At 69.6% G+C, this 105,637-nt stretch carries 81 protein-coding genes, 4 tRNA genes and 1 pseudogene; 26 read left to right on the forward strand and 60 right to left on the reverse strand.

The genetic code is table 11. The features are described 5' to 3' along the window. Positions 1–79 precede the first annotated feature (79 nt). Positions 80–1,066, reverse strand: coding sequence for a DNA polymerase III subunit delta (gene holA, locus ACFYP5_RS09070; protein ID WP_389032493.1), 987 nt, complete (start codon positions 1,064–1,066; stop codon positions 80–82). An 82-nt stretch (positions 1,067–1,148) separates the two neighbouring features. On the opposite strand from holA, the gene ACFYP5_RS09075 reads away from it, so the two are divergent. Continuing rightward, positions 1,149–1,394, forward strand: coding sequence for a hypothetical protein (locus ACFYP5_RS09075; RefSeq protein ID WP_030970176.1), 246 nt, complete (start codon positions 1,149–1,151; stop codon positions 1,392–1,394). An 87-nt stretch (positions 1,395–1,481) separates the two neighbouring features. On the opposite strand, the gene ACFYP5_RS09080 is transcribed toward ACFYP5_RS09075, so the two are convergent. Beyond that, positions 1,482–2,366, reverse strand: coding sequence for a YceI family protein (locus tag ACFYP5_RS09080; RefSeq protein WP_389032496.1), 885 nt, complete (start codon positions 2,364–2,366; stop codon positions 1,482–1,484). 184 nt (positions 2,367–2,550) lie between these two features. Continuing rightward, entirely contained in the window at positions 2,551–3,384 is an 834-nt protein-coding gene (locus ACFYP5_RS09085) for an arylamine N-acetyltransferase (protein ID WP_389032499.1), read from the reverse strand. A 266-nt stretch (positions 3,385–3,650) separates the two neighbouring features. On the opposite strand from ACFYP5_RS09085, the pseudogene ACFYP5_RS09090 reads away from it, so the two are divergent. Beyond that, positions 3,651–4,103: pseudogene (locus ACFYP5_RS09090) on the forward strand (pyridoxamine 5'-phosphate oxidase); the annotation flags it as partial. Between the two features lie 32 nt (positions 4,104–4,135). Here the strand turns inward: ACFYP5_RS09090 and ACFYP5_RS09095 are convergent. From ACFYP5_RS09095 to leuS, 5 genes are all read right to left on the reverse strand, one after another. Next, entirely contained in the window at positions 4,136–6,715 is a 2,580-nt protein-coding gene (locus tag ACFYP5_RS09095) for a ComEC/Rec2 family competence protein (RefSeq protein WP_389032998.1), read from the reverse strand. 5 nt (positions 6,716–6,720) lie between these two features. Beyond that, positions 6,721–7,590: a helix-hairpin-helix domain-containing protein gene (locus ACFYP5_RS09100; protein ID WP_389032502.1), complete on the reverse strand. Its 870-nt coding sequence runs from the start codon at positions 7,588–7,590 to the stop codon at positions 6,721–6,723. 324 nt (positions 7,591–7,914) lie between these two features. Further along, on the reverse strand, positions 7,915–8,760 hold the full coding sequence (locus ACFYP5_RS09105; protein WP_389032504.1) for a DegV family protein: 846 nt from the start codon (positions 8,758–8,760) through the stop codon (positions 7,915–7,917). Between the two features lie 138 nt (positions 8,761–8,898). Next, positions 8,899–9,615, reverse strand: a complete 717-nt coding sequence (locus ACFYP5_RS09110; protein WP_389032507.1) for a hypothetical protein — start codon at positions 9,613–9,615, stop codon at positions 8,899–8,901. A 136-nt stretch (positions 9,616–9,751) separates the two neighbouring features. Then, a complete protein-coding gene (leuS, locus tag ACFYP5_RS09115; protein ID WP_389032510.1) occupies positions 9,752–12,619 on the reverse strand; it encodes a leucine--tRNA ligase in 2,868 nt (955 codons plus the stop codon). 472 nt (positions 12,620–13,091) lie between these two features. Here leuS and ACFYP5_RS09120 point away from each other — a divergent pair, with 472 nt between their 5' ends. Then, positions 13,092–14,441 (forward strand): hypothetical protein, encoded by a 1,350-nt coding sequence (locus tag ACFYP5_RS09120; RefSeq protein WP_389032513.1) that lies wholly within the window; start codon positions 13,092–13,094, stop codon positions 14,439–14,441. Continuing rightward, the gene (locus ACFYP5_RS09125; protein WP_389032515.1) at positions 14,438–16,015 is read left to right on the forward strand and encodes an NADH-ubiquinone oxidoreductase-F iron-sulfur binding region domain-containing protein; all 1,578 of its coding nucleotides are present in this window, start codon (positions 14,438–14,440) and stop codon (positions 16,013–16,015) included. Before ACFYP5_RS09120 ends, ACFYP5_RS09125 begins: the two co-directional genes overlap by 4 nt. Before the next feature lie 75 nt (positions 16,016–16,090). Here ACFYP5_RS09125 and ACFYP5_RS09130 read toward each other — a convergent pair. The 9 genes from ACFYP5_RS09130 to ACFYP5_RS09170 all read right to left on the reverse strand — a co-directional run bounded on the left by ACFYP5_RS09130 (position 16,091) and on the right by ACFYP5_RS09170 (position 21,699). Next, positions 16,091–16,163, reverse strand: a tRNA-Ala gene (locus ACFYP5_RS09130). 125 nt (positions 16,164–16,288) lie between these two features. Continuing rightward, entirely contained in the window at positions 16,289–16,522 is a 234-nt protein-coding gene (locus tag ACFYP5_RS09135) for a hypothetical protein (RefSeq protein WP_030921150.1), read from the reverse strand. Between the two features lie 911 nt (positions 16,523–17,433). Continuing rightward, positions 17,434–17,506, reverse strand: a tRNA-Ala gene (locus ACFYP5_RS09140). A 139-nt stretch (positions 17,507–17,645) separates the two neighbouring features. Then, positions 17,646–18,299: a histidine phosphatase family protein gene (locus tag ACFYP5_RS09145; protein ID WP_389033001.1), complete on the reverse strand. Its 654-nt coding sequence runs from the start codon at positions 18,297–18,299 to the stop codon at positions 17,646–17,648. Next, complete coding sequence (gene rsfS, locus ACFYP5_RS09150) at positions 18,296–18,727, reverse strand: ribosome silencing factor (RefSeq protein ID WP_389032519.1); 432 nt, start codon at positions 18,725–18,727, stop codon at positions 18,296–18,298. Before rsfS ends, ACFYP5_RS09145 begins: the two co-directional genes overlap by 4 nt. A gap of 116 nt (positions 18,728–18,843) precedes the next feature. Next, positions 18,844–20,622, reverse strand: coding sequence for an LCP family protein (locus ACFYP5_RS09155; RefSeq protein ID WP_389032521.1), 1,779 nt, complete (start codon positions 20,620–20,622; stop codon positions 18,844–18,846). Positions 20,623–20,641: 19 nt separating this feature from the next. Further along, positions 20,642–21,259 (reverse strand): nicotinate-nucleotide adenylyltransferase, encoded by a 618-nt coding sequence (gene nadD / locus ACFYP5_RS09160; RefSeq protein ID WP_267005228.1) that lies wholly within the window; start codon positions 21,257–21,259, stop codon positions 20,642–20,644. A 38-nt stretch (positions 21,260–21,297) separates the two neighbouring features. Next, a complete protein-coding gene (locus ACFYP5_RS09165) occupies positions 21,298–21,462 on the reverse strand; it encodes a hypothetical protein (protein ID WP_030921167.1) in 165 nt (54 codons plus the stop codon). A gap of 84 nt (positions 21,463–21,546) precedes the next feature. Further along, entirely contained in the window at positions 21,547–21,699 is a 153-nt protein-coding gene (locus tag ACFYP5_RS09170; RefSeq protein ID WP_389032524.1) for a hypothetical protein, read from the reverse strand. A gap of 111 nt (positions 21,700–21,810) precedes the next feature. On the opposite strand from ACFYP5_RS09170, the gene ACFYP5_RS09175 reads away from it, so the two are divergent. After that, the gene (locus ACFYP5_RS09175; protein WP_389032526.1) at positions 21,811–22,956 is read left to right on the forward strand and encodes a M48 family metallopeptidase; all 1,146 of its coding nucleotides are present in this window, start codon (positions 21,811–21,813) and stop codon (positions 22,954–22,956) included. Here ACFYP5_RS09175 and ACFYP5_RS09180 read toward each other — a convergent pair. The 5 genes from ACFYP5_RS09180 to proB form a co-directional block, all read right to left on the reverse strand. After that, positions 22,874–24,010: a hypothetical protein gene (locus ACFYP5_RS09180; protein ID WP_389032528.1), complete on the reverse strand. Its 1,137-nt coding sequence runs from the start codon at positions 24,008–24,010 to the stop codon at positions 22,874–22,876. The genes ACFYP5_RS09175 and ACFYP5_RS09180 overlap by 83 nt on opposite strands. A gap of 228 nt (positions 24,011–24,238) precedes the next feature. Next, positions 24,239–24,838 (reverse strand): hypothetical protein, encoded by a 600-nt coding sequence (locus ACFYP5_RS09185; protein ID WP_389032531.1) that lies wholly within the window; start codon positions 24,836–24,838, stop codon positions 24,239–24,241. A 66-nt stretch (positions 24,839–24,904) separates the two neighbouring features. Then, positions 24,905–26,188 (reverse strand): glutamate-5-semialdehyde dehydrogenase, encoded by a 1,284-nt coding sequence (locus tag ACFYP5_RS09190; RefSeq protein WP_389032534.1) that lies wholly within the window; start codon positions 26,186–26,188, stop codon positions 24,905–24,907. Positions 26,189–26,270: 82 nt separating this feature from the next. Further along, complete coding sequence (locus tag ACFYP5_RS09195) at positions 26,271–26,774, reverse strand: hypothetical protein (RefSeq protein ID WP_389032537.1); 504 nt, start codon at positions 26,772–26,774, stop codon at positions 26,271–26,273. Positions 26,775–26,918: 144 nt separating this feature from the next. Beyond that, on the reverse strand, positions 26,919–28,004 hold the full coding sequence (proB, locus tag ACFYP5_RS09200) for a glutamate 5-kinase (protein ID WP_389033004.1): 1,086 nt from the start codon (positions 28,002–28,004) through the stop codon (positions 26,919–26,921). Between the two features lie 400 nt (positions 28,005–28,404). Between proB and ACFYP5_RS09205 the strand changes: the two genes are divergently transcribed. Next, positions 28,405–29,004 carry a dTDP-4-dehydrorhamnose 3,5-epimerase family protein gene (locus tag ACFYP5_RS09205; RefSeq protein ID WP_389032539.1) on the forward strand — a complete coding sequence of 200 codons (600 nt, stop codon included), beginning with the start codon at positions 28,405–28,407 and terminating at the stop codon, positions 29,002–29,004. A 65-nt stretch (positions 29,005–29,069) separates the two neighbouring features. Here ACFYP5_RS09205 and rfbD read toward each other — a convergent pair whose 3' ends face one another. Genes rfbD through ACFYP5_RS09220 form a run of 3 tightly spaced genes read right to left on the reverse strand, consistent with a single transcriptional unit; the run spans position 29,070 to position 32,016 of the window. Further along, positions 29,070–29,966 (reverse strand): dTDP-4-dehydrorhamnose reductase, encoded by an 897-nt coding sequence (gene rfbD, locus ACFYP5_RS09210; RefSeq protein ID WP_389032542.1) that lies wholly within the window; start codon positions 29,964–29,966, stop codon positions 29,070–29,072. Further along, the gene (rfbB, locus tag ACFYP5_RS09215; protein ID WP_389032545.1) at positions 29,963–30,949 is read right to left on the reverse strand and encodes a dTDP-glucose 4,6-dehydratase; all 987 of its coding nucleotides are present in this window, start codon (positions 30,947–30,949) and stop codon (positions 29,963–29,965) included. Before rfbB ends, rfbD begins: the two co-directional genes overlap by 4 nt. After that, positions 30,946–32,016 (reverse strand): glucose-1-phosphate thymidylyltransferase, encoded by a 1,071-nt coding sequence (locus ACFYP5_RS09220; RefSeq protein WP_389032547.1) that lies wholly within the window; start codon positions 32,014–32,016, stop codon positions 30,946–30,948. The genes rfbB and ACFYP5_RS09220 overlap by 4 nt, the downstream gene beginning before the upstream one ends. Before the next feature lie 540 nt (positions 32,017–32,556). On the opposite strand from ACFYP5_RS09220, the gene ACFYP5_RS09225 reads away from it, so the two are divergent. Then, positions 32,557–34,638: a hypothetical protein gene (locus ACFYP5_RS09225; RefSeq protein ID WP_389033007.1), complete on the forward strand. Its 2,082-nt coding sequence runs from the start codon at positions 32,557–32,559 to the stop codon at positions 34,636–34,638. Positions 34,639–34,705: 67 nt separating this feature from the next. On the opposite strand, the gene galE is transcribed toward ACFYP5_RS09225, so the two are convergent. Then, on the reverse strand, positions 34,706–35,677 hold the full coding sequence (gene galE / locus ACFYP5_RS09230) for a UDP-glucose 4-epimerase GalE (RefSeq protein WP_389032550.1): 972 nt from the start codon (positions 35,675–35,677) through the stop codon (positions 34,706–34,708). Between the two features lie 287 nt (positions 35,678–35,964). Here galE and ACFYP5_RS09235 point away from each other — a divergent pair, with 287 nt between their 5' ends. Together ACFYP5_RS09235 and ACFYP5_RS09240 are read left to right on the forward strand one after the other, a co-directional pair. Further along, on the forward strand, positions 35,965–38,196 hold the full coding sequence (locus tag ACFYP5_RS09235; protein WP_389032553.1) for a CDP-glycerol glycerophosphotransferase family protein: 2,232 nt from the start codon (positions 35,965–35,967) through the stop codon (positions 38,194–38,196). Positions 38,197–38,218: 22 nt separating this feature from the next. After that, positions 38,219–41,830 (forward strand): CDP-glycerol glycerophosphotransferase family protein, encoded by a 3,612-nt coding sequence (locus ACFYP5_RS09240; RefSeq protein WP_389032556.1) that lies wholly within the window; start codon positions 38,219–38,221, stop codon positions 41,828–41,830. Between the two features lie 78 nt (positions 41,831–41,908). Here ACFYP5_RS09240 and ACFYP5_RS09245 read toward each other — a convergent pair whose 3' ends face one another. The 9 genes from ACFYP5_RS09245 to ACFYP5_RS09285 form a co-directional block, all read right to left on the reverse strand. Further along, entirely contained in the window at positions 41,909–43,933 is a 2,025-nt protein-coding gene (locus ACFYP5_RS09245) for a glycosyltransferase family 4 protein (protein WP_389032559.1), read from the reverse strand. Positions 43,934–44,246: 313 nt separating this feature from the next. Then, positions 44,247–45,686: a GTPase ObgE gene (gene obgE, locus ACFYP5_RS09250; protein ID WP_389032562.1), complete on the reverse strand. Its 1,440-nt coding sequence runs from the start codon at positions 45,684–45,686 to the stop codon at positions 44,247–44,249. 143 nt (positions 45,687–45,829) lie between these two features. Then, complete coding sequence (gene rpmA / locus ACFYP5_RS09255; protein ID WP_028813462.1) at positions 45,830–46,087, reverse strand: 50S ribosomal protein L27; 258 nt, start codon at positions 46,085–46,087, stop codon at positions 45,830–45,832. A 14-nt stretch (positions 46,088–46,101) separates the two neighbouring features. Then, a complete protein-coding gene (rplU, locus tag ACFYP5_RS09260; RefSeq protein ID WP_030921216.1) occupies positions 46,102–46,422 on the reverse strand; it encodes a 50S ribosomal protein L21 in 321 nt (106 codons plus the stop codon). A gap of 195 nt (positions 46,423–46,617) precedes the next feature. Further along, positions 46,618–47,679 carry an iron-containing alcohol dehydrogenase family protein gene (locus tag ACFYP5_RS09265; RefSeq protein ID WP_313937254.1) on the reverse strand — a complete coding sequence of 354 codons (1,062 nt, stop codon included), beginning with the start codon at positions 47,677–47,679 and terminating at the stop codon, positions 46,618–46,620. Continuing rightward, the gene (locus tag ACFYP5_RS09270) at positions 47,667–48,419 is read right to left on the reverse strand and encodes a sugar phosphate nucleotidyltransferase (protein ID WP_030921221.1); all 753 of its coding nucleotides are present in this window, start codon (positions 48,417–48,419) and stop codon (positions 47,667–47,669) included. Before ACFYP5_RS09270 ends, ACFYP5_RS09265 begins: the two co-directional genes overlap by 13 nt. A 269-nt stretch (positions 48,420–48,688) precedes the next feature. Beyond that, complete coding sequence (locus ACFYP5_RS09275; protein ID WP_389032565.1) at positions 48,689–52,729, reverse strand: ribonuclease E/G; 4,041 nt, start codon at positions 52,727–52,729, stop codon at positions 48,689–48,691. Between the two features lie 232 nt (positions 52,730–52,961). After that, positions 52,962–53,744 (reverse strand): TIGR03936 family radical SAM-associated protein, encoded by a 783-nt coding sequence (locus ACFYP5_RS09280; RefSeq protein WP_389032568.1) that lies wholly within the window; start codon positions 53,742–53,744, stop codon positions 52,962–52,964. 123 nt (positions 53,745–53,867) lie between these two features. Then, a complete protein-coding gene (locus tag ACFYP5_RS09285; RefSeq protein ID WP_389032571.1) occupies positions 53,868–55,097 on the reverse strand; it encodes a hypothetical protein in 1,230 nt (409 codons plus the stop codon). A 570-nt stretch (positions 55,098–55,667) separates the two neighbouring features. Here ACFYP5_RS09285 and ACFYP5_RS09290 point away from each other — a divergent pair. Beyond that, positions 55,668–56,345 carry a GAP family protein gene (locus tag ACFYP5_RS09290; protein WP_389032574.1) on the forward strand — a complete coding sequence of 226 codons (678 nt, stop codon included), beginning with the start codon at positions 55,668–55,670 and terminating at the stop codon, positions 56,343–56,345. A gap of 80 nt (positions 56,346–56,425) precedes the next feature. On the opposite strand, the gene ACFYP5_RS09295 is transcribed toward ACFYP5_RS09290, so the two are convergent. The 11 genes from ACFYP5_RS09295 to ACFYP5_RS09345 form a co-directional block, all read right to left on the reverse strand. Further along, positions 56,426–58,381, reverse strand: coding sequence for a TIGR03960 family B12-binding radical SAM protein (locus ACFYP5_RS09295; RefSeq protein ID WP_389032577.1), 1,956 nt, complete (start codon positions 58,379–58,381; stop codon positions 56,426–56,428). 50 nt (positions 58,382–58,431) lie between these two features. Further along, positions 58,432–59,973 (reverse strand): CHAD domain-containing protein, encoded by a 1,542-nt coding sequence (locus ACFYP5_RS09300; RefSeq protein ID WP_389032579.1) that lies wholly within the window; start codon positions 59,971–59,973, stop codon positions 58,432–58,434. 61 nt (positions 59,974–60,034) lie between these two features. Then, entirely contained in the window at positions 60,035–61,225 is a 1,191-nt protein-coding gene (gene rodA, locus ACFYP5_RS09305; protein ID WP_389032582.1) for a rod shape-determining protein RodA, read from the reverse strand. Then, positions 61,225–63,399, reverse strand: coding sequence for a penicillin-binding protein 2 (gene mrdA, locus ACFYP5_RS09310; protein WP_389032585.1), 2,175 nt, complete (start codon positions 63,397–63,399; stop codon positions 61,225–61,227). The genes rodA and mrdA overlap by 1 nt, the downstream gene beginning before the upstream one ends. A 61-nt stretch (positions 63,400–63,460) precedes the next feature. Further along, positions 63,461–64,123 (reverse strand): rod shape-determining protein MreD, encoded by a 663-nt coding sequence (gene mreD / locus ACFYP5_RS09315; RefSeq protein WP_355785160.1) that lies wholly within the window; start codon positions 64,121–64,123, stop codon positions 63,461–63,463. 11 nt (positions 64,124–64,134) lie between these two features. Continuing rightward, on the reverse strand, positions 64,135–65,154 hold the full coding sequence (mreC, locus tag ACFYP5_RS09320) for a rod shape-determining protein MreC (RefSeq protein WP_389032589.1): 1,020 nt from the start codon (positions 65,152–65,154) through the stop codon (positions 64,135–64,137). Positions 65,155–65,262: 108 nt separating this feature from the next. Next, entirely contained in the window at positions 65,263–66,282 is a 1,020-nt protein-coding gene (locus ACFYP5_RS09325) for a rod shape-determining protein (RefSeq protein ID WP_030970092.1), read from the reverse strand. 292 nt (positions 66,283–66,574) lie between these two features. Continuing rightward, positions 66,575–66,988, reverse strand: coding sequence for a nucleoside-diphosphate kinase (gene ndk / locus ACFYP5_RS09330; protein ID WP_037698740.1), 414 nt, complete (start codon positions 66,986–66,988; stop codon positions 66,575–66,577). Positions 66,989–67,262: 274 nt separating this feature from the next. Beyond that, positions 67,263–67,604: a DUF4233 domain-containing protein gene (locus ACFYP5_RS09335; RefSeq protein ID WP_389032592.1), complete on the reverse strand. Its 342-nt coding sequence runs from the start codon at positions 67,602–67,604 to the stop codon at positions 67,263–67,265. Between the two features lie 4 nt (positions 67,605–67,608). Beyond that, positions 67,609–69,132 (reverse strand): bifunctional folylpolyglutamate synthase/dihydrofolate synthase, encoded by a 1,524-nt coding sequence (locus ACFYP5_RS09340; protein ID WP_389032595.1) that lies wholly within the window; start codon positions 69,130–69,132, stop codon positions 67,609–67,611. Positions 69,133–69,261: 129 nt separating this feature from the next. Then, a complete protein-coding gene (locus ACFYP5_RS09345; protein WP_389032598.1) occupies positions 69,262–71,883 on the reverse strand; it encodes a valine--tRNA ligase in 2,622 nt (873 codons plus the stop codon). A 138-nt stretch (positions 71,884–72,021) separates the two neighbouring features. On the opposite strand from ACFYP5_RS09345, the gene ACFYP5_RS09350 reads away from it, so the two are divergent. Then, a complete protein-coding gene (locus ACFYP5_RS09350; RefSeq protein WP_389032600.1) occupies positions 72,022–73,020 on the forward strand; it encodes a hypothetical protein in 999 nt (332 codons plus the stop codon). A 71-nt stretch (positions 73,021–73,091) separates the two neighbouring features. Here ACFYP5_RS09350 and clpX read toward each other — a convergent pair whose 3' ends face one another. The 5 genes from clpX to ACFYP5_RS09375 all read right to left on the reverse strand — a co-directional run bounded on the left by clpX (position 73,092) and on the right by ACFYP5_RS09375 (position 77,765). Beyond that, entirely contained in the window at positions 73,092–74,390 is a 1,299-nt protein-coding gene (clpX, locus tag ACFYP5_RS09355) for an ATP-dependent Clp protease ATP-binding subunit ClpX (RefSeq protein ID WP_030921263.1), read from the reverse strand. A gap of 157 nt (positions 74,391–74,547) precedes the next feature. Continuing rightward, positions 74,548–75,231, reverse strand: a complete 684-nt coding sequence (locus ACFYP5_RS09360) for an ATP-dependent Clp protease proteolytic subunit (protein WP_030921266.1) — start codon at positions 75,229–75,231, stop codon at positions 74,548–74,550. A 47-nt stretch (positions 75,232–75,278) separates the two neighbouring features. Further along, positions 75,279–75,884 carry an ATP-dependent Clp protease proteolytic subunit gene (locus tag ACFYP5_RS09365; RefSeq protein ID WP_267008104.1) on the reverse strand — a complete coding sequence of 202 codons (606 nt, stop codon included), beginning with the start codon at positions 75,882–75,884 and terminating at the stop codon, positions 75,279–75,281. A gap of 264 nt (positions 75,885–76,148) precedes the next feature. Continuing rightward, positions 76,149–77,537: a trigger factor gene (gene tig, locus ACFYP5_RS09370; protein ID WP_389032603.1), complete on the reverse strand. Its 1,389-nt coding sequence runs from the start codon at positions 77,535–77,537 to the stop codon at positions 76,149–76,151. Between the two features lie 151 nt (positions 77,538–77,688). After that, positions 77,689–77,765, reverse strand: a tRNA-Pro gene (locus ACFYP5_RS09375). A 159-nt stretch (positions 77,766–77,924) separates the two neighbouring features. Here ACFYP5_RS09375 and ACFYP5_RS09380 point away from each other — a divergent pair. Further along, positions 77,925–77,998: transfer RNA gene (locus tag ACFYP5_RS09380), tRNA-Gly, on the forward strand. Positions 77,999–78,073: 75 nt separating this feature from the next. Here the strand turns inward: ACFYP5_RS09380 and ACFYP5_RS09385 are convergent. Continuing rightward, complete coding sequence (locus ACFYP5_RS09385; RefSeq protein WP_030921275.1) at positions 78,074–78,268, reverse strand: hypothetical protein; 195 nt, start codon at positions 78,266–78,268, stop codon at positions 78,074–78,076. A 479-nt stretch (positions 78,269–78,747) separates the two neighbouring features. On the opposite strand from ACFYP5_RS09385, the gene ACFYP5_RS09390 reads away from it, so the two are divergent. Continuing rightward, on the forward strand, positions 78,748–79,902 hold the full coding sequence (locus ACFYP5_RS09390) for an acyltransferase family protein (RefSeq protein ID WP_389032605.1): 1,155 nt from the start codon (positions 78,748–78,750) through the stop codon (positions 79,900–79,902). A gap of 5 nt (positions 79,903–79,907) precedes the next feature. Here ACFYP5_RS09390 and ACFYP5_RS09395 read toward each other — a convergent pair whose 3' ends face one another. Continuing rightward, the gene (locus ACFYP5_RS09395) at positions 79,908–80,414 is read right to left on the reverse strand and encodes an HD domain-containing protein (RefSeq protein WP_389032608.1); all 507 of its coding nucleotides are present in this window, start codon (positions 80,412–80,414) and stop codon (positions 79,908–79,910) included. A gap of 100 nt (positions 80,415–80,514) precedes the next feature. Then, the gene (locus ACFYP5_RS09400; protein WP_389032610.1) at positions 80,515–81,660 is read right to left on the reverse strand and encodes a PP2C family protein-serine/threonine phosphatase; all 1,146 of its coding nucleotides are present in this window, start codon (positions 81,658–81,660) and stop codon (positions 80,515–80,517) included. Between the two features lie 105 nt (positions 81,661–81,765). Here ACFYP5_RS09400 and ACFYP5_RS09405 point away from each other — a divergent pair, with 105 nt between their 5' ends. After that, positions 81,766–82,998 carry a GNAT family N-acetyltransferase gene (locus ACFYP5_RS09405; protein WP_389032613.1) on the forward strand — a complete coding sequence of 411 codons (1,233 nt, stop codon included), beginning with the start codon at positions 81,766–81,768 and terminating at the stop codon, positions 82,996–82,998. A gap of 114 nt (positions 82,999–83,112) precedes the next feature. Here the strand turns inward: ACFYP5_RS09405 and ACFYP5_RS09410 are convergent, their stop codons facing one another. Then, positions 83,113–83,922, reverse strand: a complete 810-nt coding sequence (locus ACFYP5_RS09410) for an Fpg/Nei family DNA glycosylase (protein ID WP_389032616.1) — start codon at positions 83,920–83,922, stop codon at positions 83,113–83,115. Positions 83,923–84,003: 81 nt separating this feature from the next. Then, positions 84,004–84,492, reverse strand: a complete 489-nt coding sequence (locus ACFYP5_RS09415) for a ribose-5-phosphate isomerase (protein ID WP_313937274.1) — start codon at positions 84,490–84,492, stop codon at positions 84,004–84,006. A gap of 250 nt (positions 84,493–84,742) precedes the next feature. Between ACFYP5_RS09415 and ACFYP5_RS09420 the strand changes: the two genes are divergently transcribed. After that, a complete protein-coding gene (locus tag ACFYP5_RS09420; protein WP_389032618.1) occupies positions 84,743–86,212 on the forward strand; it encodes an amino acid permease in 1,470 nt (489 codons plus the stop codon). 669 nt (positions 86,213–86,881) lie between these two features. On the opposite strand, the gene ACFYP5_RS09425 is transcribed toward ACFYP5_RS09420, so the two are convergent. Then, positions 86,882–87,475 (reverse strand): biotin transporter BioY, encoded by a 594-nt coding sequence (locus ACFYP5_RS09425; RefSeq protein ID WP_313937276.1) that lies wholly within the window; start codon positions 87,473–87,475, stop codon positions 86,882–86,884. A gap of 260 nt (positions 87,476–87,735) precedes the next feature. Between ACFYP5_RS09425 and ACFYP5_RS09430 the strand changes: the two genes are divergently transcribed. Next, on the forward strand, positions 87,736–89,127 hold the full coding sequence (locus ACFYP5_RS09430; protein ID WP_389032621.1) for an amino acid permease: 1,392 nt from the start codon (positions 87,736–87,738) through the stop codon (positions 89,125–89,127). 159 nt (positions 89,128–89,286) lie between these two features. Then, entirely contained in the window at positions 89,287–90,729 is a 1,443-nt protein-coding gene (locus tag ACFYP5_RS09435) for an amino acid permease (protein WP_389032624.1), read from the forward strand. On the opposite strand, the gene ACFYP5_RS09440 is transcribed toward ACFYP5_RS09435, so the two are convergent. Beyond that, on the reverse strand, positions 90,719–91,351 hold the full coding sequence (locus ACFYP5_RS09440) for a histidine phosphatase family protein (RefSeq protein WP_389032626.1): 633 nt from the start codon (positions 91,349–91,351) through the stop codon (positions 90,719–90,721). The two genes, ACFYP5_RS09435 and ACFYP5_RS09440, sit on opposite strands and share 11 nt — an antisense overlap. Positions 91,352–91,994: 643 nt before the next feature. Here ACFYP5_RS09440 and ACFYP5_RS09445 point away from each other — a divergent pair. The 5 genes from ACFYP5_RS09445 (at position 91,995) to ACFYP5_RS09465 (ending at position 95,550) form a co-directional block, all read left to right on the forward strand. Beyond that, positions 91,995–92,636 carry a superoxide dismutase gene (locus tag ACFYP5_RS09445; protein WP_389032629.1) on the forward strand — a complete coding sequence of 214 codons (642 nt, stop codon included), beginning with the start codon at positions 91,995–91,997 and terminating at the stop codon, positions 92,634–92,636. Positions 92,637–92,793: 157 nt separating this feature from the next. Next, entirely contained in the window at positions 92,794–93,132 is a 339-nt protein-coding gene (locus tag ACFYP5_RS09450; RefSeq protein WP_389032632.1) for a metalloregulator ArsR/SmtB family transcription factor, read from the forward strand. Next, on the forward strand, positions 93,129–93,860 hold the full coding sequence (locus tag ACFYP5_RS09455) for a DUF2071 domain-containing protein (RefSeq protein WP_389032635.1): 732 nt from the start codon (positions 93,129–93,131) through the stop codon (positions 93,858–93,860). The genes ACFYP5_RS09450 and ACFYP5_RS09455 overlap by 4 nt, the downstream gene beginning before the upstream one ends. Before the next feature lie 203 nt (positions 93,861–94,063). Then, positions 94,064–94,714 carry a CatB-related O-acetyltransferase gene (locus ACFYP5_RS09460; RefSeq protein ID WP_389032638.1) on the forward strand — a complete coding sequence of 217 codons (651 nt, stop codon included), beginning with the start codon at positions 94,064–94,066 and terminating at the stop codon, positions 94,712–94,714. Continuing rightward, on the forward strand, positions 94,711–95,550 hold the full coding sequence (locus ACFYP5_RS09465) for an MOSC domain-containing protein (RefSeq protein WP_389032640.1): 840 nt from the start codon (positions 94,711–94,713) through the stop codon (positions 95,548–95,550). The genes ACFYP5_RS09460 and ACFYP5_RS09465 overlap by 4 nt, the downstream gene beginning before the upstream one ends. Positions 95,551–95,556: 6 nt before the next feature. Here the strand turns inward: ACFYP5_RS09465 and ACFYP5_RS09470 are convergent, their stop codons facing one another. After that, a complete protein-coding gene (locus tag ACFYP5_RS09470) occupies positions 95,557–96,135 on the reverse strand; it encodes a TetR/AcrR family transcriptional regulator (RefSeq protein ID WP_389032643.1) in 579 nt (192 codons plus the stop codon). Positions 96,136–96,215: 80 nt separating this feature from the next. On the opposite strand from ACFYP5_RS09470, the gene ACFYP5_RS09475 reads away from it, so the two are divergent. Next, entirely contained in the window at positions 96,216–97,034 is an 819-nt protein-coding gene (locus ACFYP5_RS09475; protein WP_389032645.1) for an NAD(P)H-binding protein, read from the forward strand. A gap of 292 nt (positions 97,035–97,326) precedes the next feature. Here the strand turns inward: ACFYP5_RS09475 and ACFYP5_RS09480 are convergent, their stop codons facing one another. After that, on the reverse strand, positions 97,327–97,977 hold the full coding sequence (locus ACFYP5_RS09480; protein WP_389032648.1) for a DsbA family protein: 651 nt from the start codon (positions 97,975–97,977) through the stop codon (positions 97,327–97,329). A 131-nt stretch (positions 97,978–98,108) separates the two neighbouring features. Here ACFYP5_RS09480 and pepN point away from each other — a divergent pair, with 131 nt between their 5' ends. From pepN to ACFYP5_RS09495, 3 genes are all read left to right on the forward strand, one after another. After that, positions 98,109–100,730: an aminopeptidase N gene (gene pepN / locus ACFYP5_RS09485; RefSeq protein WP_389032651.1), complete on the forward strand. Its 2,622-nt coding sequence runs from the start codon at positions 98,109–98,111 to the stop codon at positions 100,728–100,730. Between the two features lie 259 nt (positions 100,731–100,989). Beyond that, entirely contained in the window at positions 100,990–102,042 is a 1,053-nt protein-coding gene (locus tag ACFYP5_RS09490) for a hypothetical protein (protein WP_389032654.1), read from the forward strand. Between the two features lie 168 nt (positions 102,043–102,210). Next, positions 102,211–105,510, forward strand: coding sequence for a S8 family serine peptidase (locus ACFYP5_RS09495; protein ID WP_389032657.1), 3,300 nt, complete (start codon positions 102,211–102,213; stop codon positions 105,508–105,510). The last annotated feature ends 127 nt before the right edge of the window (positions 105,511–105,637 follow it).

Genomic DNA, 105,637 nt, shown 5'->3' on the forward strand with positions numbered 1-105,637 from the left:
AGGGCGACGGACCAGGGCCTTCGGCATACCCGCTCAAGCTCAGCCGGTCACGACCGGCACCCACCTCGCCGTCCCACGGTCACCGGCCGTTCCGCGCCGCCCGTGCAACAGCGACGACGGCCTTCTCGAGGGCGTACTCGGGGTCGTCCCCGCCACCCTTCACCCCCGCGTCCGCATCCGCGACCGCCCGCAGCGCCAGCGCCACCCCGTCCGGCGTCCACCCCCGCATCTGCTGCCGCACCCGGTCGATCTTCCACGGCGGCATACCCAGCTCACGCGCAAGATCCGCGGGACGCCCCCCGCGTGCCGAGGACAGCTTGCCGATGGCCCGTACGCCCTGCGCGAGCGCACTGGTGATCAGCACGGGGGCCACCCCGGTCGACAGCGACCAGCGCAACGCCTCCAGCGCCTCCGCCGCCCGCCCCTCCACCGCCCGGTCGGCAACGGTGAAGCTGGACGCCTCCGCGCGACCGGTGTAATAGCGCCCGACCACCGCCTCGTCGATCGTGCCCTCGACATCCGCGACCAGCTGCGACACCGCACTCGCCAGCTCCCGCAGATCACTGCCGATGGAGTCGACGAGCGCCTGGCAGGCCTCGGGGCTGGCGGAACGCCCCAGCGCCCGGAACTCCGACCGTACGAACGAAAGCCGCTCAGCGGGCTTGGTCGTCTTCGGGCAGGCGACCTCCCGCGCACCCGCCTTGCGCGCCGCGTCCAGCAGCGCCTTGCCCTTGGCACCGCCCGCATGGAGCAGCACGAGCGTGATCTCCTCGACCGGCGCACCGAGGTACGCCTTGACGTCCTTCACCGTGTCGGCGGAGAGATCCTGCGCATTGCGCACGATCACCACCTTGCGCTCGGCGAAGAGCGAAGGGCTCGTCAGCTCGGCAAGAGTGCCCGGCTGGAGCTGGTCGGAGGTGAGGTCGCGGACGTCCGTGTCGGCGTCGGACGCACGGGCCGCCGCCACCACCTGCTGCACCGCACGGTCGAGGAGGAGGTCCTCCTGGCCCACGGCGAGCGTGAGAGGGGCGAGCGGATCGTCGGTGGAATTCCTTCTGGTGGCCATCGCCGTCCAGCATCCCACGCCCCACTGACAGCACCGCTCGACCGCCGTCCCCGCACCCGTCGCCGTACCGGAGAATGGGCAGGTGAGCGATGTGAGACATGTGCTGGTGCTGCCCGACCGCGATACGGCGGAGGAGGTGGCCGGAGAACTCGCCGACCGTTTCGGTGTCGCCGAGGAACCCCAGCTCGTACGCGACGCACTGGCCGGCGAGGACGACGCCGAGGACGCCCAGTGGCTGGTGGTCGTCGAGGACCCGGCCGGCCGGCTGGACTCCGCGGTGCTCGACGCATTCGCGGCGGAGTACGAGGGATGGCTGGAGGCGCCTTAGAGGACCTCACGGAGTGGGAACGCGAGCCGGGCGCCCAACTCGTGAGGTGCCTCAGCGGCGGCGCACCGGCCGCAGGCCGCCCCGGGCTCAGCTCTTGGGGACGATCTGGATGTCCATGTCGATGGCGATGCTGGGCCCGACGACGGCGATACCTCGGGCCAGCATGGTCTGCCAGGTCAGCGTGAAGTCCTCACGGTGCAGCTCTGTGGTGGCCCGGCACGCCGCCCGGGTCTCGCCCTCGAGGCCGTTGCCCAGGCCGAGGTACTGGGTGTCCAGCGTCACCGTACGGCTGACGCCGTGCAGGGTCAGCGCGCCGCTGACGCCCCACCGGCTGCCGCCCCGATGGACGAAGCGGTCGCTGTAGAACTCGAGCGTCGGGTAGCGGCCGACGTCGAGGAAGTCGCTGGAGCGCAGATGGTCGTCGCGCATCTGCACGTTCGTGTCGATCGATGCGGCATCGATGACGACGTGCATGGCGGAGTCCTCCATGCGGTCGGCGATCCGTACCGCACCGGCGAACGTGTTGAACCGGCCGTGGATCCGGGCCAGCCCGATGTGGCGGGCGGTGAACCCGATCTGCGTGTGGTTCGGCTCGATCTCCCAGTCACCTGGGGCGGGCAGCTGCGGGGGCGCGGAGACCTGGAGCATCACGTCGCCGAGGCTCGCGTGGCCGCTCTCGCCGACGGTGGCCGAACCATGGAACGGAGTAAAGCCCTCCGCCGTGACGGCCAGCCGGTACTCGCCCGCCGGGACGGTGGCGAGGACGTTCCCGTAGGGGTCCGTCTCGCCGCCGACGACCTTGCGGCCCGCGCTGTCCGTGACCACGAACTCGGCCTGCTGCACAGCCACGTTGACCGGATCGAGCACACGGCAGCTCAGCACTCCCGCTGTGTGTGGCACCGCGAGTCCGGCGAGCGGGCTGCCGCCCGCCGCGTGTGTCGCCTTCTTGCTTCCCAGCCAACGGCCGAGCATCTTCAGTACCCCCGGGGGAGATTCACCATGGGGCCTGACGGCTGGACATCGTTGTCGGAGCAGCGGCCCGCCGACGAGCATGCATTCGATCACCCTTGAGGCGTTCGAGGCAAACGGAGGGTCTGGACAGGGCTTGGGGGGAGGTGTTACCGAAGGTCCGAATTGAACGTTCCGCTTGTGTGCGTCAACCGTTCGGCCCTTGAATGCCCGCCTCGCGGACTGTGGGCAGCCGGTCGAGCCGCAGCCCGAAGTGCTCACGGTAGGCGGCGAGCACTTCGGCGTCGGTGGCCAGCGGAACTTCATGTCGCTCGCCACCCACCGTCGTGATGAGGGTGCGGCCGCTGAGGGTGATCCTGCCCATGCCGGTGAGCCGGGAGCAGACCAGTGACCGGGTGAAGTGCGAATCGGGCGAGGTGCGGTGGTACCAGGCGCCGGCCCGGAAGTCCGCGAGAGCCCGCGGCCGCGGATCGAGGCGGTACTGGGGCACCCCGTCACGCAGCACATCGAGATCGCCGGCCCCGGCACCGTCGGTGGCGTCGGGTGTCTCCCGGATCCGGTACGAACCCCGCGGGTCCTCCTGTTCCGTACGGTCGTCGAACACGAGCGGAAAATGGGCGTGGTCACCGAAGCCGACATCGGTGAGCCAGGGTCCGGTGCCGTCGTCGGTCTCGACGCGCAGCGCGAGATGGTCGTACGGAATTCCGAGTTGTCCGCCGTCCCCGTAGACGCGGCCCTGGAGCAGAGTGACGCCGAAACCGAGGGCCCGCAGCAAGGCAGCGAAGGCGCCGCCCAGTTCGTAGCAGAAGCCGCCCCGCCGGGCGCCCACCACCTTGTCCAGGAGCGCCTTCTCCTCCAGCACGATGTCTTCGCCGAGATGGATCGACAGGTTCTCGAAGGGCACGGTCGCGAGGTGCCGGACCTGCAGATCGCGCAGGGCAGTCGCGTCGGGGCGAGTGGGACGGACGGCGCCGATGCGGTCCAGATAGGCGTCGGCGGTCTGCGGCGATTGCGGGTCCATGGCCACAGTCTGTCCCGGTGCGCCGCCCCTGCGCCATGATCCGGTGGTCCTAGGACCGCCGCCCGAGGTGCGCGGTTGCGCGCACTGACCAACGGCTGTCCCGTAATCCCTGGCGGGCGCACGACGACAGCTACGGCAACTCGCCGCGTTGTCGGAACGCCCGAGTACGCCGGCGCGATGACGCCCCCTCCGCCTTGCGATGCACCGCATCCGACGCCACGTGCTGATCCACCAGGCATTACGGGACAGCCCTTGGCGTACGGAGCATGACGAATGCGGAGCCCGCACGCAGCCGGGAACAGCGCAAGCAGCATGTGCTGAACCGCTTGGAGAAGGACGACGACGCCTGGGTGACAACCGCTTCGGCGGACGGCGTGCCGACGCTGGTGCCGCCGTCGTTCGTGTGGCACCGGGGCATGCTCCTGATGGCCACTCGGCGCACCGACCCGACCGCGCACAATGTGACTCCGACCGGACAGGCCAGGATCAGCCTGGGCCACACGCGCGATGTGGTGCTCATCGACGCGACCGCCGAGGTCGTGGAGGGCGCGGAACTCTCCGCGGAATCGGGCGACGCCTTCGCGACGAAACTCGACTGGGACCCTCGTGGCCGCACACCCTGGGTGTACCTCCGCTGCACGCCGTACACCGTCAAGGGATGGCGGGAGGACAACGAGCTGACCGGGCGCGAGCTGGTGACGGACGGCAAGTGGCTGGTCCGACGCGAGTGCGGTCGGCAGCCGGACCGGGGTCATGAGCGTCCGATCGCCCGCAGCCCCGGCCCGGAACCCGTCACCGCGATCGCGCCGTCCAGGTCCGTCCGCAGCACCGCGGCTCCCCCGGCCCTGAGCGCCTCGACGGTACGGGCCGCCGGGTGCCCGTACGGGTTGTCCTTGCCCACGCTCACCAACGCGAGTCGCGGGTGGACACTGCGCAGCAACGCGGGGTCCTGGTGGGCGGAACCGTGATGGGCGACCTTGAGGACGTCCACCCGCGGCAGCGCCGGGTACTGACGCAACAACCCTTGCTGGGCCGGTGGTTCGAGATCTCCCAGGAGCAACAGGGTCAGCCCGCCGGTCCGGACGAACAGCGTGACACTCGCGTCGTTGGGCTCCTCCGGCACGGGGACCGCTGTGACACCGCCGACGGGCCACAGGACCCGCCAGTCGAGCGGACCGATGCGGCGCCGCTCTCCCGGGGCCGCCCGTATCAGAGGGACCCGTGCGGCGGCGGCCGTTCCGCGTACGAACGCGGCCTGGTCCGGTGGTTCGTCCAGACTCGTCGTCTGGATCGCGCCCACCGCTCTGCCCCGCAACACGCCAGGCAGGCCCCGGACATGATCCGCGTGGAAGTGCGTGAGCAGCAGCAGTGGCACCCGGGTGACGCCCAGGTCGTGCAGGCATCGGTCGGCGAGCCGCGGATCAGGGCCGGTGTCGATGACCACGCCTTCGCCGGCTCCCGCCGCCAGCACCATGGCGTCCCCCTGGCCCACGTCGCACATCGCGAACACCCAGTCCGGCGGTGGCCACCCCGTCAGCACCCGGGTCAGCGGCACCGGTCGCAGCACCGCCAGGACCAGCAGCAGCGCCGCGGCGGAACACACCCAGGGGTGGCGCGCGATGCGGCGGGCGGACAGCACCGCGAGCGCCGTGAGGACGGCGAGCAGCAACGCTCCCTGCCGGCCGTCGGGCCAGTCGACCTCCGCCCCGGGGAGATCCGCTCCGGTGCGGGCCACGGAGGCGATCCACCCGGCCGGCCACCCCGCGATCCCGGCGAGCAACTGAGCCACCGGCATGGCCACCGGCGCCAGGGCGAGCGCGGCGAACCCGAGGACGGTGGCCGGCGCCACCGCGAACTCGGCCAGCAGATTGCACGGAATCGCCACCAGACTGACCCGCGAGGCGAGCACCACGACGACCGGCGCGCACACCGCCTGCGCCGCGGCAGCGGCACCCAGCGCCTCCGCGAGCCGGGGCGGCACCCGGCGCCGCCGCAGCGCGGCACTCCATGACGGCGCGACGGTGAGCAGTGCGCCGGTGGCCAGGACGGAGAGCACGAAACCATAACTACGGGCCAGCCACGGGTCGTACAGCACGAGGAGCAGAACGGCGGCCGCCAGTGCGGGAATCAGCGATCGGCGGCGCCCCGTGCCGATGGCCAGCAGCGTGATCAGGCCGCAGGCCGCGGCCCGCAGCACACTCGGCTCCGGTCGGCAGACCAGGACGAAGGCGAGAGTGAGTCCCCCGCCGAGCAGCGCGGTCATCCGCAGCGACAGACCCAACCGAGGTGCCAGACCACGGCGTTCGACCCTGAGCGCGGTGCCGGGCGGCCCGATGAGCAGCACCAGCAGAATCGCCAGATTGGCGCCGGAGACGGCCATCAGGTGCGTGAGGTCCGCTGCCTGGAACGCATCGTGCAGTTCGGGGGTGACCCGTGAGGTGTCACCGACGACCAGCCCCGGCAACAGCGCACGTGCATCGGGCTCCAGCCCCTCGGTCGCCGTGCGCAGCCCGGCGCGCAGACCACCCGCCGCGCGCTGGAGGGAGGTAGGAGGCCCGATGACGCGTGGCGGGCCGTTGCCGTCCGGTCGCAGCACGGCGGCGTTGTGCTCCCCGCTGTACAGAGGCGGCGAGAGGTGGCCGCTCAGACGCAGCCGCGTGGAGGGCAACAGCCGCTGCCACTGCGCCGCCGAACGGTCGGGGGTCACGATCACCAGCACCGGGACACGGAGCCGGGTGACGGCACCGGCGGGCGCCGTCAGCCGGGTGATCTCGGCGTCCAGAAGAAGGGCGACCGGGGTGCTGTGGTCACCGCGGACCTGGGTCCGGGTCTGCCGTGCGTCGGACGTGACGGTCACCTCCGCCTCGACCTTCGCGAAGCGCTGCGCGAGACCGTGAACCGGCTGCTGCCGCAGGTACGCGCTGTGCAGCCCGGCGGCCGTCGCCCCCGCCGCCGCGCACAGCAGAACGGCGGCGGCCGCGGTGGCATGCAGCCGCCGCCTCCGTACGGCGCTCCGTCGGCGGTCGCGAGCGTCCCCCTCGCCGGCCGGCCGGGCGCTCGCGGCCCGGGCCGCCGATGCCCGTGCCACACTCAGGAGCGCCAGGCATGCGACGAGACAGACCGCTGTCCCCACGGCCGTCCAGCGCCCCGGCGCCCCCACGGCGAGGGCCGCGGCTGCCCAGGTCGCCAGTGCGGGCGGGACGAGCCGCAGGTCGACCGGGCCCTCCTGCTGCGGGTCGGAGACACCCAGCCGCCGGCCCGACACCGTATGGACGTCCTGATGGGTGTGCGGGTGGAGGTCCGGACGGTCTTCCGGTCGCGGGTCCTCCATGCGGCTCATGGCCGCACCAGCGGTTGAAGGTCGGCGAACCGGCGGTCACCGATCCCGTTGACCTCACGGAGTTCGCCGACGGACCGGAAACCGCCGTGCTGCGTGCGGTAGTCGACGATGTGCTGGGCGAGAACGGGGCCGACCCCGGGCAGGGTGTCCAGCTGTTCCACCGTCGCGCTGTTGAGGCTGACCGGCCCGGTCGTGGGGCCGGCACCGGCGCCCGCGGCAGCCCCTCCCGCGGCAGCCCCTCCTGCGGCGCCGAAGGCCTGCGGTCCGGGTGGCGCTCCCACCACGACCTGCTCCCCGTCCATGAGCACCCGTGCCCGGTTGAGCCCGGTGAGATCCACGCCGGTCCGGACTCCGCCCGCCGCCCGCAGCGCGTCGGCGACCCGCGCACCGGACGGTAAGCGGTAGATGCCCGGCCGGCGCACCTTGCCGCTCACATCGACGACGATCCGTCCGCCCGGTCCTCCGGCGGGAGGCGGTCCGGGTGACGGATCAGGGGTGCGGGCCAGATCCGCGCCCGGATCCATGCGCGGGTCCGATTCCGGGGCATGCGCGCCCTCGCTGACCGGATCGGGGGCGCGGACGGACTGCGGGCGTGCGGACCAGAAGTGGGCGACGGCGAAGACCGCAGCAGCGACCAGGACGACGGCGAGCGCGGCGAGGGTTCTCGGCTCCAGACCGCACCTGAGCTGCAACCACATCGGGAGCCGCTCCCGCGCCGCCGGCAGCAGCCGCTCCCACCGCCCTGGCGTGGCCGGAGCCGTCGTCACCGCCTGCGCGTCCCCCTCTGCGGGAGCCGGCTGCGGTACCGGGGGCGGCGCAAGGCCCACCCCCGGCCGGGCGACGCGTCCCCCGTAGGCACCGGTCATGAGTGCGTCCGCGCGATGCCGCGAAGCCGCCGCGACCTCGGCGGCACGCCCACGCGACAACCGCCGTCGCCCAGGTCCGGGGCCGGACCCGGGACCGTGTCCGGAGCCGGGGCCCGCACCGGACCCGTGCCGGGCGCGCACGTCCGACGCCGCAGCGCGGCCGGGTCCACTTCCACTGGTTGCACGGTGTGCTCGATGTGCACGATCTGATCGGGGAGCCATGCCTCACGACGCTAGGCACATTCGCCCGAACCTGCCGAGCATGCCTAATTCCGGTGGAAAACCAACCAGTTGTGGATAACTCCCTCACCCTCACGAGGGAGGTCAGCGAGGCGAAACCACTGCTCCGAGCAGACCGGGACCGGTGTGCGCGCCGATCACCGCGCCGACCTCACTGACATGCAGATCGACGAGCCCCGGAACACGCACACGCAACCTCTCGGCCAGCCGCTCGGCCCGCTCGGACGCCGCCAAGTGGTGCACGGCGATGTCCACCCGGCCGGTACCCGCCCGCTCGGCGACGATCTCCTCCAGCCGCGCGATCGCCTTCGAGGCCGTCCGCACCTTCTCCAGCAGCTCGATCCGGCCACCGGCCAACTGGAGCAGGGGCTTCACCGCGAGGGCCGACCCCAGCAGGGCCTGGGCCGCGCCGATGCGTCCCCCGCGGCGCAGGTAGTCCAGCGTGTCGACGTAGAAGTAGGCGGATGTGCCCGCGGCCCGCTTCTCGGCGGCCACGACCGCCTCGTCCAGGCTGCCGCCCCCCTCCGCCGCCTCGGCCGCGGCCAGGGCGCAGAACCCCAGGGCCATGGCGACCATGCCGGTGTCGACCACCCGTACCGGCACCGGAGCGTCCTTCGCGGCGAGCAGCGCGGCGTCGTACGTGCCCGAGATTTCGGCCGAGAGGTGCAGCGAGACGATGCCGGCGGCGCCGGCTTCGGCCGCAGCCCGGTACGCGGCGGCGAAGACCTCGGGACTGGGCCGGGACGTCGTCACGGGGCGCCGCTTCTGGAGCGCCAGCGCAAGGGAGCGGGCCGAGATCTCGGTGCCCTCCTCCAGTGCCTGATCGCCGAGGACAACGGTCAGCGGCACTGCGGTGATGCCATGCCGCTCCATCGCCTGGGGCGGCAGGTAGGCCGTGGAATCGGTGACGATCGCGACATGGCGGGACATGAGCGGGAGGTTACCTGCCGGGGCGCCGTCTCGGCAGTCCGACCCCGACCGGGTGATCACTTCCGATCGCTTCGGGCCGCATCCTGCCACGACCGATCACATCGGTTCGAGCCCGGGCCTTCGGCCCGCCCGTCCTGCTCAATTGGTCGTCTCGGGCCGCACGGTCTTCTGCCAGGGGTAACCGGTCTGCGCCCTGGGGTCCCGCGTCGTGAGCGCCTCAGGGCCGTCCTCGCCGGCAGCCTGCGCACCTCGCGCCCGGTCGCCCCCACGCCCACTCGCACCGCCAGCACCCGCACCCGCCGATGGCTCCTCCACCGTCCAGTGCCGCAGCGCCCCCGCCTCCACATCGATCTGCGTGTTCAACGCCGCAAGATCGTCGTCCGCGAACTGGCGCGCCCGGTCGCGCGCGGCCCACCGCAGCGACTCCGCCGAGTGCGTGATCCGCTCCGTGCGCTGCTTCAGGCCCGGCAGCAGCGACGCGACCGTCGCCCGGTCGGGCTCGCGCTCCAGCCTCTTCAGCTCGTCGTCGAGCTCCCGCCCGTGCACGCTGAGTCGCTGGAACAGTCCCAGCGACTCCGACAGCGAGGCGTCCTCGGCGACGCCCGCCTGCAACGCCTCCTGGGTGGCCCGCATCGACGTCCGCAGCGAGAGCCGGAGCTGTGCCAGCTCTCCGGCCACTCCCACCTGGCCGTAGCTCTTCGCCCGCAGCGTGGTCTCCTCGACCGTGCGGCGCGCCTGCGTGATCGTGCGGTCCACGCCACGCTTCGCCGCACCGACGACCTTGACGCTCACATAGACGCCCAGGGCCATGAACGCGACGAAGAGCAGCCCCAAAATCAGGATCACGGCTTCCATGACGCCCCTTGGATGTCGATTCGGCTGCCGACTACCGGCCCCTCCACCGTAAACGGAACGGGCAGGCCGAGGGTTCCTTCGGAACCCCCAACCTGCCCGTAAGGGAAAGCCCTCACACCGTCGCCAAGGGCTGCCGTCACGCAGGGACGATGTTGACCAGCTTCGGCGCCCGCACGATCACCTTGCGGATCCCGGCCCCGTCCAGCGCCGCGACCACTGCCGGGTCGGCCAGGGCCAGCGCCTCCAGCTCCTCGTCCGTGATCGACGGGGAGATCTCCAGCCGTGCCTTGACCTTGCCCTTGACCTGCACCACGCAGGTCACGGTCTCGTCCACGACGTACGCCGGGTCGGCGACGGGGAAGTCCTGGTGCACTACCGAATCGGTGTGGCCCAGCCGGCGCCACAGCTCCTCGGCGATGTGCGGCGCCAGCGGCGCGACCAGCAGCACCAGGCGCTCGGCGACGGACCGCGACAGCGGGCCACCCACCTTGGTCAGGTGGTTGTTCAGCTCGGTGACCTTGGCGATGGCGGTGTTGAAGCGCATTCCGGCCATGTCCTGGCCGACGCCGTCGATGGCCTTGTGCAGCGCGCGCAGCGTGTCCTCGCCGGGCTCGGTGTCCACGACGGTGACCTCGCCGGTCTCCTCGTCGACGACGTTGCGCCACAGCCGCTGCAGCAGCCGGTACTGACCCACGACCGCGCGGGTGTCCCACGGCCGCGACACGTCCAGGGGACCCATCGCCATCTCGTACAGACGCAGCGTGTCCGCCCCGTATTCGGAGCAGATCTCGTCGGGCGTGACCGCGTTCTTCAGGGATTTGCCCATCTTGCCCAGGACGCGGCTGACCTTCTCGCCCTGGTGGTAGAACGCGCCGTCGCGCTCCTCTACGTCGGCCGCCGGAACCGCGATGCCGCGGCTGTCCCGGTAGACGAAAGCCTGGATCATGCCCTGGTTGTACAGCTTGTGGAACGGCTCGGCCGAGGAGATGTACCCCAGGTCGTGCAGGACCTTGGACCAGAACCGTGCGTACAGCAGGTGCAGTACGGCGTGCTCGGCGCCGCCCACGTACAGGTCGACGCCACCGGTCGGCAGGCCCTCGCGCGGACCCATCCAGTACTGCTCGATCGCCGGGTCGACCAGCTGCTGGTCGTTGTTCGGGTCCAGGTAGCGCAGCTCGTACCAGCAGGAACCTGCCCAGTTGGGCATGGTGTTGGTCTCGCGGCGGTACTTCTTCGGGCCGTCACCCAGGTCCAGCGTGACGTTGACCCAGTCGGCGTTCCGCGACAGCGGGGTCTCGGGCTGGGTGTCGGCGTCGTCCGGATCGAAGGTGCGCGGCGAGTAGTCGTCGACCTCCGGCAGTTCCAGCGGCAGCATCGACTCGGGCAGCGAGTGGGCGATGCCGTCCTCGTCGTACACGATCGGGAAGGGCTCGCCCCAGTAGCGCTGACGGCTGAACAGCCAGTCACGCAGCCGGAAGTTGACGGTTCCCTCGCCCAGGCCCTTCGCCTGCAGCCATGCGGTGATCTTCGCCTTGGCGTCGACGACACCCAGGCCGTCCAGCGAGATCTCGTCGCTCGCGGAGTTGACCAGCTTCGCCTCGTACGAGGCGAATGCGTCGTCCCAGGTGGAGGGGTCCGTGCCACGGTCGTCCGACGGCTCGACGACACAGCGCATCGGCAGCTCGAAGGCGCGCGCGAACGCGAAGTCGCGCGCGTCGTGCGCCGGGACGGCCATGATCGCGCCGGTGCCGTAGCCCATCAGGACGTAGTCGGCGATGAAGACGGGCACCTTTTCGCCGCTGACCGGGTTGGTCGCGTACGCACCGGTGAAGACGCCGGTCTTGTCCTTGGCCTCGGCCTGCCGTTCCACGTCGGACTTGGCGGCGGCCTGCTTGCGGTAGGCGGTGACGGCCTCGGCCGGGGACGCGTGTCCGCCGGTCCACACCGGGTGGGTGCCCTCGGGCCAGGCGGCCGGAATGATCCGCTCCACCAGGTCGTGCTCGGGCGCCAGCACCATGTAGGTGGCGCCGAACAGGGTGTCCTGGCGGGTGGTGAAGACGGTGATGTCCCCCGCGCCGTCGACCGGGAAGTCGACACGCGCGCCTTCGGAACGCCCGATCCAGTTGCGCTGCTGCAGCTTGATCGCCTCGGGCCAGTCCAGCCCGTCCAGATCGTTCAGCAGCCGGTCGGCGTAGGCCGTGATGCGCATGTTCCACTGGCGCAGCTTGGCCTTGAAGACGGGGAAGTTGCCGCGCTCGGAACGACCGTCGGCCGTCACCTCTTCGTTGGCCAGTACGGTGCCCAGCCCCGGCGACCAGTTGACGGGCGCGTCGGAGGCGTACGCCAGGCGGTACTGACCCAGGACCTCGGCGCGCTCGACGGCGCTCAGGGCGCTCCAGTCACGGCCGTCCGGGGTCGTGCGCTCACCGTTCTCGAACTGCGCGACCAGGTCTGCGATCGGCCGGGCCCGGTCCGCCTCGGTGTCGTACCAGGAGTTGAAGATCTGCAGGAAGATCCACTGGGTCCACTTGTAGTAGTCCGCCTCGATCGTCGCGAACGAGCGGCGCTTGTCGTGACCCAGGCCCAGCCGGCGCAGCTGGGACTTCATGTTCTCCATGTTGGCCTCTGTGGAGGCGCGCGGGTGCGTACCCGTCTGCACGGCGTACTGCTCCGCCGGCAGGCCGAAGGCGTCGAAGCCCAGGGTGTGCAGCACGTTGTGCCCGGTCATGCGCTGGTGACGGGCGAAGACATCGGTGGCGATGTAGCCCAGCGGGTGACCGACGTGCAGGCCCGCACCGGAGGGGTACGGGAACATGTCCATGATGAATTTCTTCGGCTTGGCGGCCAGTTCCGGATTGTCCGCCAGATCACCGGCCGGGTTCGGCGCCTCGTACGTGCCGTGGGCGTCCCAGAAGTCCTGCCAGCGTGCCTCGATGTCGGCAGCCATTGCCGCCGTATAGCGGTGCGGCGCAGCCGCCTCGGCTGCGGAATTCGTCTCGCTCATGATCCTCAAAGCTCCATCGATCGTCATCTGCCAGCGCTTACGGAAACGAAAAAGCCCCTCGCACAGGAGGGGACGCCGCGCCGATTCCAACCAGGCATTCACACCGGTCAGGACTGATCAGCGCGGCTCGCTAAGCAGAAGGCGTACGGCACGCATGGCGTCAGGGTACCGCACAGGCCCGGAGCGCAGCCGGACACTTCCGCTCCGTGGACAACTACGGACGGCGGGGCCGCAGGAAAGCCTCCGGAAAGGATCGGGAAGCCCCCGGCGGGAGCCCCGGAAAGCGGTGGCGAATCCTCGGTAAGACGCCTGCAGGGCCTCGGCGACGCAGTGCCGGAACGTCCGGGAAGCGGGGGTTACTCCGCGTACCGCCCTCTACTGGGGCAACCGCTCAAACCCCGTACTGGCCGGTATGGAGCGACTTAGCATGCCGCAACGGGACCGCTTTGCCGAACAATTCGGAGTCGCCCCAATGAACCCTCATCGCAAGATCCGCTCATCCCCCACCTTGAGCGCCGGACCGAACCGCACAGCACAGGGCGGGCTCACCGTCGCCGCGCTGGTTCTCATCCCTCTGCTCGCCGTCGCAGGGAGCGACGACTTGCGCGCCACACTCGATTTCACCACCGGTGTCCTGTCACTGGTCTCGCTCACCGCCGCGGTGGCCTGGGGCCTGATCGCCACCGACCGGCTGTTCCTGTCCTCACGGCAGCGTCTGCTCGGTCAGGGCATCCACCGGGCCGCCGCCGCCGCCTCGCTCGGCTTCCTGCTCCTGCATGTGACCGTGAAGGTCGCGCTCGGGCATGTGGCGCTGCTCGGCGCGCTCGTACCCTTCGGCCTCGGTATGCGTGGCACCGCAGGGCTGATCGGCTTCGGCTCGCTGGCCGGGCTGCTGATGGTCGTCGCCGCCGCGACCGGCGCGCTGCGCAGCGCCTTCGCCACCCCGGGCCGCATAGCGGGCCGCTGGCGCGCGCTGCACGCACTGTCCTATCCGGCCTGGTGTGCGGCGCTGATCCACGGTCTGTACGCGGGCAGGCCGCCCGCGACCTGGGTCATCGTGATGTACAGCCTCTGTCTGGTCGCTGTGGCCGCCGCCCTGTGCCTGCGGCTGCTGCCGCCGCCGACCAAACGCCGGATCACCGGACTGATCGCCGCTCTGATCAAGCCGGACGCCCTCCTCCCCGACCCGGATCCGGCGCTCCGCGAAGCCCCGCTGCCCGGCGCGGAGCGCGTACCTCCGCTCGGGCGGGAGGAGCTGGGGCGGGAGAATCTGGGCCGGGAACGCGCCTACGGCGGGCTCGGCAGGGACGAGCTCGGGCGGGAGCTGCGAGGCACCCCGCTGCCGTCGTCCTTCGACCGCCCGCGCGCGCCTCTCTCCGCACCCGCCCCACCGCTGTACGAGGCCCCGTACGACACTTCGTACGAGGCTCCGCCCCGGTACTCCGACCGTCTGGCCACGAGCCCCGACACCGGACCCGCCGGGGGTGCAGGACCCACTCGTACAGGCCCTGACCCGGGAATCTCCGCCGCCTACCGCGCTGTCTCGCGGGCCGCCGAGAACGCGGTCCCGGTCCCCGGGCCCGGCCCCCAGCAACCGGCCGGCCGTTGGCCCGCCCCCTCACCCGCACCACCGGTCCAGGCGCAGACCGAGACGTTCCGTCCCCCGTACGAGCCCGCTCAGGAGCACCCGTACGACCCGTACGGAACCGACGTGCCGACCGGCCCGCTGCCCGCCGTCGACGAGACCGCACCGCTGCCGGGGCCGCTCTATCCGCCCCCTGCCGGAGAACCCTGGCAGGCACCCGCAGGAGACCGACCGTGAACATCCCCCTCCCCGACGTACCCGAAGTCCGTGTCGTCGGCCTACCTCAGCTGACCACCGGGTTCGACCTGGTGGAGCGGCTCGACCTCGCCATGCACCTGAAGGTGCACGGACCGCTCGAACCGATGACCGGAGAGCGCCTGGCCGAACTGGCTGAAACCATCTCGCTGCGTGGCCGTGGCGGTGCGGGCTTCCCCTTCGGGAAGAAGCTGCGGGCCGTCGCCAAGGCATCCATCCGGCGCGGGGTGCGGCCCGTCGTCGTGATCAACGGCAGCGAGGGCGAGCCGGCCTGTCGCAAGGACACCGTCCTGCTGAACCGCGCACCGCACCTGATCCTGGACGGCGCCCTGCTGGCGGCGGAGGCGCTCGGCGCCCGCACGCTGATCGTCGCGGTCACCCGTAACTCCACGGAGATCTCCATACGCGACGCTCTCGCCGAGCGTGGCCTGTCCGACCGGCGCGGACAGCAGCTGCGCGCCCGGGTCGTGCGCACCCCTGAGCGGATGGTCTCCGGCGAGGCCTCCGCGGTCATCAGGGCGGCGGGCGGTGGCCCCGCGCTGCCGCCGGGCCGTCGCGAGCGCGCGGCCGAGTCGGGCGTCGGCGGGGCCCCGACCCTGCTGTCGAACGCCGAGACATACGCGCAGCTCGCCGTCGCGGCCCGGATCGGCGCCCGCCGCTACGGGCACACCGGGCTGCCCGACGAGCCCGGCACGGTGCTGCTCACCCTCTCCGGTGCCGTCTCGCGCCCGATGGTCATCGAGGTGCCCACCGGTGTGCCCCTGCGGTACGTGCTCCAGCTCGCCGGCGCGCCGCCGCTGCCCCAGGGCGTACTGACCGGCGGCTACCACGGCAACTGGATCGACGCGATGGCCACGCACGACGCCGTCGTTTCCCGGGCTTCCCTGGCGGCGGCAGGCGGTGCGCTGGGCGCGGGCGCGATTTTGCCGATCGGGCCCGAGACCTGCCCGCTCGGTGAGTCGCTGCGGATCGCGAACTGGCTGGCCGCCGAGACCGCGGGCCAGTGCGGCCCCTGCAAACTGGGGCTGCCTGCCGCGGCCGGCGGACTGTCCGACCTGCTGAACGGCGGCGGTCCTGCGGCCCTGGAGGCGCTGCGCGAGGTGACGCAGGCGGTGAAGGGCCGGGGAGCCTGCAAACATCCGGACGGCTCGGCCCGCTTCCTGGCCTCGACTCTGTCCGCGTTCACGGACGATCTGGCCGCGCACGTCCTGGACGGCGGCTGCGGCCGGGAGACGGTCGGGGTTCTGCCCCTGCCCGCGCCCGGCTACCAGGACCTGGAGGAGTCCATTCCGAGCGGCGAGAAGCTGGCGGTGGACTGGACGCTCTGCAAGGGCCACGGGCTCTGCGCGGACATCATCCCGGAGCTGATCAGGCTGGGCCCCGACGGTTACCCCGCGCTCGCGGACGCCGCCGTTCCGGTACACCTGCGGGGGCGTGCGCAGCGCGCTGTGCGCCGGTGCCCCGCGCTGGCACTCCGAGTCGAGCAGGCACCGGCGGAACGTCCCGCGCTGCCGCCGGGAACCGCCCGCAAGGCTCTTGGCAGCGGCCGTAGTTGACCTGCACGAACAAGCCCCGCACAGACAGGAAGCGGGTCATCCGATTCGGATGACCCGCTTCCTGTTGCTTCACTGTGGAGCTAAGGAGAATTGAACTCCTGACCTCCTGCATGCCATGCAGGCGCTCTACCAACTGAGCTATAGCCCCGTGCTGTTTTCCGCCCGGTCTCCCTGGCGACATCGAGAACATTACACGGTCCCCCCGGCCCACCACCAAATCGATTCCCCTTGGTGCCGATATGACCCGATTCGAGAGGCTCACCGGCGTGGCGCTCAGGCAGTGGCGAAGGAGTAGAAGCGCTTGAGGGTGCAGTGCTCCTCCAGGAGCCGACCGTAGATCGGCTCCCCCTCCAGTTCCCGATATGTCTCGATCGGGTCGCCTTTTATGATCAGCGCCCGCGCACACTCCTCGCACCAGTACTGGTACTCGAGGTTGATCGGGTCCATGTCCCGGACGATGGGCGTACCGCTGCCGCACCAGTCGCACTTCCGCCTGTGTGCACCCATGAGTCAGCCGACGCCGCCTTCGGGGAACTCGGAGGCCTCGAAGGCTTCGGACACTCGGGAAACTTCGGGAACAAGGAGCAGGTCCGCGACCTCGTGGCGGCTCGCAGGCATCGCGCGCTCCCTCCCGTTCGGTCCGTCTCCCCCTCCGGCGGTCCGATTCTGCCATGGCCCCGCAAGGGGGTCAGCCCTGCGGAGAATCGACCGGCCACCGACGCCGTACGGGACCCGCCGACACACCCGCGATCGCGGCCACCAGGAGCGCGAGGGCGCCCACCCACCGCGCGTCCGCGGACCCGTGCGCCCCTGACGTATCAAGACCGTTGAGGAAGGGGGGTGACGAAGGTCGCGACCCCGATCAACCGCCCGAATCGGGTCACGGCACCAGCACACCGCTCACGTCGGCGGCGCCCTCCGGCCGCACGGCGGCCGGCTCTCCCGTGAGGGTGGGACTGCCGCCCAGCGCCCATGAGCACCAAGGGCGCATACGGCCCGATTCCGGCTCCTCGCCATCGCGCATCACGAGCCCCACAGCCGCTGAAGCGACGGCCACCGGGACGAACCCGCCCGGAACCAGGACCTTTTGGGAGTCATCACCGCCGCAGCCACGCCCTGAAACAGCCGGAAAGCGATCAACTGCCCGGCGTTCACAGCCAGTCCGCAGGCGAGCGAGACGGCGGTGAAGACCGCGAGCCGGGCAAGGTGGGACCGGCGGTGTCCTGGCGGACCGCGCCGAACCCGGCATCGGCGATCAGTCCGTGTCACTGTCCGTCACGACCGCCGGAGTGCCGGATCGTGGGCGTACACCCCGGCGGAGAGAAGAGCGGGGGAGGCGGCGGCTCCGCGCCGACGCCGCCAGGGGTGAGCCGGGAACGCAAAGATCCCGCCCCCTGCTGGGGACGGGATCCTGATTGTGGAGCTAAGGAGAATTGAACTCCTGACCTCCTGCATGCCATGCAGGCGCTCTACCAACTGAGCTATAGCCCCGCTGTTCGCCGTGTTTCCCTGCGTTTCCGCGCTGCGAACAAGAAGAACTTTAGCCTGTGACCAGCCAGAAAGTGAAATCCGGCCGACGCCGCCCGGAGGCGGCCTCCGACCACCGGCCGGCGCGCCCTGAAAAGGCGTGCTAGGCGTCGTCTCCGAGCACGGGCTCTGGCAGCGTGCCGGCGTTGTGCTCCAGCAGGCGCCAGCCGCGCGCCCCCTCGCCCAGCACCGACCAACAGCAGTTGGAGAGTCCGCCGAGCCCTTCCCAATGGTGCGCTTCCAAGCCGAGCAGCCGCCCGATGGTCGTGCGGATCGTGCCGCCGTGGCTGACCACGACGAGCGTGCCGCCGTCGGGCAGCTTGTCGGCGTGATCGAGCACGACAGGGGCGGCCCGGTCGGCGACCTCGGTCTCCAGCTCGCCGCCGCCGCGCCGCACGGGCTCGCCGCGCTTCCACGCGGCGTACTGCTCCCCGTACTGCCGGACGATCTCCTCGTGGGTGAGACCCTGCCAGGCGCCCGCGTAGGTCTCGCGCAGCCCCGCGTCATGGGCGATCTCCAGCCCGGTGATCGCGGCGAGCTCCGCGGCCGTGGCCGTCGCCCGTCGCAGATCGGAGGCGACGATCGCGTCCGGCTTCAGCGAGGCGAGCAGCCGGGCGGCCCGATGGGCCTGCCCGATACCGGTCTCGGTCAGCTCGATGTCCGTGGACCCCTGGAACCGGCGCTCCAGGTTCCACGCCGTCTGACCGTGTCGCCAGAGGACGATCCTGCGGCCCCTGCCGCTACTGCTGCCGTTCAGCTCAGGTCACCTTCCGTGCTGCCGGTGAGCTGGGCGTGCTCATCGGCCTTGCCGCGAGTCTTGACGGCGTCCTCGGGGAGGGCGATCTCGGGGCAGTCCTTCCAGAGGCGCTCGAGCGCGTAGAAGACACGCTCCTCGCTGTGCTGGACGTGGATCACGATGTCGACGTAGTCGAGGAGGATCCAGCGGGCGTCGCGGTCGCCCTCGCGGCGCACCGGCTTGGCGCCGAGCTCCTTCTGAAGCCGCTCCTCGATCTCGTCGACGATCGACTTGACCTGGCGGTCGTTGGGGGCCGAGGCCAGCAGGAAGGCGTCCGTGATCGACAGCACGTCGCTGACGTCGTACGCAATGATGTCGTGCGCGAGCCGGTCGGCGGCCGCCTGAGCGGCGGCGTTGATGAGCTCGATGGAGCGGTCCGTGGCGGTCACAAGCAGGCTTTCGTCGGCGGTCAGATCAACCTCTAGGGTCTCACGGACCGCCGACAGCCCACACAGCGATCTTTCGAAGATCCATCTCGAAGATCGTTCAGGGCGCGGAGCCCCGACTATTTGATCTTGTAGTCCTGGCCGAGGACAACGGACACATCGGCGTTCGCAGCGGGCTTGCCCTGCTTCACCGCGCTCGCCGGCAGACCCAGGGTCTTGGCGACCTGGGTCGCCTTCTCCTTGTCGGCCGCCGCCTTGTAGACGACCGCGGACGACACCGCGGTGTCGGTGTTCCCCCCGCCGACGAAGGCATATCCACCGTTGACCAGCCTGATCCGGGCGGACTCGGTGCCGTCCTCGTTCCCGGTGCCGTTCTTGACGCCGACCCGCACGGCCGCGTCCTGATCCGGGGCCTTCACCGTGCCGCCCAGGATGTCCTTGACGACGCTCTCGGTGGCCGCGTCGGTGAGGGTGCCGTCGGGCTGTACCGGCAGCAGCGCTGTCTTGTAGTCGCCGATCTTGGCGTGCTCGGCGAGCTTCGCCAGGGAGGCGCCGAGGTCCCTCTCGGGCAGCGACGGGTCCAGGATCTGCGCCAGCGTCTGCACGGTGACCGTGGCGGCCTTCGGATCGTCCGAGATCTTCCGCAGCACTCCGCGCATGACCTGCCCGAACCGCATGAGCTGCTTCGTCTCGGCCTCACCGGGACCCCGGTAGGTGGCGTACGCGACGGCCATCCGGCCGCCCAGGGTCTGCGCCTCACCCTTCTTGACCAAGGGCGACGCGCCCTTCTTGGTGTCCGGCACATCGGTGTCCGTGTCGACCTCGATGTTGCCGACCAGGTCGACGAGGTTCTCCAGGTACGGGGTGTCGAGCCGCCATGTGCCGCTGATGTCGGTGCCGAGCAGCGTGTCGATGGACTCGCGGGTGCCGTTGGAACCGTCGTCGTCGACGGACTTGCCGAGGGTGGTCGTGTTTCCCTCGTCGTCGGAGACCGCGAGGGAGTTGGGCAGCAGGACCGTGGTCCCCTGCTTGGTGGTCACGTTGTCGACGAGCAGCGCCGTGGAGGTGCCGCCCTTCTTGGTGTTGTGCAGATGGACCACGATGACGTCTCGCTTCTGCGGACCCGTCGTCGCGGTGTTCTCCTTCTCCGAGCCGCCGAGGCCCGGGATCTTGCCCGCGGACCAGAGGTAGCCGACACCGCCGACCACGACCAGGGCCACCACGACGATCAGGGCGACCATCCGGTTGCGGCCGCGGCGGCGCGCCTCCTCGCGCCGCTCGCTGCGGCTCTCGGTGAACTTCAGCCAGTCGATGACGTCTTCGGAGTCCTCATCGGGCTCCTCGATGAAGGAGAACTGCCCGGTGCCGTAGTCACGGTCCGCGCGGCGCTGCTCGGGAACGACCGGCTCCGGCTCGAACTCCGGCTCCCGCTCCCGCTGCTGCGGGGCGGGCGCCGGAGCAGCCGTCGGTGCGGAGGCCTGCTGCGGGATGTTCCACTGCGCAGTGGTGTCGACCGCAGCCGGTTGCTGGCCGGTGTCATAGCCGTATCCGTCGTAGCCGTAAGCCTGCTGCTGAGGCTGCTGAGGCTGCTGGGAGGCGTACGGGTCGTACTGCTGAGATTGCTGGGACTGCTGGGACTGCTGGGACTGCTGGTGCTGGGCGTACGGGTCGTATCCGTACCCCGGCTGCCCTTGTCCCTGCCCCTGCCCCTGCCCCTGCCCCTGCCCCTGCCCCTGCCCCTGCCCCTGCTGTGCATACGGGTCGTACTGCCGCTGCGGCTGCTGGTGTTGCTCCTGCTGCTGCCCAGGCTGCTGATACACCGGCTGCCCGTACTCGTCGTAGCCGACGATCTGCGGCTGCTGGTAGTACGGGTCGTACGGGTTCTGTCGGTCGTTCACCGGTGCCCCTCTCCGTGGCTCATTCGCCGCGGTACAGCTGCCGCTTGTCGATGTAGCGGACCACACCGTCCGGCACCAGGTACCAGACCGGTTCCCCCTGCGCGACTCTCGCACGACAGTCCGTGGACGAGATCGCGAGCGCCGGGACCTCCACGAGGGAGACACCGCCCTCCGGCAGACCGTCGTCCGTGAGCACGTGCCCAGGCCGTGTCACACCGATGAAGTGGGACAGCGAGAACAGCTCCTCGGCGTCCCGCCAGGTGAGAATCTGCGAGAGCGCGTCGGCGCCGGTGATGAAGAAGAGGTCCGCGTCGCCATGGACCGCGCGCAGGTCCCGCAGGGTATCGATCGTGTACGTCGGTCCGCCACGGTCGATGTCACTGCGGCTGACCGAGAACTGGGGATTCGACGCCGTCGCGATGACCGTCATCAGATAGCGGTCCTCGGCCGGGGAAACCTGCTTGTGGCTCTTCTGCCACGGTTGCCCGGTCGGAACGAAGATCACCTCGTCGAGGTGGAACTGGGCGGCCACTTCGCTGGCCGCCACCAGGTGTCCATGATGAATCGGGTCAAACGTCCCGCCCATCACACCGAGTCGGCGTTTGCCGCGGCCGGTAGGCACTTCCTGCTCTCCCATGCGTGCAGAGCCTACTGGCACAGCTGTACGCCTCCGCCTCAGCGGTCGCGGTTGAAGCGGGTGGTGATCCACAGCAGGAGCAGCAGCGTGACGAACGCACCGCCTCCGGTGAGGTAGGGGCTGAGGCTTTCGTGGTTACCACCGTGCTCGCCACCCTCGGAGGCGAGAGTGACCAGCTGGTGTGCGGTGCTCGTGAGGCTCATCTTCGGCAGGACCTATCGATCGGGAGTCGGAAGGAAGACGTCGCGGACATCGTATGCGGGGGCCCCGGGCACGCTCACGCCGACTCAGTCGTTGTTGTCGTCGTTGCGGTATCCGCGCAGCAGGAACCAGGCGAGCAGCGCCGCGCCGATGAGCGCGGCGAGCAGCACGATCCGAAGGGTGTTGCCCGGTCCCTGGTCCTCGGATACGGCGGCGAGCAGAGCAACGGTGTGCGGCATGTTGGGCGTCTCCTCAGTTATCCACAGCCCCCCGCACACCGTAGCCCCAGCACCTACGCTGGGACTTGTCAGGGGGCGAGCGACGTCTCGTACGAACAGGGGGCCCAGTTCATGACCGACAACAGCCACGCGAGTCACGAGCACGTGCCGAGCAGGCAGCGCAGGCGTTTCTCGGGCATCTCGTCCCGGGCGTACGAACACCCGGCGGACCGGTCGGCTCTGGTGGCCCTGCGCAAGCTGAGCGGTTTCGACACGGTGTTCAAGGCACTGAGCGGCCTGCTGCCCGAGCGCAGCCTGCGGTTGCTCTTCCTCTCCGACTCCGTACGGGTGAGTGACGCCCAGTTCGCCCATCTCAACGACATGCTGCGCGACGCCTGTTACATCCTGGACCTGGAGAAGGTCCCGCCGATGTATGTGAACCAGGACCCGCAGCCGAATGCCATGTGCATCGGTCTCGACGAGCCGATCATCGTGGTGACGACGGGGCTGGTGGAGCTGCTCGACGAGGAGGAGATGCGGGCGGTCGTCGGCCATGAGGTGGGGCATGCCCTCTCCGGTCACGCCGTCTACCGCACGATTCTGCTGTTCCTCACCAATCTCGCCCTGAAGGTCGCCTGGATCCCGCTCGGCAATGTGGCGATCATGACCATTGTGATGGCGCTGCGCGAGTGGTTCCGCAAGTCGGAGCTGTCCGCGGACCGGGCGGGGCTGCTGGTCGGCCAGGATTCGCAGGCATCCATGCGCGGTCTGATGAAGATTGCCGGCGGCAATCATCTGCACGAGATGAATGTGGACGCGTTCCTCGCCCAGGCGGACGAGTACGAGAAGGGTGGCGACCTGCGCGATTCCGTACTCAAGATCCTCAATGTGCTGCCCCGCTCCCACCCGTTCACCACGGTGCGCGCGGCCGAGTTGAAGAAGTGGTCCGAGAGCCGCGACTACCAGCGGATCATGGACGGCCACTACCCGCGGCGCGAGGACGACAAGGACACGTCGGTGACGGACTCGTTCCGGGAGTCCGCCTCGCACTACGCCGACTCGGTGCGCACGAGCAAGGATCCGCTGATGAAGCTCGTGGGCGACATAGCCGGCGGCGCCGGGGACCTGGGCGGCAAGCTCCGCGACAAGTTCACCGGCGGCAGCCATGGCGGTGGTGCGGCAGGCAAGGGTGGCGCTACGGACGACTCCGGGGCGACCCGGCAGTCGGGGACGGAGGACCCGGAGAGCCCTCAGGGGCCCGGGCCGGCCGGGAGCTGACCTCCAGCGTCCCGCAGAGCGCCGCCGTGGGCCGGCCCGTCGTGTACGGGTCGGTGCCCGCCGGCCCGCGGTAGGCCGCCTGCTCGCCGGCGAGCAGCGGGTGCAGGGTGCCGGTCGTGTCCGTCGAGCAGGCCTGCGGTCCGGCCTGGACGTAGCTGGTCCGCAGCTCCAGCCGGTGCAGCCGCAGGTCCTCCCGGTCGAAGCGGAAGTGCAGCTCGCGCCGCACGGTGAACAGCGAGACGCTGCCCGCTTTTTGCGGACCTGAGACGGCCGGGCGCAGGGCGTACGTGAAGGTGTGGTCCGACACCACCTCAAGGGTGTCGGACCCCGCCTCGGAGTAGGCCAGCGTCCCCTGGACCCGGATGTCGGGGTCGGCCAATGCCACCTTCGCGGGGTCGAACCGCACCAGCCAGCCGGCCGCGGCATGCTGCCCGTCGTCGGCCGATCGGGTCATGCTCCGGTCGAACTGGTTCGCCTGGTCCGGGTCCAGCAGCAGCCCCACCGGCCGCACCGAGCCGCCGGTGAGGACATCGGGGTCGAGGGAGGACGCCACCAGGTAGTCCTTGACCGTGGTCAGGGCGGTCGTCACCTGGCCGTCCGAGAAGTTTTCGGTCCGCCGGGTCATCGGGAGGTTGATGCCTGCGGCACCTGTCCGGAAGTGGGCGGCGGGGCTCGTGGCGAAGAGGTCGGCGGCCTTGCCGCCGGGGACGGCGCCGCGGGGCGCCAGGGGTATGACGGTCGACCGGAGCGGCTCGGCCCGTCTGCCGGCGGGTGGCTGGTAGGGATTGCTGAGGCCCATGTAGACGGCCGTGGCGAAGGCGATGGCTATCAGGACGATCAGGGCGATGACGGCCCGGGATCCGGTGCGGAAGTGCCGGGCCGGGAGGCTGCGTACGGCGCGGGCGTGCTCGCCCATGCGTTCCTGGGCGGAGAATTCCTGGAGCCGGGCAGCACGGACGAACGACTCGTCGAAGACGACGGACCGGTACTCGTCCTCACCACCACCGGGGAGCCCCTCGGGTGCTCCTTCTGGCGGTTCTCCACGGCCTGTCATGACTTCTCCCGACTCCACGTCACCGGCCGAAGCCGACACGCTCCGCTCTGCTTCGGCCGAAAGGGCCTCGGGCAGGGCCCGTCCGTCACGAGTTCGCGTGTGCGGACGAGTGAGAAGCCCCCTCCGGGGGAGGGGTCACACCTTCAGAGTAGGTCGATTGCCACGAACGTAAACGCTCTGGCGTGTGAGAACTGGTCCGAGTTCTCACACGCCAGGGGACTGCGCGTATCAGGGAGTGCGTGGGACCGCAGACACCGTGGGGCGGAAATAGTCGGCGGAAGCGGACGGGCCGACACCGGAGCCTGGCGCGCTGTCCACACCCGTCGTGGCGGGTGGTGGGATCTGGTCCTGACGGTTGGCCGAGGCGCCCCGATAGACGGCGCTGAAGGCCAGCGCGACCATGCCGATGCCCATCAGCAGCGCGAGCAGCCAGGCCACCGGGCGATGCCACCGGGCGGCGCCCCGGTAGGGGCGCAAGGAGCCGCCGTGGCGCCCGTACGGGCCGTTTTCGTAGTCGTCGAGCCCGTCGTGGTCCAGCGGGTCGCCGTAGGGGCTCCCGCGGCCGTATGCGCCGCCTGACCCGTATCCGTCGTCGTACAGCTCGTCGTCCAGGGGGCCACCGCCGGCGCGGGCCCGCGCGGCCTCGGCCTCGGCACGCGCCTGGGCGGCCGCCAACAGCCGCTCGACCGCGGTGGCTTCATGAAACTTGGCAGCCCGGACGAAGTCCTCGTCGAACACCACGGAGGCGAAGTCCTCGTCCGCGCCCCCGCGGTCGTCGTCGGGCTCCCAGCCGTCCGGAAACGGCCTGCCCCCCACGTCGTCCGGCACAGCTTCAGCGTAGCCCCGGCGAGTCGTTTTGGGCAGGGAGACTGCAAACTCGCCGGGCATCGAAGATCACCGTACGTGACCGTCCCCGGTCACGATGTACTTCGTCGAGGTCAGCTCCGGCAGGCCCATCGGGCCCCTGGCGTGCAGCTTCTGGGTGGAGATGCCGATCTCCGCACCGAACCCGAACTGCCCCCCGTCGGTGAACCGGGTGGACGCGTTCACGGCGACCGTCGTGGAATCCACCAGTTGAGTGAACCGGCGGGCGGCAGCCTGCGACGTGGTGACGATCGCCTCGGTGTGTCCGGAGGACCAGAGCCGGATGTGGGCGACGGCCGCGTCCAGCGATTCGACGACGGCGGCCGCGATGTCGTAGGAGAGGTACTCGGTCTCCCAGTCCTCCCGCGTCGCCGGCACGACGGTGGCCTTGGACCCCTCGGCGTACTCCAGCACCCGCTCGTCGCCGTGCACCGTCACCCCTGCGTCGGCCAGCGCTTCCAGCGCCCGGGGCAGGAACTCCGCGGCGACGTCCTTGTGGACCAGCAGGGTCTCGGCGGAGTTGCAGACACTCGGCCGCTGAGCCTTGGAGTTGATGAGGATGTCGACGGCCATGTCGAGGTCGGTCTGCGCGTCCACGTACACATGGCAATTGCCGGTACCGGTCTCGATGACCGGAACGGTGGACTCCTCGACGACCGTACGGATCAGGGAGGCGCCGCCGCGCGGGATCAGTACGTCGACGAGACCGCGGGCCCGCATCAGTTCGCGTACCGAGTCGCGGTTCTCGCCCGGCACCAGTTGCACCGCGTCGGCCGGCAGACCGGAGCCGCCGACGGCGTCGCGCAGCACCCGGACGAGTGCGGTGTTGGAGGCGTACGCGGAGGACGAGCCGCGCAGCAGAACGGCGTTACCGGACTTCAGGCAGAGCGCAGCGGCGTCCACCGTGACATTGGGCCGGGCCTCGTAGATGATCCCGACCACGCCGAGCGGCACCCTCACCTGGCGCAGGTCGATGCCGTTGGGCAGAGTCGAGCCGCGCACCACTTCGCCGACCGGGTCGGGCAGCGCCGCGACGTCCCGCACATCGGCGGCGATGGCCCGGATCCGCTCGGGAGTGAGGGTGAGCCGGTCGACGATCGATTCGCTGGTCCCGGCCTCGCGGGCGCGGGCCACGTCCTCGGCGTTGGCCGCGACGATCTCGGCCGTCCGCACTTCCAGCGCGTCCGCGATCGCCAGCAGCGCGTCGTCCTTCGCCGCGCGCGGGAGTGGCGCGATGTCGGCGGCGGCGGAGCGGGCCCGGTAGGCGGCCTGGGCGACCGGGGACATGTTGTCGTACGGCGAAAGCGTGGTCATGCCCGCAGAGTAGTGCGCACACTGCGGGCATTCCGCAGGTATCCCGTGATGCGAGACGGCCGTCCCGAGCGGGGCCGACCGGTCAGTACGGGTGCACGCCGACCGGGGCCGCCGGGGGCGGTCCGTATCCCTCGGCGATGCGCTGGTGGTACGTCTCCCGGTCGATGACCTCCAGGCCGACGATCTCCCAGGGCGGCAGCTTGGCGCTGGAGCGGTGCTCGCCCCACAGCCGCAGTGCGACCGCCGCCGCGTCGTGCAGGTCCCGTGCCTCTTCCCAGTAGCGGATCTCCGCGTGGTCGTTGGCGTACCGGCTGGTCAGCAGGAAGGGATGGTCGTTGGCGAGCTGTTCGAGACCGCGCCTGACCTCCTTCAGGGGTGTCTCGGCACCCGAGACGCTGAGCGTGATGTGCCAGAGCTTCGACCGGGTGTGTTCCTCTTTCGCCGCCACCGGCTCGGGGTCGGTGGCGGTCCCGTCGGCGGTCCGGTCGACGGACCGGACCTCGTCGAAGCCGACACCTGCTCCGACGCTGGTCAAGGCGCGGCCACCCGTTCCTCGGGGCGGCGCCCCCTGGCGAGCTCGTCTCACCGGCGGCCTCCTGTGAATGCGTTGCTGTGCTGTACCCCCGCTGTGTCCCCGTTACAAAGTTGACCAGCCCGGGGCCTGGCGTGGGGCGGTTTTCGTGAAGGTCCCTGCCCGAAGTCCGGACTTTCAGCCGTTTCAGCGGGCCGGTCAGGGGTGCAGGATGACCAGATCGTCCCTGTGTACGACCTCGCGTTCGTACGCCGGTCCGAGTTCGCGCGCCAGGTCCCGGGTGGACCGGCCGAGCAGCTGCGGAATCTCCTTGGCGTCGAAGTTGACGAGCCCGCGGGCCACCGGGCGGCCCTGGAGGTCGCGCAGCTCCACCGGGTCCCCCGCGGTGAATTCGCCCTCGACGGCGGCGATCCCGGCCGGCAGCAGCGAGCTGTGGCGTTCGACGACGGCCTGCACCGCCCCGTCGTCGAGGGTCAGCGACCCCTGCGGGGTGGAGGCGTGGGCCAGCCAGAGCAGCCGGTCCGCCGAACGGCGTCCGGTGCGGCGGAAGTACGTACCGGTGTCGCGGCCGGCGAGGGCGTCGGCGGCGCGGCTCGCGGAGGTCAGGACGACCGGCACTCCGGCGGCCGTGGCGATGCGGGCGGCTTCGACCTTGGTGACCATGCCGCCCGTACCGACGCCGGCCTTTCCCGCGCTGCCGATGGCGACATCGGCCAGATCGGCCGGTCCGGTCACTTCGGCGATGCGTGAGGTGCCGGGGGTGCTGGGGTCGCCGTCGTAGAGGCCGTCCACATCGGAGAGGAGGACCAGCAGATCGGCGCGGACGAGATGGGCGACGAGCGCAGCCAGCCGGTCGTTGTCGCCGAACCGGATCTCGTCGGTGGCGACGGTGTCGTTCTCGTTGACGATCGGGAGCGCGCCCATCTCCAGGAGCTGGTCCAGGGTGCGGTAGGCGTTGCGGTAGTGGGCGCGGCGGCTGGTGTCGTTGCTGGTGAGCAGCACCTGGCCGACGCGTACGCCGTAGCGCGCGAACGAGGCGGTGTAGCGGGCGACGAGCAGCCCCTGACCGACGCTGGCCGCGGCCTGCTGCCTGGCCAGGTCCCGGGGCCGGCGGTGCAGGCCGAGCGGGGCGAGTCCGGCGGCGATGGCTCCGGAGGAGACGAGGACGATCTCCTTCTCCCCGCCGCTCCTGACCTTGGCGAGGACGTCGACGAGCGCGTCGACCCGGTCGGCGTCGAGGCCGCCGGCCGCGGTGGTCAGGGACGAGGAACCGACCTTGATCACGATCCTGCGCGCTTCGGTAACGCCCTGCCTCGCCCCTGCCACGTGCACGTTCCTGCCCTCGTCGTCTTCATCGTCATCGGCTGCGTCTGCCTGGCCGTCAGGGTACGCGAGCGGGGGTGACCCAGCGGACCGAACAGACGTTCCCGATAATCGGAACCCCGATTTCAGACTTCCGGCCACGGATTGATGACCGCACAGCCCGCGGATGGCGTGACAACGAAAATCACATCAAACGATTCACATATTCCGTCCCGACACCGCCGGTCTCAATCATTGCGCAATCAATCCGAGCGACCAGCGGGCCATCTCATTCTCCGAAGCCATGAACGGCAACAATTCCCGTTAAATTGGCTTTCGCCATTCCGGTCTGTCTCAAACGCCAGAACAAGGATGTGATCGCATGCGGCAGCTCTCCCTCCCAGGAGCCTGGGTGCATGAACCCAAGCTCTTCCCGGACAGCCGCGGCAGTTTCCACGAGTGGTTCAAGAGGTCCGACCTCAATGACGCCGCCGGACACGGTCTGCGGCTGGCGCAGGCCAATTTCTCGATCTCCAGCCGCGGCACCCTGCGCGGCATCCACTTCGCCGATGTGCCGCCGAGCCAGGCCAAATACGTCACCTGTGTACGGGGTGTGGTGCTCGACGTCATCGTGGACATCCGGGTCGGCTCCCCCACGTACAAGCAGTGGGAGGCGGTACGCCTCGACGACGTGGTCCATCACGCCGTCTACGTCGCCGAGGGGCTCGGTCACTCCTTCATGGCGCTGACCGACGACACAGCGGTCGTCTACCTGTGTTCCGAGGCCTACGCGCCCGGTCGTGAACGCGGCATCGATCCGCTCGACCCCGAGCTGGGCATCGAATGGCCCGAGGGCGTCACGCCTCTCCTCTCCGACAAGGATGCCGCCGCACCCTCACTGGCCGAGGCCGAGGAGCAGGGGCTGCTGCCGTCGTACGAGGCCTGTCAGGCGTACTACGTGGAGCTGCGCGCCCGAGGCTGAGCCGGCCGGGACCTCGGGAAGCACGGGCGGCCCCGGCGGAATTCAGCGGGGTTCAGCGGGCAAGGTCAGCGCTGCGAACTGCGCCGTTCCGCCGCGAGCAGGGAGGGGAACGCGTCCGCCAGCGCCGCCCGCCAGTCGCGGATCGGTTCCATACCGGCCACCGCCCAGCGGTCGTGCCCGAGCACACTGAACGCGGGCCGGGGGGCCGGCCGGACGAAGGCGTCGCTGGTGGTGGGGCGGACACGCGCCGGGTCGGCCCCGAGCAGCCGGAAGATCTCCCGGGTGAAGCCGAACCAGGTCGTCTGCCCGCCGCTGGTCCCGTGGTAGATGCCCGCGGGGACGGCGCCGGCCAGGGCGGCCTGTCCGAGCCGGACGATCCGGTCGGCCAGATCGGCGGTCCAAGTGGGCTGCCCACGCTGGTCGTCGACCACGTCGAGGGCGTCCTTGACGCCCTCCAGTTTGATCATCGTGCGGACGAAGTTGGGGCCGTACGCGCCGTACAGCCAGGCGGTACGGACGACGTAACCGGTGTCCGGGAGGGTCTCCAGCACCGCCCGTTCCCCGGCCAGTTTGGTCCGGCCGTACGCGCTGCGCGGACCGGCGGCGGCGTCCTCCGGATAGGGCTTCTCGGCGTCCCCGGCGAAGACGTAGTCGGTGGAGACCTGAAGAAGCACGACGCCGTGCTCACGGCAGGCGGCGGCGAGGACCTCGGGCCCCGTGCCGTTGACCCGCAGCGCCGCCTTCTCCTGCGACTCGGCGTCGTCGACGGCGGTCCAGGCGGCGCAGTTCACCACGACGGCGGGGCGGTGGAACTCCAGGGCGGCACGCACCAAGGCGGGGTCTGCGATGTCGAGCGCCACGCGGTTCGCGGCGACCGCGGTGACGGACTCGCCGGCGAGCCTGGCCAGGACGTCCCGGCCGAGCATGCCGGCGGCTCCGGTGACCAGCCAGACGGGGCTCACAGCGCGGCCCTGTCCTTCAGCGGTTCCCACCAGGCGCGGTTGTCGCGGTACCACTGCACGGTCTCGGCGAGACCGTCACGGAAGTCCTTGCGGGGCTCGTAGCCGAGCTCGTTGCGGATCTTCGTGCAGTCGACCGAGTAGCGGCGGTCATGGCCCTTGCGGTCCACGACATGGATGACGCCGGTCTCCCAGTCGGCGCCGCAGGCGTCCAGCAACAGGCCGGTGAGCTCCCTGTTGGACAGTTCGGTGCCGCCGCCGATGTTGTAGACCTCACCGGCGCGGCCCTTCGTGCGGACGAGTTCGATGCCCTGCACATGGTCGTCGATGTGCAGCCAGTCGCGGACGTTGGCGCCGTCGCCGTACAGCGGTACCGGCTTTCCGTCCAGCAGGTTCGTGACGAACAGCGGGATGACCTTCTCGGGGAAGTGGTGGTGCCCGTAGTTGTTGGAGCAGCGGGTCACGCGCACGTCGAGGCCGTGGGTGCGGTGGTACGAGAGGGCGATCAGGTCGCTGGACGCCTTGGCCGCCGAGTACGGCGAGTTGGGTGCCAGCGGGTCGGTCTCGGGCCAGGAGCCGTCGTCGATCGAGCCGTAGACCTCGTCGGTGGAGATGTGCACGAAGGTCTCGATGTCCGCCAGATGCGCGGCATGGACCAGGGTGTGCGTGCCCACCACATTCGTACGGACGAACTCGGCGCCGCCGTCGATGGACCGGTCGACATGGGACTCGGCGGCGAAGTGCACCACCTGGTCATGTACGGCCATCAGCTTGGCGACCAGCTCCGCATCGCAGATGTCGCCCTGTTCGAAGGCGAAGCCGGGATGGCCGCGTACCTCGTCGAGGTTGGCCGGGTTGCCCGCGTAGGTGAGCTTGTCGAGCACTGTGACGGCGACCTCTCCGGGCCCCTGCGGGCCGAGCACCGTACGGACGTAGTGCGAGCCGATGAAGCCGGCCCCGCCGGTCACCAGGATGCGAGTGGTCATGAGGAGATCTGCACCTTGCTGTGGTCGCCGAGCACGAGTCGGTGGGCGGACGGGGAGCGGGGCGCGGGGGTCACTTCGACGTCGTGGCCGATGAGTGACGCCTCGACGCGGCGGACACCGTCGATCGAGGCACCCCGCAGGACGATCGAGTACTCGATCTCACTGTCCTCGATCCGGCAGTCCTCCGAGACCGAGGTGAACGGACCGACATACGCGCCGCTGATCACCGAGCGGGCTCCGATGATCGCGGGACCGACGATCCGGCTGCCGCTGACCTTGGCGCCCGCCTCGATCCGGACCCGGCCGATGATCTCGCTCTCGCCGTCGACGTCGGCGCCCTCGACGGACGGCTCGACGGTCTCCAGCACCGTCCGGTTGACCTCCAGCATGTCGGTGACATTGCCCGTGTCCTTCCAGTACCCGCGGATCGTGGTGGAGCGGACGTCGCGCTTCTGGTCGATCAGCCACTGGATGGCGTGCGTGATCTCGAGCTCGCCCCGCCAGGAGGGCGCGATGGAGCGCACCGCCTCATGGATGACGGGGGTGAAGAGGTAGACACCGACCAGCGCCAGATCGCTCTTCGGCTCCTTCGGTTTCTCCTCCAGCGCCGCCACTCGGCCGTCGCCGTCGAGTTCGGCGACACCGAAGGCGCTCGGGTCGGGCACCCGGGTCAGCAGGATCTGCGCATCGGGCCGGTCGGCACGGAACTCCTCGACCAGGCCGGCGATCCCGCCGACGATGAAGTTGTCGCCGAGGTACATGACGAAGTCGTCGTCCCCCAGGAAACGCCGGGCGATCAGCACCGCGTGCGCGAGCCCGAGCGGCTCGTCCTGCGGGATGTACGTGACCTCGATGCCGAACCGGGAACCGTCGCCGACGGCCGCGCGAATCTCCGCGGCGGTGTCGCCCACAATGATGCCGACCTCGGTGATGCCCGCTTCCGCGATGGCCTCCAGACCGTAGAACAGCACCGGCTTGTTCGCCACCGGGACCAGCTGTTTGGCAGAGGTGTGCGTAATGGGACGGAGCCGGGTGCCGGCCCCACCGGAAAGTACGAGAGCTTTCATTTTCCCTGCCCGATGGTGAGATTCCGGTCATGTCGCGACCGCGACCTTCGGGGCGATTTTACTGAGATTCACTGTCCGATCCGCCGCGAATGGGCTCACGTAAATCGAGATGCGCCCGATTGACACTCGGAAACATTTTCTTGTTTCGTACATTCCTTCCACCGCGATGGGGGAATGCGGAATCACCTTGCGCACCGACCGCGCTTGCGCCCGCGCGGGGCATCTCGGGCGCCGGTCCGCGCTCCATTCGTGCGGACCGTCCGGCGACTGTCCGCACACAGCTGCCTGACGGGATGTGCACAGCCACATGGTCATCATTTAGAATGGTTGTACGAAGCTGCATATCGTCACACAGCCCTCACCTTAGCCGCACAAGCGGATGACATGACTTCTCTACGGTGGGGGCGGATCACACCCGCTTCCGGGGCCCCGGCCCTGGCTTTACCAGTCGGCCCGATCAACGTGCCATCCGGCCACAATCGCGCCCTGCGCGAGCTCGAGCTGCTTGGAGTCCCCCGAGTGCAACCTCTTCCCCTCACCATGCGGCCTGCCGCGAAGCCCTTCCTGGCCTTCGTACTGGCCGCGTCGTTCGTCGCCCAGGCCGCCGCCGCGCTTCTTCCGAACGTCCCCCTGCTCATCGCGGCCACGGCGACGGGTCTCGCGACGGAAGCCGTCCTGCACCGCTGGCAGCCAGGCCTGAACTCCCAGTTCACCAAGGTCAGAGCAGACGTCACGGTACGACAGGTCATACGCGACCTCCTGCTCGTCGTGGGCGTGCTCGAGCTGGACAGCCAGCAGCGGGAGACGGCCTACCTCCCCCTCGTCTGCGGTTTGCTCTTCTTCTACGCGCTCCACTTCGCGGGCCACGCCTCGGCGATTCTTGTGCGCACCAGCCGCACCATGCCCCTGCTCACGCGGAACATCGACGCCTCCGCCCTGCGGATCACCCCGGCACCCCCCGCGCTGCTGATGGGCGGCCCCGGACCGCGGCTGCTGCTGTTCGGTCTGCCCGCGACCGCGGGCCTGCTGACGACGGCGGCGAGCGACGAGCCGGAGTTCGCCGCGGCAGGCATCGGGCTTTCGATCCTGCTCGCATGCGCCGGACTGGCCGCGCTGGCGTGGCGGCTCGCCCGGCGCCGTCCCGCCTCGCAGGCAGAGGTGCTCGCCTGGTTCGACGCCTGGCTCGCCGAGTACCAGCCGACCGTCGGCATGTACTTCTCGGGCGGCTCCTCGTCCGCCTATCAGGCCAATATGTGGCTCGACACACTGGCCCGGACCGACGGCCGCCCGCTCATCGTGCTCCGCGAGCGCTTCATGATGCAGAAGATCGGCGCGACAGACATCCCCATCGTGTGCATCCCCAGGGTCGCCCAGCTGATGCGGCTCGAGCACTCGACGCTCAAGATGCTGATCCACCCCGCGAACTCGGGCAAGACATCGCAGGTCCTGCGCATCCCGACGATCAAGCACGCCTTCGTCAACCACGGTGAGAGCGACAAGCTCTCCAGCTGCAATCCCTACGCGAAGGCGTACGACGAGGTCTGGGTCGCGGGACCGGCCGCCCGGGAGCGCTACGCCCAGGCCGAGGTCGGCATCGACGACCGTGACGTGGTGGAGATCGGCCGCCCCCAGCTGGCGCCGATCGCCCTGTACGCGGGCCCGCCCACCGGCCCGCACACCACCGTGCTCTACGCCCCGACCTGGGAGGGCTGGGACGGCAACCCCGGCAACACATCGGTGATCCTGGCCGGCGAGAACATCGTCCGTGCGCTGCTCGCCGATCCCGGGGTACGGCTCCTCTACAAGCCGCATCCGATGACGGGTTCGGTCGACCCGCGTGCGGGAGCCGCGAACGAGCGCATGCAGGAGCTGATCCGCGAGGCCAACCGCCGGCGCACCGGCCCCCGCCCCGGCCCCGAGGCCGCGGCCGCGCTTGCCCTGCGGACCACGGAGCTGGAAGGGATCACCGCCTCCTCCTTCCGGAAGGGTTCGGACGACGCGGAGCGGATGCTGGCCCAGAGCGCACCGCCTGCGGGCCGCGCCGAAGCGGTCGCCGCGGCCACGGCCGCCTGGGAAGAGGCCTACTGGGAATCCCTGCCCGACTGGGAGCACCAGATCATCACGGCCCCGCAGCCCGCGCTGTACGCCTGCTTCAACCAGGCGGACCTGCTGATCAGCGATGTGTCGAGCGTGGTCACCGACTACCTGGCGAGCGAGAAGCCGTACGCCGTCGCGAACACCAGCGAGCTGCCGGAGGACGCCTTCCGGGAAGCGTTCCCGACGGTCCGCGCGGCAACGATCCTCACCCCGGACGCCGAGGGTGTGGAGGCGCTGCTGCACTCCGTACGCAATCCGGAGCACGACACGCTGGTCCGCAGCCGTGCCGAGCTGAAGCTCCATCTGCTCGGCCCCTCGGATCCGCCGTCGCTGGAGCGCTTCAACGAGGCGGCACGCAGTCTCTGCGCGACGGCGGACGGTCACCGTGAACGCATGGCGCAGCGGCTGCTGTCCATGATTCCGGCGCCGCGCGGGGCCGTGACCGAGGAAACGACGACGTCGGCGGATGCTTCGAAGTCCCTGGTGGATTCGAAGTCCCTGCTGAACGCGACGCCCGAGGTGTAGCCCCGGCGCACCGGCACGACGGCGAAGGGGCCCGCAGCCATGCGGGCCCCTTCGCCGTTGCCTTTCGTCACGCGTGGTGGTGGAGCCATCCCTGCCACGCGGAGTCGATCATCTCGTCCACCCCGTACGTGGCCGACCAGCCCAGCTCCGTCCGGATCCGGTCGGCCCCGGCGACCACGCGCGCCGGGTCGCCGGGACGGCGGGCCGTCACCTCAGGGGTGAGGTCGCCGCGGCCGGTCACCTTGAGGATCCGGTCGACCATCTCCTTGACGGAACTGCCCTCACCGCGGCCGATATTGAGCGTGAGGTCGGTACCGCTCTCGGCCTCGTCGAGCCTGCGCGCGGCGGCAAGATGGGCGGAGGCTATGTCCTCCACATGGATGTAGTCACGGATGCATGTGCCGTCCGGCGTCTCGTAGTCGTCGCCGAAGATCCTCGGTCCCTCGCCGGCGGCCAGCCGCTCGAAGACCATCGGGATGAGATTGAACACTCCGGAGTCGGCGAGCTCGGGTGAGGCGGCACCCGCGACATTGAAGTAACGGAGCGAGGCGCAGCGCAGTCCGTGGGCCCGAGCAGCTGCATGGATCAGCCATTCACCGACGAGCTTCGTCTCGCCGTACGGGCTCATCGGCAGACACGGAGTGTCCTCCGTGACCAGATCCACATCCGGCATGCCGTAGACGGCGGCCGACGAGGAGAACACCAGCCGGTCGACGCCTGCCGCGACCATGCTCTCCAGGAGAGTCTCCAGCCCGGTCACGTTCTCCCGATAGTAGTGGAGCGGCCGCTCGACGGACTCGCCCACCTGCTTCTTCGCCGCGACATGCACCACGCCTGTCACACCGTGGTCACGGATCGCCGCGTCGAGCCGCTGCCGGTCGAGCACGCTGCCGATCACCAGGGGAACCCCGGCGGGAACCTTCTCGCCGCTTCCCGTCGACAGGTCGTCGTAGACGACTACCGACTGACCGCCCGCGAGCATCGCACGCACGACATGTGCGCCGATATATCCCGCCCCACCTGTAACCATCCAGGCCATTTGTGCGTCTCCCTGTACGAGGTCATACCGTCGGCTTCACTCTACGTGTGGGCAAAATGAAGCCGAGGAAATAGGACCAATCAGCACTATCGTTTAATATGCCCCCTGCGAGGGAGATGCCAGGGCGTACACCTCCGGGTGAAGTCCGGGCCAACGCAGGGCGACAGCGAGCCAATGACGATCAATTACTCTGTCCGGGTACTTCGGCGCCGCTCTGTCGGCCGACGACACGAATCGGTGCCCACACGGACCCTCGACAGCTCTCTGGACTGGTGAAGGATGCCTCGATGCCTCGACTGACACTCATCGTGCCTGCCTATAACGTGCAGGGGTACATTCGGGAGTGCATCGACTCCGTACTGCAGCAGGACTTCACCGACTTCGAGATCGTCGCCGTCGACGACTGCTCGCCGGACGGTTCCGGCGAGATCATGGACGAGTTCGCCCGCCGCGACAGCCGTGTGCGCGTCTTGCACCTCGCCGAGAATGTGGGCCTGGGCCGCGCCCGCAACGCCGGCATCGAACAGGCGACCGGCGACTACCTGCTGTTCCTGGACAGCGACGACACTCTCGCGCCCGGCTCCCTGAGCGCCATCGCCCGGCGGCTCGACACGACGGAAGATCCCGATGTCCTGATCTTCGACTACACGCGCACCTACTGGGACGGCCGACGCCTGCCGAACCAGCGCGCCGACCTGCTGGCCGAGACCGGCCCCGCGGTCTTCTCGCTGGCGGACCGGCCCGAGCTGCTGGATCTGCTGCAGATCGTATGGAACAAGGCATACCGCCGCGACTTCGTCACCCGGCACGGTTTCCAGTTCCCGCCCGGTTACTACGAGGACGCCCCCTGGACGTACTCCATCCTGATAGCCGCGGACCGCCTCGCGGTGCTCGACCGCACGTGCGTCTTCTACCGGCAGCGACGCGAGGGCGGCAACATCCTCCGTACCGTCAGCCGCAAGCACTTCGACGTCTTCGACCAGTACGACCGTGTTTTCGCCTATCTGGACGAACACCCCGAGCTCGACCACTGGCGCACGGCGGTCTTCCGGAAGATGGCCGACCACTATCTGACCATCATGGAAAAGCCGGGCCGGCTGCCGCGCAACGCACGGTCCGAGTTCTTCCACCGGGCGTCCACGGAATACAGACGCAGGCTGCCGGACGGCTTCGAACGCCCCCCGGGCGGCCGTGGCTACAAGTACACGCTGCTCGGCATGGGCTCCTATCCGGCACTGGCCGCCGCCACCCGGGCCCGTCGGCTGCGCAACCGATCCAGCCTTCGCAGTCGCGAACGCGTCACCCGTGCCAAGCGCGCCGCCATGGGGATGTTCTACCAGTCCCAGCTGAGGATGGGACTGGACGACAACCTCGCGGTGTTCTCCGCCTACTGGAGCCGCGGCTACTCCTGCAACCCCGCGGCCATCGACGCCGAACTGGCCCGCCTGGCCCCGCACATCCGCCGGGTGTGGGCGGTCAGGCCCGACCAGGTCGACCGGGTGCCCAAGGGCGTCGAGGTGGCGGTCGTGGGCTCCCGTTCGTACTGGACGGCGGTGGCCCGCGCCAAATACCTGGTCAACAACGTGAACTTCGCCAACGCGGTGGTGAAGCGCGAGGGCCAGATCCATCTGCAGACCCATCACGGCACCCCGTTGAAGACCATGGGGCTCGACCAGATGAACTTCCCGGCCTCCACCAACATGGACTTCGAGGACCTGCTCAAGCGCTGTGACCGCTGGGACTACAGTCTCTCCTCCAACCGGTTCTCGACCACCGTGTGGGAGCGGGTGTACCCGTGCCGGTACACCTCCCTGGAGGCCGGCTACCCGCGCAACGACGTCCTGATCAATTCAACTGCCGCGGACGTGGCAAGGGTTCGACGGGAGCTCGGGCTGAAGGACGGCTCCAGCGTCTTCCTCTACATGCCGACCCACCGCGAGTACCAGAAGGACTTCACCCCGCGGCTCGATCTTCCACGGCTGGCCGATGAACTCGGCGAGGACGTCACTCTTCTGGTGCGCGGTCACTACTTCTACAAGCCGAACGGGCGGATGGCCGAGCTCCAGACCAGCGGCCGCATCATCGATGTGTCGGCACACCAGCGCGTCGAGGACCTCTACCTCGCCTCGGACGCCCTGATCACCGACTACTCGTCAGCGATGTTCGACTACGCGAATCTTGACCGGCCGATCGTGATCTTCGCCGACGACTGGGACACCTACAAGGCGGTCCGCGGTACGTACTTCGACCTGATGACCGATCCTCCCGGCGCCGTCGCGACCAGCCAGGCGCAGCTCACCGAGATCCTCGGATCCGGCGAGTGGCAGAGCGAGAAGTCCGCCACCTTCCGCAGCAAGTTCCGCGAACGATACTGCGACTACGACGACGGTCACGCGGCGGAGCGTGTCGTCCGCAAAGTCTTCCTGGGCGAGGAGAGCCTCCTTCCCGTTGTACCGCTTGCCGACCGCCGGCCGGCACCCTCCCCAGCTCAGGCGCTCGAACCGGTCGAGCGGGTCTGACCCGAAAGGAATCCTGAAAGACATGGCCCCTCGGCTCAGTGTCATCGTTCCCATCTACAACGTGGAGCGCTATCTCCCGGCCTGCCTCGACTCGCTGGCCGCGCAGACTCTCAAGGACCTGGAAGTCATCATGGTGGATGACGGGTCCCCCGACAGTTCAGGGGCCATCGCGGCCGAGTACGAGGCCAGAGATTCGCGGTTCAAGCTGGTCAGCAAGGAGAACGCCGGCCTCGGCGCAGCGCGGAACACGGGAATTGAGCACCTCGCGCCCGAGAGCGAGTTCGTCGCCTTCGTCGACAGCGACGACATGATTCCGCCGGATGCCTACCGCCTCATGCTGGCCAGCCTGGACGACAGCGGTTCGGACTTCGTGACGGGCAACGTGCTGCACATCAACAGCACCAAGGTGTGGCAGTCGCCGATGCACCGCATCCTCGCCCGCGGCGCCGTCCAGCGGACCCATGTGTCTGTGAACCAGAAGCTGCTCACCGACCGGATCGCCTGCAACAAGGTCTTCCGGCGCTCCTTCTGGGAGAAGCACAAGCTCGCCTTCCCCGAAGGAGTGCTCTACGAGGACGTTCCGGTCATCGTGCCCGCCCAGTTCCTGGCCGAGGCCGTCGACATCATCAGTACTCCTACGTACTACTGGCGGCTGCGCGAAGGGGAGTCCACCCCGTCCATCACCCAGCGCAGGACCGAGCCGAAGGCCGTACGCGACCGATCCGCCGCAGTGGAGTCCGTGAGCCGGTTCTTCGGCAAGCAGCCCGGGGAAGAGGCCGCGAAGCTGAAGCGCGAGTACGACCGCACCGCCCTCAGCGGCGATCTTCGGATCTTCCTGAACGTGGTGCCGGACGCGGACGACGAGTTCCGCGCCGAGTTCCTGCGCGTCATCAATCAGTACCTGGACCAGGTGGATCCGCAGGTGGTCATGGAGCTGACCGCCATCCAGAGGGTCAAATGGCTGCTGGTACGCAAGCACGCCATGAGCGAGCTGGTCGAGCTGATCAATTCCGAGCGGCGCGGTGACCCGATTGAAATCGCGGGGAGGCTTCGGAAGTACGCAAGCTTCTCTGCCCTGGACAACAATTCTCAGCTGATACCCAAGCGGGCACGACGGATCGACCCTGATCTCACGCCACGTGCTCCGCTCCAGAAGGTCAGCTGGGAGAACGGGAAACTGCGGCTCTTCGGGCACGCGTGGATCGACCGGATCGACCAGCCGACGAAGCGCAGCGCGGTCAAGGTTCTGGTGCTCAAGAAGGACGGCTCACGACGGCGCATAGTGCTGCCCCTGCCCAACGTCTATAGCCCGGAGTGCACTGCGCTGTCCTCCCAGAAGCAGTACAACTACGACTGGGCCGGCTGGCAGTTGCTGTTCGATCCCACCAAGCTCCGCAAGGGCGGCCAGTGGGTGGAGGGCACCTGGCACGTCGGCCTGGGTATCGCCTCCGCGGGGCTCGTCCGCAAGCGCGCCGTGCATGCGGCCGGTGCGAGTGCGGCCAATCACTCGCCGTACCAGTGGCTCGACGAGAACTTCCGGCTGCTCCCCGCCACCTCCACCGGTGCCCTCAAGCTGCGTGTCGAGCGGGTACGCGCCCTGATCACCGATCACCGTGCCCTGGGCGAGAGCGTGGAGATCGATGGTGAGATCCGCGTCCCGCTGACCGCGCACGAGTCGGTGAACCTGGAAGTCTCCAACCGCAAGAGCGGGGAGGTCATCTCCTACCCCCTCGTCCTGAAGCCCGCGCCGGATGGCCGCGCTTCCTTCCAGGTCCGGGTGCCGCTCAAGGACATCGCGCTACTGCCCGAACACCAGGACGTCGTCGACGAAGGCACCGCCGCCGAGGGTGTCAATCCTGCCCTGGCCTCACGCCGCAACTGGGGCACCGAGCTGGTTGCCACTGCCCCCGACGGGACGGAGCGCCGGTTCAGCACCGTGGTCCGTGACGGACTTGCCGACCGGCAGATCCGGCTCCCCGCGACCATCGCCCAGGATGCCGAGCGGAACGAGCTTGCGCTGATCGCGGGACACAACGGCTACCTGAAGTTCTCCGGCCGTCCGCTCCAGGCCAAGATCACCGATGTGCAGTTTGCCGACGGCGAGTACACCGTCCACGGTTCCACGCCGGCCGATCTGAGCGATCCGGTCTTCCTCATCAAGGCCCGTGACTTCTTCGACGAGAAGGCCGTGCCGCTGCAGGTGTTCCCGGACGGTACGTTCGTCGCCAAGTTCACACCCTCCGCCATGTCGGGAGCCAACGGTCCCCGGCCGTTGAAGAGCGGTCGGTGGAACTTCTTCCTGCGGTCCGGGGACGGCAGCTCCGACGTTCCCTTCGTCATCGACCGGCTCACGGTTCCGAGCTTCCCGGTTTCCGGCGAGCACGCAGGTCGTGAGTACCACTTCGAATCCCGTTGGCACGACTTCCCCCAGCTGCACTGTCCCTCGGATCTGTCCATCCTCGAACGCGGCCGCTACCGGCAGGACAAGCTGCACCGCGAGGTGTACGAGGCCGGCCGCAAGGAGCCGCTGCGCGACGCCGTGCTGTACATCAGCTACAACGGCAAGCAGTACTCCGACAGCCCTCGGGCCATCCACGAGGAGCTGCTCCGGCGCAATGCGGATGTCCAACACCTGTGGCTGGTCAGGGACGGGCAGGTGGACCTCCCGTCCACGGCCGAGAAGGTCCGCTTCTGGGGAACCGAGTGGTACGAGGCGCTGGCCCGCTGCCGGTACATCGTGACCAATGCCCATCTCCCGCATTGGATCGAGCGCCGACCGGGGCAGGTCATCGTCCAGACCTGGCACGGCACCATGCTGAAGAAGATCGGCCTGGACATTACGGCGCCGAAGTTCAATCCCCAGTACCACGCCCAGCTACAGCAGGAGGCCCGCAGCTGGAACATGCTGGTGTCCTCCAACCGGTTCAGCACCCCGATCCTCAAGCGGGCCATGGGGTACGACGGTGAGATCGTCGAGACCGGCTATCCGCGCAACGACTACCTCTACGCAACCGACCGCGATACCCGGGCCAAGGAGATCAAGGAACGGATCGGGCTCCCGGACGACAAAAAGATAGTGCTGTACGCCCCCACCTGGCGCGACGATCTGGCGCACCGGCGGGGCCAGTTCAAGTTCGAGCTACGACTGGACACCGAGGACGCGCAGCAGCGGCTCGGTGACGATCACATCCTGCTGATCCGTCGTCATTCCAACGTGGTGGACAGCATCCCCGGAGCAGGGAACGGATTCGTCTTCGACGTATCCGAGTACCCCGACATCGCCGATCTCTACCTCATCGCCGACGTCATGATCACGGACTACTCGTCCGTGATGTTCGACTACGCGCATCTCAGGCGGCCGATGCTCTTCTTCACCTACGACCTGGAGCACTACCGCGACAAGCTGCGCGGCTTCTACTTCGACTTCGAGAAGGATGCACCCGGTCCGCTGATCAGCACCTCCGAGGAACTGATCGGTGCGATCCGAGACATCGACAAGGTGGCGGCCGAACACGAGGACCGCTACGAGCGGTTCCACAGGCTCTTCTGCGACCTGGACGACGGCCACGCCTCGGACCGGGTGGTGAACAGAATGCTGCAGAAGGCGAAGGAACTCGCCGACGAGCGCTGGTAGCGACAGAAGGCAGGGAGGGGCCCCGGAGAATGTCTCCGGGGCCCCTCCCTGTGTTTCCTGCTCGCAGTATCCCGAGCGCTACACACGCACCGTCTTCAGGGCAAACTGTGCGGCGCTGGTGAAGTACGGCCGAATCTCAATCGTCGTTACGGGACGCGGCGGCGGGGTGCCACCGTTACGGACCGTCGCGACGCACCGGCCGGCCTTGGCCCGGAGTGTCTTCCTGGGGTCGCGGGCCACCGTGACCCTGGGCCAGGGGAAGGTGAACACGTTGATCGGCTGAAGCACGTCGGTGGCCAGCTTTGACAGCGGCACCCTCTCGGCGCCCTCCGCCGGCCGCAGCCACACGTCCCAGATCTGCTCAGCCCCCGCGTGCTCCCCCACCAGTGCACCGCAGTCAACAGTGCTTGTGATCCGGGTGCCTTCACCGGCCAGGGCCGGGAACGTCAGCACGCGCGACTTGTCCTTGCGCAGGACAGCCTCGATCTGCGCTCCCCTGCCGAGCTCACCGCCCCAGTATTCCGCCTGCAGTTCAACCGTCTGCGCGGTCACCGCGAGGTCGCCGACCTCCACATGGGACGCACGCGCGACACTGCGGATCCGGAGCCGGTCGTCGGAGTTGCGGTGCGGAAGCATCAGTTCCATGGCCCGCGCTCCTGCCCGGGGCAGCGGGACATGCAGCAACTCCCGCACGTCGCAGCCGTAGCCGTCCACGTTCAACGGCACCTCGTGGCCGTCCGCGGTGCGCAGGGACAACTCCCAGATTGCCTCCGGCAAGCCGCCGTTCCAGGGAACAACTGCCGCGCCCTCGGCGGAAACCGGGAACCGCTTCTCGACGTCCCCGCCGCCGGTGCGGCGGCACACGACCGTGACGTCCCGCGCCTCTGCGGGCAGTGCGCCGACGTCGATCCTGACAGAGCCCCCGGTATCCATCCGGGCGGTGGCACTGGTCGGCAGCGCCTTTCGGGCGAAGGCATCGCGCAGGATCGCCTCGAAGCGCTCGCGGCTGGCCTCCTCGTGGAATCGGACGGCGCCACGCACGGCTGCCTCCGACATCCGCTTGCGCCGGTCGTCGTCCTCGATCAGCTCCAGGATCGCCTCGGCCATGGCATCGGTGTCATCACCCGGGACGATCAGGCCGTCCTCGCCATGGGTGATGATGTTGCGCGGTCCGTGGTGGGCGTCAGTGCTGACCACGGGCAGACCGGCGGCCATCGCCTCGACGATCACATTGCCGAACGCCTCCCGCTTGGACGGGAGCACGAAGATCGAACCCTTGCTGAATTCGGGGGCGACCGGGGCGGCCGGTCCCATCAGCGCCACGCTGTTGTGCAGGCCGAGGCTCTCGATCTGCTTGCGCAGGTTGGCCTTCTCCGTTCCTTGGCCGTAGATGCGCAGCCGCCAGTCGGGATGCTTGCGTACGACGATGGCAAAGGCTTCGACGAGCGCCGCGAAGTTCTTGTTCTCCTTGAGGAGACCCGCCGCGATGATGACCTTGTTGGTGCTCTTGGACTGCACCGGGGCGGCGGGCACGCAGTTCGGCATGACGGCCAGCCGGTTGCGGACGTCGGGCACCTGTTTGCCGATGCTCTCGGCCTCTTCGGGTGTGAGAGCGGTGAGCGCGTCCAACGAGTGGTACGCCTTGAACAGCCGGCCCTGGTAATACTTCGCGTACACCGAGGGCATCGAATGCTCCTGCGTGACCCGCAGGTAGTCGCCCTCGGCGTACGAGAGCATGATCGTGTTCCGTGGGCTGGAGCTCACCACGACGTCGGAGTCGGTGGTCGCGAGGAATTCCAGCAGCCGCAGCTCGGCCAGCCTGCTGACCACCGGCTTCTTCTCCGCCGGGTCGACCGGGTAGACCTTCGGGAAGACCCCGATCAACGGGTGCTCCAGGTCGGAGGCGGGGGAATGCCCCCGCAGGTCGGTGAGGACGCGCACGGAGACCCGTGGGTCGAGCGGGAAGTACGACGTGTCCCGCACCTTGCGCATGGCGACGATCTCCACTTCGTGCCGGGAGGCGAGCGCGCCCGCAAGGTTCTGCGTCGCGCTGACCACCCCGCCCATATGGCAGAGGTCGCGTACCAGGAATGAAATCTTCACCAGTGTCTTTCGGCCGGGCCGCAGCTCGCGGCGATCCCCGGGCAGCCTCGCGCGAGTGTCATCACGCTCCCCCTACCCCCTCGTTCGGCAAGAGGGCAGGCATCTGGCCTCGCATCGAGGTAGACACGCGGAAGCTCCAAAAGGCTGCACACCGGGCGCAATTTTATCCACCCTTTGGGCAAAACACCCGATTTGCCATGCACTCGTAGGGATCACGCCGGAGCCGGGCCGGAAAGCTCCGGGAACGGCCGAGGGGCCTGTCCCCGGACCAGAGATTCCTCTGGTCCGGGGACAGGCCCCTCGGCCTCGTGCGTTACGCGAACGGGTCGAACTCCTGGTATTCCTTGCTGACTTCGTCCCGCTCCACCTCGCGGTCGCGACGGCGCTGCGCGGCCGGACGCGGCGCTTCGAGACGGTGGTCCTCACCACGGCGCCCGAGCATCTCCGCACCCGCCGCCATGGTCGGCTCCCAGTCGAAGACGACCGCGTTGTCCTCGGCGCCGATGGCCACACCGTCGCCCGCCCGGGCGCCGGCCTTCATCAGCTCGTCCTCGACACCGAGACGGTTGAGACGGTCCGCCAGATAGCCGACGGCCTCGTCGTTGTTGAAGTCGGTCTGCCGCACCCAGCGCTCCGGCTTCTCGCCACGCACCCGGTAGATGCCGTCCTCCTCCAGCGTGACGGTGAAGCCCGCGTCGTCCACGGCCTTCGGGCGGATGACGACGCGGGTCGCCTCCTCCACGGGCTTGGCGGCACGCGCCTCGGCGATCACACCGGCGAGCGCGTAGGAGAGCTCCTTGAGGCCGGTGCGGGCGATGGCGGACACCTCGAAGACGCGGTATCCGCGGTCTTCCAGTTCCGGCCGGATCATGTCCGCGAGGTCTTGGCCGTCCGGGATGTCGATCTTGTTGAGGACGACGATGCGGGGCCGGTCGTCCAGACCGCCGTACTGCTTCAGCTCCTCCTCGATCATGTCGAGGTCGGAGACCGGGTCGCGGTCGGACTCCAGCGTCGCCGTGTCCAGTACGTGTACGAGGACGGAGCAGCGCTCCACGTGCCGCAGGAACTCCAGGCCGAGGCCCTTGCCCTGGCTGGCGCCCGGGATCAGGCCCGGGACGTCGGCGATGGTGTAGACGGTTCCGCCCGCGGTGACCACGCCCAGGTTCGGGACAAGCGTGGTGAACGGGTAGTCGGCGATCTTCGGCTTGGCTGCGGACAGGACCGAGATCAGCGAGGACTTGCCGGCACTCGGGTAGCCCACCAGCGCCACGTCGGCGACGGTCTTGAGCTCCAGGACGATGTCCCGGGACTCGCCCGGCTCGCCGAGCAGCGCGAAGCCGGGGGCCTTGCGGCGGGCGGAGGCGAGTGCCGCGTTGCCGAGACCGCCGCGGCCGCCCTGGCCGGCCACGAACGTGGTGCCCTGACCGATCAGGTCGGCCAGCACGTTGCCGTTCCGGTCGAGCACGACCGTGCCGTCGGGGACCGGCAGGACGAGGTCCTGGCCCTCCTTGCCGGTGCGGTGGTCACCCGCGCCGGGCTGGCCGTTGGTGGCCTTGCGGTGCGGACTGTGGTGATAGTCGAGGAGTGTGGTGATGTCCTGGTCGACGACCAGGGTCACATCGCCGCCACGGCCGCCGTTGCCGCCGTCCGGGCCGCCGAGCGGCTTGAACTTCTCACGGTGAACGGAGGCACAGCCGTGGCCTCCGTTACCCGCGGCGACATGCAGCTCGACGCGGTCCACGAAGGTGGTCATGGTGGGAACCTCCAGTTACATACCTGCAGAAATGTTTCAAGCTCATGCTGTCTCTCTCAGAGAGAAACACGCGAAAGGCGGACCCGCTTCCCATACGGGAAGTGAGGTCCGCCTCCGCAGAAACCGCTCGACGAGCGCCGAAATTACTCGGCGATCGGAACGATGTTCACGACCTTGCGGCCACGGTGGGTGCCGAACTCGACCGCACCAGCGGCGAGCGCGAACAGCGTGTCGTCGCCGCCACGGCCGACGCCCGTGCCCGGGTGGAAGTGGGTGCCACGCTGGCGGACCAGGATCTCACCGGCGTTGACGGCCTGGCCGCCGAAGCGCTTGACGCCGAGCCGCTGAGCGTTGGAATCGCGCCCGTTCCGGGTGGACGATGCGCCCTTCTTGTGTGCCATCTTTTCTCAGTCCCTTACTTCGCAGCCGCGGGGATACCGGTGACCTTGATCGCCGTGTACTGCTGGCGGTGACCCTGGCGACGGCGGTAGCCGGTCTTGTTCTTGTAGCGAAGGATGTCGATCTTCGCGCCCTTGTGGTGGTCCACGACCTCGGCCTGGACCTTGATCCCGGCCAGCACCCACGGGTCGCTGGTCACGGCGTCGCCGTCGACCACGAGCAGGGTCGAGAGCTCGACCGTGTCACCAACCTGGGCAGTGGAAATCTTGTCAACCTCAACGATGTCACCGACAGCAACCTTGTGCTGGCGGCCACCGCTGCGCACGATGGCGTACACGCGGATCTCACTCTCGCTCGGAACCGGAACCTCTGATGCCAGCCGCTCACACGGGTCCGAAGACCCGCGACGATCCGGATTGGACGAGCGGCCTCTCCCGTACGAGCGGGAGGTCAGTGCTCAGAGGTGTGGCGAACAAACGCCGACGGTCAAGGCTACGGGGCCTTGGACAGCCGGTCAAACCGGGCCCCTGATTCAGGCCTCGACAGCCTTCACGTACTCGGCGTAGGCATCCCGGATCCCGTCCACCGACAGGTTCAGGTGCTCCAGGATCGTGTAGCGCCCGGGCCTGGTCTGGGGAGCGAAGTCGACCACCGAGACGAACTCGTCCGCAGTGAAGCCGATCTCCTCGGCGAGCACCGGCAGGCCGTGACTGCGCAGCGTCCGGGCCATCTGTACGGACTCCTCGCGGGCACCACGCAGATGCATCGCGAACGCCGCTCCCAGACCGCACTGCTCGCCGTGGCTGGCGGCACGCTGCGGGAAGAGAAGATCGAAGGCGTGGTTGATCTCGTGGCACGCGCCGGAGGCGGGGCGGCTGTCGCCCGCGACCGACATCGAGATACCGGTGATCACCAGCCCTTCGGCCAGCACCTGCAGGAAGCTGTCGTCCCCGATGCCGCCGGGGTGGCGCAGCACCGCCTCACCGGCCTGGCGGGCCATAGCGGCAGCGAGACCGTCGATGTCCTCGCCCTTGACCTCGTGGGCCAGCTCCCAGTCCGCGACCGCGGAGATGTTGGACAGCGCGTCGCCGATCCCGGACCGCACGAACCGGGCCGGGGCCTCGCGGATGATGTCGAGGTCGATCAGGACCGCGATCGGGTTCGGGACACCGTACGAGCCACGGCCCGCGTCGTTGTCCAATGTGGCGACCGGTGAGCAGAGACCGTCGTGGGAGAGGTTCGTCGCGACCGCGACCAGCGGCAGCCCGACACGCGCCGCGGCGAACTTCGCACAGTCGATGATCTTGCCGCCGCCGAGGCCGACCACGGCGTCGTAACGCCCGGACTTCATGGCCTCGGCGAGCTTGATCGCGTCCCCGAGGGAGCCGCCACCGACCTCGAACCAGGAAGCGCTCGGCAGGCTCGCCGAGAGCCGCTCGCGCAGCGCCTGACCGGACCCTGCGCTGATCGCGACCGCCAGCTTGCCCGAGCTGGAGATCCTCTGGTCCGCGAGGACGCTCGCGAGATCGGCCAGGGCACCCGCGCGGATATCGACGACGATCGGCGCCGGTATGAGGCGGGTCAGTACTGGCACGCGATCCTCCTGCCCTTGGCGAGGTCCTCGTGGTTGTCGATCTCGACCCACTGGATGTCGCCGATCGGCGCCACGTCGATCTTGAAGCCGCGGTTGACGAGCTCCTGGTAGCCGTCCTCGTAGTACAGGTCCGGGTCACGCTCGAAGGTCGTCCGCAGTGCGTCCGCGAGTTCGTCGGCCGCTTCGCCCTCGATGAGGGTGACACCGATGTACTCGCCCGTCGCGTCCGCCGGGTCCATCAGCTTGGTGATCCGCTGGACGCCCTTCTCGGGGTCCACGACGACCTTCATCTCCTCGTCGGCGAGCTGCTTCACCGTGTCGAGGGCAAGGATGATCCTCTTGCCGTCACCGCGGGCCGCCAGCAGCGTCTTCTCGACGGAGACCGGGTGCACGGTGTCGCCGTTGGCGAGGATCACGCTGTGCTTGATCGAGTCGCGGCCGCACCAGAGGGAGTACGCGTTGTTCCACTCCTCGGCCTTGTCGTTGTCGATCAGCGTGATCGTGACGCCGTACTTCGCCTCGAGAGCCTCCTTGCGGGCGTACACGGCCTCCTTGCGGTAGCCCACGATGATCGCGACTTCGGTCAGCCCCACCTCGGCGAAGTTGCCCAGCGTCAGATCGATGACGGTGAGGCTCTCCTCGTCACCCTCGGGGCCCACCGGCACCAGGGCCTTCGGGAGGGTGTCGGTGTACGGGCGCAGACGCCGTCCGGCACCGGCTGCGAGTATCAGGCCGATCATGAAGGTTCTCCTTGCTTCCTGTTCTCGTGCTCTACGAGTTCATTGTCCGGTCGCGGCGCGTCCGACGACGGCCCGAGGACAGTCGCCTCGGTCACTTGAGCGAAGCCGCCCCGGCCGGATCCGGTCCCGCGCAGTCTCCGAGGACCGGGGCGGGTACGGCAGTGCACCGAACGCATGCCGACCGGCCACCGTACGGGGCCGGTCCGGTTGCGTCGGCTGCTGCAGAGGTCGGGCCTGGTCAGGCCCGACCTCTGAAAGGCCTGCGGCGACTACTGCTCCGCCGCCGCCGTCTTCTTCGCCGCCGCCTTCTTGGCCGTCGTCTTCTTCGCGACGGTCTTCTTGGCAGCCGTCTTCTTGGTGGCTGCCTTCTTGGCGGTGGCCTTCTTGGCGGTCTTGCGGGCCGTCTTCTTGGCCGGGGCCTCGACCTCTGCGGTCTCCGCGGCTTCCGGGGCAACGGCGGTGGCGTCGGCCGGGGCCGGTTCGGCCTCGGGCTTCGGCTCGGTGGAGCCCGTCACCACGACGACCTCCGCACCGTCCGCACCTGCGGGCGAGCCCGCGGGGGCGGTGACCTTGCGGGTCACCCGGCGCCGGGCACGCGGCGGGGCGGCCACCTCCTCGGGCGCGGCCTCGGCCACCGGGGCCTCGACCACCACGTCCTCGGCAGCAACCACGTCCGCCACGGGCAGCGGCGCCTCGACCGGCTCGGCCGCGGCCGGCGAGCCCGCCGGAGCGGTCGCCTTGCGGGTCGCCCGACGGCGGGTACGGCCCTGCGGAGCCTCGGCCACCGGGGTCTCGACGACCGGCACGGGCTCGGTCACCGGCTCCGGCTCCACGACCGGGGTGGGCTCCGGCGCCGTCCTCGGGGCACCGGCCGGGGCCGTTGCCTTGCGGGTCGCGCGCCGACGGCCACGGCCGCGCGAAGCGGCCGCCTCGGCCTCGGCCGGGCTGCTGTACAGCTCCTCGTCCGGTACGAACTCCGGCTCGGGAAGCGCCACCGGAGCGGCGACCTCGGCAGCCACCTCGGCCTCGGTCTCCGCCTCGGCCTCTACGTGCTCGTGCTCGACGAGGGCCTCGGGCTGCTCACCGGCGCTCCCGCGGCCGCGCTTCTTCGCACGCTTGCCGTTGCCGCCACCACCGACCGTGGTCGGCTGCTCCATGTGCACGATCACGCCGCGCCCGTTGCAGTGGACACAGGTCTCGGAGAAGGACTCCAGCAGACCCTGTCCCACCCGCTTGCGGGTCATCTGGACCAGGCCCAGCGAGGTGACCTCGGCGACCTGGTGCTTCGTACGGTCGCGACCCAGGCACTCCAGCAGACGCCGCAGCACCAGGTCCCGGTTGGACTCCAGGACCATGTCGATGAAGTCGATGACGACGATGCCGCCGAGGTCGCGCAGCCGCAGCTGACGCACGATCTCCTCGGCCGCCTCCAGGTTGTTCCTGGTGACGGTCTCCTCGAGGTTGCCGCCCTGACCGGTGAACTTGCCGGTGTTGACGTCGACGACGACCATCGCCTCGGTCTTGTCGATCACCAGCGAGCCGCCGCTGGGCAGCCAGACCTTGCGGTCCAGGGCCTTCATCAGCTGCTCGTCGATCCGGTAGGTCGCGAAGATGTCGACCTCGGAGGTCCACCTCGACAGACGGTCCGTCAGGTCGGGGGCGACGTGCGCGACGTAACCGTGGATGGTCTCCCACGCGTCGTCACCGCTGACGATGACCTTCGAGAAGTCCTCGTTGAAGATGTCGCGGACGACTCGGACCGTCATGTCCGGCTCGCCGTAGAGCAGCGTCGGCGCGTTGGCGCTGCCGTTGCTCTTCGACTTCTTCTGGATGTCCTCCCACTGCTGCTGCAGCCGCTCGACATCACGGCGCAGCTCGTCCTCGCTCGCACCCTCGGCGGCGGTGCGCACGATGACGCCCGCGTCCTCGGGGACGATCTTCTTGAGGATGGTCTTCAGCCGGGCGCGCTCCGTGTCGGGCAGCTTGCGGCTGATACCGGTCATCGAGCCCTCGGGCACATAGACCAGGTAGCGGCCGGGCAGCGAGACCTGGCTGGTCAGGCGGGCGCCCTTGTGACCGATCGGGTCCTTCGTCACCTGGACGAGGACGGACTGGCCGGACTTCAGCGCGGTCTCGATCCGGCGCGGCCCATGGGCCATGCCGAGCGCCTCGAAGTTGACCTCACCGGCATACAGGACGGCGTTGCGGCCCTTGCCGATGTCGACGAAGGCGGCCTCCATGGACGGCAGTACGTTCTGCACCTTGCCCAGGTAGACGTTGCCGACGTAGCTGGTGGCCTGCTCCTTGTTGACGTAGTGCTCGACGAGCACGTTGTCCTCGAGGACGCCGATCTGCGTGCGATCGCCGTTCTGACGGACGACCATGACGCGCTCGACGGCCTCGCGGCGGGCCAGGAACTCCGCCTCCGTGATGATCGGCACGCGACGGCGGCCCTGCTCACGGCCTTCGCGACGGCGTTGCTTCTTCGCCTCCATACGGGTCGAGCCCTTGATGGACTGGACCTCGTCGAAGCCGGTGCCGGGCTCGCGCTCGGCTTCCTTCTTCCGCGGCTCACGGACCTTGACGACCGTACGCTCCGGGTCGTCCGTACCGGCTTCGGCCTCGGGCGAGGCGTCACCGCTGCGACGACGGCGACGACGCCGGCGACGGCTGCTGCTGGAGCCGGAAGCGGACAGCTCGTGGTCCTCTTCGTCCTCCTCGTCCTCGTGGGCGCGCTCGTGCTCGTCCTCGGACGTGTCGGCGGCGTGCTCGTCGGCGTGCTGCTCCGCGGCTTCCTCCGCCTCGGTCGGCTCACCGCGGCGACGGCGACGGCCACCGCGACGGCGACGGCGCGAGGGCCGGTCCCCGTACTCGTCCGACTCCTCGCCCTCGTGCTCGGCCTCGCCTTCGGCCTCCAGCTCGTGCTCCTCCTCGGCCGGCTCCTCGGCCGGGGCGGCGGGGGCGGGCGTCCGCTCGGCGGCCGGCTCGGTCTCGGCGGCCTCACCGCGACGGCGGCGACGACGACGGGAGCCGGCCTGCGGCGCGGCCTCGGCGACGGGGGCCGCCTCGGCAGCGGCCTCGTCGGTCGCGGCGGTCTCCTCGACCGTCTCGATCTCTTCCTCGGCCTCGTCGTAGCGCGAGGGGGTGCCGGCGGCCGCAGCCGCGGCTGCGGCGGTCTCCGGGGTCTGGAACATCGGCTCGGCGAAGACCGGCGCCTGGAAGACGGCCACGGCCGGGCGCGTCGCGCGACGGCTCTTACGGGCGGGCTCCTCGACCTTTCCGGTGAACTCCGGCCTGCCCGCGGCGGCGGTCGCCCGCCGGCGCTGACGGCCACGCGGCGCGGCGCTCTCGGTGCTCTCGGCCGCCTCCTCCGGCTCGGCGGCCGGCTCCTCGGCTGCGGCGGCCTCGACCGGGGTCTCGGCGACGATCTCGACCGGGGCAGCGGCCTCGGCGGCCTGCGGCGCACCCGCCGGCGCGGTTGCCTTACGCACCGCACGGCGACGGCCACGCGGGGCCTCCGGCTCAGCAGCCTCCACGGCCGGTGCGGCCTCGGCGGCCGGTGCGGCCTCCACGGTCTCAGCGGTGCCGGCGTCGGCCGGCGTGGTCTGCGGCGTACCGGCCGGAGCGGATGCCCGGCGGCGGGTACGGCCACGGGGCGCCTCGGCCACGACGGGCTCGGCGACGGCGGGCTGTGCGGGCGCCTCGGTCTCGACGTCCGGGGTGGGCTCGATGACCTCCACGACCTCGACGGCCGCCGGCGCACCTGCCGGAGCAGTGGCCTTGCGGGACGCCCGGCGCCGCGTACGCGGCGCCTCAGCAGCCTCAGTGGTCTCAGCGGCCGGGGCGGTCTCGGTCTCGACGGCCTCGGTGGTCTTCTCGGCCTTCGGCGCACCCGCCGGAGCGGTCGCCTTACGGGTCGCCCGGCGCCGCGTACGCGGCGCCTCAGCGGCCTCGGGGGTCTCTGCTGCCGGGGCGGGCTCCGCGGTCTCTGCGGGGGCAGCGCTCGCGGAGGTCTCCACGACCTCCGCGGTCTCCGGCGCGCCCGCGGGAGCGGTCGCCTTGCGGACCGCACGGCGACGGGTACGCGCCGGCGGTGCGGCCTCCGCCTCGTCGGCGGCGACGGTGGTGTCGGACACTGCGGCGTCAACGGCCGGTATGGCCGGCGCCGCAGCCTCCGAGCCGGCGGCGCCCGACGGCGGGCCGGCCGGGCGGGAAGCGGCACGGCGCCTGCGGCGCGGCGGCAGCTTGTCCCCGGGGGTGTTGTTCTCTTCGTCGTTCCCGGCCGTGCCGGGCTCGTTCGGTTCGAGCATGCGGGCGGTTCTCCCGTCACGCTCCCGGGCGCCACGCCTGATTCCGGTCCGGCACGGTCCGCATGGGAACGCGGTACCGCCGTCCGGGGCGCGGGCGCCGCACGGGAGCTGAATGTCTGGCTCACCGGTTCCGTACGCGATGTACGCACGGCCTGGCGAAAGTCTTATGGGTCAAGCGCGCGGCCCGACCCAGGTGGCTCCCGAGTCCGAGGACTGCGCTACAACGACCGCCTTACGCGGAACCTGCACCTTCCGGCGCCGTCGCGACGGCGGTCCCGGTGGCCGTGGGTAGCACGGTCGGGGCTGCCTCGCGGTCGGGCGCGAGCGGGTCGGTCACCGTGCCGGACTCCTCGTCGAAGAGCCCCTGCGCCAGCCTGGTCACCGCTGCGGGGACCGGCGGCGCCAGGTCGGCCACAACGCGGAGACCGGACAGGACGTCGTCAGGTCGCACGGCAGGTGTCACGTGCCGAACAACCAGCCGCAGTATCGCACAGGCCTTGTCCCCCGGCCTATCAGCCTGGGGATCGACGGCCTCCAGGTCCGCGACAGCGGCGCGGGCGTCGAAGGTCCGCACGCCGTTCTTCGTGCGGCGCTGGACCTCGACGTTCTCGGCGCCGAGGAAACCGGCGACGGCCTTCTCGGCGTCCTCGAACGGGACCCCGTCGAGCCGCATCTCCCATACGGAGGCGGTCAGCCGCTCGGCGAGGCCCGACGTGCGGGCCTCCACGGCGTCCGTGATGTCGAGGCCGTCCGGGAGCGACGCGTCGAGCAGGTCGCGCAACGTGTCGGGGTCCCGCGCCTCGGTGAGGGCGATCTCCAGGAACTCGGCCTCGCTGCCCGTGCCGGTGGGTGCGGCATTGGCGTACGACACCTTGGGATGCGGGGTGAAGCCCGCCGAGTAGGCCATGGGCACCTCGGCGCGGCGCAGCGCCCGCTCGAAGGCACGCTGGAAGTCGCGGTGGCTGGTGAACCGGAGGCGGCCGCGCTTGGTGTAGCGCAGTCGGATGCGCTGCACTGCCGGTGCGGGCGGCGGGCCTTCGGGCTGTCGCTTGCCCAGTGGTTCTTCTCCTCGGTGCGGAGCGGACGCGGTGGCACGCCGCTCTCGAAATACGGGTGGCCCGGGGGTGTCCGCCCCGGCTCACCCCTGCTTTCGCAGGGAGATCTCTGGTTCGGGCGCCGCGCTGGGCACAGTCGTTGTACTACCCAGAGTACGCGCAAGGGGGGCCACCGGTTCCCGGGGCTCAGGGACCGGGCCCCCGCCGACCAGTGCCCGCCATGCGTCGCGGCGGGCCTGGCGCACGGTCTCGCGTGCGCTTTGCAGGGCGCCGCGGGCCGCGCGTCCCGCCTCTGCGGCGGCACGTCTCGCCGGGGCCCAGACCATGTCGCGTACGAAGTGTCCGACGGGCGTGCACACGGTGCGGTAGGTCCAGGCCACAGGGGCTCCGATGAGATGCCACGCCAGCCGGACGAGAGCGCGCCCGACGGCCCGCGAGAGAAACCCGGCGACGCGCCAGGCGACACCGATCGCGGCGGCGACCTCCCGGCCGGCCGGGGCGAGGGCCCGCCGCCAGAACCACCTCACGGGGGTCACGAGCACCGTCATGACCAGCCAGGCGACAGCTGCGCCCAGCCCCCGGGCCACCGCGGCGACACCGCTCGCCATCACGCCGGTCAGCCACGCGATGCCGTGGCCGAGCGGGGTGAGCAGTGCCCGGTACATCCAGGCCAGTGGCGCGACGATCAAGGTCCTCACCAGCCGGTCGATGGCGAGCGCGAGCGGCACCAGGAGGTACCTCCACGCACCGACCACCGGCCATACGAAGAGAGCGGTGAGTACCCACACCGTCACGGCGGCGACGCCCCGTCCGACGGGGGTGAGCAGGGTGCGGTACACGCGGCGCAGCCCGTGCCCGAGCGGGGTGAGGACCGACGCGTAGATCCGGACCGCCGGCACGACGACGCCGTACCGGACCACGGGCACGACCACGTACCGCCACAGCGTCACCCACGGCCACACGAAGACCGCCGTGCCCAGCCACCGCACGGACCGGCCGACCATGGCGGCCAGCCACCGCAGTCCGTGCCCCAGCGGGGTCAGGACCGACTCGTACAGCCGGACCAGCGGGATCACCACGAGGACCCGGCCCAGCCACGCCAGCGCGCGTCCCACGGGGCGCAGCAGTATCCGGTCAGCGGCGCGGGAGGCGGCGACGAGCGCGTCCCAGACCATCCGTACGGGCAGGACGATCACGAGCACCACGATCCGTACCGGAATCCTGATGAGCGTGGTCAGACAGCCGTCGCCGGACTCGTAGTGCGCGGGCGCCTGATGGTTGCCGTACACGCGGGGCTGCTTCTCCTGGTCCATGCCGGACAGGACGCGAAGACCAAGCCCCAGGTTTCCCTGGCCGGGTCTTCGTCATCGAGCTGTCACCCGAACCGTGACGTGCGGTGTCACCCTGATGGGGGTGGCCTTCGGGCCAATCGCCGCCGGACCCGCAACCGCTCGGCCCTTCCGGCCGCGAGGAGGGCAGCACCGGCGGTACGGCTGATCCGGCGTAGCGCCGTCGCCGCGTGCCCGACCGGGCACGTCGACTCGGCCGATGCAGTCCGCGCGCTCGGCAAGGTGTTCAAGCCGTGGAGCAGGAACCGGACTTGGCAAGGATCTGACCTCGGCCGTACCCGGTGGCGGATACCGGTGGCCAGGGCTGCCGCCGCACCCACTACAGATCACGACAGGCTCGGACTGAAGGGCCTGCCGTACCCCAGGGCTCAGCCCTCACCCGTTCGACGCCGGTACCGCGCCGCACAGCCGATGTAGTCCGACAATGTGCGGGAAGGGCGGAGGGACGGGTGGAACACACACCCCTTGGGTCATCTCCCCCGGCGTGCCACTCGCCCGCCTCGGGCAGCCCGATCCACCCTCGCGGAGGCCCCCTTGGGACACGCAGTAGGCGATGTGCTCGGCCTGGCGGCCGGTGTCGCGGTCAGCCCGCTTCCCATCGTCGCGATGATCCTGGTCCTTGCCACTCCGCGCGGCCGTCTCAACGGCCCTCTGCTGGCCGTCGGCTGGATCCTCGGGCTGGCGGTACTGGGGGCGATCATGCTGGTGGTCGGGGGCTCCGGCGGCGAGTCCACCGACAAGCACCCCGCCACCTGGGTAGGGGCACTGAAACTCGCTCTGGGTGTGTTGCTGGTCCTGTTCGGCGCCCGCCAGTGGCGTCGGCGCCCCACCGACGCCGCTCAGGCGCAACTACCGAAATGGATGGCCGCGATCGACCGCTTCACCCCGGTCAAGGTTCTCGCGCTGGGGCTGGCGCTGTCAGCGGCCAACGCCAAGAACGCACCCCTGACCATTGCCGCAGGAGCCTCGATCAGCTCTGCCGGAATCTCCGTGCCGCAGCAGATCTCGACACTCGCCGTCTTCGTCCTCATCGCGTCGGTGGGCGTGCTCGCGCCGCTGGGCGTCTACCTGCTCATGGGCGAACGGGCGAAGAACGTACTGGGCAACTGGCGCGACTGGGCCGTCCTGCACAACGTCGCGGTGCTGGCCGTCCTCTTCCTGGTTCTCGGGCTCAAGTTGGTCGGGGACGGCGTGAGCATCCTCGCCTCTTGAGGTGGCTGCCGGAGCGGCAGCCACCTCGTCCCCACTCGCCCCGCAGGGCACGACTCACCCGACCGAGTGCCTGGCTCGCCTCAGTGCGCGTGCCCGCTGGGAGCAGGCGCAGCGTTCTTGACCGCCAGCGGCAGCAACTTCTTGCCGGTCGGCCCGATTTGGATGGACGTATCCATCTGCGGACACACGCCGCAGTCGAAGCACGGGGTCCAGCGGCAGTCCTCGACCTCGGTCTCGTCGAGCGAGTCCTGCCAGTCCTCCCAGAGCCAGTCCTTGTCGAGACCGGAGTCCAGGTGGTCCCAGGGCAGGACCTCCTCGTACGTGCGCTCACGGGTGGTGTACCAGTCGACGTCCACCCCGAACCCGGGGAGCGTCTTCTCGGCGCACGCCATCCAGCGGTCGTACGAGAAGTGCTCGCGCCAGCCGTCGAAGCGGCCGCCGGCCTCGTAGACGGCGCGGATGACGGAGCCGATGCGGCGGTCGCCGCGCGAGAGCAGGCCCTCGACGATGCCGGGCTTGCCGTCGTGGTAGCGGAAGCCGATCGAGCGGCCGTACTTCTTGTCGCCGCGGATCTTGTCGCGCAGCTTCTCCAGACGGGCGTCGGTCTCCTCGGCACTGAGCTGCGGGGCCCACTGGAACGGGGTGTGCGGCTTGGGTACGAAGCCGCCGATGGAGACGGTGCAGCGGATGTCGTTCTGCCCGGAGACCTCACGGCCCTTGGCGATGACGTTGACCGCCATGTCGCCGATCTGGAGGACGTCCTCGTCGGTCTCGGTGGGCAGGCCGCACATGAAGTACAGCTTCACCTGGCGCCAGCCGTTGCCGTACGCGGTGGAGACGGTCCGGATGAGGTCCTCTTCCGAGACCATCTTGTTGATGACCTTACGCATGCGCTCGGAGCCGCCCTCGGGGGCGAACGTGAGGCCCGAACGGCGGCCGTTGCGGGTCAGCTCGTTGGCCAGGTCGACGTTGAACGCGTCGACGCGGGTGGAGGGCAGCGAGAGGCCGATCTTGTCGTCGGTGTACCTGTCGGCGAGGCCCTTGGCGATCTCGCCGATCTCGGTGTGGTCCGCGGAGGACAGGGACAGCAGGCCGACCTCCTCGAAGCCGGTCGCCTTGAGACCCTTCTCGACCATGTCGCCGATGCCGGTGATGCTTCGCTCCCGCACGGGGCGCGTGATCATGCCGGCCTGGCAGAAACGGCAGCCGCGGGTGCAGCCGCGGAAGATCTCGACGGACATCCGCTCGTGGACGGTCTCGGCGAGGGGGACCAGGGGCTGCTTCGGGTACGGCCACTCGTCGAGGTCCATGACGGTGTGCTTGGAGACCCGCCACGGCACGCCCGACTTGTTCGGCACGACGCGGCCGATGCGGCCGTCCGGGAGGTACTCGACGTCGTAGAACCTCGGTACGTAGACGCCACCGGTCTTCGCGAGCCGGAAAAGCACCTCCTCGCGCCCACCGGGGCGGCCCTCGGCCTTCCAGCCGCGGATGATCTCGGTGATCTCCAGGACCGCCTGCTCGCCGTCGCCGATGACCGCGCAGTCGATGAACTCCGCGATCGGCTCGGGGTTGAAAGCGGCGTGGCCGCCCGCGAGGACGATCGGGTCGTTGAGGCCGCGGTCCCGGGCGTCGAGCGGGATGCCCGCGAGGTCCAGGGCGGTGAGCATGTTGGTGTAGCCGAGCTCGGTGGAGAAGCTCAGCCCGAAGACGTCGAACGCCTTCACCGGGCGGTGGCTGTCCACGGTGAACTGCGGGACCTTGTGCTCGCGCATCAGCTCTTCGAGGTCCGGCCAGACGCTGTACGTGCGCTCGGCCATGACGCCGTCGCGCTCGTTGAGTACCTCGTACAGGATCATGACGCCCTGGTTGGGCAGTCCGACCTCGTACGCGTCCGGGTACATCAGCGCCCAGCGGACGTCACACTCGTCCCACGGCTTGACGGTGGAGTTCAGCTCACCGCCGACGTACTGGATGGGCTTCTGCACATGCGGGAGCAGAGCTTCGAGCTGTGGGAAGACCGATTCGACAGACATCGCGAACTTTCGAGAGCCGGCAGGGGTGACCATCCAGCGTACCCCGGCGCTCAGCCTTCCAGCGCCGCCCGCAATTTCGGCCGGGACGCCCGCTCCCACACCTCGGGAAGCTCCTGTTCGCGGGCGGCGGCGGTCGCCTCCTCGTGCCCGTACAGCAGTCCCCAGGTGAATGCGGTCTCCCCCGCGGCGTGCGCCTGGGCGGCCAGTGTGCGCAGGGCGTCGCGGGCGACGACGCTGTCCTGGTGGTCGCCGAGCACGCTCTGCACGGCCTTCATCCGCCGGGCGAACTTCTTGGCAGGACGGCCCAGCGCGGCGGTCGCCGCCTCACCCGCGTACCGGGCGCGTTTCGCCGCCTTGCGGGCGTTGTGCATGGCGAGGTCGCGTTCGGGGCCGGGCCGGAGTTCCAGGGCGTGGCCGATACGGGTAGCGAGGCGCTCGTAGTCCCGCAGCACGGCGCGGGGCAGTGCGTCCTCGGGGGCGTGGGCCGCGGCGGGCAGCAGCGGCGGCTCGGCCTGGAGCGCGTCGAGGCTGTCCAGGAGGGCCAGGTAGCGCTTCCCGTCGAGTACGCCGACGGTCCGGCGCCGGGAGCCGTGCCGGCGGGCCACGGACCAGATCCGGAGCCGGCTGCGGACGGGGCCGAGGATCAGGGTGCCGGGCAGTTCGGCGATCCGGGCGCGCAGGCGTTCGTCGAGGACCTCCTGGTCGCGGTCGATTCCGAGCTCGGCCGCCAGCCATTTGAGCTCGACGCCGACGGGGTCGGTGACGGTGCGGCCCAGGATCTTCCGGTATGTCCTGAAGGCGCTGCGCAGTCTGCGGGTGGCGACCCGCATCTGGTGCACGGAGTCGGGGAGGTCGCGGCGTACTGCGGGGTCGAGGGCGACGACGGCGGTGATCTGGTCGCGTACGTAGGCCATGACGTGGTCGCCCGCCGTCCGGGGCCGTGGGGCGGTCTTCTTCGCGGTGCGCTGCTTCTTCGGGGCCGTCTTGCTTCCCGGGGCTGTCTCGGCGAGGGCCCGGGCCAGTTTGGAGGCCGATGCGGACGGCCTCACGCCGGCCTTGCGGAGCCGGTGTTCGACGGCGTCGAGGAAGGCGGGGTCGCCGTCGTCGGCGAGTTCGACCTCGATCTCGGTCCATGTCGCCGTGCCACTGCCGCCCGCGAGCCGGACGGCCCGGACCTCGTCGACGCTGAGTTCGGCGAGAAGCGATCCGTCGGGGCCGAGCAGATGGTGGACGTCGCGGGAGGAGAGCAGCCGGACGACGGGGACGAGTTCCGTCTCCCTGACCCGGGAGCGCAGCAGTGCGGCGAGGCTGCCCGGGAGGGTGTCGGAGAGCGGGGCCCGGATCTCGTCGCGGATGCCGGAGGCGACGGGAAATTTGAGGTGCCAGCCCGCGTCGTCACCACCGGTGCGGCGACGCAGGGTGAGTGAGTCGGCGGCGAGCCGCTGGTCCTCGGTGTCGTAGTAGACGGCGTCGAGTTCCATGACGCCGCGGTGGTCCACGGCCGCGACCCCGGCCACCTGGGTGAGCTCGGGGAGCCGGGTTTCGACGGTGGCTTCGTACTTCCGCTCGATTTCGCGCTTCGAGTCCGCCATGCACCGAATCTAGACGCGTTTGCCGCCGTCCGGCAGGGGGCCCGGCGGATGGGTCACCTGCTCAGGCCGTTATCGGCCGCTGCATCTTGATCGACTGGAGGAGTCCGATGGCCACCCAGACGGCGAACATGGACGACCCTCCGTACGACACGAAGGGCAGGGGGAGCCCGGCGACGGGCATGATGCCGAGCGTCATGCCGATGTTCTCGAACGCCTGGAAGGCGAACCAGGCGATGATTCCGGCGGCGACGATCGTGCCGTACAGCTCGGTGGTCTCGCGGGCGATCCGGCAGGCGCGCCACAGCACGATGCCGAGGAGGACGAGGATGAGTCCGGCGCCGAGGAAGCCGAGCTCTTCGCCCGCGACAGTGAAGACGAAGTCGGTCTGCTGCTCGGGGACGAACTGGCCGGTGGTCTGGGTGCCCTGGAAGAGGCCGGTGCCGGTGAGGCCGCCGGAGCCGATCGCGATGCGGGCCTGGTTGGTGTTGTAGCCGACGCCCGCCGGGTCGAGTGCCGGGTTGGCGAAGGCGGCGAAGCGGGCGATCTGGTAGTCGTCGAGCAGGCCGAGCTGCCAGACGGCGACGGCTCCGGCGATGCCGGCGCCGAGGAGGCCGAAGATCCAGCGGTTCGACGCCCCGGAGGCGAGGAGCACGCCGAGCACGATGACGGCCATGACCATGACGGAGCCGAGGTCCGGCATGCCCATGACGATCACCATCGGGAGGAGCGCGAGGCCCAGCGCCTTGGCGACGGTCCGGTGGTCGGGATGCACCTGGTCGCCCGCGTCGACGCGGGCGGCGAGGATCATCGCCATGACGAGGATGATCGTGATCTTGGTGAATTCGGACGGCTGCAGGGAGAAGCCGCCGCCGATGATGATCCAGGCGTGCGCGCCGTTGACGGTGGCGCCTAGCGGGGTGAGCACGGCGAGAACCAGGAGCACCGAGAGGCCGTAGAGGATCGGGACGGCACCGCGCAGGGTGCGGTGGCCGAGCCAGATCGTGCCGACCATCAGGGCGAATCCGATGCCGGTGTTGAGGGCGTGCCGGAGCAGGAAGTAGTACGGGTCGCCATGGGTGAGGGCGTCGCGGCCGCGGGTCGCGGAGTAGACCAGGGCGGAGCCGATGAGGGAGAGCGCGATGGCGGATCCGAGAAGCGGCCAGTCGAGCCGGCGTACGACGGAGTCGCGGGCGGTGAGCCGGCCCCAGGCGGACCGCTTGGGGGCGTACCGGGAGACGGAGAAGCCGGACATCAGTCGCGCCTCCCGAGCACCGCGGCGAGTGTCTGCTCCGCCGGGACCTTCTGCGAGTCCGGGTCATAGGGCTTGACCGTCGGAGCGTCGATCGAGCCGTCGTGCTGGATCTTGGGCAGGGACTTCTGCGGGTGGGGCAGCAGCGCCTTCTTGAGGTCCTGCTTGCCGGAGTCGTCGAGCCCGTAGAGCGCGTCGTAGATGTTGCGGACGGCAGGCCCGGACGCGCCGGATCCCGTACCACCCTGGGAGATCGTCATGACGATCGAGTAGTCCTTGGTGTACGTGGCGAACCACGAGGTCGTCTGCTTGCCGTAGACCTCGGCCGTGCCCGTCTTGGCGTGCATCGGGATCTTGTCCTGCGGCCAGCCGCCGAACCTCCAGGCGGCGGTACCACGGGTCGCGACGCCCGCCAGCGCCCCCTCCATCTCCTTCAGGGTCTTGGCGCTGACCGGCAGCTTGCCGTGCGACTTGGGCCCGATCATGCTGACCTGCTTGCCGTCGGGGCTGACGATCGCCTTGCCGACGGTCGGGTCGTAGAGCGTGCCGCCGTTGCTGAGGGCGGCGTAGATGGTCGCCATCTGGATCGGGGTGACGAGGGTGTCGCCCTGGCCGATGGAGTAGTTGATCGAGTCATAGGCGTGCAGCTTCATGCCCTCGAGGCAGTTCTCGTGGGCGAGCACGGTGTTGAAGTCCTTCTTCTTGGGCCACTTCTTGGCCTGTTCGCACCAGGTGTCCTTGTTGGCCTTCCAGAAGTCCTTCTTCCACTGGCGGTCGGGGACACGGCCGGTGACCTCGTTGGGGAGGTCGATGCCGGTCTCCTTGCCGAGGCCGAACTGGTGGGCGGTCTTGAAGAACCAGTCCTTGGTGTTCTTCTTGGGCTTCATCCCGCCGTCCTTCTGCCACTGCTGGTAGCCGAGGGCGTAGAAGACGGTGTCGCAGGAGACCTCGAGTGCCTGGCCCAAGGTGATCGGGCCGTGGCTCTGCGATTCGAAGTTCTGGTAGGTGTGGCCCTCGGCGGTGTACGAGCTGCCGCAGGTGTAGTGGCCGTCGAACGGGTAGCCCGCCTGGATGGAGGCCGCGGTCGAGACGACCTTGAAGATCGAGCCCGGTGCGGCCTGGCCCTGGATGCCCCGGTTGAGCAGCGGGTAGTTGGACTTCTTGCTGGTCATCCGGGCGTAGTCCTTGCCCGAGATACCGCCGACCCAGGCGTTGGGGTCGTAGTCGGGCAGGGAGGCCATCGCGACGACGCGGCCGGTCTTGGCTTCCATGACGACGACGGCACCGGAGTCCGCCTTGTAGTTCTCGTTGGTGTTCTTGTCGAACTGGGTGCGGGCGACCTTCATCGCGTCGTTCAGCTCGTACTCCGCGACGGCCTGGACCCGGGCGTCGATGGACGTGACGACGCTCGATCCGGGCTCGGCCTTGTCGTCCTTCGCCTGGCCGATGACCCGGCCGAGGTTGTCGACCTCGTAGCGGGTGACGCCGGCCTTGCCGCGCAGTTCCTTGTCGTACGTACGCTCCAGGCCGGAGCGGCCGACCTGGTCGGAGCGGAGGTACGGCGAGTCGGTGTCCTTGGCCTTGGTGATCTCTTCGTCGGTGACGGGAGAGAGATAGCCGAGAACCTGGGCGCTGTTGGCCTTGCCGGGTGCGGCGTAGCGGCGTACGGCGGTGGGTTCGGCTGTGATGCCGGGGAAGTCCTCGGCACGTTCGCGGATCTGGAGGGCCTGCTGGGTGGTGGCCTCGTCGGTGACCGGGATCGGCTGGTACGGCGAACCGTTCCAGCACGGCTGCGGCGTCTTCGCGTCGCAGAGCCGGATCTTGTCGAAGACGTCCTTCGGCTTCATGCCGAGCACATCGGCGAGCCGTGTCAGGACGCCCTTGCCGTCGTCGTCCATCTTCATCAGATCGGTGCGGTCGGCGGAGACGACGAGGCGGGTCTCGTTGTCGGCGAGGGGCACTCCCCGCGCGTCGAGGATGGAGCCGCGGACCGCAGGCTGGACGACCTGCTGGACGTGGTTGTTCTTCGCCTCGTCGGTGTACTCCTGGCCGTTGCGGATCTGGAGGTACCAGAGGCGGCCGCCCAGCGTCAGCAGCAGGGAGAAGACGAGGACCTGGATGATGATGAGCCGGATCTGGACCCGCTGGGTCCGGCCCGTCTCCGGAATGTTGCTCACGGGGCGCCCCCGGTAGTGGTCGGGCCGGCGGTCCGGGGGGTCTCCCCGGCGAGGTTCAGCCTCACAGTCGCTTGACTCCCTTGATCCGTCCGGCCCGTGCCGCTCGGCTGCGGGCTGCCTTCAGACGCAGTCCGCCGCGCGGGCCGCCGATCCTGAGTCCGGTGCCGGAGGAGAGCCAGCCCGCGGCCATGTCGCCGCCGCTGGAGGACTCGGAGAGCGGGTCGTTCTCGGTGCGTCTGGCGAGCGCCATGATCAGTGGAACGGTGAACGGCGCGAGGAGCAGATCGTAGACCGCTGCGGTGAACAGCAGGCTGCCGAGGCCGACATGGCGGGCGGCGGTGTCCCCGACGAGGGCGCCGACGAGGGCATACAGCAGGGTCGATCCGATGGCTGCCGCCACGACGGCGGCCATCGGGACGAACGCGGACTTGAACCGGCCGTTGTCCGGCCGGACAAGTCCGGCGCAGTAGCCGATGACGCAGAGGACCAGGGCGTACCTTCCGGCGGCGTGGTCGGCGGGCGGTGCCAGGTCGGCGAGGAGTCCCGCGCCGAAACCGATCAGGGCGCCGGCGACATGTCCGTACACGAAGGCCAGACCGAGGACGACGAGGAGCAGCAGATCGGGGACGGCTCCGGGGAGCTGCAGACGGGCGAGTACGGACACCTGGACGACGAGGGCGATCACGACCAGGGCGGTGGAGAGCAGAGTCCGGTTGAAGCGCATGGGGATCAGCTCTACCTCTGCTCGTTGACCGTGTTGCCGGTGGATCCGGTGGGGCTCGGACTCCCGCTGGGGGTCCCGTTGACGTTCCCGACCACCTTGCCGTTGGTGTCGACGATGTCGCCGTTGGGCGAGATCGTGACGGTGACCGTCGGGGTGGGCTTCGGCTTCTCGGCCTTCTTCGGCAGGACCATGTCGCGGGGGTCCTCGCGCGGTGCCTGGACGACGACGCCGACGATGTCGAGCTTGCTGAAGGAGGCGTACGGGCGGACGTAGACGGTACGGGTGAGGTCACCGCCCGACGGGTCGACGCGGACGACCTCACCGACCGGGACGCCCGGCACGAACGGCTTGCCCTTGCTGGAGCCGAAGGTGACCAGCCGGTCGCCCTTCTTCACCTTGGCCTTGCCGTTGAGGAACTGGACGGACAGCGGACGGTCGCCCTGGCCGGTGGCGAAGCCGAGTTCGTCGGTCTTCTCCATCCGGGTGCCGACGGTGAAGTCGGGGTCGTTGGCGAGGAGCACGGTCGCGGTGCCGGGGCCGACGGTGGTGACCCGGCCGACGAGCCCGTCGCCGTTGATGACGGTCATGTCGCGCTTGATGCCGTCGTCGGAACCGGCGTCGATGGTGACGGTCCAGGAGAAGCCCTGGGCCGCTCCTATGGCGATGACTTCGGCAGCCTTGATGCCGTACTGCCCGGCGGACGACTTCTTCAGCAGCTTGTCGAGTTCGCGGACCCGGTTGCGGTTGCGGTCGTCGCTGCCGAGCTTCGCCTTCAGCGCGGCGTTCTGCTGTTCCAGGACGGCGATCCGGTCGTGTCGTGCACCGGATGCACGGATCGCCCCTATGGCGTTGCCCACCGGATCGACGGCTGCCGCGACGCCTTTCTCGACCGGCCCGAAGGCCGTTGCGGCGGCCTGCCGGGCGCCGTCCACCGGTGACTCCTCGCCGCCGCGGATGTCCACCGTAATCAGTGCGAATGCGATGGCGATCAGCAGCACCAGGAGCAGCCGGCTCTCTCGTGTGTCCCTCACGTGCGGCGGCCGTGCCTTCCTCGTCGGAATGTTCGTGCCTGTATATCAACGATCCGCCGTACGGGCGGCTGCGCCCGTACGGCGGACCGCTGTGGTGTCGACCCGGTATTACCTGCGGGGCTGGGCGTCCAGCACCTGCTGGAGCGCCTCGAACTCCTCGACACACTTGCCGGATCCGAGCGCCACGGAGTCCAGCGGGTCCTCGGCGATATGGATCGGCATGCCTGTCTCGTGGCGCAGCCGCTCGTCCAGTCCGCGCAGCAGCGCACCGCCGCCGGTGAGGACGATGCCGCGGTCCATGACGTCACCGGACAGCTCCGGCGGGCACTTGTCGAGCGTCGTCTTCACGGCGTCGACGATCGCGTTGACCGGCTCCTCGATGGCCTTGCGGACCTCGGCTGCGGAGATGACCACGGTCTTGGGCAGTCCGGAGACCAGGTCGCGACCGCGGATCTCGGTGTGCTCGTCCTTGTCGATCTCGTACGCCGAGCCAATGGTGATCTTGATCTGCTCGGCGGTCCGCTCACCGAGGAGGAGCGAGTACTCCTTCTTGATGTGCTGGATGATCGCGTTGTCCAACTCGTCGCCGGCGACCCGGATCGACTGGGCAGTGACGATTCCGCCGAGCGAGATGACCGCGACCTCGGTGGTGCCGCCACCGATGTCGACGACCATGTTGCCGGTGGCCTCGTGGACCGGGAGGCCCGAGCCGATGGCCGCGGCCATCGGCTCCTCGATGATGTGCACCTGACGCGCGCCGGCCTGCGTCGACGCCTCGATGACGGCGCGTCGCTCGACCCCGGTGATGCCGGAGGGCACGCAGACGACGACCCGCGGTCGGGCCAGGTAGCGGCGCTTGTGGATCTTCAGGATGAAGTAGCGGAGCATCCGCTCCGTGATCTCGAAGTCGGCGATCACGCCGTCCTTCAGGGGGCGCACGGCAACGATGTTGCCCGGCGTCCGCCCGATCATCTTCTTGGCCTCGGAGCCGACCGCCAGGATGCCGCCGGTGTTGGTGTTGATGGCCACGACGGACGGCTCGTTCAGAACGATGCCGCGCCCCCTGACGTACACCAGCGTGTTGGCAGTCCCGAGGTCGATAGCCATGTCACGGCCGATGAACGACATTGAGTTCCCCTTGTTCCCCATGAGGATGCGTCGGGCCTTCCCAAGAAAGCGATGGTGGCTTGTTTTTGGTAGGCGAAGTGAGCGCTGCGGGCGTGGAAGATTCCATCGTAGTGCCGTATGCACGGACACCGCGCGAGGGGCCTTCGCCAGTGTGGGCGGAACGGGTGGCCGTTCCACTCATGGTGACGCTACGTCGGAGGGATGCGTTCCCCCGATCGGCGGTCATATGCCGAAGGGCGACCGAATTACTTCGGTCGCCCCAGGTCATCAGCGCTGTTCGGCTGATCCGAGGTCAGGAAAGTCCCGGAAAGAACAGCTTCAGTTCTCGCTCTGCGGACTCCTCGGAGTCCGAGGCGTGGATGAGGTTCTCGCGGGTGATCGTCCCGAAGTCGCCACGGATCGATCCGGGCGCGGCGGCGATCGGGTCGGTCGGACCGGCCAGGGCGCGGACGCCCTCGATGACCCGCTCACCCTCGGCGACCAGAACGACGACCGGGCCGGACTGCATGAACTCGACGAGCGGCTCGTAGAACGGACGCCCGACGTGCTCCGCGTAGTGCTGCTCCAGGGTCGCACGGTCCAGCGTGCGCAGCTCCAGCGCGGTGACCTGCCAGCCGGCCTTGCGCTCGATCCGGCCGACGATCTCGCCGATCAGCCCACGCCGGACGGCGTCGGGCTTGAGAAGGACGAGGGTGCGCTGAGTCATGTGCGGGCTCCTTGAAGGCATGCGGGTGCGGTGAGGCGAGATTACAGGGCTGCGCGGACGGGCCGGTGGCCGGGTTTGCCCGCCGCCACGGGCTTCACCGGGCCGCGGGCCCCAAGGGCTGTCCCGTGATCCCTGGCGGGCGCACGACGACAGCTACGGCACCTCGGTGCGTTGTCGGGGCGCCCGGATACGTTCAGTACGAGGACATCTTCCGCCTTGCGATGCACCGCATCTGACGCCGCGCGCTGATCCACCAGGGATTACGGGACGGCCGTCAGCCGGTGGCTTCCTGCGCCGCCCAGCGGGCCTTGGCCTCATCGATCTTGCGGCCGTAGTGCACCGAGGCCCACCACAGGGCGCCGAAGAGCAGACCGAGGATGTACATCATCGGGATGAAGAACCCGCCGGCGACCAGCGCGATCTGCAGCGCCCAGCCGAGCTGTACGCCACCCGGCCGGGTGATCACTCCGCAGAGCAGGACGGACAGCAGCATGCCGATGCCGCAGACCGTCCAGACGGTGGCGTTCGACAGGTCGTCGGACTTCATGGCGACGAGTCCGGCGAAGCCGATCACGAAGAACTCGCCGATCAGCGTCGATGCACAGAGCGTACGCACAGGGTCAGTGCCTTCCCAGAAGCAGCCGGGCCTCGCCGACCGTGATCACAGAACCGGTGACGAGGACGCCGGCGCCCGCGTACTCGTTCTCCTCCTCGGCGAGGGTGATCGCCGCCTCCAAGGCGTCGTCGAGGCGCGGCTCGACCTGGACGCGGTCGCCGCCGAAGACCTCGACCGCGACGGCGGCCAGTGCGTCGGCGTTCATCGCGCGGGCAGTGGAGTTCTGTGTGATGACGACCTCGGCGAAGATCGGCTCGAAGGCTTCGAGGAGCCCCCGCACGTCCTTGTCGTCGCTGGCGCCGACCACACCGATCAGCCGGGAGAACCCGAATGCCTCGGACAGCCCGTCGGCGGTGGCGTGGGCACCCGCCGGGTTGTGGGCGGCGTCCAGGACGACGGTCGGACTGCTCCGTACGACTTCGAGGCGGCCGGGCGAGCGCACCGAGGCGAAGGCCCGGCGGATCGTGTCGTGGTCGAGCGAGCCGGGCTGCTCGGCACCGATGCCGAAGAACGCCTCGACCGCGGAGAGCGCCACCGCCGCGTTGTGCGCCTGGTGGGCGCCGTACAGCGGGAGGAAGATCTCCTCGTATTCACCACCGAGGCCACGCAGGGTCAGCAGCTGCCCGCCGACCGCGATCTCGCGGGAGACGATGCCGAACTCCATGCCCTCGCGGGCGACCGTGGCGTCGACCTCCACGGCCTTCTTCAGCATCACCTGGGCGGCGTCGACCGGCTGCTGCGCCAGGATGACCGTGGCGTCCTGCTTGATGACTCCGGCCTTCTCACCGGCGATCTCGGCGGGCGTGGTGCCGAGCCGGTCGGTGTGGTCCAGCGAGATGGGGGTGACGACGGCGACCGAGGCGTCGATCACGTTCGTCGCGTCCCAGCTGCCGCCCATGCCGACCTCGACGACCGCGACATCGACCGGCGCGTCGGCGAAGGCCGCGTACGCCATGCCGGTCAGCACCTCGAAGAAGGAGAGCCGGTACGGCTGCTGGGCGTCGACCATCTCGACGTACGGCTTGATGTCCTGGTACGTCTCGATGAACCGCTCGGGGTCCATCGGCGAGCCGTCCAGGCTGATCCGCTCGGTGATCGACTGGACGTGCGGCGAGGTGTAGCGGCCGGTGCGCAGGTCGAAGGCGCCGAGCAGCGCCTCGATCATGCGGGCCGTGCTCGTCTTGCCATTGGTGCCGGTGATGTGGATCGAGGGGTACGCACGCTGCGGCTCGCCGAGCACGTCCATCAGTGCGGCGATGCGCGCCACCGAGGGTTCGAGTTTGGTCTCGCCCCAGCGGCCGGCGAGCTCCTGCTCCACCGCGCGCAGCGCCTTGTCCACCTCCGGGTCGGCGGGGCGGGCGGGGACCTCGTCGCCCGGGACCGGTCCCGAGGCGGTGCGCAGGGTGCGGCTGCCGGCCTCGATCACCGCCAGGTCGGGGTCGCGTTGGGTCGCTTCGTCGACGATCTCCGCGAAGGTGTCGTCGGACTCGGACGCGTCGTGCCGGTCGGAAGGGCGGGGCTCACTCACGGGGCCCAGTCTACGGACCGGGACGGACATCCGGCGCAGCGCCCGGGCAATGGGCACGAATGGCGCCCGTACGGCGAAACCCCCGTGCTCCTGGTCGGTCAGGGGCACGGGGGCTTCACACTCAGGTCATCAGCTCTGCGGCAGGTTCGCCAGCTGAGCGGTGATCCGCTCGATGTCCGCGTCGGCCTTGGCGAGCCGGGTACGGATCTTGTCGACCACGTTGTCGGGTGCCTTGGCCAGGAACGCCTCGTTGCCGAGCTTCGCGTTGGCCTGGGCCTTCTCCTTCTCTGCGGCGCCCAGGTCCTTCGTCAGCCGCTTGCGCTCGGCCTCCACGTCGATGGTGCCGGACAGGTCGAGGGCGACGGTGGCCCCCGCGACCGGCAGCGACGCGGTGGCGTGGAAGCCGTCCCCGGCGGGCTGCAGGCGCAGGAGCTGGCGGATGGCCGCCTCGTGCGGGGCCAGCGCCGTGCCGGTCAGGTCGAGCTCGGCCGGGACCTTCTGGCCGGGCTGCAGGCCCTGGTCGGAGCGGAACCGGCGGACCTCGGTGACGACCTGCTGGACGAGCTCGATCTCCTGTTCGGCCGCCTCGTCACGGAAGCCGGTGTCCTTCGGCCAGTCGGCGATGACGACGGACTCACGGCCGGTCAGAGAGGTCCAGAGCGTCTCGGTGACGAACGGGACGACCGGGTGCAGGAGCCGCAGCATCACGTCGAGGACCTCACCGAGGACCCGTCCGGAGACCTTGGCCTGCTCGCCGCCGGCGAAGAACGTGGTCTTCGACAACTCGACGTACCAGTCGAAGACCTCGTCCCACGCGAAGTGGAAGAGCGCCTCGCTGAGCTTGGAGAACTGGAAATCGTCGTAGAACGCGTCGACTTCGGCGACGGTCTTGTTGAGCTTCGACAGGATCCAGCGGTCCGTCGCGGACATCTGCGACGGGTCGGGCAGCTCGCCCTCGATCGTGGCACCGTTCATCAGCGCGAAGCGCGTGGCGTTCCAGATCTTGTTGGCGAAGTTACGCGAACCCTGGACCCAGTCCTCGCCGATCGGGACGTCGACTCCGGGGTTGGCGCCGCGCGCCAGGGTGAAGCGGAGCGCGTCGGAGCCGTACTTGTCCATCCAGTCCAGCGGGTTGACCGCGTTGCCGAAGGACTTGGACATCTTCTTGCCGAACTGGTCGCGGACCATGCCGTGCAGAGCGATGGTGTGGAAAGGCGGGGTGCCGTCCATCGCGTACAGGCCGAACATCATCATCCGGGCGACCCAGAAGAAGAGGATGTCGTAGCCGGTGACCAGGACGGAGTTCGGGTAGAACTTCGCCAGGCTCTCGGTCTGTTCCGGCCAGCCGAGCGTCGAGAACGGCCACAGGCCGGAGGAGAACCACGTGTCGAGGACATCGGTCTCCTGCGTCCAGCCCTCGCCGCTCGGCGGCTGCTCGTCGGGGCCGACGCAGACGATCTCCCCGTCCGGGCCGTACCAGACGGGGATGCGGTGGCCCCACCACAGCTGACGCGAGATGCACCAGTCATGGAGGTTGTCGACCCAGTCGAAGTACCGCTTCTCCATCTCCTGCGGGTGGATCTTGACCCGGCCGTCGCGGACCGCGTCGCCGGCCGCCTTGGCCAGCGGGCCGACCTTGACCCACCACTGCATGGACAGCCGCGGCTCGATCGTCGTCTTGCAGCGCGAGCAGTGGCCGACGGAGTGGACGTACGGGCGCTTCTCGGCGACGATCCGGCCCTCGGCGCGCAGAGCGCCGACGATGGCGCTGCGCGCCTCCAGCCGGTCCAGGCCCTGGAAGGGACCGTGTGCCGTGATGATCGCGTGCTCGTCCATGACGGCGAGGCTCGGCAGACCGTGCCGCTGGCCGATCTCGAAGTCGTTCGGGTCGTGCGCGGGCGTGACCTTGACGGCGCCCGTGCCGAACTCGGGGTCGACGTGCTCGTCGGCGACGACCGGGATACGGCGGCCGGTGAGCGGCAGCTCGATCTCCTTGCCGACCAGGTGCTTGTAGCGGTCGTCCTCCGGATGGACGGCGACGGCCGTGTCGCCCAGCATCGTCTCGGCACGGGTCGTCGCGACGACGATGGAGTCCTCGCCCTCGCCGTACCGGATGGAGACGAGCTCGCCGTCGTCGTCCTGGTACTCGACCTCGATGTCCGAGATGGCCGTGAGACAGCGCGGACACCAGTTGATGATGCGCTCGGCCCGGTAGATCAGCTCGTCGTCGTAGAGCTTCTTGAAGATGGTCTGGACGGCCTGGGACAGACCCTCGTCCATGGTGAAGCGCTCACGCGACCAGGCGACACCGTCACCCAGGCGCTTCATCTGCCCGGAGATCTGTCCGCCGGACTCGCCCTTCCACTGCCAGACGCGGTCGATGAAGGCCTCACGCCCCAGGTCGTGGCGGGACTTGCTCTCCTTGGCGAGCTCACGCTCGACAACGTTCTGCGTGGCGATACCGGCGTGGTCCATGCCGGGCTGCCACAGCGTCTCGTAGCCCTGCATCCGCTTGCGGCGGGTGAGGGCGTCGATCAGCGTGTGCTCGAAGGCGTGCCCCAGGTGGAGGCTGCCCGTGACGTTCGGCGGCGGGATGACAACGGTGAACGGAGGCTTGTCGCTTGTCGCGTCGGCCTCGAAGTAACCACGTTCTACCCAGCGCTCATACAGCTTCCCCTCTACCTCGGCCGGTGCGTACTGGGTCGGCAGTTCGGGGTTGCTGGCTGGCGTCTGCTGAGTGTTCTCGGTCACGGGGGACAGTTTAGGGCCGTCACAGTCGTGCACTGAAACCGGTTTGTTCAGTAACGGTGTGGCTCCCGCCGCCCCATGCCTGCGGGGCTTCCGACAGGATGTTCGGAACGCATAAGCATTCTGGAGGGGACAGCGCAGATGAGCTACAACCAGCCGGGCCCGTACGGGGGCCAGCCGCCGCAGGGCCAGCCCGGACCGTACGGCAGCCAGCCGCCGCAGGGTCAGCCCGGCCCGTACGGCCAGCAGCCGGGCCCGTACGGCGGTCAGCCGCCGCAGGGCGGCCAGCCGGGGTACGGATACCCGCAGCACGCCCCCCAGGGTGTTCCGCAGCAGCCCCAGCCGGGCTACGGCTATCCGCAGGCCCAGCAGCCGGGTCCGTACGGCCAGCAGCCCCAGGCACCGTACGGCGGCCAGGTCCCGATGCCGCCTGCCCCGCCGAAGAAGAAGACGGGTCTGATCATCGGCGTCGTGGTCGTGGCGCTGGCGGTCATCGCGGGCGGGGCCTACTTGCTAACGTCGGGCGGGGGCGCGAGCAACAGCGATGTCGCGGACAGCACGAAGGGCTACAAGCTGACGCCGGCCGCCTCGGTGGACGGCTACAAGAAGTCCGCGAGCGATTCGGCGTCGTCGGGGCCGATGACCGGCACCGACAAGTCCAAGGCCGAGGCCCTGGGAATCAAGAACCCCCAACAGGCAGGTGCCCCCTACCAGGCCGGTTCCACGGACAATCCGCTCGCCGTCAAGACCTTGACCCTTTCCGGCATCTGGGGCGATGTCACCGACCCGGCGAAGGTCATTGACAACTCCTTCAACAACGCGGAGTCGGAGTTCACCAAGGGCGGCACGGGTATGGAGGTCAAGCTCATCGGCAGCCCCGAGGCCGTCACTCCGGCCGGATTCGACGGCGCGCTGATGAAGTGCCAGAGCATGAAGGTGATCAACAAGGACGGCGACGGCACCGCTGCCAAGGGCCCCAAGGAGTTCGAGGTCCCGGTCTGTGTCTGGGCCGACTACAGCACGGTCGGCACTGTCCTCGGTATCGACGTGGCACTCTCCATGACCGGCAAGGGCATGCCCCAGGACGACGTGGCCGCGCTGACCGCCAAGCTCTACAACACGTCCCGCACCAAGATCTGATCGAGCAGTACGCGAAGGGGCGCCCGACCAGTCACCTGGCCGGGCGCCCCTTCACGTACGTGTCGCTGCCGCTACGCGGACTTCTCGTGCCGTCCGCCGTCGTTCTTGCCGATCGTGCGCGGTTCGCGCGGGACCAGCGTCGGGTTGACGTTGTTGCGGACCACGTCCGCCGTGATGACGACACGGGCCACGTCCTTGCGGGACGGCACCTCGTACATCACGGACTGCAGGACTTCCTCCATGATGGCCCGAAGACCACGCGCGCCGGTGCCGCGCAGGATCGCCTGGTCGGCGATGGCCTCCAGCGCCGGGCGGTCGAAGTCCAGCTCCACACCGTCGAGTTCGAACAGCCGCTGGTACTGCTTCACCAGTGCGTTGCGCGGCTCGACGAGGATCTGCAGCAGCGCCTCGCGGTCCAGGTTGTGGACCGAGGTCAGGACGGGGAGGCGGCCGATGAACTCGGGAATCATCCCGAACTTCACCAGGTCCTCCGGCATGACCTCCTGGAACTGGTCGCTCGCCTCGATCTCGCGCTTGGAGCGGATCGTCGCGCCGAAGCCGATGCCCTTGGCACCCGCCCGGGACTCGATGATCCTCTCCAGGCCGGCGAACGCACCGCCCACGATGAACAGCACGTTCGTCGTGTCGATCTGGATGAACTCCTGGTGCGGGTGCTTCCGACCGCCCTGCGGCGGTACGGAGGCGGTGGTGCCCTCCAGGATCTTCAGCAGGGCCTGCTGGACGCCCTCGCCGGAGACATCACGGGTGATCGACGGGTTCTCGCTCTTGCGGGCGACCTTGTCGATCTCGTCGATGTAGATGATCCCGGTCTCGGCCTTCTTGACGTCGTAGTCCGCGGCCTGGATCAGCTTCAGCAGAATGTTCTCGACGTCCTCGCCGACATAGCCGGCCTCCGTCAGCGCCGTCGCGTCGGCGATGGCGAACGGAACGTTGAGCATGCGGGCCAGCGTCTGCGCGAGGAGCGTCTTGCCGGAGCCCGTGGGGCCCAGCAGCAGGATGTTGGACTTGGCCAGCTCGATGGCGTCGTCCCGGCCCTGCGCGCCGCCGTTCTCGCCTGCCTGGACCCGCTTGTAGTGGTTGTACACAGCGACCGAGAGGGCCTTCTTCGCGGGCTCCTGACCCACGACGTACCCCTCGAGGAACTCGTAGATCTCGCGCGGCTTGGGGAGTTCCTCCCACCGCACCTCGGAGGTCTCCGCGAGCTCCTCCTCGATGATCTCGTTGCAGAGATCGATGCACTCGTCGCAGATGTACACACCGGGTCCCGCAATGAGCTTCTTCACCTGCTTCTGGCTCTTTCCGCAGAACGAGCACTTGAGCAGGTCGCCGCCATCACCGATGCGTGCCACGAGGTGCTTCCCCTTCGCCTGGGAGCAGCTTGGTGCAGCGGCTCCTGGTGCCTCTATCCGACGGTACCTTGCCTGGCCCCCCGTTCGGGCCCCCCTTGGCACGGTTCACACGGCCACGACCGTGCGAACCGACCGTGCCAAGGGGTAAAGACCGACGTCAGGCCATCGCTCCGGCCGCGCTCTTGCGGGTGGAGACGATCTGGTCGACGAGCCCGTAGGCGAGGGCGTCCTCAGCGGTCAGGATCTTGTCGCGCTCGATGTCGTCGCGGATCTTCTCCAGCGGCGTGGTGGAGTGCTTGGCCAGCATCTCCTCCAGCTGGGTACGCATCCGCAGGATCTCGTTGGCCGCGATCTCCAGGTCGGAGAGCTGCTCACGGCCCGTCTGCGAGGACGGCTGGTGGATCAGCACACGGGCGTTGGGCAGTGCCATGCGCTTGCCGGGCGTACCGGCGGCGAGCAGCACGGCCGCGGCGGAGGCCGCCTGGCCCATGCAGACCGTCTGGATGTCCGGCTTCACGAACTGCATCGTGTCGTAGATCGCGGTGAGCGCGGTGAACGAGCCGCCGGGGCTGTTGATGTAGATCGAGATATCGCGGTCCGGGTCCATCGACTCCAGGCACAGCAGCTGCGCCATGACGTCGTTGGCGGAGGCGTCGTCGATTTGGACGCCGAGGAAGATCACGCGCTCCTCGAAGAGCTTCGCGTACGGGTCGTACTCACGCACACCCTGCGAGGTGCGCTCAACGAAGCGCGGCACGATGTAGCGATTGTCCACCTGCGGGCCGGTGTAGAGACCGCTCGCGGAGGCGCCGGGGAAGTTGTTCATGTGGGTGTTCACCATCCTGGTGGCGTTCTGGGGGCTGGGGCTGCGGGCTGGACGGACAGGGCTCAGGCCCCGGTGCCGCCGCCGCCCGGAACGCCCGAGGCGATCGTGATGATCTCGTCGATGAGGCCGTACTCCTTGGCCTCCTCCGCGGTGTACCAGCGGTCGCGGTCACCGTCGCGAATGATCGTCTCCACGGTCTGACCGGAGTGGCGGGCGGTGATCTCCGCCATCCGCTGCTTCGTGCGGAGCAGGTACTGCGCCTGGATCTTGATGTCCGACGCGGTACCACCGATGCCGGCCGAACCCTGGTGCATGAGGATGTCGGTGTTCGGGAGCGCGAAGCGCTTGCCCGCGGTGCCACCGGTCAGCAGGAACTGGCCCATCGAGGCCGCCATGCCCATACCGATGGTGACCACGTCGTTCGGGATGTACTGCATGGTGTCGTAGACCGCCATGCCGGCCGTCACCGAGCCACCGGGGCTGTTGATGTAGAGGTAGATGTCCTTGTCCGGCTCCGCGGCAAGGAGAAGCAGCTGCGCCGTGATCTTGTTGGCGATGTCATCGTCGACCTGCTGACCCAGGAAGATGATGCGCTCGCCGAGCAGTCGGCTGTAGACCTGGTCGCCGAGGCCACCACCGAGGGACGGCTCTCCGGCGGCGTAAGGCATCAGATTCGTCACGTATCCACCTGCTCGTCTCTGACGGCTCCGGCCGTCTCAGCGTCTTCGTACCGGGCGGGCGGGGACTCCCCCACCCTTCCTATTCATGGACCCTAACGCGCAGGTAGGACAACGCCATCCCGCTTCCGCAACTGTTCGCTGGGAGCGCAAGCTGAGCAGTGCGCACAAGGATTGTGGGGGTCGGCCACCGATACGACGACGGGCTCCGGACGCTGAGCGTCCGGAGCCCGTCGTACGGGTTCAGCGCGAGGCTCAGGCCTCGGTCTTCTCCTCGGCGGCGGCCTCGGTGTGATCCTCGGCGGCCTCGACCGTCTCGACGGCCTCTTCCTCTTCGTCCTCGAGCTCGACGAGCTCACCGTTGGTGTCGACGACCTTGGCGGCCTCGACGACCACGGCGAGCGCCTTGCCGCGGGCGACCTCGCCGACGAGCATCGGCACCTGGCCGCCCTCGACGACGGCCTGGGCGAACTGGTCGGGGCTCATCCCGGAGGAAGCAGCGCGCCGCATGAGGTGCTCGGTGAGCTCCTCCTGGTTGACGTTCAGCTTCTCCTTGTTGACGAGCTCGTCAAGGATGAACTGGGTCTTGATGCCCTTGATCGCCTGCTCGGAGGTCTCGGCCTCGAACTCCTCGAGCGTCTTGCCCTGGATCTCCAGGTACTTCTCGAGGGTCAGACCCATCTGGCCGAGCTGGTGGTGCTCCAGGTTGTGCTTGCGGGTCTGCACCTCGTCCGCGAGCAGCTTCTCGGGGATCGGGACCTCGGCCAGCTTCAGCAGCTCGTCGAGGACGCGCTCCTGGGCCTGGGTGGCCTGGTCGTACTGCTTGGTGTTCTCGAGGCGCGTGCGGCTGTCCGCCTTCAGCTCGTCGAGGGTGTCGAACTCGCTCGCCATCTGGGCGAACTCGTCGTCCAGCTCGGGGAGCTCACGGGCGGCGACGGCGGTGACCTTGACGGTGACCTCGGCCTCCTTGCCCTCGGCCGAGCCACCCTTCAGCTCGGAGGTGAAGGTGGCCTCGCCGCCCGCCTCCAGGCCGGTGACGGCCGCGTCGATGCCGTCGAGGAGCTCGCCGGAACCGATGGTGTACGAGACACCCTCGGCCACGCCGTCCTCCAGGACCTCGCCGTCGACCTTGGCCTGCAGGTCGATCGTGACGACGTCGCCCTCCGCGGCGGCGCGCTCCACCGGGTTGGTGGAGGCGAAGCGCTCACGGAGCTGCTCCACGGCCTTCTCGACGTCCTCGTCGCTGACCTCGAGGGCGTCCACGGTGACCTCGATGCCGGAGTAGTCCGGGATCTCGATCGCGGGGCGCACGTCGACCTCGGCGGTGAAGGCCAGCAGCTCGCCGTCCTTCAGCTCGGTGATGTCGACTTCGGGCTGGCCCAGAACGTTGAGCTCACCCTCGTTGACAGCCTCGGTGTAGAACTTCGGGAGGGCGTCGTTGACGGCCTCCTCCAGCACAGCACCACGGCCGAACCGCTGGTCGATGACGCGGTTGGGGATCTTGCCCTTACGGAAGCCCTTCACCGTGACCTGCTGGTTGATCTTCTTGTACGCCGCGTCGAGGCTGTCCTTGAGCTCCTCGAAGGGCACCTCGATGCTGAGCCGAACCCGAGTCGGGTTCAGGGTCTCCACGGCGCTCTTCACGGTTCGGTCTCCTTGGTGGCTGACTTCTTGGGGGTTCTGCTCGGCCACCGGACAGCGGCTCCGCGGATCGAGCCCGGTACATCAGACACACGGGCACGCAATTTGCATAGTAACGGCAAGGGGGATGACTCCCACAACGCGATCTTGCCTGTGGTCGGGGTGGCCGGATTCGAACCGACGACCTTCCGCTCCCAAAGCGGACGCGCTACCAAGCTGCGCCACACCCCGTCGGTGCGACACGTAGGGTACATGCAGATCGGCAGCGCTCAGGCCGCTTTACGGGGACGGCGCGGATTGCGGCACCTGGTGCCGCGATGAGGTGTGCGAACAACGTCCGCGACCCGCTACGATGCTCCTCGTGCCGCGGTCCGAGGACCTGTGGCGCCTGCGGGCGTAGCTCAATGGTAGAGCCCTAGTCTTCCAAACTAGCTACGCGGGTTCGATTCCCGTCGCCCGCTCCATGCGTGGGCCCGGTTCGGCGAATTGCTCGTCGGACCGGGCCTTCTGCGTTCCGCGTCCGCCGTCTGCGGTGCGGATCAGAAGCTGATGTGGTTGATGGTCTCCGCTATCGAGTTCATGAACCTGTTGATCGACGGCGCCATGCCGGTCGATGCCAGGAAGAAGCCGAAGAGCACCGCGACGATCGCGGGTCCGGCTTTGATGGAGCCGCCTCGGATCAGGACCACCAGGATGATCGCCAACAGAAGCACCACAGACAGTGAAATGGCCACGACTGATCACACCTTCGGTCGGTCCGCCTTGCCGGCCCGGAAGCGTGCGCCCGGGCACTCCTCCGCTGCGTCCATCGTGCCACCAACTCCCCTGTGGTTGCTGCCAGGTGACGAACGGAACTGTCGGGATCGCGCCATCCTCACGCCCCGCGTGCGCCGTGGCGGACAGCCCCTCGCCCCGCTCTTCCGGGACTCCGTCCAGGAGTCGGCCGGCGACACGGGGCCTATCCGCGGGCGTCGGTCAAAAAGCGCCGGGCCGTGATCGTTTCCATATCCACACAGGTCGTTCACACGCGTTTCGCCGCACCCGATGCGATGAAATTCACTCCATTCAACCGCCTGGCGATATGCCCCATTTAAGGAGGATCAATCGGGCCATAGGGGGCGGTTTTCGGTAGTTTCACTTTCGATTGGGCGGGAACACGCAATATCTGCGGACGGTTTTACGAATTCCAATCGAGGCGTCTAAGGTGCTTTAGATGTTCCACGCTCCGAACACATTTCAGAGGGCCCCGCTCCCCCCAGCGACCCGGGAGTCGGAGCCCAGACGCCAGGGCGGCACGACCATCACCGCGGCACGCCCCGTACCGGTGGTGAACCAGCCTTCGACGGTCGCGCCGACGAAGCGGCGTGACGCCTACTTCGACAACGCCAAATACCTGGCGATCGTGCTCGTCGCCGTGGCGCACGCATGGGTGCCGGTGATGGACGGGAGCCGGACCGCCCGCGCGCTGTACATGGTCGCGTACACGTTCCACATGCCGGCCTTCATCATCATCTCCGGCTATTTCTCGCGCTCGTTCGACATGAGCGCCAAGAAGATGAAGCGCCTGGTCACCGGCGTCGCCGTGCCCTATGTGGTCTTCGAGACGGCGTACTCGCTCTTCAAGCGGTACGCGGACGACTCGCCGGACCATCCGATCAGCCTGATCGACCCCTGGTTCCTCACCTGGTTCCTGGCCGCGCTGTTCATCTGGCGGCTCACCACGCCCATCTGGCAGGCACTGCGCCACCCGCTGCCGGTCGCGCTCGTCATTGCCGTGCTCGCGTCGTTCTCCCCCACGATCGGCGACGATCTCGACCTCCAGCGGGTCCTGCAGTTCCTGCCGTTCTTCGTGCTCGGACTCCAACTGAAGCCCGAGCATTTCCAGATGATGCGTCGGCGTGAGGTGCGGCTGCTGGCGCTGCCGCTGTTCGCCGGGGCCGCCCTGTTCGCGTACTGGGCGGCGCCGCGGATGCAGCTGGGCTGGTTCTACCGCAGCAACAGCGCCCCCGAGATGGGCGCCCCGTGGTGGTCGGGTGCGGTGATGACGCTGATGATGTTCGGCTGCGCGCTGCTGCTCACCATCGGTTTCCTGGCCTGGGTGCCGCGTCGCCACATGTGGTTCACCGTGCTGGGCGCCGGCACGATCTGCGGCTATCTGCTGCACGGTTTCCTGGTCAAGGGTGCCGGTTACGTCGGGTTGTTCGACCGGTACGAGTGGCTGGCCTCGCCGGGCGGCCTGGTCGTCGTCTCGCTGGTCGCGGCCTGCGCGGTGACGCTGCTGTGCACACCGCCGGTGCGACGGGCGCTGCGTTGCGTGACCGAGCCGGACATGAACTGGGCGTTCCGGCGGGACGCCGCCAAGCTCTGAGTGGATCAGCCCTCCGTGGTGTTGGCCGGATCCGGCTGTTCGGTGGGCGATTCACCGGCGCCGAGTCCGAGCAGCGCGCGTACCTGCGCATATTTCGCGGTCAGTCGGGTACGCGTCGCCGGATCCAGGACCGCGAGGCGGGTCGGGTCGGCGTTGTGCGCGAGGTCGGATTCCTTGATCAGCAAGGCGCCCGGGGTGGCGAGGATGCGCCGGGTGTACGCCGCCAGGTCTTCGCCGTCCCGTCTGGTGACGGCGAGGACCATGTCCTTGACCTGCTGGGGCAGCGCGGCGGCCGCCAGCCACTCGGCGGACAGCGCGTCGTCCTCGACCGCGTCGTGCAGCCAGGCGGCGGCGATCTGGTCGTCGCTGCCGCCCCTGGCCCGTACACCGTCCGCCACGGCGGCGAGGTGTTCGGCGTACGGGAGTCCCGCCTTGTCCTGCTGGCCGGCGTGCGCGCTGCGGGCGATCGCCTCGACTTCGGTCAGGGTCAGGGGTGTGCGTGGTGTGGGCATGGGAGGACTCTACGGACGGGCGGTCGTCCGGCGTAGGGCCGCGTGGACGGGCCTGGTCATGACGGCCGGGCCCGAGTGCCTTGCCCTGCCTCCGTACGGTTCAGGACCGGCGGGACAGCAGCAACAGCGCCCGGTCGTCGTTGACGTCCTTGGCGCACGCCTCGATCAGATGCCAGGCCGCGCCGTCGAAGCCGGTGACGACATAGCGGTCGGCCTCTCCGGTCAGCCGGTCGATGCCCTCCGCGATGTCCCGGTCGGACGCCTCCACCAGGCCGTCCGTGAAGAGCATCAGCACATCGCCGGGGGCCAGTGAGCCCTTCACCGCGTCGAACTGTGCCCCGTCGTACACCCCGAGCAGCGGGCCCTCCGCCGCCTTCTCCTCCCACCGGCCGCTGCCCGCGTGCAGTTGCAGGGCCGGCGGGTGGCCCGCGGAGAGGAGTTCGTAGTCGCCCGATTCCAGGTCCAGCACCAGATGGATGGAGGTCGCGAAGCCCTCGTCCCAGTCCTGGCGCAGCAGATAGGCGTTGGCCGCGGGCAGGAAGCCGTGCGGGGGCAGCGAGCCGAGCAGGCCGCCGAACGCGCCGGACAGCAGCAGCGCGCGGGATCCCGCGTCCATGCCCTTGCCGGAGACATCGGTGAGTACGGCCTCCAGGGTGCGGCCGCCGTTGGTGCGGGCCGCGACGACGAAGTCGCCGGAGAACGACTGGCCGCCCGCCGGGCGCAGCGCCATCTCACGGTGCCAGCCCTGCGGCAGCCGCGGCAGGGCGCTCTGCACCCGGATGCGTTCGCGCAGGTCGAAGAGCATGGTGCCGCCGCGCCGCCACGGCACGCCGACCCTGGCCCGGAACTGGGCGAGGATCAGCCCGAAGAATCCGCAGGCCGCGACCACCAGGACGGTGCCCGGGGTCACCCGGGCGGGCCCCTCCGAGTACGGGCCGAGCGCGATCGCCTCGACGATCAGGGCCGCGGCGGCGGTCGCGTACAGCCCGAGCAGGCTGGCCGGTCGCAGCAGCAGACCGCCCGCGACGATCGGGAGGACGAGCGCAGCCGGTGCGCACCACACCGGGTTCAGCAGCGTGCCGCAGGTGATGGCCGGGACGGTCAGCAGCAGACCGGCCAGGGCGATCCAGTCGGAGCCGTCGCCGCGGAAGTAGTCGACACCGGATTTGCGCAGCGCGATGCGCGCCCGGTGCGCCGATTTCTGCAATCGGGCCGGGTACGAGTCTGCTCCTGCGCGACGGGCCATTGCGGGGACCTTATCCACACGAGCGCCTCGGGTGCAGGGGGACCCCTGTGACAATGCGTTCGAAAACGGGTCGCCCGTCTGCCGTACCCCTGGTAGGCATGGCATATGACTAGTGAGCTACGGGTGTTGCGTCCGTCCGAATGGAACGAATGGTTCGGGAGCCTCGAGCTCGCGTTCGGCGGCGTCGCCGACTCTCCGGAGGAGCGCGAGCTGTGGGAGCAACTGACCGAGCCCGAGCGGTCGATCGGCATCTGGGACGGCCCGGACGTGGTCGGTACGGCGGGCGCCTTCAGCTTCCGGCTGGCCGTGCCCGGCGGCGCCCTGGTGCCCGCGGCCGGCGTGACGATGGTCAGTGTCGCGGCCACGCACCGCCGGCGCGGACTGCTGACCTCGATGATGCGGCGTCAGCTCGACGACGTGCGGGCACTGGGTGAACCCCTCGCCGTGCTGACGGCCTCGGAGCCCGCGATCTACGGCCGGTTCGGATACGAGGCGGCCACGAGGCAGATGTCCCTGGAGATCGACACGGACCGGGTGCGGCTGGCAGTGCCGGACGGCACGGACGAGGTCCGCCTGCGGTACGCCAAGCCGGACGAGGCGACCGCTGCGTGCGAGGGCGTGTACGAGCAGCTGGTGGCAGGGCGGCCGGGGACGCCGGTGCACGGTCCCGGCTGGGAGCGGAGGGCGCTGATCGACCCGGCGAGCGCGCGACGGGGGGCGTCGCCGCTGCAGTGCCTGCTGGCCGAGCGGGCGGGTCAGGTCGTCGGGTACTCGACGTTCCGCATCAAGCCGGACTGGGACGCGGCGGGCCCCAAGGGCCGGATCGCCGTGGACGACCTGTCGGCGCTGGACCCGGCGGCGTATGCGGCGCTGTGGCGGTTCCTCTTCGAGATCGACCTGACGTCGACGGTCGAGGCGCGGAACCGGCCGGTCGACGATGCGGTTCTGCATCTCGTCTCGGACGTGCGCCGCTGCAACATCAAGCTGCGCGACTCGCTGTACGTACGGCTGGTGGAGCTGGGCGCGGCGCTGGAGGCGCGGGCTTACCGGGCTGCGGTGGACGTGGTGTTCGAGGTCGAGGACGCGTTCTGCCCGTGGAACGCGGGGCGTTGGCGGCTCACGGCCGACGCGAAGGGAGGCGCGTCGTGCAAGCGGACGGATGATCCGGCGGATCTGGCGCTTTCAGTGCGGGAGTTGGGGGCGGTGTACCTGGGCGGCGAATCGCTGGTCTCGCTGGCGCGGGCCGGGCGGGTACGGGAGCTGCGGCCGGGTGCGCTGGCGGAGGCGGCGTCGGCGTTCTCGGGGATGGTGGAGCCCTGGCTTCCGCGCGGGTTCTAGCAAGGGGTGACGTTGCCGGGGCGCCCGGCGGCCGTTTCGGGTAGGCCCCTCCGCCTTTCGATGCACCGCATCCGCCGCCGCGCGCTGTGCCACCGGGGATTACCGTGACAACCCTTAGGCGCGCTGGCAGGTCGGGCACCAGAAGAGGTTGCGGGCCGCCAGGTCCGCCGCGCGGATCTCCGTGCCGCAGATGTGGCACCCCTGCCTGGCCCGCCGGTACACGTACACCTCACCCCCATGGTCGTCCACCCGCGGCGCCCGCCCCATCGCCTCCGGCATGTGCTCCGGGCGCACCGTGTCGATCCGGTTGTTCCGTACACCCGCGCGCATCAGTGTGACCAGGTCCGCCCAGATCGCGTCCCACTCCGCACGGGCGAGGTCCTTGCCCTGGCGGTACGGGTCGATGCCGTGCCGGAACAGGACCTCCGCCCGGTACACGTTGCCGACGCCCGCGATGATCTTCTGGTCCATAAGCAGCGCGGCCACCGTGATGCGGCTGCGCGAGATCCGCCGCCAGGCGCGTTCGCCGTCCTCGTCGGCCCGCAGCGGGTCCGGGCCCAGCCGGTCGTGTATCGCGCGCTTCTCGGGTTCCGTGATGAGGGCGCAGGTCGTCGGGCCGCGCAGGTCCGCGTGGTGGTCGTCGTTGGCCAGACGCAGACGGACGGTGTCCGTGGGCGGCGGAACGGGTGTCGTACCGAAGTGGAGCTTGCCGAACAGGCCGAGGTGGATGTGGATCCATCCGGCGCCCTCGAATCCGAGGAACAGGTGTTTGCCGTGCGCGTCGACGCCGGTGAACCCACGGCCGTCGAGGAGCGCCGCGCTGTCCGAGAACCTGCCCTGCGGGCTGCTGACCCGCACCGGCCCGCCCACGAACCGGTCGCGGTGGTCCGCGGCCAGGCGATGGATCGTGTGTCCCTCGGGCACGGCGGTGGCTCTCCTGGGTTACGTGGGACAAGGGGAAATGGCTGTGCCGCCGGACGGACCGGCGGCACGGGGGTGGGACGGTCAGCCCTGCTGCGGGTGGTGGGCCGGGATCGGGGGAAGCTCGCCCGTCGTCTCGTACGCGGTCAGCATCGCGATGCGGCGGGTGTGACGCTCCTCACCCGAGTACGGCGTGGCGAGGAAGATCTCGACGAACTTCGTCGACTCCTCCACCGTGTGCATACGGCCGCCGATGGCCACCACGTTGGCGTCGTTGTGCTCGCGGCCGAGAGCGGCGGTCTGCTCGCTCCAGGCGAGCGCGGCGCGCACGCCCTTGACCTTGTTGGCGGCCATCTGCTCGCCGTTGCCGGAGCCACCGATCACGATGCCGAGGCTGCCCGCGTCCGCGGCCGTCCTCTCGGCGGCGCGCAGGCAGAACGGCGGGTAGTCGTCCTGGGCGTCGTAGATGTGGGGGCCACAGTCGACGGCTTCGTGGCCCTGGGCCGTGAGCCACTCGACGAGGTGGTTCTTGAGTTCGAAACCGGCATGGTCTGAGCCGAGGTACACGCGCATGTGACGAGTGTGGCATGCGGATCACGGGGTAGCCGTCATCGGGGTCGGGACCCTCCGGGCCTCCCCCGTGCGGAGCCCTTGTGCGGAGCGTGTGTGCGCAAACCCACACCGGCAACGATCCGGACAATGATCCGGAAGAGGGGGTTCCGCTTCCGAGTTTCTGCGGCTTCAATGCCTGAGACTCGCCGCCCACCACCGTGCAGCGGCACAGCCACGGAACCGAGTGATCCAGAACGTAAGGATTCGATCCATGACGCAAACGACTCTGGCAGGGCCGGGCCACCAGCCCGGCGAGCCGGGCCGGGCGGACAAGCCGGGCTCCTCGGACGGGCTCCAGGCCGGTCTCAAGAACCGTCACCTCTCGATGATCGCCATCGGCGGAGTGATCGGCGCGGGCCTCTTCGTGGGTTCCGGTGCCGGTATCGCCGCCGCGGGACCCGCCATCCTGCTCTCGTACGCGCTGGTCGGCCTCATGGTCGTCTTCGTGATGCGGATGCTCGGCGAGATGGCCGCGGCCCGGCCCAGCTCGGGCTCCTTCTCCGCCTACGCCGACCGCGCCCTCGGCCGCTGGGCCGGCTTCTCGATCGGCTGGCTGTACTGGTTCTTCTGGGTCGTGGTGCTCGCCGTCGAAGCCACGGCGGGTGCCAAGATCCTGGAGGGCTGGGTGCCGGGCGTCCCGCAGTGGGCATGGGCGCTGATCGTCATGGTGGTGCTCACCGCGACGAACCTGGTCTCGGTCAGTTCGTACGGAGAGTTCGAGTTCTGGTTCGCCGGGATCAAGGTCGTGGCGATCGCCGCGTTCGTGGTCGTCGGGTTGCTCGCCGTCTTCGGGCTGCTGCCCGGTTCGGACAACCCGGGGTCGGGGCTCGCGCATCTCACCGACAGTGGCGGCTTCTTCCCCCACGGGCCGGGTGCCATCCTCACCGGTGTACTCATGGTCGTCTTCTCGTTCATGGGCAGCGAGATCGTGACGCTGGCGGCCGGCGAGTCGGAGAACCCGCAGCGCGCCGTCCAGAAGGCCACCAACAGCGTGATCTGGCGGATCGCCGTCTTCTACCTCGGCTCGATCTTCATCGTGCTGACGCTGCTGCCGTGGAACGACGCGTCGATCCTCAAGGACGGCAGCTATGTCGCCGCCCTGAACTCGATCGGCATCCCGCACGCCGGACAGGTGATGGACGTCATCGTGCTCACCGCCGTGCTGTCCTGCCTCAACTCCGGCCTCTACACGGCCTCGCGGATGGCGTTCTCGCTCGGCGAGCGCGGTGACGCGCCGAAGGCGTTCGCGCGGACGAACAAGCGGGGCGTGCCGCGGGCGGCCATCCTGTCCTCCGTCGTCTTCGGCTTCGTCGCCGTGTTCTTCAACTACCAGTGGCCGGACACCGTCTTCCAGTTCCTGCTGAACTCCTCCGGTGCCGTCGCCCTGTTCGTCTGGCTGGTCATCTGCTTCACCCAGCTGCGGATGCGCGGCATCATCCTGCGCGAGGCGCCGGAGAAGCTGGTCGTGCGGATGTGGCTCTTCCCGTATCTGACCTGGGCGACCATCGCCATGATCTCGTTCGTGCTGGTCTACATGCTGACCGACGACAGCGGCCGTGAGCAGGTGCTGCTCTCGCTGCTCGTCGCGGCGATCGTGGTGGCGATCTCGCTGGTACGTGACGTCCGTCAGCGCAGGGCCGGAGCTGCCGCGGTCACGGCGGACGAGTCCGCCGACGCCTGATCGGCCCCATCCACACCTGACCGTCGATGTCAGGTGCACCGGGGAGGTCTCTCCTGCCGTACACCGGGCGAACGGAGAGCCTCTCCAAGAACCACCCGCTGCCTGCCCGGCCCACCCTCCGCCCCGGCGACCCCGGTCGGCGGAGGAACCGGCCGGGTTCCGGACAGGTCCCACGCTCCGGCCCGGGCCTCGTCGGCATCACCGATGCCGACGAGGCCCGGGCCGCCGTCGTGTACCGCGCCGGGCGCGGAGAGCGCGACGCCCAGCGCACCGGACGCGGACCGGGCTCTGCGGACCCCGGCGTCGTCCGGGCCGAAGGCACCGATGACGACGGTGGTGCGGGATCAGCCGGCCGGGCGGGCCGCCGGCCGCTGGGTCCGCGGTGCCCAGTGCCGTGCCGTACGGCGACGCAGCCTGTCCGGTGCGGCTGCTGTCGCCGCTCGACGGTACGGACGTGACGGCGGTAGGGGAGCTGTGCGCGCGGTTGTCCGGGACCCGGGAACCACTGCCCGTGGGCCGGCCGCCGAACTTCTCGTCCGGCGGCGGGGACCGTACCGAAGCGCCATGACGAGCGGACACGGAAGAGGCTCGCCGGTGTGGTGTCGTAGTACGACCCGGCGAGCCTCTTCGGAACGGTCGGCGAAAGCGCGTGAGACGCGTGAGCCTCCGTCAGCCCCGGCGGCCGACGAGCTTCCAGGCGGCGGGCAGCGCGCCCATCGCCAGCGCCGCCTTCAAGGCGTCACCGAGCAGGAAGGGCACCAGGCCGGCCGCGATAGCGGCGCTCGCGGACATGCCGGTGGACAGCGCGAGGTACGGGACACCGACCGCGTAGATGATCGCGGAGCCGAGCACCATGGTGCCGGCGGTACGCAGCACGGAGCGGTCGCCGCCGCGGCGGGCGAGACCGCCGACCACGGTGGCGGCGAGGAGCATGCCGAGGACGTAACCGAACGAGGCGCCGCCCGCGCCGGAACTGCCGCCGGCGAACCACGGCATGCCCGCCATGCCGACGAGCGCGTACACGGCGAGGGAGAGGAAGCCGCGGCGAGCGCCGAGCGCGGTGCCGACAAGGAGCGCGGCGAAGGTCTGGCCGGTGACGGGGACCGGGGAGCCGGGGACCGGGACGGCGATCTGCGCGGCGATGCCGGTGAGCGCGGCGCCGCCGACGACCAGGGCCGTGTCGACGGCGTAACGGTGCCTGGCGGCGGGCAGCAGGTCGGCGAGGACCGCTCCGGTACGGACGGGGGCGGCAGCAGTGCTCATCGGGACTCCGCGGTGGTGAGGGCAGGTGGGGACAGACTGAGGCTGACGTTAGCCCACGGGTTAACGCTCGATCACCATCAGCCGCCCACAAAGCGGCGGTTGGCGGGTTGGTGGGGTTCGGACAAAGACCGGTACGCAATCACGTGACGGCGTGATGCTTGTCACTGAGGTGGGGACCTGAAGGGGGCACCCGACGGGCCAGGTCTCGCAGCGTGAGACTGTAGGTTCCCCATAAATTATCCGAGAGTGACCCGCACCCCATGCACGACGCCCCTCCCCCCACGCAGCAGGAACCGCTCTCGCACGGACTGAAGCAGCGCCATCTGACCATGCTCGGCCTGGGCGGGGTGATCGGCGCCGGGCTCTTCGTCGGTTCGGGCGCCGGGATCGCGGTCGCCGGGCCGGGCATCGTCGTGTCGTATCTGATCGCCGGCGCGCTCGCGATGCTGGTGATGCGGATGCTCGGCGAGATGTCGGCCGCGATACCCGCCTCCGGCGCCTTCTCCGTCCATGCCGAGCGGGCGCTCGGCCGCTGGGCCGGGTTCAGTGTGGGGTGGCTCTACTGGTTCCTGCTGGTGGTGGTCCTCGCCGTGGAGGCGACGGCCGCCGCGCAGATCGCCCACGGCTGGGTGCCGGGCGTGGACCAGTGGGCGTGGGTGCTGGCGTTCATGGTGGTGTTCACGGTCACGAATCTGACCGCGGTGAAGAACTTCGGCGAGTTCGAGTTCTGGTTCGCCGCCCTCAAGGTCGCCGCGATCGTGATCTTCCTGGTGCTCGGGCTGCTCGCTGTCTTCGGTCTGCTCCCCGACACCGATCCGGTCGGTCTGACCAACCTCACCGGGCAGGGCGGCTTCCTGCCGAACGGCTGGGGCGGCGTCGTCTCAGGCGTGCTGACCGTCGTCTTCGCGTTCGGCGGCCTGGAGGTCGTGACGATCGCTGCGGCCGAGACCGACAACCCGGCGCGCGCGGTGGGACGTGCGGTGCGCAGCGCGGTCGTGCGGATCCTCTTCTTCTACGTCGGCTCGATGCTGGTCATCGTCACCGTGCTGCCGTGGACCGCGCAGCACGCCGGGCTGAGCCCGTACGTCAAGGTCCTGGACGCGATCGGGGTGCCGTCGGCCGGACAGATCATGAACATCGTGGTGTTCGTGGCGCTGCTCTCCGCGCTGAACGCCAATCTCTACGGCGCGTCCCGGATGGTCTTCTCGCTGGCCGAGCGCGGCGAGGGGCCGCGCGGACTGCTGAAGGTGTCCGGGGGCGGTAGCGGGGGCGGGGTGCCGCGGCGGGCGGTCCTCGCCTCGGTCGCCTTCGGCTTCGTCTCCGTACTGCTCAATCTGAAGTGGCCCGACTCCGTCTTCCTCTATCTGCTCAACTCGGTGGGCGCGGTACTGCTGTTCGTCTGGGGGCTGATCGCCGCGTCACAGCTGCGGCTGCGCCGCCGGCTGGAGCGCGAGGCGCCCGAGGCGCTGACCCTGCGCATGTGGTGCTACCCGTGGCTGACGTGGGTGACGCTGGCCGCGCTCGTGGCCGTACTGGTGCTGATGCTGACCGATGACGCGGCGCGCCCGCAAGTGCTGTGGTCGGCGGGGGCGACGGGTCTGGTGCTGCTCGTCGCGGGGGCGCGGGAGCTGCGGGACCGGCGACGCGCCTGACGGGCCGACCCGTGGCGGGGCGTGCACCGGGCATGTGTACGCAGGTGTTCACCTTGTGTGAGCCTGGTGCCCGTATAGCGGACACCTGTTCCGTGTGAGCGGGAGGCGCGCACAGACTGTGGGCTCGTCCCTGTCTCAGCTACCGAACAGAGCACGTCCATGTCTCGGACCTCCGCGTCTCCCCCCACCGCCGGCTCCGAAGTCTCCGCAGTCCCGGCCGGCTCCGATGTCTCCGCCGTCAAGGCCGACTCCGCCCTCACCCATGGACTCAAGCAGCGCCATCTGTCGATGATCGCCCTGGGCGGTGTCATCGGTGCCGGGCTGTTCGTCGGTTCCGGAGCCGGTATCGCCTCCGCCGGGCCCTCGATCGTCATCGCCTACGCCGTCTCCGGGCTGCTCGTCATGTTCGTGATGCGCATGCTCGGCGAGATGTCCGCGGCCAATCCGGCCTCCGGTTCCTTCTCCGTGCACGCGGAACGGGCGATCGGGCCGTGGGCGGGGTTCACCGCCGGCTGGGCGTTCTGGGTGCTGCTCTGTGTCGCCGTCGGGCTGGAAGGGATCGGTGCCGCGAAGATCGTCACCGGCTGGCTGCCCGGCACCCCCGAGTGGGCGTGGGTGGCGCTGTTCATGGTGGTCTTCCTCGGCACGAACCTGGCCGCCGTGAAGAACTTCGGCGAGTTCGAGTTCTGGTTCGCCTCGCTGAAGGTCGCCGCGATCACGCTCTTCCTGGTGCTGGGTGTGCTGGCGATCCTCGGGGTGCTGCCCGGCACGGATGCCCCGGGCGGCGCCAATCTCCGTGGCGACGGCGGGTTCCTGCCGAACGGCTCCAACGGCTTCATCATCGGACTACTCGCCTCCGTCTTCGCCTACGGCGGTCTGGAAACGGTCACCATCGCCGCGGCCGAGTCCGAGAACCCGGTGCAGGGCGTCGCCAAGGCGGTCCGGACGGCGATGTGGCGGATCGCGCTGTTCTACGTCGGTTCGATGGCGGTCATCGTCACCCTCGTACCGTGGGACGACCCGAAGGTCGCGGCGGTCGGCCCGTTCTACGCGACCCTCGACCACCTGGGCATCAGCGGCGCCGCGGAGATCATGAATGTGGTCATCCTGATCGCACTGCTCTCCGCCATGAACGCGAACATCTACGGCGCTTCGCGGATGGCCTGCTCGCTGGTCGCCCGCGGCCAGGGCCCGAAGCGGCTCGGCCGGGTCAGCTCCGGCGTGCCTCGTACCGCAGTGCTCGTCTCGTCCGTCTTCGGCTTCCTGTGTGTCCTGCTGAGCTACTGGCGGCCGGACGATGTCTTCCCCTGGCTGCTCAACATGATCGGCGCGGTGATCCTGGTCGTCTGGATCTTCATCGCGGTGTCGCAGCTGCTCCTGCGCCGCCGGCTGGAGCGCGAGGCACCCGAGAAGCTGGTCGTGCGGATGTGGCTGTTCCCGGTGGGGACGCTGCTCGCGCTGGCGGCGATGGCAGGCATCTTCCTGCTGATGCTGCGCGAGCCCGACACGCGCGACCAGCTGCTGGCGACCGGTGCGCTGACCGCCGTACTGGCCGTCATCGGTGTGGTGCGCCAGCGGCGGGCCGCGGCCGTCAGGAACTGACGTCGGGGGCGCACGGCACGTTGAGGGAGAGCAGCGCGCCGCCCTCGTCCCCCAGCTGCACCTCGCTCACCGCCGCGTTGCGCAATTGCGGTAGTGCCCGGCGGTACGCGCCGAGCGGGATCGACAGCAGTTCGCACAGCACCAGCCGCAGCAGCGTGTTGTGTGCGACGACCAGTACCCGCTGCCCCGGATGGAAGCGTGCGATCCGGCGCAGCGCCGCCGTCCCCCGGGCCGCCGCCGTGCGCGGGTCCTCGGCCCCGGGGAAGGGGTGGGTCACCGGGTCGGCGACATACGCCTCTGCCCATTTCGGGTCCTCGGCGGCGAATTCGGCGAGGGTGCGCCCCTCCACCTCCCCGAAGTGGCACTCGCGCAGATCGTGTTCGCGCCCAGGTACGAGGCCGAGCGCCCGGCAGGCGGGTTCGGCGGTCTCGATGGCGCGGGAGACGGTCGACGTCCAGATCGCGTCGACCGGGTGCCGGACCGCCCACTCCGCCAGTTGCTCGGCCTGGCGGCGGCCCTCGTCGGTGAGTGCGACGTCGCTGGCGCCGGCGTAGCGGTTCTCGGAGTGCCAGACGGTCTGTCCGTGCCGGGCGAGCAGCAGGGTCGTGGGGAAGATGGTCATCGGCTCTCCGTTCGGGCCCGGGCGTGGGCGGCAAGCGCCCCGGGCCGTCGGCCCCGCCGTTCCAGTTCATCCACCAGCTTGAGGTACCGCGCGGTGCGGCGGGCGGTGCGCGCCGGGTCCGGGCGCAGGACCTGCCGGATTCTGACCATGTGGCCCGCCGCCCGTGGCTCGTGGTCACGGGCCGAGGTGCCCCGTCCCGCCGGGACCCGTCCGGAGAGTGCGGCGGTCAACGCCCGCCGCCGCGGTCCGACGCCCCGCCGGACAACCACCTTCCTTCCAGGGAACGGCAGTTGTAAAACACGTAGCTACGCTACCCGGCCGGCGACGCGGTGACGCCCCTGAGGACCGGGGTCACGCCGCCACCGTTCCCTGGTCCGGCGGGCGCGCACCGGAAAGCGGTCCGCGCCGTGCATCAGTCGATCGCGCCGGCTGCGATGAACCCGGCCGCCACCATGCCGGTCCCCTCGGCCCCGCCCGCCCGTCGCCGTACATCAGGCCGACGGCGAACCACCCGGTGACGCCCGCCCGGGACGACCTGCGCTCCTGGCCCGAAGGGCTGATCACACTCCGCCCTTCCTGCTGTTAGCCTGCTCTTGCATATAGGTTGCAATAACAACAGGACAGCAGCTGGAGGGTTCGCCCCATGGCCACGTACACGCTCCCGGAACTCCCTTACGACTACGCGGCGCTCGAACCGGTCATCAACCCGCAGATCATCGAGCTCCACCACGACAAGCACCACGCCGCCTACGTCAAGGGCGCCAACGACACCTTGGAGCGACTGGAAGAGGCGCGCGACAAGGAGGCCTGGGGAGCCGTCAACGGCCTGCAGAAGAACCTCGCGTTCCATCTCTCCGGACACATCCTGCACTCGATCTACTGGCACAACATGAGCGGTGACGGTGGTGGCGAGCCGCTCGCGGCGGACGGTGTCGGCGACTTGGCGGACGCCATCACCGACTCCTTCGGTTCGTACGCGGGCTTCAAGTCCCAGCTGACGAAGGCAGCCGCCACCACGCAGGGTTCCGGCTGGGGGGTACTGGCGTACGAGCCGCTCAGCGGCAAGTTGATCGTCGAGCAGGTCTACGACCACCAGGGCAACGTCGGCCAGGGCTCGGTCCCGATCCTGGTCTTCGACGCCTGGGAGCACGCCTTCTACCTCCAGTACAAGAACCAGAAGGTCGACTTCATCGAGGCCATGTGGCGCGTCGTCAACTGGCAGGACGTGGCGAAGCGGTACGCGGCCGCCAGGGAGCGCGCCGACGTCCTGCTGCTCACCCCCTGACCCGGGCGCACGGACGTCCTGCCTCGTGATCGTCTTCTCAGCCTTCACCGGCAGGCGGATGAACGGGGAGCCCCCGCGAGGACGTGACTCGCGGGGGCTCCCCCATTTTCATGCATTTAGCTTGTTTGCTAATTAGCTCATGTGCTAAACATCTGGCATGGCAACGAGCGATGACGAGGCGAGCGCCTTCCGCGCCCTCGCCGATCCGACCAGGCGCCAGATCCTGGAGGACCTCCGGGACGGCGAGCTGGCGGCCGGGGAGATCGCGGCCCGGTTCACGATCAGTGCGCCGTCGATCTCCCGCCACCTCGGTGTACTGAAGGGCGCCGGGCTGGTCACCGAGCGCCGCGACGGCAACCGCATCCTCTACTCGCTGGCCGAGGACCGGCTGGCGACCAGCATCGGACGGTTCCTGAGCTCCGTCTGCCCCGAGCAGATCGTCCTGCGCCACACCAAGTGGCGGTCCGCCACGCACGAGGAAGGCGGCACATCATGATCCAGCCCCGACTCGCCAGCGTCATCGAGCGCCGCCTCCTGGTGAACTACCGGGTCGCCCCGGACGCCGCCGTCCGCCTGCTGCCCGCCGACCTGCGGCCCCAGTTGGTGCGCGGCCACGCCGTCGCCGGTATCTGCCTCCTGCGCCTGGGCTCCGCACGCCCCACGTGGGCGCCCCCGCCGGCGGGTCTGCGCAGCGAGAACGCTGCGCACCGCATCTCTGTCGAGTGGGACGGCCCGGACGGCGTGGAGACCGGCGTCTACATCACACGCCGCGACAGTGGCTCACGGATCAACTCCTGGGCGGGCGGGCGGATTTTCCCGGGCGAGCACGGTCGCGCCGACTTCACGGTGCACGAGACGCCCGACGAGGTACGGGTCGCTCTCGCCACCCGTGACGGCGAGATCCGGGTCGACGTCACGGCCGAGGTCACCGACGAACTGCGCGGCAGTGAACTCTTCACAGATCTCCAGGAGGCATCGGACTTCTTCCGCGCCGGGGCCAGGGGCCTGTCCCCAACGGCTTCGGGCCGCCGTGTCGAAGCCATGGAGCTGGAAACGGACGCGTGGCGGGTGACAGCCGGACGGGTCCGATCCGCGCGGTCTTCCTTCTTCGAGGACCCGGACCGCTTCCCGCCCGGCACCGCGACGCTGGACAGCGTCCTGGTCATGCGCGACGTCGCCGCCCGCTGGCGACCGCTGCCGACGAGGCCCATGGCCCGTCACTGACGAGCAGTGGCCGTCGGCCCGTCGTGCCCCTCGGCACCGACGGGCCGTACCGCGGTGGCGCCCGGCGTCGGCCCGACCACGACCGGTCCGGTGAACCGGCGCCCGCCCCGCACCTTGCGCCGAGGTCATGGCATCGCCCCTCGGTGCCGAGCGGGCCCCCCGACGAAACGTGTGCCCTTCGGGGGCAATGCGATGATGGCGCCATGAGCCCGGTCCCCGCCGACCCCACCGCTGTGCACCCCATGCCCGGACAGCCGCGTGTGGTCCAGCTGCAGCCCCTGGTGACATCGGAACTGATCGAGATAGGCGCCTACTCGTACTACGACGACCCCGATGACGCGACCGCCTTCGAGACCCGCAACGTGCTGTACCACTACGGCCCGGAGAAGCTCGTCATCGGAAAGTTCTGCGCGCTCGGGACCGGCGTGCGGTTCCTCATGAACGGCGCCAACCACCGTATGGACGGCCCCTCCACGTTCCCGTTCCCCACGATGGGCGGCTCCTGGGCCGACCACTTCGACCTGCTGACCGGACTGCCGAACCGGGGCGACACCGTCGTCGGCAACGATGTCTGGTTCGGCTACGGATCGACGGTCCTGCCGGGCGTACGGATCGGGCACGGCGCCGTCATCGGTGCCGGGGCGGTCGTCGCCGGCGACGTCCCGGACTACGGCATCGTCGGCGGCAACCCGGCGCGGCTGATCCGTACCCGCTACGACGACGAGACCGTCACCCGGCTCCTCGCCGTCGCCTGGTGGGACTGGCCCGTCGAGCTCATCACCCGGCACATCCGCACGATCATGTCCGGCAGCGTCGACGCGCTCGAAGCGGCTGCCCAGGAGGGCACGTCATGACCATCACCGTTCAGAATCTGGCGTACTACCCCGTCAAGGGCTGCGGGGCGGTTCCGGTCGACCGGGCGGAGATCACCGGGACCGGTCTCGTGCATGACCGTACGTTCATGGTGGTGGACGCCGAGGACGGCGCGTTCCGCAGCCAGCGGACACACCCCACGATGGCTGCGATCAGGGCCGAAGTCCTGGACGGCGGCGCCGTGCTGGCCCTCTCCGTACCGGACCTGGAGCCCCTGGAGCTGGCCGTCGACCGGGACGGCCCGCGCCGCGCGGTCAGCATGTTCGACCGTCCGCTCGGCGAGGCCTGCGACCAGGGGGACGCGGTCGCCGAGTGGTTCTCAGAGGTGCTCGGCGCGAAGTCCCGGCTGGTACGGGTGGCCCCCGGCTTCGACCGTGACGGCTGGGGCGAGACCCCCGGCAAGGTCGCCTTCGCCGACGCCCATGCGGTGCTGGTCGCCTCCACCGCGTCGCTGGCCGGCCTCAACGCCCGTATCGAGGCCCGGGGCGACGTGGCCGGCGTACCGATGGACCGATTCCGCCCGAACATCGTCCTGTCCGGTACCGACGAGCCGCACTTCGAGGACCGGGTACGCCGCATGACCATCGGGTCGGCCGAACTGGCCTACTCCGTGCGGGCGATGCGGTGCAACGTCCCGCTCGTGGACCAGTCGACCGGCCTCCGGGCGGGCCCGGAACCGGTCCGGACCCTCGCGACGTACCGCCGCGAACCCGACTACGGCAACAAGGTCAGCTTCGGCGTGAAGAACGCGGTGGTCCGCGAGGGCGTGGTGGCCGTCGGCGACACGGTCGAGATCACGAGCCGGCTCGACGCGTGATCCCCGTCAGGCGAGCGAGTCGATCCAGCGTTCCAGCCGGCGCCCTTCGGCGGCCATCAGGTCGGGGTCCCGGAAGGTGTTGGTGAGCAGCGAGATCCCCTGGTAGGCGGCGATCAGAGCGACCGCGAGTTCACGGGAGTCACTGCGGCCCATCGCCTGGAACTGCTGCTCGACCCAGTCGAGCAGCACCTCGATGACCTTGGCGACCGACTGGTCGAGGCCGTCGGCCCGCTTGTCGAGTTCCGAGGCCATGGTCCCGGTGGGGCAGCCGTACCGAGCCGTGAGCTCACGCTGTTCGACCCAGCCGTTCAGGAGTGCCTTCAGCCGGTCCTGGGGTGCGGGAAGCTCGTCGAGCGCGCCGATCATCGACCTCAGGCCCTGCGCATGCGCGTCGATCGCCGCCTCGACGAGCTGGTCCTTGGTCTTGAAGTAGTAGTACACGTTGCCCAACGGGACGTCGGCCGCTCGTGCGATGTCCGCGATCGTGGTCTGTTCGACGCCCTGCTCGTGAAGTACCCGGGCCGCGGCGGCCGCCAGCCTTTCCCGCTTGCCCGGCGACTGCCGGACACCTTTTGAGTGAGTCACCTGACTAACTATAGACGCGCGGCCGGAGGACCGGCTATCGTCGCAACTTAGTCAGTCAACTAACTAACTCAGGGGATCTCATGATCGTTGCAACGGGCGCGACCGGAAACGTCGGACGGGAACTCGTACGGATCCTTGCCGCGGCCGGTGATCAGGTGACGGCTGTCTCCCGGCGGCCCCCGGCGCATCTGCCCGACGGCGTACGGCACCAGCGGGCCGATCTCGCCGACCCGGAGAGCCTGCGCACCGCGCTGGACGGCGCCGACGCACTGTTCCTGCTCGTCGCGGGCGACGACCCGCAGGGCATCCTCGACATCGCAGCGACCGGCGGGGTGCGGCGCGTCGTCCTGCTCTCCTCCCAGGGCGTCGGGACTCGGCCGGAGGCCTACCGTCACCCGGGGACGTTCGAGGACGCCGTCCGCCGGCCTGGCCTCGCATGGACGGTTTTGCGGTCCGGCGGCCTGAACTCCAACACCTTCGCCTGGGCCGAGTCGATCCGTACGCAGCGCACGGTCGCCGCACCCTTCGGCGACGTCGGGCTGCCCACCGTCGACCCGGCGGATGTCGCCGAGGTCGCGGCCGTGGTCCTGCGCGAGGCCGGACACGCGGGCCGTACGTACGAATTGACCGGTCCCGCGACGGTCACCCAGCGGGAACGGGCCGAGGCGATCGGCGACGCGCTGGGCACTCCGGTGCGCTTCGTCGAGCAGACCCGCGACGAGGCCCGCGCGCAGATGCTGCAGTTCATGCCCGCGCCGGTGGTGGAGGGCACGCTCGGCATCCTCGGCGAGCCGCTGGCGGCGGAGCAGAAGGTCAGCCCCGACGTCGAGCAGATCCTCGGCCGGGCGCCGCGCACCTTCGCCGACTGGGCCGCAGGAGCCGCCGAGTCCTTCCGGTGAAACCGGTGTGCGGCAAACTTCGCCGGCTTCGTGGTCGAGCGCCACGGCGTGGCCGCCGGACACCACAGCCCGAAGGACCGCCCGCTGCCGGTCACCCGGACAGTCGCAGCACGGGCGGACGGCCACGAACTCCGCCGAGCCGCCCGGCTGTTGCCCCTGCGGAGCCGCCTGCCTGACCCGTCCGGGTGCTGCACCGGGTGGCCGGGAGGTCGCCGAAGCCCGCCCAGCCGTACAGGTGACGGACCACGCTGCGGGTTCCGGACGGTGGCCGGAACCCGCACCGATGCGTACGTCAGTCGAAGATCGGGCCCTGCGTCCGGGTCCGCTTGATCTCGTAGAAGCCGGGGATCGACGCCACCATCAGCGTGCCGTCCCACAGCTTCGCCGCCTCCTCGCCCTTCGGGGCGGGGGTGACGACCGGGCCGAAGAAGGCGACCTGCTCGCCGTCGGAGCCCGGCACGGCGATGACCGGCGTGCCGACGTCCTGGCCGACCTTGTCGATGCCCTCCTGGTGGGAGGCGCGCAGCTCCGCGTCGTACGTGTCCGAGTCGGCGTACTCCGCGAGCTCGGCCGGCAGACCGACGTCTTCGAGCGCCGCCACGATCGCCTCACGGGTGGGGCCCTCGCCCTGGTTGTGGAAGCGGGTGCCGAGCGCGGTGTACAGCGGGCCGACGATGTCGTCGCCGTGCTTCTGCTGGGCGGCGACGACGACGCGGACCGGGCCCCATGCCTTGGTCTCGAGCATCTCGCGGTACTCGTCGGGCAGCTCGTCGAGCCTGTTCTCGTTGAGGACGGCAAGACTCATCACATGCCAGCGGACCTCCACGTCGCGGACCTTCTCCACCTCCAGCATCCAGCGGGAGGTCATCCACGCCCAGGGACAGAGCGGGTCGAACCAGAAATCGGCGGGCGTCTTGCCGTTCACCGTGGCGTTCTCAGACATGTCTCTCCTCAAGAGGCGATCGCACCTGTGCGCGAGAACACCGCCGAACGGCCCTGCCATTCCCGCGCGCCCGGGCCGGGAGGCACATGGGAGGATCAAACTGTTCGAACGTGACACAAAGGAGTGCACCAGTGCCCGGTCAAAACCTGTCCCGCGACGAAGCCCACGAGCGGGCCGAGCTGCTGACCGTCGACGCGTACGACGTCGTGCTCGACCTGCGGTCCGCGATCGGTGATCCCGAGGGCCGCGGCGGGGACGGTGGGGACCGGCCGGCCGTCGATCCCCGGACCTTCCGCTCGGTGACCACGATCCGGTTCCGCTCCGCGCGGGCGGGGGCGTCGACGTTCGCGGATCTGCTGGCGCCGAGCGTGACCTCGGTGACCCTGAACGGGCAGGCGCTCGACCCCGCCGTCGTCTTCGACGGGACGCGGGTGGCGCTGGACGGTCTGCCGGAGGGCGAGAACGTCCTGGTCGTCGACGCGCAGTGCGCGTACAGCCGGACCGGCGAGGGGATGCACCGGTTCGTCGACCCGGAGGACGGCGAGGTCTATCTCTACACGCAGTACGAGCCGGCCGACGCGCGGCGTGTCTTCGCGAACTTCGAGCAGCCCGACCTGAAGGCCCCGTTCCGCTTCGAGGTGACGGCGCCCGAGGGGTGGACGGTCTGGAGCAACGGGGCCGAGGAGTCCCGGGACGGCGGGGTCTGGCGGTTCGCCGAGACGAAGCCGATCTCGACCTACATCACGGCGGTCGTCGCCGGCCCGTACCACCACGTGACCGACTCGTACAGCCGTACCTTCGACGACGGCACGACGCTGGACATCCCGCTCGGCGCGCTCTGCCGCAAGGGGCTCGCCCGCCACTTCGACGCCGACGACATCTTCCTCGTCACCAAGCAGGGCCTGGACTTCTTCCACGACAACTTCGACTACCCGTACCCGTTCGGGAAGTACGACCAGGCGTTCGTACCGGAGTACAACCTCGGCGCGATGGAGAACCCGGGCTGTGTCACGTTCCGCGAGGAGTACATCTTCCGCGGCAAGGTGACGCAGGCGTCGTACGAGAGCCGCGCCAACGTCATCCTGCACGAGATGGCGCACATGTGGTTCGGCGACCTCGTCACCATGCAGTGGTGGGACGACCTGTGGCTGAAGGAGTCGTTCGCCGACTTCATGGGCGTCTTCGCCATGGTGGAGTCGACCCGCTTCAAGGACGGCTGGATCACCTTCGCCAACAACCGCAAGTCCTGGGCGTACCGCGCCGACCAGCTGCCGTCCACGCACCCGATCACGGCCGACATCCGTGACCTGGAGGACGCCAAGCTGAACTTCGACGGCATCACGTACGCCAAGGGTGCTTCGGTGCTGAAGCAGCTGGTGGCGTACGCGGGACGGGACGCCTTCCTGGAGGGGGCCCGGCGCTACTTCAAGAAGCATGCGTACGGCAACACGCAGCTGGGCGACCTGCTGTCGGTGCTGGCCGAGACGTCCGGGCGGGACATGGTCACCTGGTCGCGGTCGTGGCTGCAGACGGCCGGTGTCAACTCGCTGACGCCGGTGGTGACGTACGGCGCGGCGGACCGGATCACCGAGCTGGCGGTCCTCCAGGAGGCCGCCGACTCGCACCCCGAGCTGCGGCCGCACCGGGTCGCGGTCGGTCTGTACCGCCGCACGACCCGCGGCGACCTGGTGCGGTACGCGCGCGCCGAGGTGGATGTGGCGGGACCACGCACGGTGGTCGCCGCGCTGGCCGGCGTCGAGCGGCCCGAGCTGATCCTCGTCAACGACGACGACCTCACGTACTGCAAGGTCCGCTTCGACGAGGCGTCCCTCGCCACCTTGCGCACGCACCTCGGGGACATCACCGACCCGCTGGCACGGGCGCTGTGCTGGTCCGCCCTGTGGAACCTGACGCGGGACGGACTGATGCCGGCCCAGGACTTCATCTCGCTCGTGCTGGCATTCTCCGGCCAGGAGTCCGACATCGGCGTCCTGCAGATGCTGCACGCCTGGACCCGGACCGCGCTCGTCCACTACGCCGCCCCGGGGTGGCGTGAGGAGGGCGGACGGGCGCTGGCCGAGGGTGCGCTGCGGGAGCTGCGGATCGCCGAGCCGGGGAGCGAGCACCAGCTGGCGTGGGCGCGGTTCTTCGCGACGGTCGCGGACTCGGAATCGGACTTCCAGCTGCTGTCCTCACTCCTGGGGGAGTCCGCGCGGATCGACGGGCTGGAGGTCGATCAGGAGCTGCGGTGGGCGTTCCTGTCCGCGCTGGCCGCGCACGGGGTCGCCGACGAGTCGATGATCGATGCCGAACTGGCCCGGGACGACACGGCGTCCGGCAAGCGGCACCAGGTGCGGTGCCTGGCCTCTCGGCCGTCGGCGGCGGTCAAGGCGCAGGCGTGGGCGGCCGTGGTGGAGTCGGACGCGCTGTCCAACGCGCTGGTCGAGGCGACGATCGCAGGGTTCGGACAGTCGTCGCAGCGGGAGTTGCTGGCGCCGTACGCAGCCCGGTACTTCGATGCGATCGAACGGGTGTGGGCCGAGCGGTCGATCCAGATCGGGATGTCCGTGGTGAAGGGTCTGTTCCCGGCGCTGCAGGACGACCCGGCGACGCTGGCGGCGGCGGATGCCTGGCTGGAGGCGCATGCGGATGCGGCGCCGGCGTTGCGTCGGCTGGTGCTGGAGGGACGGGACGATCTGGCGCGGGCGTTGCGGGCGCAGGCGTGTGACGCAAGGGCCGGGGCCGGCCTCTGACGGGGCGCCCCGGGGCAAGCACGGCAGCGTCGCCCTCGATCGCCGGACGGGCTTGATCTCTCGGCCCGTCCGGCGCCGGGGCCGGCAGCGGCCGAGGCGAGCCGCAGCGGCCCGCGTGGGCTGACGCGACGCACAATCCCCGTCGGGATCGCCCTTTTCGGTTGTCGAACGTCTGTACTTTAGGACGGCGTTGTCCTGAATTGTCGACGGGCGTGTAACAGGGGTTAGCCGCGCCGCGGCCTGCGGCATACCCCGGAGCATGACCCAGAACACCCCTCTCTCCCCCCACTTCCGACCCCCCGTCGGCGAACGGCAACGGGTGCTGTCCGTCGAGCAGTTGAAGACACTCGGCGTGTCCCCAGCGCGGGCTGCCGCGCAGTGCCGGGCCGGTGGTCCATGGCAGCAGCCGTTGCCCGGGGTGTATGTGCTGCACCCGGGGCCGCCCACCGGCGAGGAGCGGCTGCGGTCCGCCCTGCTGTACGTCGGGCGGCGGCGGAGCGTTCCCGCGCAGGGCGGCGCGGTGCGGGCGACCGGGTACGGCGAGGCCATGGTCACCGGCCCGGCCGCGCTCGCCCTCCACGGGTTCTCCCTCGTACCGCCGACGAGTTCGCTCGACCGGATCGACGTGCTGGTGCCGCGCAACCGGCGGCTGCGGTCCGTCCGGTACGTGCGCGTGGTGCGGACGGCCGAACTGCCGCGCCCCGAGCAGCTCGCCGGCCTGCCGGTGGCCCCCGTGGCACGGGCACTCGCGGATGCGGTCACCGGCTTCGGGGACACCGCCGCCGTACGGCTGCTCCTCACCGAGGCGGTCCGCGGCGGACACTGCGAACCCGCCGCGGTCGTACGCGAGCTGAGCCGCAGCAAGTTGCTGGACCGGCCCCACATCATGCACGCCGTCGACTCGCTGCTCGCCGAGGGGCGGGCGCTGGCGGAGAGCCGGCTGTACGACCTGGTGCGGACCTACGACCTGCCGGAACCGCTCTGGAACGTGGACCTGCGGCTGCCCGGCGGCCCGCACCTCGGCGGAGTGGACGCCTACTGGCCCGACCAGGCCGTCGCTGTCGAACTCGACAGCCGGGCACCCCTGCACAGCACGCTCGACGGCGACCGGTGCCAGGAGGGGCAGGACGCCGAGTGGTCCGGCTGCGCCGCCGAGCGGGAGCATCTGGAACGGCTCGGGGTCACCGTCGTCCACGTCACGCCGAGGAAGCTGCGCGTCGCGGCGGAGCAGCAGGCGACCGTGGTGCGCACCGCACTGATGGCCGCGGTCGACCGCGAACCCGTCGCGTATGTGGTCATCCTTCCCCGGTGACGGGGCAGTTATCGACCCTTTCGTCCCTCGTGACGCATCAGCCCCAGTGGCGGGAGTACGCCATGACCACATCTCGCCTCCCCCAAGCCTCCACAAACCCAGGTCATTTGCGAAAGGCTGAGCGGTCATCCGGTACCGAATTCCGGACTTTCTCTTTCACATACAGGGATGCTGATGACCTCCGAATCCCCCAGCTCCATATCCGGGGCGAGACGCGTGGCCCGAGTCGCGGCCGCTGCCGGTCTGGTGGCCGCACTGGCCGCCTCCGGCGCGGCCCCGGTCTTCGCCGCCGACGACCCGGCCGACACCCCCGTGAAGGCGGCCGCCGCGAGCGACAAGCTCGGTGCGGCCGACGCCGACATCCTGACCAAGGCGAAGGCCAAGGGCGAGAAGAACGTCACGATGATGTTCGCCACCACGCCCGGTGCGACCGAGCAGGTCACCGAGCAGCTGGACGCCGTGAAGGGGTCCGTGCTGGGTCGTACGTACGACAAGCTCGGCTACGTGCGTGCGACCGTCCCGACCGCGACCGCCGAGGCGACCATCAAGGCGGCCTCGAAGCTGACGTCCGTCCGCGGCATCGATCTCAAGCAGGAGATCATGCTCGACGACCCGACGCCCTCGGGCGACCGGGCCGCCGGGGCCAAGTCGCAGACCACGGGCACCTACCCGGCGCCGGGCAAGAAGACGCCGGCGAAGAACCCGTACAACCCGTCCTTCGAGACGGGCGCGGTCGACTTCGTCCAGCAGCACCCGAAGGCCGACGGCCGCGGCGTGACCATCGGCATCCTGGACTCGGGTGTCGACCTCGGTCACCCGGCGCTCCAGAAGACCAGCACCGGCGAGCGCAAGATCGTCGACTGGGTGACGGCCACCGACCCGGTCAGCGACGGCGACGGTACCTGGCTGCGGATGACCGCCTCGGTGACCGGCCCCGTCTTCACGATCGGTGGCCGCACCTACTCGGCGCCGGCCGGCTCGTACAAGATCCAGCTCTTCTCCGAGGCCGCCACCAAGGGCGGCGACATGGCCGGAGACCTGAACCGGGACGGCGACACCACCGACACCTGGGCCGTGCTCTACGACCCGGTCACCGGTACCACGCGCGTCGACCTGAACAACGACGCCGACTTCTCCAACGACGCCGTCATGAAGCCGTACAAGGAGAAGCACCAGGTCTCCTACTTCGGCACGGACAACCCGCGGACCGAGGTCGTCGAGCGCATCCCGTTCGTCGTCGAGACGCGCAAAAACGTCGTGTACAACGCGGCCGGCGACAAGGCCGACTACGTCAACATCGGCGTCATCGAGAGCGAGCACGGCACCCACGTCGCCGGCATCACCTCCGCCAACGGGCTCTTCGGCGGCAAGATGAACGGCGCCGCGCCCGGCGCGAAGATCGTCTCCTCGCGCGCCTGCACCTGGTCCGGCGGCTGCACCAACATCGCGCTCACCGAGGGCATGATCGACCTCGTCGTCAACCGCGGTGTCGATGTCGTCAACATGTCGATCGGGGGCCTGCCGCCGCTCAACGACGGCAACAACGCCCGCGCCGCGACGTACAAGCGACTCATCGACACGTACGGCGTCCAGCTGGTCATCTCGGCCGGCAACGACGGCCCGGGCGTGAACACCATCGGTGACCCCGGCCTCGCCGACCACGTCATCTCCGTCGGCGCGTCCATCTCCAAGGAGACCTGGGCCGCCAACTACGGCTCCAATGTCACCAAGAAGTACGACATGCTGCCGTTCTCGTCCCGTGGTCCGCGTGAGGACGGCGGCTTCGCGCCGATCCTGACCGCGCCCGGCGCCTCCATCAACACCACCCAGACCTGGCTGCCCGGCGCGCCGGTCAAGGAGGCGGGCTACTCGCTTCCGGCCGGTTACTCCATGCTGCAGGGCACCTCGATGTCCTCGCCGCAGGCCGCCGGTGCGACCGCGCTGCTGCTGTCAGCCGCGAAGCAGAAGCACATCGAGCTGCCCCCGGCCGACCTGCGTACCGCGCTGACCAGCACCGCGACCCACATCCAGGGTGTGCCCGCGCACGCCCAGGGTGCCGGCCTGATCAACATCGTGGGCGCCTGGAAGCAGATCGAGAAGCAGGGTTCCCCGGCGCACGAGTACTCCGTGAAGGCCCCGGTCGACACGGCGATCGACTTCGCGCTGAAGACCCCCGGCTTCGGTACCGGCCTGTACGACCGCGAGGGCGGCCTGAAGGCCGGCCAGAAGAAGTCGTACGACGTCACGGTCACCCGCACCACGGGCCCGGACAAGGCCGTCGCGCACAAGCTGTCCTGGAAGAACAACGACGGCACCTTCGCGCTGACCGGCAGCAGCACCGTCTCGCTGCCGCTGGGCAAGCCGGTGACCGTCAAGGTCCAGGCGAAGCCGGGCAGCGCGGGCGTGCACAGCGCGATCCTGCAGGTCGATGACGCGAAGACCTCCGGTGTGGATCAGCAGATCCTCGCCACGGTCGTCGTCGCCAAGGACCTGGTGAAGCCCGCCTACGCGTTCGCCGCGTCCGGCTCGGTGCAGCGCAACGGCACCACGTCGTACTTCGTGAACGTGCCGGAGGGCGCCAAGACCCTCGAGGTCGCGATGAGCGCGCTGCGCTCGGGCAGCCAGACCCGCTTCATCTCCATCCACCCGTACGGGGTGGCGATGGAGGACAGCGGTACGCCGTTCTGCTACCCGAACTACGACAACCCGACCAACACCTGCCGCCCCGACGTGCGCTCGTACGTCGACCCGCAGGCCGGTGTCTGGGAGATCGAGGTCGAGGCACGGCGTACGTCGCCGCTGCTGGACAACCCGTTCAAGCTGGATGTCAGCCTGCTCGGCGCGTCCTTCGACCCGGCCGTGCAGACGCTGCCCGAGGCGAAGGTCGGCACGCCGGCCGCGGTGAACTGGACCGTCACCAACTCCGCGGGCGACCTGGAGGGCAAGCTCAAGGGCGGCTCGCTGGGCTCGGCCAAGGTTGCCACCCCGTCGATCAAGACGGGTGACCAGCAGGTCACCACGGTCACCATCGGTGAGGGCGTCGAGAAGCTGGACGTCGCCGTCGGCGGCACCTCGGACGCCAACGCCGACATCGACCTGTACGTGCTCGACGCGGACGGCACCGAGGTCGGTTCGTCCACGAGCGCGGGTGCGGAGGAGTCGGTCAGCCTGGCCGACCCCGCCGCCGGTACGTACACGATCGTCGTGGACGGTTACTCGGTTCCGGCCGGTACCACCACGTACGACTACCGCGACGTGTACTACTCCCCGTCGCTCGGCACGCTCAAGGTCGACGAGTCGAAGGCCGTGAACCTGGCCAGCGGCGCTTCGGCGCAGGTCGGCGCGGACGTCGTGGTCGGCGGTGCGGCCCCCGAGGGACGCCAGTTCTTCGGCGAGGTGCAGCTGGTGAACAGCCGCGGCACCGCGGCCGGCACCGGCAGCGTCGTGATCGAGAAGGTCACGCCGTAACGACCCGGATGCGTTGTCGGTAACGACAGTGGGGCGGGGGGGGGGCCGGGGGGCCCCCCCCCCCCCCGGCCCCCCCCCCCCCCCGGCCCCCCCCCCCGGCCGGGCCCAGGGGTGGTCGCAGGAGCCC

The sequence above is a fragment of the Streptomyces sp. NPDC005262 genome (assembly GCF_042872425.1).
Lineage (GTDB): Bacteria > Actinomycetota > Actinomycetes > Streptomycetales > Streptomycetaceae > Streptomyces.

Bases quoted from the DNA above. Each gene is read 5' to 3' on its own strand.
- holA (WP_389032493.1), bottom strand. From the start codon at position 1,066: ATGGCCACCAGAAGGAATTCCACCGACGATCCGCTCGCCCCTCTCACG.
- ACFYP5_RS09080 (WP_389032496.1), bottom strand. From the start codon at position 2,366: ATGCTCGGCCGTTGGCTGGGAAGCAAGAAGGCGACACACGCGGCGGGC.
- ACFYP5_RS09085 (WP_389032499.1), bottom strand. From the start codon at position 3,384: ATGGACCCGCAATCGCCGCAGACCGCCGACGCCTATCTGGACCGCATC.
- ACFYP5_RS09095 (WP_389032998.1), bottom strand. From the start codon at position 6,715: ATGGAGGACCCGCGACCGGAAGACCGTCCGGACCTCCACCCGCACACC.
- ACFYP5_RS09100 (WP_389032502.1), bottom strand. From the start codon at position 7,590: ATGACCGGTGCCTACGGGGGACGCGTCGCCCGGCCGGGGGTGGGCCTT.
- ACFYP5_RS09105 (WP_389032504.1), bottom strand. From the start codon at position 8,760: ATGTCCCGCCATGTCGCGATCGTCACCGATTCCACGGCCTACCTGCCG.
- ACFYP5_RS09110 (WP_389032507.1), bottom strand. From the start codon at position 9,615: ATGGAAGCCGTGATCCTGATTTTGGGGCTGCTCTTCGTCGCGTTCATG.
- leuS (WP_389032510.1), bottom strand. From the start codon at position 12,619: ATGAGCGAGACGAATTCCGCAGCCGAGGCGGCTGCGCCGCACCGCTAT.
- ACFYP5_RS09120 (WP_389032513.1), top strand. From the start codon at position 13,092: ATGAACCCTCATCGCAAGATCCGCTCATCCCCCACCTTGAGCGCCGGA.
- ACFYP5_RS09135 (WP_030921150.1), bottom strand. From the start codon at position 16,522: ATGGGTGCACACAGGCGGAAGTGCGACTGGTGCGGCAGCGGTACGCCC.
- nadD (WP_267005228.1), bottom strand. From the start codon at position 21,259: ATGGGAGAGCAGGAAGTGCCTACCGGCCGCGGCAAACGCCGACTCGGT.
- ACFYP5_RS09165 (WP_030921167.1), bottom strand. From the start codon at position 21,462: ATGAGCCTCACGAGCACCGCACACCAGCTGGTCACTCTCGCCTCCGAG.
- ACFYP5_RS09170 (WP_389032524.1), bottom strand. From the start codon at position 21,699: ATGCCGCACACCGTTGCTCTGCTCGCCGCCGTATCCGAGGACCAGGGA.
- ACFYP5_RS09175 (WP_389032526.1), top strand. From the start codon at position 21,811: ATGACCGACAACAGCCACGCGAGTCACGAGCACGTGCCGAGCAGGCAG.
- ACFYP5_RS09180 (WP_389032528.1), bottom strand. From the start codon at position 24,010: ATGACAGGCCGTGGAGAACCGCCAGAAGGAGCACCCGAGGGGCTCCCC.
- ACFYP5_RS09190 (WP_389032534.1), bottom strand. From the start codon at position 26,188: ATGACCACGCTTTCGCCGTACGACAACATGTCCCCGGTCGCCCAGGCC.
- ACFYP5_RS09205 (WP_389032539.1), top strand. From the start codon at position 28,405: ATGCGGCAGCTCTCCCTCCCAGGAGCCTGGGTGCATGAACCCAAGCTC.
- rfbB (WP_389032545.1), bottom strand. From the start codon at position 30,949: ATGACCACTCGCATCCTGGTGACCGGCGGGGCCGGCTTCATCGGCTCG.
- ACFYP5_RS09220 (WP_389032547.1), bottom strand. From the start codon at position 32,016: ATGAAAGCTCTCGTACTTTCCGGTGGGGCCGGCACCCGGCTCCGTCCC.
- ACFYP5_RS09225 (WP_389033007.1), top strand. From the start codon at position 32,557: ATGCGGCCTGCCGCGAAGCCCTTCCTGGCCTTCGTACTGGCCGCGTCG.
- galE (WP_389032550.1), bottom strand. From the start codon at position 35,677: ATGGCCTGGATGGTTACAGGTGGGGCGGGATATATCGGCGCACATGTC.
- ACFYP5_RS09235 (WP_389032553.1), top strand. From the start codon at position 35,965: ATGCCTCGACTGACACTCATCGTGCCTGCCTATAACGTGCAGGGGTAC.
- ACFYP5_RS09240 (WP_389032556.1), top strand. From the start codon at position 38,219: ATGGCCCCTCGGCTCAGTGTCATCGTTCCCATCTACAACGTGGAGCGC.
- obgE (WP_389032562.1), bottom strand. From the start codon at position 45,686: ATGACCACCTTCGTGGACCGCGTCGAGCTGCATGTCGCCGCGGGTAAC.
- rpmA (WP_028813462.1), bottom strand. From the start codon at position 46,087: ATGGCACACAAGAAGGGCGCATCGTCCACCCGGAACGGGCGCGATTCC.
- ACFYP5_RS09270 (WP_030921221.1), bottom strand. From the start codon at position 48,419: ATGATCGGCCTGATACTCGCAGCCGGTGCCGGACGGCGTCTGCGCCCG.
- ACFYP5_RS09275 (WP_389032565.1), bottom strand. From the start codon at position 52,729: ATGCTCGAACCGAACGAGCCCGGCACGGCCGGGAACGACGAAGAGAAC.
- ACFYP5_RS09285 (WP_389032571.1), bottom strand. From the start codon at position 55,097: ATGGACCAGGAGAAGCAGCCCCGCGTGTACGGCAACCATCAGGCGCCC.
- ACFYP5_RS09295 (WP_389032577.1), bottom strand. From the start codon at position 58,381: ATGTCTGTCGAATCGGTCTTCCCACAGCTCGAAGCTCTGCTCCCGCAT.
- ACFYP5_RS09300 (WP_389032579.1), bottom strand. From the start codon at position 59,973: ATGGCGGACTCGAAGCGCGAAATCGAGCGGAAGTACGAAGCCACCGTC.
- rodA (WP_389032582.1), bottom strand. From the start codon at position 61,225: ATGTCCGGCTTCTCCGTCTCCCGGTACGCCCCCAAGCGGTCCGCCTGG.
- mreD (WP_355785160.1), bottom strand. From the start codon at position 64,123: ATGCGCTTCAACCGGACTCTGCTCTCCACCGCCCTGGTCGTGATCGCC.
- ACFYP5_RS09325 (WP_030970092.1), bottom strand. From the start codon at position 66,282: ATGTCGTTCATCGGCCGTGACATGGCTATCGACCTCGGGACTGCCAAC.
- ndk (WP_037698740.1), bottom strand. From the start codon at position 66,988: ATGACTCAGCGCACCCTCGTCCTTCTCAAGCCCGACGCCGTCCGGCGT.
- ACFYP5_RS09350 (WP_389032600.1), top strand. From the start codon at position 72,022: ATGAGCTACAACCAGCCGGGCCCGTACGGGGGCCAGCCGCCGCAGGGC.
- ACFYP5_RS09360 (WP_030921266.1), bottom strand. From the start codon at position 75,231: ATGGTGAACACCCACATGAACAACTTCCCCGGCGCCTCCGCGAGCGGT.
- ACFYP5_RS09365 (WP_267008104.1), bottom strand. From the start codon at position 75,884: ATGCCTTACGCCGCCGGAGAGCCGTCCCTCGGTGGTGGCCTCGGCGAC.
- ACFYP5_RS09390 (WP_389032605.1), top strand. From the start codon at position 78,748: ATGTTCCACGCTCCGAACACATTTCAGAGGGCCCCGCTCCCCCCAGCG.
- ACFYP5_RS09395 (WP_389032608.1), bottom strand. From the start codon at position 80,414: ATGCCCACACCACGCACACCCCTGACCCTGACCGAAGTCGAGGCGATC.
- ACFYP5_RS09400 (WP_389032610.1), bottom strand. From the start codon at position 81,660: ATGGCCCGTCGCGCAGGAGCAGACTCGTACCCGGCCCGATTGCAGAAA.
- ACFYP5_RS09405 (WP_389032613.1), top strand. From the start codon at position 81,766: ATGACTAGTGAGCTACGGGTGTTGCGTCCGTCCGAATGGAACGAATGG.
- ACFYP5_RS09415 (WP_313937274.1), bottom strand. From the start codon at position 84,492: ATGCGCGTGTACCTCGGCTCAGACCATGCCGGTTTCGAACTCAAGAAC.
- ACFYP5_RS09420 (WP_389032618.1), top strand. From the start codon at position 84,743: ATGACGCAAACGACTCTGGCAGGGCCGGGCCACCAGCCCGGCGAGCCG.
- ACFYP5_RS09425 (WP_313937276.1), bottom strand. From the start codon at position 87,475: ATGAGCACTGCTGCCGCCCCCGTCCGTACCGGAGCGGTCCTCGCCGAC.
- ACFYP5_RS09430 (WP_389032621.1), top strand. From the start codon at position 87,736: ATGCACGACGCCCCTCCCCCCACGCAGCAGGAACCGCTCTCGCACGGA.
- ACFYP5_RS09435 (WP_389032624.1), top strand. From the start codon at position 89,287: ATGTCTCGGACCTCCGCGTCTCCCCCCACCGCCGGCTCCGAAGTCTCC.
- ACFYP5_RS09440 (WP_389032626.1), bottom strand. From the start codon at position 91,351: ATGACCATCTTCCCCACGACCCTGCTGCTCGCCCGGCACGGACAGACC.
- ACFYP5_RS09445 (WP_389032629.1), top strand. From the start codon at position 91,995: ATGGCCACGTACACGCTCCCGGAACTCCCTTACGACTACGCGGCGCTC.
- ACFYP5_RS09450 (WP_389032632.1), top strand. From the start codon at position 92,794: ATGGCAACGAGCGATGACGAGGCGAGCGCCTTCCGCGCCCTCGCCGAT.
- ACFYP5_RS09455 (WP_389032635.1), top strand. From the start codon at position 93,129: ATGATCCAGCCCCGACTCGCCAGCGTCATCGAGCGCCGCCTCCTGGTG.
- ACFYP5_RS09460 (WP_389032638.1), top strand. From the start codon at position 94,064: ATGAGCCCGGTCCCCGCCGACCCCACCGCTGTGCACCCCATGCCCGGA.
- ACFYP5_RS09465 (WP_389032640.1), top strand. From the start codon at position 94,711: ATGACCATCACCGTTCAGAATCTGGCGTACTACCCCGTCAAGGGCTGC.
- ACFYP5_RS09475 (WP_389032645.1), top strand. From the start codon at position 96,216: ATGATCGTTGCAACGGGCGCGACCGGAAACGTCGGACGGGAACTCGTA.
- ACFYP5_RS09480 (WP_389032648.1), bottom strand. From the start codon at position 97,977: ATGTCTGAGAACGCCACGGTGAACGGCAAGACGCCCGCCGATTTCTGG.
- ACFYP5_RS09490 (WP_389032654.1), top strand. From the start codon at position 100,990: ATGACCCAGAACACCCCTCTCTCCCCCCACTTCCGACCCCCCGTCGGC.
- ACFYP5_RS09495 (WP_389032657.1), top strand. From the start codon at position 102,211: ATGCTGATGACCTCCGAATCCCCCAGCTCCATATCCGGGGCGAGACGC.